This is a genomic window from Parasphingorhabdus sp. W113, assembly GCF_055693205.1.
This window is the reverse complement of record NZ_CM146328.1, coordinates 1,199,417-1,314,156: the sequence shown is the minus strand read 5'-3', so window position 1 is coordinate 1,314,156 and position 114,740 is coordinate 1,199,417. Positions and strand designations below refer to the sequence as shown.

The following is a 114,740-nucleotide window of genomic DNA, read 5'->3' as shown; positions in this document are numbered from 1 at the left end:
GCATGGTTTCTGGCGCGAGATATTCACTGTACCAACCAGACGGTTTGAAACACTTTTTTCCTCACAGAATCCAACAGGTGTGGCTCGCCTGGGCAACGAATTTGGGGAACCGGTTCGCGAACATAATTATTGGGGCGGAATGCGGGACCGGGTTCCCGATTCAAAGCAAGATGACTTTGCCAGCACGATCGGTGACAAACTGCCGGATGCAAAACTGGCTTCATCACGCGGTCTGCGAGTAAGTGCGACCTTGCCTAGCAACCTTTGCCTGATCCGCTCGGGTCAGAATTGGAGCGCTTGTTCCGATGAAGAACTCGAGACTTATCTGGACGTTGTCAAACCCAAACTCACCGCCGGTATGGCCTATCTGCGCGATAATCCAGAAGATTCAGGTTGCGCTTCGTGCCGGTTGATGGACGAAACAGCGCTCGATGGCAGCCATGCCGCACAAAGTTTTGGCCTCGCCATGTTCATGTCAATGGCGCATCTGGAAAACTGGTCCAAAAATCATCCCACCCACCTCGCCATCTTTGGCAATTTCTTCAAAATGGTCGAGAAACATGAAGGACAACTTGATTTGAAACTATGGCATGAAGTGCTGATTGTTAATGGTGACAAAAGCATATGCGAGTATGTCAACTGCCATCCAAATACCGGACTTTTGCCCTATTTCGCTTGAGAGTTCGAAGAGGCCGCCCCCCCCCCTCCCCGAGCAAAAGGATCAACTAGATGACACAACGTCTGAAGAACAAACCGCATTCATTACGGTTGGTCATCTTGATATCGTAATGGCCAGCGTCGGCATAGCGGCTCATGGTCAATCCCCAGATATCAGCGCATCTGATTTCGATCAAGTTTTCGATGTAAATGTCAAGGGAGCCTTCTTTACGGTCCAGTATGCTCTGTCATTGCTGCGTGAAGGAAGCTCGGTTATTCTTGTTTCATCTTCGTTAAATGGAATAGGTATGGAAGGGTTTTCCGTCTACAACGCATCCAAGGCCGCAATTCGTTCTTTGGCTCGCAATTTAACTCTTGATCTAACAAAGATTGGGGGGCGTATCAATGTCCTCAGTCCAGGGCCAGTAAAAACAGAAGTGCTGGAAAAGGCTGGTAAGACAGAGCGGCAGATTGAAACACAATATGCGATATTTGATGAAGTGTTGGCGGCTGGCCGCGCTGGCCGGCCCGAAGAGATGGCAAAGGCAGCCCTCTTCCTTGCCTCCGATGACTCATCATATATGTACGGTGCCGAAATTCAGGCAGATTGCGGGATGAACCAAACGCGCTGGCCCAAATAGGTGGCTTTGAACGGCAGGCAGCAAGCAGTTTGAGCATCCGGTATTATCGATTTATCTTGATTCGTTGCAGGATCGGCACTGTCTCATTTTGGCATTAACGGACAATCAATTGCTCGATAACTCGTGAAAGCCAAAAACTGCTCCTCGCCGTTTTCGTCAAATTCTAGAGAGTCATCGCACGCCGTGTATATGCTTGCAGTTCCGGGCTCGGTGCCTACATAACCGCAATCTGTCTATCGATGGCTGACGGGGAACAATAAAGGGAGCATGAAATGTCAGAGGGACGATTAAGCAATAAGCGAATACTGGTGACCCAAGCGAACGACTATATGGGGCCGCCGACAATCAAATTGTTTCGTGAAGAGGGCGCGGAGGTCATTGCCGATGATCGCGATCTGACCCAGCCCGGAGCGGCGGAAGCGCTAATCGAAGAAACAGGGCATATTGATGTTCTCGTCGCCAATCTCGCAGCGGATGCCAAATTAGGGGTCCTGGCTGTGGACACTGATGATACTGTCTGGAATCAGGCTTTCGACATAATGGTCCATCCGCTGCACCGTCTGTGCCGTGCTCTTCTGCCTAAAATGTATCAGCGCCAAGCCGGAAAAATTGTGGTCTATGGCAGTGCGACCGGCGTGAAGGCCCTTGAAGGCGTGACCGCCTATGCAGCGGCGCGCTCTGCTCAAGTCGGATATGTTCGCAATGCCGGAGCAGAAGCGGCAAGGCACAATGTGCAAATCAATTTGATCGCTCAAAATTTTGTTGAGAACCCCGCTTATTTTTCACCTGAGTTTGTGGAAACCGAACCTTTCAAACAATTGCTTCAATCCGTTCCAATCGGACGTCTGGCGACCGGCGAGGAAGATGCCAAATTTGCGCTATTCCTTGCATCTGATGAAAGCGATTTCTTTGTAGGTCAGTCAATTCCATTCAGTGGTGGTTGGGCGCAATGATCGAGAAAATAACTTCAAACGCATAGCTGTTCCGCTGTTGACGGCGGCCCGACGTACAACCTACCCGAGCACCGCCGCGTCTGGAGCATCTCGAAAGCAGACACAGAAGATTGACTGATAACCTCATACTCACTTTTCAACATGGTCAGAATCAAGACTACCTTAATAGCGCTTCCATTGATTTCGAACTTCCACCTCAGAAGCATCTCGATCATATACAAGTGAAGAAATCTGACGTACATGTTCGACTGTCATGACAATTATCGACTGTATGGGCGAAATAGCACCTTTGGAGCGAAGAAATTTTGTAAGACGATTAAATTCGTCATCACTTGTGTAAACAACACAAGTTCCCTTGAAACGATATCCTTTCCGCAAGTTTCGATCAACGACGTTCAACTCGGCAATTGATTGAAAACCAAGATTTTTTATAGACTCAGGCGACCTCACTTCACCGATGACTATCCGTCTATCATCTGGAATAAAAGCAAGACCCTTGGGTGAGAGGTTTGGTGACCTGTCTGGACACACAGTTGCCAGAAACGCCAATCGCTGATCAGCGACAAAGTCTTTCATTGCTATTGTAAGTTTTGGCATATCTGCCACAATATAGCATTTTTTCTCGAGTATCACTTGCTCTCTGGCAATTCCGCCAAAATGGCATTGACCAGATAAAGTTGAACACTGTTGGCGGAACACGAATTTCCAATGACCACTTTTGCGCTTCTGGCGGAGATTGGTGACTATTAGATATGAGACTTTAGACCATCTTCTGACAGCGAACGCGACGGTTGAGGCGTACAATTGCAGACCCCTGAAAAGGCGTATGCTGACAAGCTAGCAGTGACGCTTGATCGCCGACTGATGGGCTCCGACAACGTTTGCAGCACGCCTAAAGCTACGTGGCTCGGCGGCCGCTATGGCGTAGCGGAGATGTTTCAGCTCAACGACCATCCTACTTTTCCGTTCACTCCTAAACTTGTGTAATCATTAGTTTCGCAGCAATGATAGTCTCGCTTTACCTGCGACCATGGTCCGTTTGCTCATATGTTATTTCGGGCATAAGTGGCCGCTTTAGTTTTGCTGACCAGTTACCAGGTCAGATCAGTACCATCGCTACACGATCATCAATGTCGTTCATCAAATCGTCTGCAGACCAACCTGCTCGTCCGCGAAAAACATAACCCTGCCGCATGTCGAAAAGCAGTCTGGCCCGGGCCTTCGAGGGAAAATCTGCGCGGAGGCCGCCGGTCTGCTTCTCTTTGTCAAATCGCGCTGCAAGCCGATCATCCGTATCCGTGATCGCCTTTTCCATGCGTTCCGCTACACCTTCGACTTCACCAACGGTGGTCGACACGCACGAGGCGAGAAAGCAACCCTTTGCGCCGCCGTCAGACATGGTGGAATAGGTAATCACTGCTGTCAGAAAATCCCGCACGGCTTTCTCAATGTCTGGCTCACTTTCAAAAGCAACGATGGGAGCACAGGCATCCACGTCCGCATATCGGTCAATTGTCTGTAGGTAGAGCTCGCGCTTGTCTCCAAAGGCCGAATAAAGGCTCGGTCCACTGATCCCCATCACTGTCGTGAGATCACGCATGGATGTGCCGTCATACCCTTTTGTCCAAAAGGCATTCATAGCCGCCAGCAGGGCTTCGTCTTTGTCGAAGGTTCTGGGACGTCCCATTTTTTTTGTAACGTTCGTCATATATCTATTGACCTCACCCCTAGAGTTGGCATAAGTGATATATAGAACGATCATTATAGAAAAGAAAGCCCTCTGATGCCGACCCCTAAGCCCGAACCAGGACAGCCGTTTCCCGCCATTTCCGTACCCGCTCTGAACGGTGGGGAGGTCGATCTTTCTGAGACAAAGGGACCAGACGGCTGGAAGCTTGTGGTCGTGTATCGCGGAAAACACTGCCCGGTCTGCACAACCTATTTGCGGGGTCTGAATGAAATTGTCGCCCCACTGGAAGAGCTTGGTGTCACCGTGGTTGCGGTTTCGGCGGACAGTGCGACGCGGGCCGCGGACCAGATGGGGGAGGTCGCGCCCAGCTACGAGGTTGGCTATGATCTTTCCGTCGAGCAGATGAAGGCCCTTGGTCTCTACATCTCGTCGCCCCGGCTGGGTATGGATGCGGAAAGGCCCTTCGCCGAGCCTGGCCTTTTTCTGGTCGACACCGATGGCAATCTGAAAATGCTCGACATCTCTAATGTCCCTTTCGCGCGCCCGGATCTGAACGCTGTTCTGCGGGGCATCGGCTTCATGCGCTCGATCACCGGCGAATTCCCGGCCAACGGCTCATACGCCTGATCATTCCAGTTGTCTCATTTGCTGAACTCTCACAACATCGAAGGAAAAACCGTGCTAAAATTTAAAACCCTGTCTGCATCGGTCGCTGCTCTGTTGATTGCAGCCGCGCCTGTCGCTGCTCAAGACATCGACGCGGATACCAGCGCCAGCCTTGTCGCGTTCAACGATGCCTTCAACGCCCATGCCAAGGCGTTGGACGTCGAGGGGATGATGTCGCTCTACCATGAAGGCGCCTTGTGGATTGCGCCTGCGACGCCACCTGCCGAAGGCCGCGACGGCGTTCCGCGCCAGACGTTCACATTCCTTGTCGAAAACGACGGCGAAATCACGCATACGATCGAACATCTCTTCGTCTCTGATGACGGCACTCAAGCCGTCATGATTGGAGAGGCCGAAGGTGCCGTGGAAAGCAAGGGGGTCGCATTCAAAGGGACCTATCACTTCACGCTGGTTCGCGATGATGCAGCGGACAATTGGGAGATCGTGGCCGATATGTTCAACCAATACCCGTTGGAGGCAGAGTGATGGTTCCTTTGTCGCCCCACAGCCCCCAAGCGGTTGAAGTGAAAGCTGCGCTTGATGAGCTGATAGGCTCTGCCACCGCCAGCGAATTCGATATTCTCGAGCGTATCTACCACGACGACATGCGCATCTACATGTGTGGCGCCGATGGCGAGGTGCAAACCAATGACAAGCCCGGCTTCATAAAGCATGTCACGGAAACAACGCAAGCTGCGGTCGCACCGAATATCTGGGCCAAGTACCATTTGGTGGAAGCCAATGAATCGCAGGGCCATGTGGTGATCAGCCGGAAGGTCAATCTTACGGGAACCGAGCAGATCGTGACGCTAAGCATTGATTTTGTCCACGAGGACGGTCGCTGGCAGATCACGCGGGAAGTCATCCGCGTTTAGAACTCGCTCAGCGTGGGACCGGATTCAGGTCGCCGACATGAAGACTATGAAAGCCAAAGCGGATTGTTCGCAAATCAGAACGAATTTCGAAGTCCTGTTAGGACAGCTATAGCATCTTGTTCCCGGCCGTTAGGAACGAATAAATGATCGTGGAAAAAGCCAGACACAGGATTTACACCCATATCATGCTTCGCAAGTTCAGATGCAATCCGCGCCATAAACCCAACGGCTTCCAATGAGGAATGAATATTCAGTGTTATCATGCGGCACGGAAATTCAAAGGGTAAGGAAAGGGTCTCGGCTTCTGACTTTAACAGGATAAGAGTTGTTCCCTCAGCCTCTTGGAACATCATCCGTGGCGCGATGTTAAGTGGCTGCTTATCTGTTGGAACGGTGACAAAGACGTAGACCCCATCAATGAGCACAAATGAAAGTGACCTCATCAGTTCGTCCAGGTCTGTTTCGCCTACCATCTGCCCTCCAATCTTTCGCCTTTCGGCCAATGTGCTTTATTGAACGACTGTGGCTTCCTTTGCCATGTCGACGAAAGCCCTCAACCGCCGCGTCATATGCCGTTTGCTGCTGTAGTTTAGTGAATAGCGTGGCAATGGTGACAAGTGGTCAGCCAGCACCTCTGTTAGATTGCTCGCGGCGATGTAGGGAGCCGCGATCTCAGCATAAACATAAGCAAGTCCTAAACCGCGCTGCGCATAGTTTAACAGCGAACGCATGTCGTTTGCGACCATGCGTGGCTTGGGTTGCATAACGTATGAACCATCTGCCCCGATAAATCCCCATGGGGCGAGTTGATCGCCGGGACCAAAAGCATAGCAGATCGCATCATGGTCAAGAAGGTCTTGCGGGTGTTCGGGTGTCCCTCTCGATCCGAGATAGCTCGCTGCCGCAACAATGCACATCTTGAGCTCTGGACCCACAGGAACCGCATGGGTGTCTGGACCCAGAAGCGTATTCGACCGAATTGCCGCATCAATGCCGGAAGTCAAAAGGTCAACTTTCTTGTCGTCGTAGATCACTTCCACATCGACGTTTGGGTACTTGGCGGCAAAATGTGCAACCAGATCGTCCAGAAAGAACGGACCCGCGCTGTAGGGTGCTGATAGGCGCAATGTGCCTGACACCTGATCTTTTTGGTCGTCGATGTCGCGGATCGCTCCTTCCAAATCAGTGACCGCAGGCAAGCTTTTCTCAAAGAACTGCTCGCCAATCGGCGTCAGAGCGACGGAACGTGTTGACCGCTCGAACAGTCTGACATCCAGCCGGTCTTCGAACCGTTGGACGGCCTCGCTGACCGAGGCTGGGGCCATTTGTAAATGCTCCGCTGCCGAGCGAAAACCGCCACGGCGGGCGTCTTCCACAAAGACCTTTATATCTCCAAAACTGTTTCGACTCATTGTTCTTTATATCGATCACCGTGTTAGGTAAAAGGTGGATTACCCTTACGATCACAGTGGTCTATGTTCTGAGCAAGCTGAAAAACGAGGACACGATGATGGCCGCAATTACAGAGATTTTCGTTCTGAAAATGAAGGACGGCGGGCGTGTCGATGCCGTTCGGGAAGCCGCGCGCAAGGATTTTGTGGCCTTAGATGGCGTGACATCGTGGGAAACGCTGGTGTCCGTCGATCCGTCTCGCCCAACGCTATACACGGATATCTTCACTTTCCCGGATATCGAGACAGCAAAGGCCGTGACGCCCGAATTTACCGCGCGTCCTGCAACCAAAGCCTTTCTGGCCGAGATCGACGAATTAGTCGTCGGCCAATTCTTCACAGCTCATAAACCCAAAACCTAGGAGTAAGACCATGACCGAACGCGAAGAAATTGAAGCTGCAATCAATGAGTGGAACAGCGGCCTGGACGGAGGCGACATTGAGCGGATGGTAGCCTCGTGCCACCCGGACGTCATGACGATAAACGAGCGTCAGCCTGTCACCGTCGGCACCCAAGCCATCCGCGACAAGTACAATCCGCGCATCGCTGCAGCCGAAATCACATCCGGCTATGACATCGAAGACCTGCAGTTTTACGGCGACACCGCAATTGTTTCTGGTCGCTTCTACGGAACGATGAAGATGCGCGATACCGGCGAAGTCAAAAAGCCTGAGGGCCGTTTGGTCCTAGGTTACAAACGGGACGAGACCGGCGCGTGGAAGATGTTCCTCGATATGGACAACAACGGGCCTGAATAACCTCCCGGGCGGTCGCGCCGTTCTGGCGCGGCCAACCCTCCTCAAAATCCAATCGGAGCTGGACAGATGACAACCTTGGAAATCGTCAAAAAAGAGATCGTAGACCTGCATGATTTCTTCACGGAATGGTTCAACGGTACCGCAGATCGTGACCAGCTGGAGCCGCGTTTCCTGTCGCGTCTGCACGAGGATGTATGTTTCATTCCACCAGAAGGTCAGGCGATGACCGGAGCCGTTCTGAAGGAAGGCTTCGGTCGAGGGTACGGATCAAACAAAGATTTCCGTATCCATATCCGCGACGTGGATGTTCGCTATGAGCGCGAGAACCTGGTGTTGGCGACCTACACTGAATGGCAAACCGGCGCGACACTTTCCGCCGAAGCAAACAACGCGCGCATTACCACCGTTCTAATGGAAATGACCTCGCCGGTGACGTGGCTCCACATTCAGGAAACCTGGCTTCCCGAAGCCGTGCGCGCTGCCGGATCGTTTGATTTCTGATCTTGCCGCCCTCCACTCACAAACTGAAAGCGAACACCATGACCAAACGTCTGGCCCACCAACCCCTCGAAATAGCTGATGGCCGAAGGCCAGTCCACCGAAGTCGCCAAGAAGCTGGAAAACGGCGGCGGGGGCTATCTGATCGACTGCCCGAACGGTCCGCCAAACCTCGCGTAATCATACCGGTTTTAGGAGCACCTTATGACGATCAAGCATTTTCATGAAGGCGAATTACGGTTGCAGAGCCAGACCGGAATGCGTTCAAAGATCGACAAAGTAACGCAGATCATGATGCGAGACGCCATGCCAGATCAGCATCGGGACTTTTTTGAGGGACTAGAATACATCTTCCTGGGAACGGTTGATCGAAACGGCCTACCGCATGCCTCCATCTTGACCGGCCCTATGGGATTCTCCGCCTCGCCTGATCCCAAAACGCTGGTGATCCAGACAGGTGAAAGAGGCGATGACGCTGCCTTTGATGGGCTGGCAATCGGAGAGCCGATAGCGGTGCTTGGACTGGATCTTTCCAACCGCCGCCGCAACCGCATGCATGGCCAAATATCTGCGTTGGACGACAGCGCAATCACGATCACTGTGGTGCAAAGCTACGGGAATTGCCCGAAATACATCAGTCTGCGGGAAGTGTCTGAACGCGGGCATTCGCCCTCGATGAATAGTGTCGATGAGCATGACGCGCTTGCTGCTGAAGATGCTGCGCTCATTCAGGCTACCGATACGTTCTTTATTGCATCCTATGTAAAGGATGGCTCCGGTGCTCCTTACGAGGGTGTGGACGTTAATCATCGGGGCGGCAAACCAGGCTTTGTATCGGTCGACAGCCCGTCACAGATCACCATTCCTGACTACAAGGGCAATTACCTCTTCAACACATTTGGTAATCTGCTTCTCAATCCAGATGCGGGGTTGCTGTTTGTGGAGTTCGAAACGGGAGACCAGTTGCATATTCTGGGTCGTGCATCTCTCATCGAAGACGCAGCGCGCGTTGCAGAGTTTCCCGGGGCACAGCGTCTTCTTCGAGTGCAAATAAACACTGTTAGACGGCAAACTGCTGCGACATCGCTGAGATGGCGCTTTGTCGAAACCTCACCATACAGCCCCGATATCTCGCAAAAAAAGGACTGATTCGATGGCGCTAAACATTCTTGCCTATGGCGCAAACGGTACGCAGATGGCCGCAGGAACCCAAGCTCTTATTAATGCTGGCCATCACGTCCGTGCCTTCACGCGCTCTTCCGCGGGTGCAAACCGCTGGAAAGCTGCTGGCGTTAATGTCGCCCTAAGCCGGTCTTTCGCGAGTTCAACGAATGTCCGTATTTTTGCCGGGGCTCGCCGTCCCTCAACATGCACGAGATGTATCGGTAGAGGGGCAGGTTCGTAGTCTTCAAGAACTGCTTGCAATGCACCAGACTGAAGGTCTGGACCAACCTGATAGGACAGGACGCGGCATATCCCCCAACTGCGTTTTACGACCGAAATCGCAGTGGCAACACTGCTGACTGTTAAACGCGGTTTGACACGGACAATGTCTTGCATGTCATGTCCAAAGCGCCATTCGGTTGTTGGGCTGACAGGTGATGCAGATACGATCTGGTGTTTTTGCAATTCCGCTGGAGTTTTTGGCATCCCGTGTGCTTCAAAGTAACCTGGGGCTCCGCATACAATACGGCGGACTTGTCCGACACGAACGGCAGCGAGGCCAGAAGATGGTAACTCGCCAATGCGCACCGCTAAGTCAAAACCTTCTTCGACCATGTTTATAATCCGGTCTACCATAAGCACATCCGCGCTTACGGATGGGTAACGATCCAAGAACTCGGTCAGGATCGGGGCCACATATATACGCCCGAATTCGTTGGAACAGGTGATCCGAAGCTGTCCAATCGGGTTGGTTGCGGCCCCATTGGCGGCATCGTCGGCTGCCTGCATCTGTGCCAGAACATGCCGCGCATCTTCCAGATAGGCCTGACCGACCTCTGTCAGGCGGACGCTGCGCGTGGTGCGGGTGAAAAGCCTTGTGCCGAGCCGCGCTTCCAGCGCGTTGACTCCGCGGGTCGCTGAAGGCGCGCTAAGCCCGATCTTGCGGGCACCACCAGCAAAGCTCTCAGCCTCGGCAACCGCAATAAATACTTCGAGACTCTGAAGCCGGTCCATTTCTCTGATCTCCCAGATAATAGTCATTACACAAAATAATGAGTTTCATACTTAGCGTATTAATTCGTTTGTTGCGATGACTTATTAGACCTTAAAGCGCAAATAAGCGCTCCGAGATGCACAAACGAAAGGGCCCAGAAATGACTACAGAGCCACCGCGTCAACCCCTTCCACCGTTCAGTAAAGCGACTGCTGTCGAAAAGGTCCGTCTGGCCGAGGATGGCTGGAATGGGCGTGAACCCTCAAAGGTGGCTTTGGCCTACACTCCGGACAGCAAGTGGCGGAATCGGACCGAATTTCCCCAAGGGCGCGCCGAGATCGAAGAATTTCTGACACGCAAATGGAACAAGGAACTCGACTACCGCCTGATCAAGGAGCTTTGGGCTTATACCGACAATCGTATCGCAGTGCGCTACGCCTACGAATATCATGACGACAGCGGCAACTGGTTCCGGGCGTATGGCAACGAGAACTGGGAGTTCGACGAGAACGGTTTCATGGCAAACCGTCACGCCTCGATCAACGAAAAACCGATTACCGAAGAGGAACGCAAGTTCCACTGGTCGCTTGGCCACCGCCCTGATGATCACCCGGGTCTGAGCGACCTTGGCCTTTAACTCAAGACAAGAACAGGAACATCCAATGACACCGATCAAACTCTACCGAAACCCGAAATCCGGTCACTGCCACCGTGTTGAGCTGATGCTCGCGCTGCTGGACCTGCCTTACGAGACCATTGATTTGGACATGTCCAATGGGGCGCACAAAGCGCCTGACTATCTGAAAATCAGCCCCTTTGGCCTAGTCCCCGCCATCGACGATAGCGGATACACGCTCGCAGACTCAAACGCGATCCTCGTGTATCTTGTCCAGAACTACGCCAAAGGATCTGACTGGATGCCTGAAGATCCAAAAACAGCTGCTGAAGTACAGCGGTGGCTGACTGTGGCGGCGGACAATATCTATTCCGGGCCCTGTGCGGCTCGACTGGTGAAAGTCTTTGGTGCGCCGCTCAATCACGAGGTTGCGGTGGCCGAAGCCCATGCCCTTTTCAAAATCATGGAGGCGCATCTGGAAGGCAGAAACTGGCTTGCAGCCGATACGATCACCATCGCCGATGTCGCAGGCTACAGCTATATCGCTCACGCACCAGAAGGTGGGGTCGACTTATCGCCGTACCCAAATATTCGTGACTGGCTCGCACGCATCGAGGCTGAACCTACGTTTGTCGGAATGGCAACGTCGCCAATTCCTGAATTGGCATAGGTCGACGGGGCGGCGTTTCAACGGCGCCCCGTAAGCACATATCGAAAGGTTCCTGATATGGCGAAAGTGATTGCTGAAAACCCCTTTCACTCCGGCGAGCTTGAGGCTCAGGCCCGCGCTGGCGTAGGAGACGTGGCGCAATGGGCCGGCGGGTTCATTCGCGACTATTTGCCGGAACAACACCGCGACTTCCACACGTCACTGCCGTTTCTTGTGATCTCGGGGGCGGATGCAGATGGCCGCACCTGGGTGACGCTGGTGGACGGGGAAGAAGAGTTTATCCAGTCGCCCGATAATCGGTCACTGACGTTGGACACGCATATCGACGACCAACATCCATTGGCGGAAGCGTTTAATTCAGGGACTGAAGTCGGCGTCATCGGGATCGAACTGGCCTCTCGGCGACGCAACAGGTTTAGCGGGCGTGTTCACAAGACGACCAAGGGGTACGCAATCGATATCCGCCAGACGTTCGGCAATTGCCCGCAATACATCCAAGAACGCGCCTGGAGGCGGGTATCCCGTGAAACGGTTTTGCCTGCTGTGGTTAGCAGACAATTGTCACCTTCGCAGATTGCTTTGATCCAGAAGGCCGATACGATGTTCATCGGTTCAGGTCACCAGGAAGGCGATGACGCTCCCTCGCGCGGTTACGACGCTTCGCATCGAGGCGGCGCACCGGGCTTCGTGCATGTCTCGGACCGTGGCCATATACGAATTCCTGACTATGCCGGGAACAATTTTTTCAACACCATCGGCAATTTGATCACCGACCCGCATGTCGGTCTGGTCTTTGTTGACTTCGAAACGGGTAGCCTGCTGCATATCTCCGGGCACGCGACGGTAGACTGGCAACCGAACAATACCCACGACCCGGACGCATCGCGTATAATCAACGTTGAAATTGACGCGGTCATCGAACGCCCCGAGGCGGTTGCGCTGCGGTGGGCGAAACAGGATCACCTGTCGCGCCGTCTCACGGTCGTCCGGCGCGAGAAAGAAGCGCAGGACATTACATCGTTCTACCTCGCTGCAGCGGATGGCAAGCCGCTAGAGCCGTTTGAAGCCGGTCAGCACCTGCCGGTCGAGGTGCAGATCCCAGGACAGGTTGGGACATCGAAACGCAGCTATTCCCTCTCTAGCGCGCCAGATGCCACCGACAGCTATCGTCTAAGCATCAAGCACGAAGACAAGGGTCTTGTGTCCAGCTTTTTCCATGCCGAAATCCGTGAAGGAAGTGTGATCGATGCCTCCAGTCCCTCAGGTGATTTTGTCATCCCCTGCAGCAAATGTCCGTTGGTTCTGGTTAGTGCCGGTGTCGGACTAACGCCGATGGTGTCCATGCTGCACGCCTCCTTGTCGGATGAGAGCCCACGGCCAGTATGGTTCATCCATGGAGCAAGGAACGGCACCGAACACGCCTTGCGTCATGAAGTGAAACAGCTGATTGCGCGCCATCCCAGCGCACAACAGAAGGTGTTCTACAGCCGCCCCGACGATAACAATATTGCGAGTGTTGACTACGACATAGGGGGAGGGTCACAGTCCAGACCTTACTCGAATTGAATGCAGGCTCTGACGCGCAGTACATGCTTTGCGGCCCGGCCAAATTCCTGTCCGACATCAAAATTGGGCTTGAAACCGCCGGTGTAGCAGCTGAAAGAATCCATTTTGAAACCTTTGGGCCGACGGGATGATTACAAAGCTTCTCTAAAGAAATCACGGCTTGGCGGGACATGTACGAGGCGTGAAGAGGCCATCCGGCAGTCTGTTTGGATACGAAGAACCTGTTGCCATGTTAGATAATCGCAAGCGGCGCGTCATCGTTTTTACTGCGATAGCTGGTGGAGTATCTGGTGAAAGGCGATACGCCCTTTATAAAAACTCAATCATATCCTCATGGGCGACATAGAGTGCTGCGATCTCGGCATTGGCAAAAGTGCCGATGCGAAGAGGAGATCAACGACGATTGGATACATATTGGTCGTTCAATTGCGCCGCTTGCACAAGTGTTTCGTTCGGATCGAGAAATGTGAATTTCAACTGCCCTCAATCGTCTGTTACGAACCTTGCCTAAGATTCGTTCATATTTGTTTGTCGGCTATTGCGCACTTGGCCGACATGATGCTTGCGCCCGCAATATCCCGAAAACATGCGTAGTTGGCGGAACAGATTATGCGTCGAGTTCCCGTTAGATTGTTGATTCTTACCAACAACTGAAGGGATAGGAAGATGGGATATTATTTAGGACTGGATGTGGCGCTGCGTTCTGTTGCGCTTTGTGTGATTGATAGTACCGGTGAGATTGTTCTGGAACGGGCGCTGGCTTGTGAAGTGGGCGAGATTGCAAAGTATCTTCACAGCTTTGGCAAACCGATAGACCGGATTGGCTTTGAAGCAGGTACGATGAGCCAGACCTTCTTCCATGGATTAAAGGCCGCTGGCTATGATGTTGTGTGCATGGAAGCCCGGCATGTTAGTGCCGCTCTGTCGGCGATGCGCAACAAGACGGATCGGAATGATGCACGCGGTATTGCTCAGGTGGTTCGTTCTGGCTGGTATCGCGTAGTGCATATGAAGAGCACTGAGAGCCATCATATCCGCACCCTTCTAACGAGCCGCAAGGCATTGCTGAGCCGCTGCATCGATCTGGAGAATGAGATGCGTGGCCTGCTCAAGGTGTTTGGCATCCGATTGCCATCCACGCTGGCACACCATCGCTTTGCTGAGACGGTCAGGCCGATCATCGAAGCAGAGGAAGCCTTGGCCTTTGGGCTGTTAACCTTCGCTCCGCTCGAGTTCACGCTGTTGCCACAATTATAAAGGGACCGTCTCGAGAAAAAACAAGTTCATAGGTGAACAGCATCTTAGCTGGCCCTTTCCCGCGATCTTAACGCTGAACCGCATTCGCACCTTTTTTTGCTTCTGGACTCAAAAAAATGTTTCAGAAAATCTAGTCATAAATTATACTTAAACCTGCAAGCCGGCGGGTGGTCGGAAGCTTACTGCCAAAAATCATATTTACCTTCGGCAAAGTCCAATTCGCCAGATCATATCAAGAACTGTTTACTTTTTATGCCTGCGTAGGACAGTATCACAAATTCCCAGTATTCTGACTTTGTTGATTGAGTTTTACCGTCGATTAGCCTTTGTATTTTATGATGGTTCAATCCAATTGGTGGCTTTTTAGTTGTATGCTCGAGCAATCCTTCAGCCCCTACACCGGTTCTTTTGACTTCCAACATTAAGTGCTTCCTCAAAGTTGTAGTAACCTTGATCCGATATTCTTGTCTAATTTCCACTGGAAACCTCCAAGTTGATTGCTATCAGTCCGACAATTTATGTCATTCAAAACTGATACCTGATTCAAATTTTTTGACTAATCGAAGCGTATCCGGTCCAATTTTATTGCGGATAAACTTGATGAACTTGTATTTCTCAAAGCGCAAAAAATTCGACCCTGATTCTTCAGTTTTCTTATTTTTCGAATTCCGCCTATCGGAATGATCCTTCGAGTTCGGGAAAATCACGAACCCATCGGCGTGTATCACTATTTCAAAGTTATTTTTCATGGGAACTCCTCTCTTTCATAACCCGGCATCCGTTTTCTTTGATCGAACCGTCTCAGAAAGAAATGAAGCCGAAGAGTAAGAGGACACACAATAGGGAACCATATAGGTCAAAATAAGTTTCCAAATCGGTGGGAATTGTCCTTTTGCAATCATGTCACCTTGATTGATCGCAATCAAAATTGTTCCCACTATAATTGCTACCCTTAAGGCCCTACTCATGACCATAGGTGATAATAGGGCACGGCGGAACAACAGAGAACCACTGGATGTGAGATCATTATTGGAAATAGCTGGTCTTCCTTATCATTGCATCGAAAGGCTCAAAGCCTTGAAGTATAGAAGCCTTCATCAACCCCTTCGTTCAGCTTTTTTCGTTTAGCCATTTTTGTGATTAAGGTGTCCGCCACACCTGGTCTCGTCCAAGGACAAACAGCGATGCAGATTCCACAACCGGAATTTTCAGCAAAAAAAGGAATACACTTGTCGAAATCCACATAATATTTTTCGACTCCTCTCACCATTTGTTTGTCGTCCGATATCGCGCCTGGAGGGCATCCTTTTGTGCACACCTGACAATTTGTGCAGAAATCGTCAGCACCGAAATGATCTTCCTGGGTAAATACCAAGGGCATATCGGTTGTTACAGCGGCCAGCCTAAAGCCGGATCCAAGTGATCGGTTGATTATGGATCCATGCTTTCCCAATTCGCCAAAGCCAGCGTCCAGAGATGGTGGAACGAGCAATAATGCTGCTGCCCGCGGCCCTGGGTAGGCATGAGCGTTAAATCCCTGGCTTCGTATCCAATTGGCCAATGCAAATGATGACCGAGTACCGCGAGCATATTGCTGTGCTATATCCATTGTACCAGCATTATTTTCCGGCGTGCTGGGCAGTTGCTTGAGCTGGTCATAGTCGTGCGCAAAACCTAAGGTAATTACATAGGGTTCCTCAATTTCAAAACCCTCAATGATGTAATGATCCTGCATCGGAACAGCGCCAAACAAATCCGCCTCGTTTTCAATAGCGAATTTTTTTGCATCTGCGGTCCATTGCTCCGCTGATTTATCTTCATGCTCTTGAGCTATTTCTGCCAAAAGTGGATGATCGTTGGCTGCTTCAAAAACAACCCGAGCTTCAGGATCAGCTCGCACTGATTTCGCAGCAAACTCGGCAAGTGAGCCAAATGGATGAAGATCAGCCGGATGCCAAAATGAGGGCGACGCACGCCTTTTTTCGGTCTCTCCCAATCCGTTTAGTTCATTGCCTGAAGCATTCGGCCGGATGGCTAGAAACTCCTTCGATGGATGATATTCACTTTTTTTGGCCTTTGTTCTTGCCATTTTCCTCTCCTAGTGGCGAACCAACTTCAAGGTTCGCCACCTATTATGGTTTTGTCCCTGCCCATGCAGAATTGATCACATCACGAATTGTCGCTTTATCGAATGGGCGCGGATTGTAGTATGGATTGCGGAGAGCCAATTCAGCAGCCCGGTCTATCCCGTCTTCCAGCATGCCGAGGTCCTTAAGCGCTGTCGCTGCGCCCCCATCGTTTGCAATGTCCCACATGGTCGCTGCAGGATTTTCCGATTGGGTGGCACGTTTCAATCGGTCCATGGCGTCCAAAGCAGTCGGCAGGTTAAACGCGAGGACATGAGGCAAAACAATTGCATGCGTTTCTGCATGCGGCAAATCAAAGGAACCGCCCAGGACATGACATAGCTTATGATGCAGCGCGACACCGCCATTACCCAGACAAATTGCGCACAACCAAGCACCGTAAAGAGCGTTGTAGCGCACCTCTTTTTCAGCCTCTGAATTGCTGTGGACATCTGGCAATTTGGGCAATGCCTGACAAAGCCTTCGCACGCCTTCTTCGGCCAATTGGCTCAGCACAGGATTGCTTTGCTGCGCATACATCGCCTCGGCAGCATGAGCGATAGCATTTAATCCACTCGTAATGCTCACCGATTTTGGTAGAGATGCTGTTAAGTCCACATCATAAATTACCGATTCCGGCAAAACTTTGGGCGAGTTAACGGTCGTTTTTACCCCATCTTCGGTTTGCCCCAGAATTGCGGTCATTTCCGACCCGGCATAAGTCGTCGGAATGGCGATATGGTCGGCATCAGTTTGCAACGCAACGGCCTTACCCAATCCGATGGCAGACCCTCCGCCAATGGAGATTATCCCGTCAGCATCATTCGCGCGAAAAAATTCAACCGCCTCCTGGGTAATTTTCACAGGTGTATGCACTGTCGCGCGATCAAAAACGCCTGCACCATCATTTGGCAGATAGCTAACGATCAGATCACCTAACGAGCGATGACGGGGCGTCGTAAAAATGATAGGGCGACTGATATTGAGCAGAAGCAACTGTTCACCCACCCGCGAAACAGTGCCGGATCCAAACAAGACATTTGAAGGCAGGCTATTGTAAACGAAGCTTTTCATGCTAAGGCTGCGGCATCAACCTGCGACAGCGCATTCGTTGCCACTGCCAATTCTTTCGGGTTTTTGCTATCCAGCAGGGGAAGGAAATTGTGGCCAACGCCTTCATATACCGTCAACGACATGGCTGGCGATTGCGAGGCTACTGCGCGCAGTTTAGTAATATTCTCTGGGCCAACCACGGTATCATCTTTGCCCATCAACATCGTGAAAGGCTGGGTAACGTCAGGCAGATAATCAAAAGGCACCGGCAGCGGATCCTGATTCTCCATGCCTTGCGGAAAACCATAGAGACCGACTAATCCCGTGTCTAGACCGCGGCGGGCCAGCTCAAACACATACAGACCGCCAAGGCAAAAGCCAATGACGCAGGTAACGTTACTTTCCACGGCAAATTCCTGGAAATCATCTAAGAAACTTTTGTCGTTAACCGTATGACGGCGAGCGAATGCAGCATCACGCGTATTTTCAGGTAGCGGACCATAATGATGGAATGTATCAATGAGGAGGGCTTGTGCATCTTTTTGAGCAAAGCGTGTTGCTATGCCGTGATAAAACGGATTGCAGCCGTAAATATCTGGTAATATCGCAATCTTTTGCTTTGCCGCACTATTGCCGTAGGCATAGCCTGTTACTTGACGTTCAAATAGAGTGGATTCGCCAGCTTCTGGGAAAGCATCAATTGCTGCACCGTGACACATATATTTTTCCTAACGGTTGACGGTGTTTATCTAGGCCGTTTTCTCGATGGTGAAATTGATATTCATAATACGCGCGCCATCCTCAACAACTTCAGGAATAACAAACTCATCCGATAACATACCGCTACAACAATCGTCACCAACCCAATCACCACCTTCGAAATAGGCCTGTGTGATCAGTTCATTGTATCCATCTTTCCGGATACGGAAATGCACATGTGCAGGACGCCAGCAATGGCCGCCCATTGCCTCTAAAAGCGCGCTGGAAGGACCGGGGTTTGGAAGTTGATAAGGCACAGGAACCGTGGAGGAAGCTTGGTAGTTGCCATTTTCGTCTGACTTTATTCGGCCCCGATAATATTCGACCGGAATATTGTCATGAATTCCAGAATATTTTCCATCCGGAGTTGAGGACCATATCCACAAATCTGCATTTGGCACAGGATTACCTTCCGGCGTTTTCACTTGTCCCTGCAGGACCATTGGCTGGCCATCAAACTCATCCATGGTTTTGACTTTTCCATCGTCGAGAAAAGGAACTTCTTCGATGAAGAAGGGGCCGAGCAGATCGTTGGCTGATCCTTTGCTGGCGCGGTTTACATTCTCGACAATCGTGGTGTTGAAAAACATATCGATCATTAACGGAATTTCCCCCGCCTCTGCCGTCTGCATAATATACCCGATTGCCTCAGAGTATTCCTCCATTGTGACATTTGTATCGCGCAATGCGCCGCGCACACCCTCGACCACTGCATCAACCACAGTCTTTAACCGGCTCTCCATTTCAGATCTCCTCTGCGTAAAGTGCGACGCGCGAAAATACTCCGCGGCAACGCACTATGATTTTGACGCCTGTAGCCATCAACTCAGCGCCGCAAAAACACCAATGGCAATTGGGGCTTTTCTGTTTTGCGGGTCACAGCAGCATAAAGCAGATTTGACATTCAATCATGGTATGGCGACAACAAAAGTTAGCCCCCAGAACGAAATGTCTCATCAGCGCAAAAGGCGGCGGCCATGGCGGACGTGCCACCTCGTTAAATGTGGTTCGCATCTTGCACCAATCACGATTGAAAATATTTCCGAATAACGAACAGTGAATTGCCCAAATTCCGCCAAACACCTATCAAATCAGATATATATCCAATTGATCACAACAGGCTTGGTTGGTGATGGCATAAACAGGCTGGAGCGCCGTATTCAATACCATTGACACTAACATAAAGGCGATTTTGAAATGATCAAAGCTAAAACCAGCGACTCACCGGCTGGGCTCATTTTCGGGGCCTGTATGTTATCTGCAATCGGTATCGCATGTTGGAATCTGTTGCCGGTCATGCTGGGCTCTGCAGCAGATCAATTTGGGTTGAATGATCAACAGCTCGGAATGCTTGGTGCGGCGCTTCTGGCTGGCTGGCTGGGCGCGACCATACCTGCCTATTTTTTCATGCATAAACTGGATCGCAAGCACGTAACGACCGTCGGTGCGTTGGTAGCAGCCGCCGGTTATGGTGCATCGATACATGCGGGCGGAATAAACAGCCTGTTCTCAACCTGGGCTGTGGCCGGGTTTGGAATGGCCTTAGTCTATTGCGTATCGTTTCAACTGGTTGCTGAGCTGAAAGATGTCGAGCGCTCCTTTGGTCTGAAACTGATATTCGAAGTGGGCGGTGCTGCCATTTTATTGTTCATATTCCCGGCATATATCATCAGCTTATGGGGCTATGATGGAAATGGCTGGGGCGTGGCCGTTGTTTATCTCTCGGCAATTTTTTGTCTACGCTGGGTCACTTCAAAAGCACCGCAGCAATCGCAGGAAAAAGCTAACTCTGACAATGGAACAGCAACCGGGAAGATTCGCACATCAACCGAGGCCTGGCTATGTATGGCGGGCTTGCTGATATTCGTGTGCGGGGTGACGGGTCTTTGGGCCTTTCTGGAGAGGATTGGCGTCGACGCAGGAATTAGCGCTCAAAACATTGGGCTGCTCTTGGCGGCATTAAAAATCGTTGGTGGAATGGCCGGCGTCACCATGTATTTTGTCGGTGCAAAATACGGGTTAAGATGGCCTCATATCACCGCTTTCCTGATGATTTTTATCGGCATTGTCTTGCTCAACTATACCGGAACTAGCCTGTTTATGTTCGCAGCGGGCGCGTGGATTTGGGAATTTGGTTTCTCATTGGGCGTCAGCTATCAGTTTGCGGCGATTGCACGATTGGACTCCACCAATAGGCTATTGGTGCTGGTTCCCAGTTGTATTGGCCTGGGTGGGATGATTGGCCCGGCATTCGCAGGCTTTTTAAAAAGCGGAGACAGCTATTTTAATCTTTTCGTGTTCACAACAGTTTTCCCATTTATTTCTGCGGTGATATTCGTTGCCGTTCTGTCAAAAAAGCAGCAACAACTTGGCGATGTAAATCAACCGTTGGCTCAGCCAGGATAGCTCTTGCCGGCCAACGATTTATTCCCAATATCTCCGCTTCGCAAATAGACGGAGATCGCATCAATTCCAGTGATGCGTTTACATGACATCTGGTGCTTTGCAGTCGGCCGAAAAATCGGTGCATTATACCTTTAGGGTGTCCAATTGCCCGAATTTTTTGATGAGAAGACCGCTTGTTAGGATAGAATGTGACCAACAACCGTTCAAATGTAGTTGTGATTGGCGCGGGTCAAGCCGCCGGTCAACTGGTAAAGACGCTTGTAAAAAATTCGCCGGAGAAGCGCATAACATTGATTGGTGAAGAACCATATCAACCCTATCAACGCCCCCCTGTCGAAAAAATTTCTCTCTGGCAGCACCAATAAAAAAAGTTTGGCACTGCAAAATGAAAATTTTTTTGCTGAAAACGGAGTGGATTTTCTGAGGGAAACAAGGGCTGTGTCCATCGATCGCGAACGGCAAGTGGTAACTTTGGAAGATGGTAACCTCGTCGGCTATGGTGTACTAGCCCTGTGTACAGGGACCCGTCCAAGACTGCTGAACATTACCGGTGCCGACCTTCACGGTGTGCATTATTTACGTAGCATTGCTGACGTCGATGCCATCAAATCACAATGGGACAGTGTGAAAAATTTGGTAGTCATAGGCGGCGGTTTTATCGGCCTCGAAGTAGCCGCGATCGCGCAAGCATCTGGCAAGAATACGGTGATAGTGGAGATGCAAGATCGCTTGATGCCGCGGGTGGTAGCTCCGATCGTCTCTGCCTTTTATCAAAAAGAACATGAGCGCTTCGGCGTATCGTTCAGATTGAACAGCAAAGTTGATGAGATAATAGGAGAGAGAGGACAAGTCATCGCAGTTAAAAGCGGAAACGAAACGATTAACGCGGATATGGTGATCGTCGGGATTGGTGTGCTCGCCAATGACGAGCTGGCCGTTGCGGCGGGACTGGAATGCGACAGGGGCATTTGCGTCAATGAATATGCTGAAACATCAGATCCGAAAATCGTTTCTGCCGGGGATTGTACGCGACACCATAATCCAATTCTAAACCAAAGGGTTCGTCTGGAATCAGTACAGAATGCAACTGACCAGGCGACAATTGCAGCGCAGACATTGCTCGGCCAGCGGAACGTTTACTCAAAAGTCCCTTGGTTTTGGTCTGATCAATATGAACATAAGCTGCAGATGGCCGGATTATCCGACGGATATGATGATATTGTTGTTCGCGGCGATATAGACGATGCGAAATTCTCTCTCTTCTATTTCCAAGAAGATCGATTGCTGGCGGTCGATTCAGTCAATCAGGCCTATGATCACATGATGAGTAGAAAATTGCTCTCGTCAAACGGCCCGCTGACGAAAGCACAGGCAGCCGACAGCAGTTTTAACTTGAAAAATGCTCTTTAGTACTGTGCCCGATCATACGATTGTTACCACCTGAACGAGTTAGCTAGGAGATCAACCAGTGGGATATATGTCATTTATCAACGATGCGACCGCTATTGCAAGCGTGTTTGAACATCGTCCGGATCGCTACAGTCATTTCCTGAAAATAGTAAGCAATGTTCTGCAAGGACCATCTGACATTGGTCTTGGCGAACGCGAACTCATTGCCACATTTGTATCGGGTTTAAACCAGTGCCAATATTGCTTTGGCTCTCATGGTGCCTTTGCCGAAGCACACGGAATTGACCCTGCGCTTTTCGATATGTTGCTGGAGGATATCGATTCCGCTCCGATCGAAGACAGGCTCAAACCGATTTTCCATTATGCAAAAAAACTTACGCTAACCCCCTACAAACTGATGGTATCTGATGCCAAATCAGTCTTCAATGCCGGTTGGTCCGAACAAGCCCTTAGCGACGTCGTCGCCATTTGCTGTATCTTTGCATTCGCGAACAGGCTTGTAGATGGTCACGGAATCTCGGGCCAGTCTTTCGAGGCATATCGCGACACGGCTAAAGTCATAAAGCAAAACGGCTATGATATGGGCCCTTGAACACTAGGTAGATGGCCATCAAACATTGTGAACAATGTTGAGTCGCGATGTTTTGCAATCCACCGAATTTTAGAACATTTGCCGTGCCATCAACCGCGTTATTTGCGACAATAGTAACAGTCAAACAGAAAGGTAGAGGGAACCATGCCAGCAGTAAAATATATCGAATTTGACGGAACCGAGCACGATGTTTCAGTACCAATTGGCGACAGTGTAATGCAAGGTGCTGTCAAAAATGGAATTGATGGCATTATTGCAGAATGTGGCGGTGGGTGCGCCTGCGCCACTTGCCATGTTTTTGTTGATCCAGCTTGGATGGAAAAGGTTGGTAAGCCTGGTGAGTTGGAATTAGAGATGCTATCAACTGCGGCCACCGAAATGAACGACAATAGTCGGCTCGGTTGTCAAATTCCTATGACAGAAAAGCTAGATGGTTTGATTGTACGTTTACCCGAAGATCAAGAATAATATTCTATGTCGGGTGCGAACCTGGCCAACCCTTACTGGTGGTTAGCCAATAGGAAGTCGGCAGCACTCTATTCGTTATCGGCCCAACCTTTTGCGATATGTGTTTCGGTTGGAAAGCCGTAGATCAATCGTAACCTGTTCAATATCTGCTAGAAAAGATGACAAGCTGTCGAAGAGCGCGTCGCTCAACTCTTCGCAATCTTCCAAAGATGGGCCATCCATCATGGTGATAGTCGTGTGGACAAAAGGCTGAACATTATCCCCCACACGAAAATACCGAAGCGCAATAGCACGTAACTTAAGATTTTCGAGCGACAGGATTTTTGAGTGTCGCGCAACCTCGATGACATGATCCAATACGGCGTCCATTCTTTCTTCAATATGCGGCAAAGCTGCATATTCCACCATAATGTGCGGCATCGTTACTTCACCTTTTTTTGATATTTGCGATGTAGATTTCCAACATCTGCCCGCTTTTCTAATCCTCTCGTAACTAGTTACTAAACTGGCTTTTCCGATAAGTCTTCTATCCTGCTTTCATCAATGTCTAACCCCAGACCTGGCCCATCGGGAATATGCAGTTCAAAATTCTCATATCGTAAGGGCGCATGCAGATAGTCCTCCGTCATCAACAATGGTCCAAACAACTCAGTGCCCCAGCTGATATCGGGTAAGGTCGACAACAACTGTGCTGATGCGATCGTCCCAATTGCCGATTCCAGCATGGTTCCGCCGTAGAGAGGCAGCCCAAAACCCAAGCCAATGTGAGCCACATTTTTGCAGGCCGTTAGCCCGCCCGCCTGCGCGATTTTTAATGACAATATATCGGCAGCACGGGCCGATGCGATATTAACCGCCGCTTGAACCCCGCCGCGCAAGGCCTCATCCGCCATAATGGCTGCGCCCAACCCGCGTAGTTCGTTGGCCCCGGCCAGATCGCCGCCGGCAATTGGCTGTTCGACCATATCAACTCCCAACTCGCTAAGCGCGGGGATCGCCTGTTTGGCAGTCAAAATATCCCATGCCTGATTAACATCCACGGTCAATCGAGATTGATCGCCAATTGCATCAGCAATAGCAGCGACGTGACTGATGTCTTCGCGCCATGGTTTTCTGCCTACTTTAATCTTAAAAATGTTGTGTTGCCGCGCGTTTAGCTTGGCTTTTGCTTCTTCGATATCATGTTGTGTATCGCCGCTGGCTAACGTCCAGCCAACCGGCACAGAATCTCTTAATCGGGTCCCAAAAAACTCTGATAACGGTAGTCCTGTTACCTTTCCCAGCAGATCATACAGCGCCATTTCCACCGCATTTTTAGCGAAGTAATTCCCTACGATATTTTCGTGAATTTCCCGCATGATAACGGCCGGACGCGCAACAGATCTGCCCGTGACGCGTGCCATGAGATGCTCATCCAGCAAATATTTTATGGTTTCCGCATTTTCGTCAGAATAGGTAAAATCGCCTACCGTTGTCGTTTCTCCGAAACCTGTGGTTCCGTCGGACGCGGTAAGTTTCAAAATTACCAGCCGCCGACACTTTAGCGTATCGACAGACATGATATGCCGCCGCGCAGTTGGGATTTGAACAATCCAACTTTGAGCGCGGTCGATCGTAAGGCCGCGCAGATGATCGGGCTGAATCATATATCGAGCACAAGTTTTGCGCTTTTTGCGCGTGAGCAACAAACAAGGATCATCTCGCCTTCTTCCCGCTCTTCATTAGTTAAATATTGGTCGCGATGATCTACCTCACCCTCAATAACATCAGTAAGGCAAGTTCCACATACGCCCTCTTCGCAGGAGACTTCGACGGTTATTCCAGCATCGACCAATGCGTTAGCGATCGTGTCCCCCTCCCCGACTTCTACTATTTTACCGGACTTCCGGGCTTCTACAACAAAGGCTTCGCCAGACAGGTCAACATCGGCGCCAAAATCTTCCTTATGATACTGATCAGCAGTGTAACCCCGCTCCAGCGCCAATTTAAGGATCCAATCCATAAACCCGCTTGGACCACATGTATAAATATGACGGCCCTGTTCGGGTTCTGGCATATCCTTTTCAGGCTGAAATGCCGGCATGTCATCTGATATGTCGAAATGGATATGAACTTTATCGCTAAATGGCGCATTTTGGAGCTCTTCCGCAAACGCAGCTTTGCTTGGCTCCGTTACACAATAATGCAGATCAAATTCGCGCCCCGCAGCGAAGAGCTCATGCGCCATGGCGATCATGGGCGTAATCCCAATTCCACCGCCTATAAGTAGACAGTGACTCGCGCCACTATCTAAAGGGAACAAATTTCGTGGTTCACTAATTGTCAGTTCGTCGCCAACCGCTATTGTCTCGTGCAATTCGCTCGATCCGCCACGTGAGCTGGGATCTTTCAATATCCCCAACCGATATGCGCTGCGGACGGCAGGGTCGTTGCATAAGGAATATTGGCGCGTAATTTTGTCCGACACTTTAACGTCGATATGTGCGCCTGCATCAAATTTTGGTAAATCAGCGCCATCAAGCGCAACCAATTCCAGTGAAATGATATCAGCTCCGATACAAATTTTTTCGGTTACACGGACATCAATCGAACCACTACCGGACATACAGGCCTCCATTTGCATCGATGGTCGATCCCGTTATCGATGAAGCCGCTGAGGATGCTATCAGAGAAACAATTTTGGCAATAAAAAGAGGATTGCCCAGTTCACCAGTTGGAATATCTTTGATGAGCGCCTCCAAGCGATCTGCTGGAATCATTTCATGAACCAAATCAACATCCAACGGCCCGGGTGAAATGGCATTCACAGTAACACCATGTTGAGCAAGGTCCCTTGCAAAAACCTTTGTGAGGGTAACAATTCCACCTTTGGATGCAGCATAATGAACACCTGTTGCTGCCCCCCATTTTGGGCAGCTAATGATGCTAAATTAATAATACGGCCATAACCACTGTCAGCGAAATACTGTCCGAAAACCTGGCAACCGAAGAAAGTACCCCGCAAGTTAATGTCGGTCACTTCAGAAAATTCTTCGGCTGAAATCTCAAAAACCGGTGTGGTTTTGGTGATGCCGGCATTATTGACCAGAACCCCTACACCTCCCCATTTTTCGCTTGTGGCCGAAAGGGCGTTTTCGAAATCACCTTTCTCTTTCACATTTAGTTTCAAGGCGAACGTCTGACCACCAGCATCTTCTATTCGCTTGGCGACCGCGGATGCGCTTGCTTCATCAACATCGGTTACAGCGACCCGGTAACCCGTTTGTGCTAGCTCGCGGGCGATAACACTGCCAAGCCCACGGCCAGCCCCTGTAACCAAAGCGACATTTTGTGTTGCCTGCTGATTCACATCAAATAGCCCACACCGCCAACAGCATCTTCGCTGTTGATCAACCAAATGACTTTTTTGACAAGCTTTAAGCCATTGTCTGATTTACGCACCGTCACGTCCAAATTCGCCGCCAGTGTCCGCGTTTTATCCCGACGAAATTCCACAAGAATCTGTGATGCCCGAACGTCCAACTCGTCTCCACGATCTTCTCCTACCGTGAAACGTGAAGTTGTGCGGACAGTGTCAGCAGCCGTTAAAGCAGACATAGAATGAACGCTTTTTAGGCGCTCCACGCGCATTTCACGCATCTTTCCATCATCATAAGCATAGTTTAGCCGTTCTGCGAAGTCTTCCTTCCCCTTCTCGATAGGGACAATATAAAGACCGTCTTCAGACCATAGCTTCAGCCATTCGTCATATTGCTGACGATCCAGATATTCCGCTTCTTGCCACATCAGCTCAGCGACTTCTTCTAGTTTGATTTGTGTATTCATGAGCCCATCATCCGTTTCCACATGCCATATGCGGCACGCATTCCAGTTTCGGCGCACACGTCGCCCTTGTTGCTGCCGTCTGGCCCCGCACCATCTCCATCCAAACCGCGATTGAGCATAATCCAAAGATCGTTACCGGCTTGAGAACCGCGTTGAACACGCTCCCACGCTTCCGCATCGTCGGTACTGCCAAAGCCCATCGGACCTTGGAAATGCTCGTGCAATCTCAGACGCGCACGGTTTGCGGCAGCGGGTCCTCCATCCATGGTAAGCGCAATGTGCCGGATTTCAGTTTCGTTCACCGAAATCGGTTGAAGTGCACGGAAAAATGCCATGGAACAGGCGATATTGGGAAACAAATTTACATTGAAACCCGTCCCGCCCACCGCGCGAACGATGCGGCGTACTTCCAATTCCGAATAATCCTTCGACAATTCCTGAGCCAGATTTTCAAACCGGTCCGGAATAGGGGCGTCCAGATTTTCATCCAGATCAACCAGCTCTGGAATCATAACGATGGCGCTGTGACCATTGCCAAGATCTTCAACATACCCATCACCGTCCAAGAAAGTGAACAGATCTTCTGATTGCTCATCCAATGAATTTAGGAATGACTTGTGAACCACTGGAAAGTGGTAAGCATCCGTCGTGTTTTCAAGCTGAATTTTCCAATTTCCTGGGAACCGAAATTTATGTTCACCGCCAGTCGACACCGGGTATCCGCCGCCTTGTTTCATAAACAGATCTATCCAAGGCTTCGCTTTACCCAAGAAACTATCCAAATCCTGAATATCGTCTTTGAAGGTAGCAAAAACCATGCCGTTGTAACTTTCGACGCGTAGGGACACGAGACCATATTCTGATTTATCAAAATCGTCTCCATAACCGTCCTGCATAGGCACACCGCGCAAGGCCCCGTCTTGAGAGTAGCTCCAGCCATGATATGGACAGACAAAGCTATTCGCTTTACCTTTCTTTGCCTCACAAACCGTCGCAGCCCTATGCCGACACCGATTGAGTAAAACATTGATATTGTTTTTGCGATCCCGCGACACAATAACCGGTTCTTTGCCGACCTGCGTAGTCAAAAAATCTCCTGGATTTGGGATTTCACTTTCATGAGCTACCCATATCCAAGTGTTTTTAAATATCCGCTCCATCTCCAGATCAAATAGATCGGGATCGTTATAGAGCGAGGTATGCACACGATCATGTTGGACCAGAGCCTCCAGATCATAGTCTTTTGGCCGACGGTCTATAAGATTAGCTTCCATATCTCTCTTCCTTATTGTTGAGCAGGCGTTGGAATTGCCGCTTCGCTGTGCCAGCCGCCATCAATCCGACGCCCAAGCAAATTTGTTGTTCTGAAGCGGTGAATACGCCACCGGTCTTCTTCCTGTTTGAAATCAAGTATCAGCCGTGCTGCGAGAACGAAGCTTTCGCCATTTGAAAATGTTGGCGTTTGCAGCATTACCCAAGTGCCATTTGCGGTTTCGCCATCTACTGAAATAGTCTCAGATGTCAGAAAATGGACATTGGATGCAAAATGTGGTGGCGAGCTGTAGCTAAACAAGAAAGCTACAATATTCTCGCGGCCAATATGGCCACCAAATGCATCTTCATATACCTCTCCGTTACCTTCCCAAACCGCGTCGGATGAAAAGAGCGCACCCATTTCATCCATAGGGCTTTCTGGCGTAAGATCGTCGCATAACTCCATATATCGCGCGACGACCCGGCGGATTTCGGTTTCTGCTTCCAGCGCAGCCAATCGCCGTTGAAATTCAGACAGACTTTGTTCGGTTACATCACTCATCAGCTGCTAACCCTCGCCAAATTGTGTTGGAATTTCCAAGGCACGGCCCATGCGTGCTTGCACACGGCAATATTTCCACAGGCGATAGCCATCAATTTCAATTGTGCGAAACAGGTTGCAGGCATCGGCAACACTTTGGTGGTTTGGCATGTCCGCCATAATATAGCTCGTCCATGGAAAACCTTCGGGCGAGGCACCAACCATTGTCTGGTCGTCATCCAACATACCCAATATTTCGACGCCCTCCATTGCATTTAATTGGCCAAGCAGTTTGCTAAACCCAGACCAAACTTTTCCAATTTCCGACGAAGGAAGGTCGAAAAATGGCTGCAATATACCAACACAGAATAATGTACGCACTTTCATCGGCTTTTCAGTCACTGAACTATACCTCCCGCTATTATTTCGTCGTCAAATTCTCGAAGGCTAATGCCAGCGCGATAAGCTTCTCATCTTCACCTTTGGGTGCAACCAACTGCAAACCAATCGGCCTGCCTTCATATTCGCCTACTGGAATACTGATCGCTGGGTGACCGCTAAGATTGAACGGACGACACAACGATGTAATGCCTACCATTTGAAGCGAGTTCTTTGCCTCCTCCAATGACGGCGGCACATCCGGCAAAGTAGGCAAAGCCAAAACATCAGCATATTTAAACGCAGCGTCGACCTGCTCTATGAAGCCGACGCGCACCTGTTCAGCTTTTACAAGTTCTTCTTCCGCAATATCGGCCGCGCGACCCAAACGGAGTGCGACATCCTTCCCTACCTCGCCGCTTGCCAGCAGATGCCCATATGCTTGGTAGGTTTCCGCTCCGATAATTGCCAAGCCGGCAACATGCGCCTCCGGCAGCATCTCAAGCTTCGTGGTGCCAATTGGCCCTCCAATTTTTATTGCCGCCGCTCTCACTATGCGGTCAATATGGGCCTCGGTTTCTGTATCTATCCAAGCCAACTTTAATCCCGACGGATCAGGTAGCTTGCCAAATTTTGGATCAAGACATCTCATGGCCGCTTCTAATTGCTGGGCATTACCAGCAAATGGGCCGACACAATCAAGAGATGAATCGGCTGGCGTCATGCCTTGGCGGGACAACCGTCCAAAAGTTGATTTCAAGCCATAAATGCCGCAACAGGCAGCTGGCACACGCACGGAACCACCTGTATCTGTACCAATTGCAAAATCACATAACTGGGCCGATACAGCGACCGCCGACCCACTTGAAGAACCGCCAGGAATCAAATCTGGATATTTGGTATTCACAGGTGTGCCACCCCAATCATTGATTCCAGTAACGCCGTAAGCAAGTTCGTGCATTGTAGTTTTACCGATCAAACGGCAATTGGCATTCAGCAGCTGAGAAACGATACGAGCATTAGTATTTGCATTTTTTCCGTTACTTAGCGACTTACTACCGGCAATCGTTGGGGATCCAGAAACATCAAACACATCTTTGACTGCCACTGTGGGACCAGTACCGCCAATATCAAACCTTTGAACAAAAATACCATCTGGCGCTTCTCTACGAAACCCTTCGTTGGCTGATTTTTGATCGGAAAAGGCAGTCAATTAACATCTCCAAGTTTTTACTTGATTTATCACGTAATATGATTGAAGGATGGAAGCAAGTAAAAAATATGGATAGGAACTGTCGTGGCTTTGAAAGTTTATGAAAGTGCGGAATCGGCACTACAAGATATTGCGAAAGACGGGATGATAATCATGTCTGGCGGTTTCGGTCTCTGCGGAATGCCGGCCACATTGATCGAAGCCCTTCGCGACACGGGTGTAAAGAATCTGACTTGTATTTCGAACAATGCCGGAACCGATGACGAGGGTTTGGCATTGCTGCTAGCCACCCATCAAATCAAAAAAATGATATCGTCATATATTGGCACGAACAAAATTTTTTCCGAACAATATTTATCGGGAGAAATTGAACTGGAGTTTTGCCCACAAGGTAGCCTCGCTGAAAGATGCCGTGCAGGCGGTGCAGGTATTCCGGCATTCTTTACCAAAACCGGGGCCGGGACATTGGTCGGTCAAGGCAAGGAAATGCGCGATTTTGACGGGAAGCCCCATATTCTTGAAACAGGGCTGAGAGCCGACATCGCACTTGTAAAAGCCCAAACAGCCGATGAAGATGGCAATTTGGTCTACCGCAAAACGGCAAGAAATTTCAATCCTGATATGGCAATGGGTGGCAATATAACCGTTGCCGAAGTGGAAGAGATCGTACCCACGGGCACATTGGATCCTGACCAGATTCATACACCGGGCATTTTTGTTCAAAGAATAGTGAAAACACGCAATCCCAAAAGAATTGAAATCGAGACCACGCGTAGCCGGGAGTTAGCAAATTGAGTTGGACACGTGATGAAATGGCGGCGAAAGCTGCGGAAGAAATCGAGGATGGATTCTACGTGAATCTCGGCATTGGCATCCCAACGCTGGTCGCCAACCATGTTCCCTCTGGACGTGACCTCATCCTGCAATCGGAAAACGGCATGCTGGGAATGGGACCATTTCCTTATGAAGGGGAAACGGATCCGGATCTTATTAATGCAGGCAAGCAAACCATTACCGAGATTGATCGCAGTTCCTATTTTGCATCTTCAACGTCCTTCGCCATGATCAGGGGCGGGCATATTGATCTTGCTATTCTGGGCACAATGCAGGTGTCGCAAAATGGTGATATCGCCAACTGGATGATTCCCGGGAAGCTGGTTAAAGGCATGGGTGGCGGTATGGACCTTGTCGCAGGAGCAAAACGCGTCGTTGTGATAACGGATCATGTGACGAAAAAGGGCGAGGCGAAACTGCTGAAATCCTGTGACTTACCGTTAACAGGACAAGGCGTTGTTAGCCGGATCATAACGGACCTGGGTGTTTTTGACGTACGTGGAAATGGCTTGGATGTTGTCGAAATTGCACCAGATGTAACCAGGAAAGAAATTACCGATAAAACGGAAGCCGAACTCTTGAATTGGTTATCACCCAAAGGAAAAATATGATGAGCGATGCGTTTCTTTGCGATGGGACAAGAACGCCAATTGGACGATATGGCGGAGCATTGAGCAGCATCAGATCTGATGACTTGGCCGCAATCGCCATCTCAAAACTAATGGATAGAAATATTCAGATTGATCCAGCCGAAATTGATGATGTTATTTTTGGTTGCGCGAACCAGGCTGGCGAAGATAACCGCAACGTCGCCAGAATGTCAGCGTTGCTTGCTGGCCTCCCCGTCTCGGTAGCCGGTGTCACGGTAAACCGTTTATGTGGTTCCGGCTTAAACGCAGTAGCTATGGCAGCGCAAGCCATCAACTCAGGTGATGCAAAGCTTGTTGTCGCTGGTGGAGTGGAGAGCATGTCACGCGCCCCTTTTGTTATGGCAAAGCCAAGTCAAGCTTTTGCTCGGGCTCCAAAGCTTGAAGACAGCACGTTGGGATGGCGTTTTGTTAATCCCGAAATGGAGAAGAGCTATGGAGTGGACACAATGGCCCAGACGGCGGAAAATGTGGCCAAAGAACATGGCATATCGCGCGCTGACCAAGACGCATTCGCATATCGAAGTCAAAAAAAATGCAGCGACGCAGCAAATCGGGGTATCTTCCGAGAGGAAATAACACCGGTTGTTGTCCCACAAAGAAAGGGTGACGACATCATTGTTGATCGTGACGAACATCCCCGTCCGCAAACCAGCTTGGATGAATTGGCAAAGCTAAAATCTATTACGGGGCTAGACGGCAGTATTACGGCAGGGAACGCTTCAGGGCTGAATGATGGGGCCGCAGCGATGTTCATCGCATCACAAGCCATGGTCAAAAAAAATAATCTGAATCCGATAGCCCGAATAAGGGGAACAGCTGTTGCCGGTGTAGCTCCAGGAGTAATGGGAATGGGGCCCTTACCAGCCACCCAAAAACTACTAAAGCGGCTAAACCTGAGTATCGATGACATTGACGTTATTGAATTGAATGAAGCCTTTGCGGCGCAAGGTTTGGCCGTTACGCGGCAGCTGGGCTTGAACGACGACAGCGACAAAGTAAATCGTAATGGAGGAGCTATTGCGCTTGGTCACCCATTGGGTATGTCGGGCGCAAGAATTCTGATGTCCGCCGCAAATGAATTGAAACGCAGTGGTGGTACTTACGGGCTAGCAACAATGTGTGTAGGGGTAGGACAAGGTATTGCAACCGTCATTGAAGCCTGTTGAAATATGTCTCTGAATTCAATTAAAAATACATATAACGAAAATGCAAAGTGATGATATGGCAGAACAAGCAGTAATCTCTCGCCCCCCCAATCTGAAGGACCATATACCAGCGATGGCGCAGAGAATGCTCACTTTGATCTATCGGGATGGCCATTTTACTGGCTAACCCAAACGAATGGACAGTATCTGGGAACGCTGGAAACTGCGCTACGGAAAGTTGAACTGGATATTCCAACCTGGCGAGTATTGATGTTGTTGGAACCGTCCAAAGCCAGAAGTGTCAGTTACCTTGCACAAGAGTCGTGCGTCAAACTTTCTACGATGACACGGATCGTGCAACGCATGAAGGAAGAGAATCTTGTTGTAACTCGGCCGCGGGAAGCGGATGCACGGGTGACCGAGGTTTTATTAACGGTAAATGGAAAACGTGCACGCCCGCTTGCTTGGCAACAGGCGAACCGAATTTACCAAATCGCATTTGACGGCATGTCGCCTGAAACCATTGGAAATCTGAAGTTGATTTTACAGCAAGTAGTTAACAATTTCAGCAAATACGAAACTTCGGCAAATATTGAGCACAATGACATCGGTTAGATTTGGCCAGAAAATCTTAAATGGGTAATACTGGAGCAGATATTTTCTATAGATTCTACGGGCTTGCGCCTTTCCGTTATCCGTATATATTTGCGAGCCTCAATCCTAAGTACTTGGAGGAACTTCGCGAATGCGTCGTCCAGACGATTTAACAAAGAAACTTCGAAATGTGGATCTAAATCTTCTCAAGACGTTCGATGCGGTTTTGGAAGAGCAATCAATTAGCAAGGCTGCATCCATGCTTTGTGTATCTCAGCCAGCCGTAAGTAACTCTCTACGCAGATTGCGATCATTATACGATGACCCGCTTTTTGTTCGGACGACATCGGGAATGATGCCGACGCCAAGAGCACAGGAACTGACAAAATCTATCCGTAACGCACTGATTGGGATTGATACGACCTTTCAGGTGGATGAAGAATTTAATCCGGCCAAGTCTCAACGAACCTTCACGGTCGCTCTAACAGACTATGGTGAGTTGTTTTTTCTACCCGCAATATTGAAACGCCTTCGCGAAGAAGCCCCTGGTGTAGATATAGTGTGTTCACCGGACCCCGGCGAGATCTCTGTCTCACGAACTTAAGTCAGGAGCCGTCGACCTTGTTTGGGATTGGTCGCGAATTGAGGAGCCGGATTTCACCACTGAAGAAGTTTTAAGGGATCTTCCATATTGTTTGCTGAGGAAACCTCATCCGATCGCAAACGATACCATGTCAATCGATCAATATCTTCAAGCCAAGCATGTGGCCCTCAGGCCAAGGCGATTCCCCACATTATCAATTGGCCATATCATCGAGCAACAAGGGTATGAGCAGCACATAGGCACCGAGGTATCGCATATTTCCGTGATGCCTCAGGTTGTGGCTAAAACCAATTTCGTCGCTACGCTCCCGGAACGGGCCGCCAAATATTACGCGCGAGAAATGGACTTGCAGGCGCTGCCCAATCCCATCGTGAATGAAAAGATCGGCATATACCAAATGTGGCACAAATCCTTCGAGGGTGACGAAGGACACAAATGGTTCCGGCAACTGACAAAGGATACCTGTCAAGAACTGGCGACCATTTAGTGCGCTTTAATTTCTTTTCCTCGAAACGGTCAGGCAACTTGCCTAAGAGCTGCTGTTTCATCCGCATCTATATTGCCATCCGCATCGATTGCGACCTTGTATACTGACCTGGCGCGCTCAGGTGACACCCAATTTCTCCGGACATCTCTGGCAACACGATCTACACTGCGTTCTTCCGGCGCACCATAGCCGGCACCGCCGCTAGAGATTGAGACAATTTTTTTACCCTTCGGCACCGTAATATGTTCATAAGTTCCCAAAGGATCAGATAGGCTATCATCTGTGGAACGGATATATTGTTGGGCTTTTACACCGTCAAACCCCCTGCACCCCTTGCGGAGCATGTGTCGTACCTTCGCTGACCCAAATCGCTTCGATGTCACAGTTTAAAGGCCCGTACTCCATCTCACATGCAGGGGAACCACAAAAACGTCCCGACCCCTCACTATCGATTACGAGTCTCTGACTGTAAACCGCGATCGGGTACTTCATTTCAAATATTTCGATACTGTCTCGCATCAGGAAGCCCGCAGCGCCGACTCCGATTATAGTAAGCCACCCATCAACCGATGGACCAGCGGCACCGCCAGTGAATCCGAGCATCATTTGATTCACAAATGGCCCACCATTTTGGCGAGGATCAACACCTGAGATAACCGCGGTGGAGGCCGGCGATGCTTTCCCTGTTGAGGCCATTCCACAACCATCTTCTAAAGCGGCCATCGCGCGCGTCACATTATTGGCAACAATTTCTGAGAGATTTGTTGTTGCAACCGAACAGCTAAACGGATGCCTCGGAATACCAACAATGCAGTTTTCTCGTAACTTTACATTGATCCTTTGGAAACTACCGCCATTGGGTGGCACCACGGCACCAAGCCCTGTAAATATTGCCATCATCGCCGCAGTCCGCGATGTAGATTCCGTCAGATTTAGTCCGCAAGGTTGGCAATCGGGATTGTCGGACAAATCAACTGTTATTTCCGAATTTTCAGCATCGATGGTAAGCTTCGTTTTTATCTCAATCCCGTCGGGAAGGACATCAGGAATGGGGTCATGCCAGGCGGACGTTGTTGCGGTGCCGGATGGCAGTTGCTTAATCGCGTCGACCATTAGTTTCTCGCTATAGTTGAACCATTCGGTGGGATAAGCACGGAGTTTGTCATCTTCAATCTCATCTAGCATCTCAAGAAGCTTACGTTCTCCAATACGCGCGGCACCCAACAGAGCCAGGAAATCCCCGTACCAAAGTTCAGGCACACGAATGCGTACTTGAGCCATTCGAATAATGTCATCCTTATTTTTATAATCTTCCTGCACTTTCACACATGGAAATATTAGTGCGCCTTCTTCATAGACATCTTTTGAAGCAGCAGCATAGGTTGTTGGCACAGCATTGCCGCAATCAGCAAGATGGGCTTTGGCCATCACGGTGAAGCGGTGCTCACCATCATCGTCAACAACAGGAACAAGCAACGTCCAATCCGCAGCATGTGAATTGCCATGATATGGCGAATTATGAAGATAAGCATCCCCGCGTTTTAAAACCGGGTGACATTCGGACATATAATTGGCCATTAAGTCCGGGCCACTCATAACGTGAATAGGCAGACTTTCAGCCATGGCTAACATCTTGTGATCATGGGTAAGCAGACAACAAGAGAAATCCCGTGCCGTATTCAAAATCGCTGATCGCGCAGTTTTCAACAAGGTATTGGTCATTGCACGTACCACTGAATCAAAGCGGTTATTCAGCAACGCCAGTTCGTGGCCATCCAGACTCTTTTCGATAGATTCCGTTCGAGACATATTAACACCTCACCTCACTATGAGTTATGACAGTTTCAACTATTTTGACTTGCGATCCAACAATATCGAACCCGTCGCGGTTCTTTCAACCGTACAATGCGGCGGTACAACCAATGTTGTAACTGGGGACTCAACCAGTACTGGCCCATCCCTGAGTTCGCCGATTGTTAACGCGCCTGACTGAAGAACATCGACTGTCGACAAACCAGTTTCAGAAAAATAGGCTTCACGGTGCCGGACATCGTCGCGTTGTCCGGGCGCCGCGGGAGGAGAAAAACTGTCTGGTTCTCTTAAGGGACAACCTATTCGACCTCCCCAAGTCAACACCTCAACCGGCGATTTTTCATCCCGCACCGAGAATAAATTATCATGTAGGTCATGAAATGACGTAACAAACTGTTCAACATCTTCCTGCAGAATCAAACCGAGAGGATTTCAATGGCAGTTCAATCTCCCAAACCTGTTGGTCATAACGCGCTTCAACGTAGAACGAGCTTAAACCCGCTCCGCCCTGTCCAGACGTTTCCATAAAATCGCTGCATTTTTGATCAAGTTCAGCCAATATTTCATTGGCACGTTCAATATTAAATTTGCTGCTCGTCATGTATTCGGTGGTTGCGAGATCCAGCTTTCAGATCTGACAGCATCGCACCGGTCGCACTAATCGCTGCAGATGCTTCTGGAATGACAACCGGCCAACAATCAAGCCTAGTGGCGATACCGGCACTATAAAGTCCCGCGCCGCCGCCGCCGCCGATCATGATTCCCGATTTAACATCGACCCCTTGAGTCAGAGTGATCTCTTCAATAGCCGTCACCATGCGTTCCATCGCCAAGGTAAGAATAGCATTGGCAGCTTCGTGGACAGAAAGATTCAGCGGTTTCGCGACATCCCTTTCAATCGCGCGAACCGCGCGATCAACATCCACTTCAATCGCGCCGCCCAAAAAATATTCTGGGTCCATATAACCCATGACCAGACACGCATCCGTCACCGTCGGCTTATCGCCTCCGCGTCCGTAACAGGCTGGTCCTGGATCAGCCCCGGCGCTTTGGGGTCCAACATGCAGCATACCGCCAGCATCAACCCAGGCGATAGAACCGCCACCTGCGCCGACGCTTTTCACATCTACCGAAGGAAAACCAGTCATGTATCCAGCAACTGGGTCACCCACAATCGTTTCCCTGGTCATCGGAATTTGACCATCGCGCAGCAAGCCAACATCATAGGTTGTGCCGCCCGCGTCTGTAATAATCGCGGTTTGCTGAAGACCCTGAGCTTCGGCATAATGCTTCGCAGCGACTGGTGCACCAGCCGGGCCGGAACCGATCGAATGAATTGGTGTTTCCGCAACTGCAGCAGCATCTAGGACGCCCCCGGCAGAAGTCATAACCAGCAACCTGCCACTAAATCCTGCATTTTTCATCTCTGCCTCAAACGTGCGCAAAAAACCGCTCATCAATGGTTTCAGTGATGCGTCAATTGCCGCGGAAGACGTTCTCCGGTATTCGCGAAGCGATGGGTTCAACTGATGGGAAAGCGTGTAGGGAATCCCTGGCATTTCCTCGTCGAGCAGTTCCCCAACTCGCTTTTCATGCTCATGGTTCACTGTTGACCAAAGAAGAGACACTGCCACAGCTTCGACATTTAAATCTTTCAAACGTTGAATTTGCGAACGTAAACTGTCCTCATCGAGCGGACTCAAGATCTCACCCAACGAACTCATGCGCTCTTCAACCTCAAAGGTCAGTTCGCGCGGGATATAAGGCTCGGGATATTCCTGCGAATAATCAAACAGGCTATAACGACCACCGCCTTCCCGAAACAGAAGGACATCGCGATGTCCTTCGGTGATTAACAATCCCGTTCTTGCAGTCGTATTCGTGACTATCGCGTTCGTTGCCCGCGTGGTGCCGAATACAAACAGGTCGCTTCTTCCAAGCAGAGATTCGACGGTCTCCCCCATTCCTTCAGCTGCTGCTCCAACGACATCCAGTATCCCGTCGACTGGATTTGAAGGCGTTGTTGGCCGCTTAAACAAACGCGATTTGCCGCCCTCTTCTTCTACAACAAGATCTGTAAACGTTCCGCCTGTATCAGCAGCAAACCTTAACCTACCTTTTCCCATCTCTCCGCTTCCCTCTATAATTCGGGTGTGATCCGAGCGGTTGAAAGAACACCTACCTACCCGCTTATCGCGGGAGCCCGTGATAAACAGTCAAGTCTCGATCAACTCTAGTGATGGCCAGCTTATTGATTCAAAGACAAACAAACCAATCACTTGTCCTGATAAAGCTATATTTGCGTCGTCAGTATTTGGAGAAGTCGCGCGCGATCAGGTCGGTCACGACAGGTAATCGCTTGCTCGAAATTAACTATTAGCCGCCGGCTACCACGTTGAAAAAAAGATCTCTCCGTCCGGGCGCAGTTTCGTGTACAGGCCGGTTCGCACAATCCTGCCGTCAACAGCCAAGTTAATATTTCGGTTCAAGCTACCTTCATGGTCAATCAGCGTTAACTCTATTCCAGGATAGTCCTTTTCCAGTTCTCTTAAAACACCACGAACAGTCGTTCCGCACGCCTCAACCACCGCTTTACCATCAGTGATAGGCTGCAGGTCAGTCGGGATATAGACCCTAATCATGGTAACTTCCAGCGGAGGGGCTCAATGCCGATCAAGCAATTCGGGTTTGTTTTCGGCAATGGCGGCAAAGACCTTTCTCGGCGACATTGGTAATGACATCATCCGGATCCCGATCGCATCATGCACCGCATTGGCGATAGCCGCGGGCGGCGGAACGATCGGCACCTCACCTACACCTCGAATACCATAGGGATGATCTGTATTGGGATACTCTACGATAACAGGTTCGATCATGGGTACATCAAGAGAGGTCGGCATCCGATAGTCCAGCAAGCTGGCATTAGCCAACCGGCCATTATCGTCATAAAAATATTCTTCGTTGAGTGCCCAACCGATACCCTGCACCGTGCCGCCTTGAATCTGGCCTTCAACATAATCTGGATGCACAGCTTTTCCCACGTCCTGAAATGCCGTATAGCGCAATATGTTTATTTTGCCGGTTTCCACGTCCACTTCGACATCCACAATATGGGCGGCTGTCTGCAAACCGAACACTTCCGGCGTCATTGTAGAAGAAGACGAGATCGGACCACCGGTATCCTCCAGCTTACTGGCCAAAAATTTGAACGGCATTGCTGTTTGCGGATCGGATTTTTGAAAAAAGATGCCCGATCTAAAGTCAACATCCCCTCCGTCAACGTCCCAGATTAAAGCTGCCCGTTCTTTCATTTGCTCCAAGATAGATTCAGCCGCCTTAAGTGTGGCGAGCCCGGTGACAAAAGTCGTTCTGCTGCCAACTGACTGAAGGCTGAAGCCACTTGTTTCGGTGTCTCCAATTGTTGCCTTCACATCTTCAGCATCAATACCCAATGCCTCGGCAGCCTGCATCGCCAGTGTCATACGTGTGCCGCTTAAATCCGGACTGCCAGTGCTTAACTGGACCGTGCCGTCAGCATTGACCATTATCTGGGCCGATGATGCACCCGCACCACCGAACCAGAAACCAAATGCCATGCCGCGACCAACATTCGTACCTTCCAAGGGAGCGTTATAGTGAGGATGCTTCTTTACAGCCTTCAAAACTTCTCTGCCCCCAATATTTGGATAGGGAAAACCAAGGGCCAACGGGTCGCCCGCTTTTGCTGCGTTCAACAACCGAAAATCAACCGGGTCCATATTCAGCTTCTTGGCCAACGCGTCGACTACCTGTTCAGATGCAAAATGCGATTGAGCAGCTCCGGGAGCACGATAAGGTTTGATTTTCGGTTTGTTGACCAAAACATCAAAGCCTTCAAGCTTGTAATTAGGAACATTATATCGGGTAATCGAAGTAACGACGCCTGCTGCAACCGGCCCTGCGGGATATGCTCCTGTTTCATAGGAACACGTAATATCCGCAGCAAGCAGCTTGCCATTTTTGTCAGCGCCAAACTTAACTCTGATGACGGTGCCAGAGCTGGGTCCGGTCGCGCGTAAAACCTCGTCGCGGCGCATAGCCATCTTTACCGGCCGGCCAGATTTCTTCGACAAGATGGCGGCGAGAGGATCAAGATATATCTGGTCCTTACCTCCAAAACCTCCGCCAATTTCGAGCGGCACCACTTTAATTTGTGATAGGGGAACTTGCAGCACGGCGGCCACCTGCTCTCGAATGGCAAATTGGCCCTGCGTGCTGGTCCAGATTGTTATCTGGTCATTTTGATCCCAGGTTGCCGTCGTAACATGACTCTCAATATAGCCCTGGTGAACTGTTTCTGTTGTAAATTCCTTTTCGACCACAGCTTCGCATTTCAAAAAAGCAGCATCAGCATCGCCACCTGTCACTTCCATCCGACTGGCATTGGGCAGCGCAGAAAAACTCGGAATCACAAGATTACCCGGAATAAAGGTTTCGTGAAGCACCGGTGCATCATCGGCCATGGCCTCCTTCACCGAAGAAACATGAGGCAATAACTCATATTCAACTTCTATAAGTTCGATAGCTTCATCGGCGATATGGGCGTTTTCCGCAGCTACAGCAGCGAGGGCATGTCCATCATAATATACAGTATGCTTGGCCATAATATTATCGGAAATATCTTGGGCGTCGACCTTTCCTGCTTCACCATTCTGAACCCAAATGTCAGGAACTTTAGGCAGATCGTCACCCGTCAACACAGCATGTACCCCTCGCAAAGCAAGAGCTTTGGACATATCGATGGACTTAATCCGTGCGTGAGGATGTGGGCTACGCAAAACCTTGCCATGCAACAAATTTGGCAGGGTGAAGTCATCTCCAAAAACTGCGCGCCCCGTAATTTTATCCAAACCGTCTGGCCTCACAGGTTTTGTACCAATTATGCGAAACTCTGTTTTCACGTCAGGGGTCTTATTCATCGACTTCTTCCAACACTTGCGCCGCCTTCATCACGGACCTGATTATTTTATCATAGCCCGTGCAGCGGCAAAGGTTATTTGCCAGCCAGTGCCTGATTTCATCTTCAGTCGGATTACTGTTTTTTTCGAGCAGTGTCTTTGATGACATTAAAAAACCAGGCGTACATATTCCGCATTGCATTCCCGTTTCCTCCAGGAAAGCGGTCTGCAAGGGATGAAGCTTCCCGTCCACAGCCATTCCTTCGATAGTTTCAACCTCACTACCCTCTATTTCAACCGCGAAGGTGCAACAGGAATTAACGAGAATACCGTCAATTGTAACGCTGCAGGCGCCACAATTGCCATCGTTACAACCTTCTTTTGTACCGGTGAGACGAAGTTCATTTCGCAAAACTTCCAGCAAGCTCTGACGAGACTCACACAGAAACTCGGCAGGCTTTCCGTTAATCGTCGCGGAAACATGACTTAGCTTAGCCATATCAACAGCTCTCCCTGGCTCTATTCAATGCGATTTCAGCAGCTCGTTGAACCAAAACTCGTGATAGTTGTTTACGGTGCTCGACAGTTCCGCGCATATCGCTAATGGGTTTGGCAGCCTCTGCTGCATATTCAGCAGCTTCAGCAAAACTATCTCTCGAGGCCGTTTTCCCCGCCAGATATTCTCCCGCAAATTTAGCAACGATCGCGGTTGGACCAACTGCCCCCAGAACAATCCGCGCCTTTTTAATCTGGCTGCCGCTTTTGTCCAAAGTGAGTGACACAGCGGTATTCGCAACAGCAATATCCATCTCATTTCTGGGCGTGAATCTGAGGTAGGCTGCTCCCTCACCCGCTTTGGGTCTTTCAATGCTGATGTGGGTAAGTAAATCACCTTGTTGCAGTATCGATTTGCCGGGCCCCAAACAAAATTCTTCGACATCTATTGTTTCATGATTGCCGTCAGCCCGCCGGACCAGGGCCTTTGCATTTAAAGCTATCAAGGTCGGTATAGAATCAGCACTAGGCGAAGCATTGCACAAATTTCCGCCAATGCTGGCTCGACCTTGAATTTGAATTCCCCCGATCAGATTCGAGGAATCCCTCAGAGCTGGAAACAATCTAGCAACATCGGCGCTATCGTTAAAAATGCGACAGGAAACCCCTGCCCCGAACAACAGTTCATTTTTCCCAAAGGCCACGCCCATCAACTCAGCAATACGCTTTACATCCAAAACAGCCTTGGGAGAAATCCTTCCGGCTCTCATTTTGGGAATCAAATCTGTTCCACCTGCCAACATGTAACACTGGGAGCCCGTGTCGGAAAGAAAGGCAGCTGCCTCGCGCAAGGATATTGGCGCTCGATATTCAAAATTTTTCATCTCCGATCATCCTTTTTAGAATTGACCCAATTCTAGCCTGCTGGCGGTGAGACAGTCATTTTTGAGTTTAGACGCTGCATTCTACATAGAAAGCTGGCATTTTTACCCTAATCCAACCGCCCTTGGAGGCGCCAAAGCACGGAAAAATTTTGAACTAAAGACTCGATCCAAATATGCTCGATAACAAGACTATTTGATTACATGAATAAAGCACATCATCTTTCGTGATTTTTTGCCATAATAAGTCGTTATAGCTCTGCTACTGGAAATCAATCAGTCTATCATGCTAGATGAACCCGGAAAAAACAAACTTAGGTGCAGACATGGACAATGAATATTTGATTACCGGTCAGGATGAACTCAGAGAGCATGTTGGAGAACCGCAAGAATTTGTTCTAAACGCCATAAAAGACTCGATGGATCATTTCCATATCAAGTTTATCGAAAATTCCCCTTTTTGTTGTATTGCCACAAGCTCTGCCGACGGAAGCCCAACTGTATCGCCCCGTGGAGACGCACCGGGATTTGTTAAGGTACTGGATAAAAATCGCATCTTTCTCCCAGATCGTCCGGGAAACAAGAAAGCTGAGTCCTTCACTAATCTCGTCGTCAATCCGAAAATAGGAATGATCTTTTTTGTGCCGGGTATTCGCGAAACCCTGCGCGTACACGGAACGGCCCAAATCAGTCACGATGAAGAATTGCTAGAGATGGGGCGTGTAAAAAAATCGGTTCCCAAAACCGCCACAGTGGTCAACGTAAACCGTGTCTATTTCCATTGCGGAAAAGCGGTTGTGCGCTCGGGCTTGTGGGATTCGTCCAAACAGTTGGAACTTGATGAATTTCCGTCATTTCTTGATATTCTAAAGGAACAAGCGAAGTTGGATGTCAATCCAGAGGATGGCAAAAAAATGATGGAAGACGAGTATAAAAATAAGCTGTACTAAACGTCAGAGAACCAAGATTATGATCAAGAGTCGAATAAGCGACTTGAACCATAGCCTTGGTTTTGACTTTCAGTTGTTAGTTGAACTTAAAACGTAATCCGCCGGTGACCCAAACAGGGCGTGAAACACTGAATTCATCCGAGCCAAACAAGTTAGCTAAATCTGTATTGGATACAATATTTCGCTCGTCCAGCAGATTGGTTCCACCAAAGTAGATCTCAAGCCTTTCGTCAACACTTGTCCATGAAACCCGGGCATTCAATGACGTGAATGCATCCAGTTCACTAGTTTGAAAATTTCGGATGTCAGCAAATTGGCTGCTATAATAAGTTACGTCAGTGCGTATACCAATATTTCCTCCGAACACTTCCGCAGGGAACGTGTAACTGAAATAACCGGACAGTTGCACATCTGGCGTGAAAGTAGGTTTTCGATCTAGCAGTAGCTCATCCCCGGGGGCAGGGCTGGCATCGTCTATTTGAACATCTTTCACGTTTGCATCAACGTATGCAATGCTGGCTCCGATTTCCAATCCGTCGGTTGGGGCGAGAATGGCATCTAGTTCAAGACCTAAATATTCTGCATCGGCGTTTTGTACAAAGTTCGTAACGTTGTTGAAAAGGAAAACCTGATAGTCAGAATAATCATAATAATAAGCTGATGCGTTCAACCGCAGACGTCCATCTAGCAGATCAGACTTAATGCCAGCCTCATATGCCACAAGTACTTCTTCATCATAGGGAATGTCTTGGTCAGCAAACCCAGCACCAAATGTGATTGGAGTGTTAAAGTTTCCTGCCTTTACGCCGCGGCTAACGCCGGCATAAACTAAGACGTCGCTATTAGGCTTCCAGTTCAGTTGCAGTTTTCCGCTCCAAAGGTCCTGATTCTGTATGAAAGTTTGTTGTGGCCGGAAATTTACAATTGGAACGGCTGTATCAATAACAAATGCGCCGCCGAGATTTGCAAACACAGTCTCTTGCGTTACAAAATCCTTCTCTTCTCGAACATATCTCAATCCCGCAATCGCACTCAACGTATCAGTAAGTTCATACTCCACCTGACCAAAAATCGAATAAGAATTGGTGCTGGTTTGCGACAACAATGCCACATCGGCAGGCCCTGGCAATAGCGGCCCAATTGTCAAACTATCTGGCGAACCGTTTAAGGCAAACCCTGTTTCGTTATCAATATTCAGGTAGTAAAGCCCTGCCACCCAAGTTAAGCGGTTGGCTTCTCCGTTGAGCCTTATCTCTTGTGCGAATGAACTCACATCCGTGATGTTCGCTACAGTTAGGAGTGTTTGGGGGCCACCATCAGCATCGACAAACAACCGTTTGCTAAAGTCCTTGTAGTCGCTGATTGAAGTCAAAACTATATCATCGTTGAGATTCCACGTAATCTTGCCGGTTATCGACAGGGCTTCATTTTTGTTGACGTCTTCGAACGCGAAATCACTCGAACAACTAAGATTTTCGATTTGCGCAGGAGTGCATTGCGCCACCCCAAAGAAATTGCCCCCCGGAACCGGTCGTCCTGGGCCAATTCCTATACCGCCCGGGCCAATAAGACTTCTTGTTTCATTTGGTCCAACCACGATAGTGTCGATTTGACGACCTTGAGCATCCAAAACCGCAGCCGTTGCTCGAATAAAATAGGCAGGCGTAGAAAAATCAGTCCGACTGTATGACGCAGAAAGCAAGGCCGAGAAATCTGTTGATGGCTCAAAAAGCAAGTGCCCCCGGACACCGATCGACTCTTTTTGTCCCTGGTCTTCTCCAGCACCTTCCAATGCTACTGCACCTGGTCCGCCATTCGTTTGGGCCCCAACCGGGTAGTTATTGTCATAGAAACTATCGTTGCTATCATAGAGAAATCCAATACGGGCCGACAACGTGTCAGAAAAAGGACCACTGACGGCACCTTCCAGGCGAACCGTATCATTCGACCCATAGCTGGCATCAATAAATCCATCGAAAAAGCTTGTTGGTTTGTTGGTAATGAAATGCGCCAAACCGCCAGTGGCGTTGCGCCCAAAAAGTGTGCCTTGTGGTCCCTTTAGAACTTCGACCCGCTCGACATCGAATATGCCAAAAATGCCCCCGTTACCGAATGCAAGATATGCTTCGTCGATATAAATGGCATTGGGGCCCTCACCTTGATCGTTAAAGTCATTTTGAGAAACCCCGCGAATCGAGAACTGTTGCGTTGCACCACCATTGGTTGTGCTGACATTCACGCCAGCACTTAGTCGCGAGATGTCAGTGCTCTCGCGAAACCCGGCAGCGGCAATTTCCTCGCCTGAATATGCAGTGATGGCGATTGGAACGTCTTGGACAGATTGTGAACGCTTCTGTGCTGTAACGACAATTTCATTTAACCCCCCTGCTGGGAGGCGCCTTGGCTAGCTTCTGACTCCACCTGGTCTTGCGCGACCGCTGCCTGCGAACCGATCAATGCTGCAGGCAACAAAGAATAGCGAAGGATATGTGCCAGCATAGAAGAACTAAGAAGATCCGATTTGGTCATTTTTATTCACCCTCCCTGGGCAGGCTTCACTTTCCGCCCTGATATTTTTTGATTAATCGCTTCAAATCGCCTGCACTTACGGGCGCAATCGATGCGTGATAAAGGGTGTCTGCTGCCCAGAAAAAATACAAATCACCAATTTTTATATTGGAGTATCAGCTTAGTCAGAGAGCTTGTCAGCGGCGGCCTTATAAGGCACAAAATATTGGCCGCCATCATTCAGTTGATGCACGATAATCCGTTTCAAATGAGATCAATGAATGCCCGAAGTCTCTTTGGCATATTGCGCTTGCTGAGAAAGTTTAAAGAGTATCTCGGACGTTGTGGTACATATTTCTCGAGAATTTTGACGAGACCTCCCGCTTCTATCGATCGCTCAGCAGTCTTTGCGTAGACATATGCCACTCCAAGCCCAGATTCTGCATATTGTATCATCGGAAGCATTGCATTCACAATCATTCGAGGCTTCGGTTTGACTGAAAATTCATCCTTTGAACTTTGGAATATCCAGGGTGCCAGACGGTCGGCACTGCCAAAGGAAAAATAAATACCCTCATGATCCACCAACTCAGATGGATGCTTAGGACAACCTCTTTTTTCAATATATTCTTCCGTCGCCACCACCGCCATATCCAGCTTGGGGCCGATGGGAATCGCGTAAGAATCCTGCTCAAGCAATGTTTGTGATCGGATGACAGCATCTACACCCGCAGTGACAAGGTCGATTTTACGGTCTTCATATATGAGTTCGATATCCACCTTCGGATATTGCACCGCGTAGTCAGCGATCATGGAATCAAGAAAAAACGGCCCTGCGCTCTGGGGCGCATTCAGCCGCAATGTACCCGACACTTCATCATCGGACACATATAATTCTTTTACAGCAGCTTCCAAATGGGTGATCGCCGGTAAGCTTTGTTGGTATAGCTTCTCGCCAGCAGACGTAAGCGCTATTTTTCGAGTCGTCCGGTCAAACAGACGCACACCAAGCCGATCTTCAAACCGCTGAACCGCCTCACTCACTGAACCGGCTCCAAGGTTTAAATTTTGGGCAGCAGCACGAAAACCATTGGCTCGTGCAACCTCCACGAAAACCGACATATCGCTAAGTTGATTGCGTTCCATTGTTCTAAATACCGATCATAGTGTTTTTTATTATGCTATATATACTATCTAATAGCCTTGATAATTTCAACCGTGGTTCAAAAAAATTGGCCAACAACAACCCCAGAGGAAAAGGACAAACAAAAATGGCTGAGATTACAGAAATTTTCGTATTGAAAATGAAAGATGAAAAACGGGCGGATGCAATTCGCGAGCGCGCCCGGGAAGATTTTCTTTCTCTCGACGGCGTAACCGACTGGAAAACGTATATAACAACAGACAAAAGTCGGCCGACACTTTTTGCAGAAATCTACACTTTTCCGGACTATGAGACCGCAAAAAAGGTGACCCCTCAGTTCGCAGAACGCGAGCTCACAAAAGCCTTTCTCGCTGAGCTAGATGAAATGGTCGTAGGTCAATATTTCACAGAATATGTTTCTGAAGCGGCGAAAAAATAGAGGCGGTGAGCGAGGTCGAACACGCGCCAAGTTGGACTAGACGGCTTAGTATTTCGCGAATTGAAGCGGATGGTCAAAATCACCTATCTTGATGTTGCTATTTGCACCGAATTCCAAGCGGCTGAACATTGAATCGAGCAGATACGCTAAGTTTTTCGCGCTCGCTCAAAAAAACCTCGTTCAAATCCCTTCGATACAATATGCATCGAAGCTTATTAGAATTTTGCGCTAGTTGTCGGCCGTTTCTCTGTTGGAATGGCCGACAAACAATCGAGTAAAGCTAGTGGAGGCAAAAGCTGATAGCTTTTGATCTTCTTACAAGAGGCCTCACATGAGCCACATACGTTTAGCGGTGAATTTCCCGTTCTTAGATTGCCATCCGTTTTGACGGTACCCCCTTCGTCCAAGTTCTCCCGTATATGGCAATGTCGCAAAATCTCCAACTTCCGCTTGCGTGTACCATTTAAAACGCACCGCAAGCGGATACTAGATTGAAAAAATCACTGCAAATCGTTGTATGTTAGATTTGGTCCTTTGGCCTGGTTTCATTTTTGTCCGAAGGAACATTAGACAAACGGTTTGCCCTTAAAATCCAGAGTTGGTATGAATTACCTTTTCGATCTCTGTGCAGGGTTCCGAAATCATCTTCAAGATTCAATTGACATACAATCGATAAATCTGAGGCTCATTTGTTCACGTCCTAGCGGTGATAATCCAGGTTACCGCTTTCAGGATCCACGAACTCCTGGGCATGGTGTTCAACATTCGAGGTCGCACCGTAGGCTTTAGCAAAATCAAGCGCGATATCGCCGCTAGCCAATGCTTCAAACACGACCGGGGCCATCTCAGCCAGGCGCAGCCGTCCCTCAACGAAGCGAACGGTTTGGCCAAAGCGAATGGCGACATCTTCGATGCTTGCGCCGTCATTAATGATGTCCTGGAACGCTTCGGCTTCATCGGCTGGGTTGAGTTTTGCCCGCTGGAAGTTTTCCGCAAGGCTGATCTGAAATTTCGTATTCGATGAGTTTGAATGATCCATTATTGGATTGAAGCGCAGAACAGGCTGTCAGGCCGATTACCAACTCCATTACGGTTGGGAATCTAAAAGAAACACCAGCTTAGCTCAGAGGGTCAACGCTTACTCATCCGCTGCAGCGTTCATGGGAATTCGTAGCGAGCCATGCCTTCAGATATCGAACGGGTCAATTTGGGGTTGCATACAAGTAGTCAGGTTATTCTACTTGCAATGCACTAGTTACTCGCCAGGAGTGATCAGAACTCTTGCTCAGCCCCATGCGTGGGTGCTCATCCCTTTTCGATTGAAAAATATGCTTGTCCAACCCGTAATCCGATTTGGAAAAGTGGGATTCCAATAGCCCTAGTTCGTATCGCGCAAAGATGTCTTCGAAGTAATCCATTCATCTATATCGCTTTCCAGCCACCTTATTGTATGGCTGCTTATTGGATGGGGCAGAGGGAACTTCCCTTCATCCATCCAGCGATAGATTGTCGACCGTCCTAAACCGACACGGTCCTGGACATCTTTCAGACGTAGCAATCGCGCGCACGGAGACTGCAGGTCCTCGTTTGATCCAACATTATTCATATACGTCTCCATGTGCCCGGCCAAGGCTGCCACCCAACATTGCATCTTTCCGGGCGAGGTCTTCTATGTGTTCGGCAAGTAATCGTGCGACACGTTTGGCTGTCCCGCCCGCCCAATGTGGTTTTACATCATGGAGATGATCGCCAAGCTGAGTTTCCAATGCAATGGGCAAATGGCGGATCAATTCCTCAAAAAATAGAGCTAGGTCCGTTTGCAACCAGCTCAAGGCCCTGCTCTGGTCTGCTGCAAGGAAGAGAAGCAGATGGGCATGCGGCGATGCTCCGGCACCGTATAATATACGCAAGACCTCGCTGACTGTCGCTTCCCGCCTCCCTGCCAGGATACGCCGCATTGTTCCGCGATCAATTTCTGCTTCGCTTGCAATGCGCACTTGAGAACGGCCTGATGTCGAAGCGGCCTGATTGAGCAGCATAGATATACCGGCTTTTATGTGCGCCTCGGAAATTCCATTCGGGTCAGTCATGTCATTCATCCTGTCTTTAAGAGAACGAATCACCTGATAAGTCGAAACATCAGCTGTAGGAAAATGAAAAGAACATAAAAAGAACAAATAGGAAAATGCGAATCACCGAATCCGGGTTTCCTGTTCTGCAGAGAGCAGATTCTGTTCATATGAAAACAGCTGCTATGTTGGCCTGAACAGTTTCGGACCAAATGAGCGCATCAGATGTTCAGTTCCAACCAATCCGCCTCCAGAATGTCACTTTTTGCTTGGAAGGCGCACAATTTTCCATTTCCTGTTTTCCTACAGGCCGGTCACTGACGCACAAAGAACATACAGCGAACACATGCTGTTTCATGTTTCTCAAGCGAAAGTGATTTTCAATGACCAATACCACCACTCAATCAAACCGGCGGGCGTCCGATTATCTTGTTCCGGCGGCGGTCGCGATGCTTTGTGCAACGGCGGCCTATGCAGGCGCGGACAATACTTTTGATCCTGCGCTCACAAAATTCACGGACTTTCTGGAAGGTTCCGGCGGTAAGATCATTACTGTTCTTAGCCTGGCCGCCGGTCTCATTGGCCTTGCATCCGGGCGTTTCTCGCTTGGACAGATCGCAGTGCCGGTGGGTGTCGGTATCGGTGTCGGGACCGGCGTTCCCATCGTCACCTCTGTTGTCACGGCCGTCATCTAGCGGCTGCCGGCAAGGAGGGCGGCAATATGGCTGACAGATATCTTTTACCCCGGCGGCTCGATGATCCTGAACTCATCGGTTTCTGGACGATCGATGAGTTTCTTGGGCTCATCATCCCGTTCGCCTGGGGCATTTTAGCGCAGCATATATTTATAGGAATCGCGCTGGCATTCGCCGCCTGGTTTGCTCTTCGAAAAGCAAAATCCGGCGGTGCCAGCGCGCGGCTCCTCCATGCTGCCTACTGGTATCTGCCCGGATCGTTTCTGGGATTGAAAGCCACGCCGCCCTCCTGTTGCCGACTTCTGGCCGGTTGAAGGAGGCGAGAATGGATGCTCAAATCGCACATCAATCAGCGCAGCGTCTGCTCAGGCAGCGCAACTGGTTAGCCCTCGCATCAGCAGGGCTAGCGGTCATCAGTCTGGCGGCCATTGTGGCCGGGTCAACGCAGTCGCGTGAGATCGTACTGGTGCCGGTGACCGGACAACCGCTCACCCTGTCGAGCGAAGGCGTAGCGCATGAATATCTGGAGCTTGTCACCCGCGATACAGCGCTCATGCTTCTCAACCGGAGCCCTGAGGGACTTGATTACTGGATGGAGCAAATTCTTGAAATTGCCGATCCTGCTGCGCACGGCCGCCTCAAATCAGAACTAGTCAAAATCGTCTCCGAGCAGCGCGGCTCGGATATTGCCCAGGCCTTTGTCATCCGTTCGCTCGTCATCGATCCGAAAAACCTCAAATCCGAGGTCACCGGGACGCTCAAGACCTTTGTTGGCGCGCAGGTGATCGCCAGCGAGGAGCGCAAATTTGTCTTTCGCTGGACCTATACCGGATTTCGGCTCGCGCTGACCGGTTTTGCACAGCTGCCGACCGAGCCCAATCAACAAGATCATCACAAACCAAACAAAGAGGATGCATCTTCATGAGCAGCATTTCATTATCCTTGCCCGCTTGTCTGTTTGGCAGCGGCATGGCCAGCATCAGTTGGGGCGCTACCCGATTTCCCGATACAGGCTTCAAAACCCTTGGCGCCGCACTGCTGGTTGCCAGTTTTTCCCTCAGCGCATCACCCGCATTGGCTGAGCAGTTTGTCGAGGCGGCGGACAATGCGAAGATTGACTGCACATTATCGCGTGACGAGCTGACGCGCATTGCGCTGGTAGGCGACGAATTTTCGAGCGTCTCCAAAATCGCCTCGGGCTATCCCTATAATGATTTTGGCGTCACGCACGAACCGGTGCGCGGCGATATCTATATATCCGTGCCGCCCGGCTATGCGAGCGAAAGTGTCAGTTTCTTTGCCACCAGCAAACAAGGTTTCGTCTATAAATTTGCCTGCCACACGGCCGCTGTAGAAGCGCATCAGCTCTTCATTACCAACCCCGCCCTTGCAAAACCGAAAGCAGAAAGCTGGGAAAGCGAACAAAGCGAAGAGCAGACCATTATCGCTTTGGTCAAAGCCGTGGCAGAGGGCAGCGCTCCTCCTGGCTATAGCGTCCGTCAGCGAATGACACGTCCCGTGCGAACTGGCGATATTGAAGTCCAGCTCATCGCGGAATATCGCGGCGCGCGCTTCAATGCGCAGCAGTTAATTCTCACCAATCGCGGCAAAAAGCCGGTCGCGCTCAATGAAGCAGAGCTTGCACCCAAATCTGCGCGGGCAATCTCCTTTGCCCAAAACACGCTCGGTGCCGGAACAAGCACGTCCGCCTTTGTGGTCACCACGGCGCGGGAGGCAAACCAATGAGCGAAAGCAAAACGATAACTCCCGTCCAAGATGCCGATGCCGAACAAAGCCATGCGCGTGCGGGTCTCAACAAACATATCGCGCGGCGACAAAAGCTGTTGCTTGCCAGCATAGGCAGTCTTGCACTGATCGCGGGCAGCTGGTTTCTTTTTTCCAGTGACGGCGATGATAAGGCTACGGACGAAAGCGGTATAGTCACGATTGACACGGGCGGGTTGGTGAACCGCAATCTTTCGCAGCGCGAATTTGTTGCAGCCTATGAAAACCGGCTCAACAAGCTGGCTCAAGATCAAAAGGCGCTGAAGGAAGCACAGCTCCCTACCAACAAAATCGAAGAACAGATCGAGGCACTTCGGCTCGAAAACAGCGCCATGCGCGCCAACGGGCAAGCGGCCATTGATGCGATTTCCGCTGAAAACGCCGAACTGAAAGCGCAGCTGGTAGAAGAAGCTGCACCTCCTCCCCCAACAACCCCGCCAACCTATGGTCCGCAAGGCGGAGATTTTGATAGGAACTCAGCATCGCTTGGTTCGCCAAATGGCACGGAAATTTCATCCGGTGGCTCTCCAGGCGGCGATGTAAAAATTCTCAATTTTTCCGGCGCGGAGCCCGGAGAAAAATCGCCGAAAAAGCGCACCTCTGAAATTTCATCCTTGCTGCTCGAAGACAGCCCGGAGTATCTGCCGCCAAACAGCTATGCACCGGCAAAGGTCATTGTTGGTGTTGACGCCTCAGTCGGGGTTGCAAGTCAGAGCGATCCGCTTCCCGTAGTCCTGCGCATTACCGGCCCTGCCCGCTCGGTGGTCAAGAACGGCAAGCTGCTCACCACCAATATCACTGGCTGCATCGTCAACGGCGCGGCGCGCGGCGATCTCTCAGCTGAAAAAGTCTATGTAAAACTCGCCCGCATGACCTGCGATCAGCCTGGCGGGCGAGTTGCGGTCAGCGAGGTCAAAGGATTTATTAGCTTTGCCGGTAAATCCGGCGTGCGCGGCCGCGTTGTCAGCCGCGAGGGCAATCTTGTCAGTCAGGCTCTGCTTGCCGGCATTGTCGGCGGGTTTGGGCGCGGTTTTTCGGCCAATGCCAACAGCATTTTTACCGGGCAAATTGGCGCGGACGGCAAACGCGACAACCTTTCGGGCGTCGACATTTTAACCGGCGGTCTGGGCCAAGGCGCAGGCGATGCCGCCGATACCGTCTCCAAATATCTCATCGAACGAGCCGAACAATATCAACCTGTCGTCGAGATGCCGACCGGCATCGATGTCGAGATCGTCTTTCTCGACGGCGTCCATGTAAGGAGTGCAAAAAAGTGAACTTTTCCAATTTCAAAACCGAGGGTCGAAGTTTCAAGTCCCGGGCCGCAGCCATTGCGCTTGCCGTTGCAAGCGGCGGGGTTGTCTCAGGCCTGGTGGCTGCCAGTTTCCTCTCGGTTCCGGCCAATGCATCAGCCCTGCTTCAGGATGTGCGCACGGCCATACAATTGCGCCTTCCCAATACGCCGATCACCAGTCTCACCTGCAAGGGATTTGGCGGCCTGTGCGAAATCGTCTCGGAAAAGACCTTATTCTATATTGATGAGCGTGCGCGCTATCTTTTTGTGGGGCGGCTGTACGATATGGAAAGCCGGGCCGACCTGACAGCGGCGAAATTGCTCGAGCTTAATCCGCAGCTGCTGGTTGCGGGGACAGCAAACGCAAATGGCGGCGAGCAGGACGCCGCAAAGCGAACGAAGAACAAGCCCGCATCCAAAGTCTCCGTTGATAAGCTCACGCCATCCGGCGCGATCCACTGGGGACCAAAATCCGGACCGAAGCTGATTGTCTTTTCCGATTTTCATTGCAGCTATTGCAAGCGTCTCACCGCAGAGCTCAAAAAAGCGCGCATACGCGTGGAAGAGCGTCCGATATCCATCTTTGGCGAAAAAAGCAGGAAGCTGGCTGAAGCCGTGATCTGCTCGCAGGATCCTGCAAAGGCGCTGCACCAGGCCTATTCCGGCAAAACGCTGAAACCACAAAGATCATGCGATACCTCCGGGCTTGATGCCAATGAGGCATTTGCCAAAACATACGGTTTTTCCGGAACACCGGTCATGGTGCGCGCAAGCGATGGTGCAGTCATTGAAGGCTATCGCGGCGCTTCCGAAATCCGCTCGTTCCTCGGCACGAATATAAAAGGTGCAAAATGACACGCGCGCGGCTTCCATTGGGCCTGCTCGCGCTGTCATGCGGCTTACTCTCCTCCTGTGCCAGCCTGGGCGGCAATATCAGCGGCAGTTTTGATTGCAAGGCACCGGGCGGCAGCTGCGCGCCAACCGCCCAAATCGATGCAGCGGCAAGTGCGGCCATGCTGGAGCAATCGCGGCCAGGTGTCAGAAGAGCTTTGACTTCTTCCATGCACACCGCGCGGACCGGCGAACGGACGCTCAAAATTGTCTTTCCAGGATATGTTGATGCGTCAGGAAATCTGCACGAGGCCCGCAGCGTGCATGCAATCACGCGGCCTTCTGACTGGGCGGCGACATTGGCCGGAGAAGACACAAATATTGCCCGACAGATGGCACGGAAAATCTCCGGCGCGGCCAAAAACGCACACAAAGACGATGCAAATGACGCTCTTGCCAGGGACGATAACCCAAAAGACGCGCCCCCGGACATTACAGGCGCCGCTGATCCGTTTCTCAAAAGTTCTTACAATTTGCCCTCGCGCAGTTCCGATCCCTTGACTGTGCGAGAAGCAATTGCCGGTGCGAGCATGCCGGCAATCGAGGGGTTCGACCGGTTCCCTCCCCCAAAAAGTCGAACCCCTCACCCTTTTTCTAAAACGCGCCCCCAATACATGCTGCCGAGCATCGAAGCCATCGAGGCAGCAAAAGCGGCGGGCATCAAAAAGCGCGAAAATCAGGAGAATAAGCAATGAATTTCTCCGCAACCGGTGCGCGCGCAAAGCTGCTGTCAGGTTTGTTTGGTGACCAGCAGACCGCTGATCACGCAAAGCCAAGCATCGCGCTCGATATGCTGTCAGACTGGCTGCCGTACCGCGTCTTTGATCCTGGCCCCCGGCTCTACAAAAATGCCCGTTCCAAAGGATTTATCCTCTCTGCCGCGCCGCTGATTGGCGCGGATGAACGCACTGGCGAAATATTGGGGCAGTTTTTCTCCGAAGGGATGCCTGAAGGCGCGTGTCTGCAAATCCTTCACCACGCCAGTCCGCGTATTGGCCGGGTGGTCGCGCCCTGGTTTGCCAAACGCTACGCCCAGGGCGGCGTCTATGAAGCGATGGCGCGCCATAGATCAAAACGGCTTTATGATCTGGTCTGGGAAAGCGGGTCTGCCCATGCGCCGTTTCATGCCCGCTGCCATAATCTGACTATTTCGCTGGGCGTGCCGGACACGGCAAATATCGATGACAATGAGCTCGTGCAGTGCCGCGAGGGCCTGATCGGCGTGCTCACCTCGCTTGGCATTGATGCAGGCGAAATGGAGCCGCAGGAACTGATCGCGCTGGTTGATGATCTGACCTCTCCCACAACCGCACCGCAGGAAGACAGGATCGAATATAATCCGCTCGATGATATCGCCAGCCAGGCTATCCGGCGCGATATTGAGCTGGAAGCCCACGACGACCGGATGATCCTGCGCACCGAACGGTTTCGGGAAACAGGACGGAATGCCGACGGAACGCCGGAGATTGGCGCGATCTATCCCGATGCCTTCGATATCCGGCATTTTGGCGTGCGCCAAATGCCCGAACGCTGGGCACCTTGGGAATGCGCGCGTCTGATCGGCGACATGTTCACCGACAAATTGCGCTTCCCCTGCCCGGCTGCCACCATGCTGTGCCTGGTCTATCCCGACCGCGAGGGCGCGTCCGCAAAAGCCGGTTTCAAATTCATGCGCACCACCAGCTTGTCGGAATCCAAAAGCGCGCGGTTTCTGCCCAAACTAGCCCAGCAATCTGCCGAATGGAGCCATGTCCAGACAGAATTGCAGGCGGGCAAAAGGCTGGTGCAGCTTTTTTATGGCCTCACCAGCTATTCGCCGTTGGGTTTGGGCGATGCCCATGAGCGTTCGATCAAGGCGATCTACAAAGCCGCTGGCTGGGATCTGGCCGACGAGCGTTTTCTGCAAATCCACGGGCTTATTGCGGCCTTGCCGCTGACATTGGCTGATGGCCTTGCAAATGATCTCAAACGTTTAAAGCGCCTCAAGACCATGCTGTCAACCAGCGCCGCGCATATTGCGCCGATGCAGGGCGAGTTTCTCGGCGGATCGCTGCCGCATCTGCTTCTGGTGGGACGGCGCGGACAGCCCTTTTACTGGTCGCCGTTTGAGAATGATGCGGGCAATCATAATGTCGCGATCTGCGGCAAGTCGGGCTCGGGAAAGTCTGTTCTGCTCCAGGAAATGTGCGCAAGCCTGCGCGGCGCAGGCGCAAAAGTTGTTGTAATTGATGACGGGCGCTCGTTCGAGCATTCAGTCAAACTGCAGGGCGGGCGGTTTGTCGAGTTTACACTCAAGTCGGGTTTTTCGCTCAATCCTTTTTCGATGATCGATGATGCGCGCGCCGCCGCGGATGATGATTACAAACTCGACTGCATTGCAATGGTGAAAGCGATTGTCGGACAAATGGCGCGCCATAGTGACCGGCTCACCGATACCGAGCGGGGCCTGATCGATCAGGCGGTTACAACGGTCTGGGAAGCGCTTGGCAGCGGCGGAACCATTGATGCAGTCGCAGCGGCTTTTACATCCATCTCCAATCCTGTCGCCGACGATCTGTGCGTTGCGATCGGTCCCTATATGAGCAGCGGAAGCTATGGCCGCTTCTTTGAAGGCCAGGCGACCATCGCACTCGACGATGATTTTACCGTTTTTGAAATGTCTGATCTCGCAACCCGCGAGGAGCTGAGATCGGTCATATTGTGCGCGATCATGTTCATGACCAGCCAGGCGATGACCCAAAGCCCGCGCAGCACCAAAAAACTGCTGCTGATCGATGAAGCCTGGTCGCTCCTCAAAGGGGGCTCAATGGGCGAGTTCGTCGAAACCTATGCGCGAACGGCGCGCAAATATGGCGGGGCGCTGGCGACCGCCACGCAATCCTTGAATGATTATTATAAATCGGACGGCGCCACCGCCGCGCTCGAAAATAGTGACTGGATGCTGGTGCTCCAGCAAAAACCGGAGACCATTGCCGATTTCAGGAAAAATGACCGTCTTGATATGGACGACAAGACCGAGACGCTGATCCGCAGTCTAAAACGATCAGGCGAGGAATATAGCGAAGTCTTTATCAAGGGCCCGGAAACACAGGCCATTGGACGCCTGGTTCTCGATCCCTATTCGGCCTGCATCTATTCATCCTCTCCCGATGTTTATGCTGCGATTGAAGCGGAGCAGGAAGAAGGCGCTTCCCTCGCTCAGGCGATTGCCCGCATCTCCGGCACCGGTAGCAAAAATCGGAAAGGCAATCACAATGCCTGACAAAGCCGATACATTGTTTGATTCTTATCTTGTCCTTGGCACAGCCAAAGATCCTCGCTGCAAACGCGCGCCGTTGCTGGTTCAGCATTATTTTCAAACCACGTGCCATATCATGCTCGAAGCCTCGCTGTTCGCGGTAAGCTCGGTATTGATGGCACTTGGCCTGCCGCTGTGCTTTTTTCTCATCCTGTCTGGCTGGGATTTGCTCGGGCTGTTCACGCATCTGGATAATTTATCCACCCGCTACCTCGCAGCGGACGGAGCGCGCAGACTGATGTTCTCCAGCGACCTCAAAATCATGTTTTTTGCCGCGACCACCCTGATCGCGGCGCTGCGGATGCCAGGCTTTATCAGGCGGATTGTCGGTGCTTTTCCCGAAAGGAACGAGGCATGAGCAAGATCGCAAATACCAGCCATCTGCCGAGCGCGCGTTCCGTTGGGATCGTCCTTCTGATTGCGGCGGTGATTTTATGGATCATCTGGGTCAGCCTGCGTCTGACCCAGCCCAATGGACAACAAATCGTCCAGGTCCGCATGTCCGAGATCATGAAGGATTTCGTGGACGCGGAGGCAAAGGGCAATGCTGACCCGGAAATGACACGGCAAAAAATAGCCCGCTATCTTCAGGCAACCGAAGCGGCAGTGGATGAATATAGCCGAAGCGGACATGTGATTCTGGTCGCCGAAGCGGTGCTGTCCAAAAATACGCCCGATGCCACGCCGCTTCTCAAAGACAAAATCGCGCGTAAACTTGACAACGCAAACGCGGAGAACCCGCAATGAGCAGTCTTCAGGCACGCCTCAAACGCCCGTTTCTACTGGCAATGCTGGCCGTAATTCCGTTTCTCTATACGCCGATTGCCAAATTTAGCGACAATCATGCGCTGCTCATGAACGCTTCACCTAGCCTGCCCAACTGGGCATTCTGGCTGGATAAGAATTTTAAGCCCGCTCGCGGCGCATTGATATTTTTCGAGCCGCCGCGTTCCAAATTACTCAGCGCCCATTTTGGCGAAAAGCCGCAAATCTTCGGAAAACGCATCTTGGGCCTGCCCGGAGACGTGGTTCGCCATGAGGGCAAAGATGTCTTTATCAACGAAAAACTGATCGCCCGAACCAAACCCAAAACACGCAAAGGTACCATGCTCACCAAAGGTCCCGAAGGCATCATACCGCGCCGCTGTTTTTATGTCGGCACATCCCACAATCATGGCTTTGATAGCCGCTATGGCGAGATCGGTTTCATTTGCGCGCCCCGGATTATCGGCACCGGGAGGGCGATATTGTGACCAGATTATATTTGCCTTTCCTCATCGGGCTTGTTTTATCTTCCCCAGCCTTGGCCCGCGACTATGGCCAGCAGGGCAGACATTTTCCGATTATCGAGCCGGATTTGCTGAAACAGATTCATGACCGCCTTCAGGTCATGGACAAGAATGGCGCCATTGACCGACTGAACCAGAAACTCAAAGCGCGCACCATCGCGCGGGTCAACCGGCCCCAGCCGGTTGCGGGATTGACAAGAGCAAATGAAGCAACCACGCGCCTTTTTGATCCGACCATCACATTGCAGGCCGATATATTGGATCATGACGGGCGCAGGATCTGGGCGAAAGGCACGAGGGTCAATCCGCTCGATACGGTTCCGCTACGCGCGGCGTTGATTTTTTTGGATGGCGATGATCCAGCCCAACTCGAATGGGCATTTGCGCAAAAATCAAAGACGGCAAAACTTATTCTCACAAAAGGCGCGCCGCTGAAGCTGATGAAAGCGCGCCAGAAGCGTTTCTATTTTGACCAAGGCGGAAAACTGACGGCGCATTTCGACATCAAGGCCCTGCCCGCGATGGTTGATCAACAGGGCCGGATGCTGCGCATCCGTGAGTTTGCGCTTCCCAAAACGCGGAGGCAAACGCAATGAAGATATGTTTGCCAAATATTTCCAAACTGAAATCCGCATGGCTCTTGCTTGTGCTGATATTCAGCGTTCTCCTATCTGCGCCAGCACGCGCTGATGCCGGACCTGGCCGCTGCACCGGCAAATTTGTCAATCCGATCACCGATATCTGCTGGTCCTGTCTTTTTCCGCTGTCGATTGGTGCACTCGATATCTGGCCGTCGAGCAGACCTGATCCCAAAAACCCGGCGCTACCCGTCTGCCTTTGCGGGATACGCCCCGGCATTGCCATGGGGTTCTGGGAGCCGGTCCGGCTTGCCGATGTCAGCATGAAACCCTGGTGTTTTGTCAATCTCGGGGGCCTAAAAATCGATCCCGGATTTGATATTGGTTATCGCTCGATCTCCGGTCCATCGGCCATTGGCGGTGCGAGCCAATATTATTCCAGCTGGCATGTCCACTGGTATGCCTATCCGCTGATCTACTGGATGGAGATTGTCACCGATTTCCTCTGCCTTGAGGCCGGCTCAGTGGACATATTGTACATCTCCGAAATCGATCCGCTGTGGCAGGACAGCGAACTTACCGCGATCATCAACCCGGAAGCGGTGCTGTTTGCCAATCCATTGGCGCTCGCTGCCTGCGCGGCCGACTGTGTCTCGGCCACGGTCAATCTGCCGCGCGATGAACTGTTCTGGTGCGCTGGCTGCCAGGGTTCGATGTATCCGATGAACGGCAATGTCTCTGCTAGCATTGGCCATGTACAGGCGTCGAGATTGGTCCTGTCGCGCTTTGCCTATAAGCTGCACCGTCAGCTCGTATCCTGGGGAACCATGGGCAAAAAAGGCCTGTGCGGCAAATATCTGATGCCGGTGATGCGCAAGCAGCAATACCGCCTCCAGGCAACCAACCCCAATCCAGCGACGAAGGGCCGCTACGCCTGCCCGCCGATTGGAGCTTCGACCACCTTTCAATCAGCCGGACAGGTCATTCCCGCCATTGGCGAGGACATGGGCTATCTTGTCTGGCGCAAACGAAATTGCTGCGCCCTATGAAGAACTTCGTTCTCTTTTCGCTTTTGTTCACAATCTGCGCATCCACTGGATTTGCCGCCGCGCAAAGCGTGAACTCGGACACGCTCGACATTGATGACATCCGAGCTTCGAGCAAAAGGTTTACCGATGAAGCAGAAGCACTGGCCGAGAATGTCCGCTTGCGAAGCGAAGCTGTGCGCGACGAGGCCCGTCAGACACAAGACCGGGCGCGGACCAATCACGAGCGATATACGCAGACCGTCGATAGGAGGCGCAAAAACAGCAAAGGCCATCAGAAAGACGAAATCTTTGATTTCGACCGGATGATTGCGGACCATGCAAAAATGGCCGAGGCCAATCTGGGAAGCGCACCGCGCTTCATTGCCTTTGCAAGTCTGTCGATGCCGCCGCAGTCGTTGAAAACACTCGTTCGCGACACAGCAGCAGCGGGCGGCGTCACAGTGCTGCGCGGGTTTCCCGGAGGCAGCGCCAAGCAGCTGACAAAAATGCTCGCCGCGATGGGACAGAATGGCAAGCAATTATCCGCGCTCGGTATTGATCCCCGGCTGTTCCGCGCATTCGATATCAAGGCAGCGCCCAGTTTTGTGATGGCCTCATCTGACTTTACCCTTTGCGATGGATTTAATTGCAAAGGCGCTGTCCCGCCCCATGACCGGATGACTGGTAATGTCAGCGTCGAATATGCACTTGAAACTTTTGCGGGTGGCGCTGGTCCGGGATCGCGTCTCGCAGCGCTCCACCTTGCTCGTCTGAAGCAGGAGCGCTGAACGATGAAATTGGTGCAACATTTTTTCCTCGCGCTCTCGGTCATCAGTTTCTCCGCCGAAACACCCTTGGCGGCACAGGATCGCGAGGCGGCCAAGGATGAAGGCAAGGCTTTTGCCCAGGAACAGCAGGCGCGGGTCCGTGCGAATGCCAGCACCCAGCCTAATGCAGAGCGCATCCCCGGTTACACATCAAATCCGGCTGAGGCGACTTATGCCGATAATCCCGACCGCATAGAAGGCGATGCGAGAGCCGCAGCGCGCAGCCACGAAGGCCTGAAAGCCATCAAAGATTCCAATGCCCGGCGCGCAAAGTTCGAGGCAGAGGAAATCAAAGCGGTCACCGCGCGTTCCAAATCGATAAACGAAGATCCGCTCAGCTTTACCAGCGGCATGGAAATTGGCGGGGCAGAAGGACGCTGCGTTCCGCTGCCACCCTCTCCCGGATCGCCGGGGCGTTACACCGCAACCTGCAATAGCGGGGTTGCGCTGGAAGAAAGAAACGAAAACTGCAGCATCCATCTGGATGTAAGCATCGAAACGCGAACGCAATATCATTATCTCTGCAGCTATATCAGTCCCTACGGATTTGGCGGTGTTCCTTCCTGCGAGATATTTAATGCACAGGGATGCCGGGCCACGGGAACGCGGCCCGGACCCTGTTTGCAATGGGGCGGAAACCGCGAACAGGGACGCTATTGCGTTGAACCTGGTGAACCTTATGTCGAGATGAGTTGCAGCGCGCCCGTACCGGGAGAAACGCCTTACGCGACGTCGTCGGAAAATATTATTATTGAAAACCTGAGCGATGCCGCCTGCCGCACTTTTGCCCAAGATGCGGACTGCGAACAGGTAGCCGAAACTTGTAGCGATAATGACCCCCAAACCCGCATCATAGACGGCGTATCGGTGACAAAACCCTGCTGGGCATGGGAGCGCAGCTATCAATGCAATGAACGCCGCGCGGCCAATGATTGCGGGGAACTGGATAACAATCCTAGCTGCCAGCTGCTGCGCGAGGATTGTCTGAGCGAGGATAATCCCTGCTCGACCACCGAGCGCGTTTATGATTGCCCGCTGCCCGAAACAGAAGGGTCAGGCAGCCAGTATATTTGTGACGGCGATGTCTATTGCATCGATGGATCGTGCGAGACGATTGAACGCACGCCTAATGATGAGTTCAAGGATGCCGCCGTTGCGCTTCATGCCATGGATGATGCGCGCGGACAATTTGATCCCGACACATTGACGCTTTTCAAAGGCGAGCGTCAAACCTGCGGCAAGAAAGTTTTCGGCGTTCTCAATTGCTGCAAGGGCAAAGGCTTTCCGCTTATTCCGGGTATCAGCTTGCTGGTGGCCCTCGGGTGCAATACGCAGGAAATTCTTCTTCACCAGCGCGATGCAAACGGGCTGTGCGCCTATGTAGGCAGCTATTGCTCGAAGAAAATTCTGGGCGTCTGCATCACCAAGAAGAAAGCCTATTGCTGCTTTGAATCGAAACTATCGCGCATCCTGCAGGAGCAAGGCCGCGCGCAACTTCCTAAACCCTGGGCAAGGGCGAAAGACGAACAATGCGACGGCTTCACAATCGAGGAGTTTGCGCGGCTTGATCTATCAAGAATGAATTTTTCCGAAATCTATTCGGAATTTACCGAAGCGGCCCGTCTGCCCGACGAACTCGAAGCGGCTGCTGACATTCAACAGAAAATTCAGGAATTCTACGAAAGATCAGGCCCATGAAGAACGCTGCCAGATCTACGCTTCCCCTGCCCTTGGCGCTCAGCGGATTGGCCGTGCTCGTGCTTGCCATCATGTTTCTTATGGATGCCGTCCTCAGTCCGGCATTTGCACAAAGTCCTGTTTCCAATGCTACGCCGACAAGCGCCGATGAACTCTATTGCGCGAAGCGTAAACTGGGATACTGGTTCTATTGCAGCAAACCCAAGCCGCCTGAAGCCGAAGCGCTGCCCACAGAACCAAAGGCAAGCGCAAGCGAGCGGCTTGATGCGGTGACGAAGGAACTGCGCGAACTCAAAGCCAAGGCCATTCTCGAACCAACCCGCGAGAATGTGATCGCCTATATCCGCTTCCAGCGTGAACAGCTCGACCGCGCGTCATTATTTTCGGACGTCTGGCAGCGGGCGATCTGGCAGCAGCCGGATCTCGATTATACGCTCGAACGCCCGGTTTCGACGCTCGCGAAAAGACAGTGGCAGGATGCGCGCAGCGCATCGCGGGATATGGCAATGTCAAATCTTGGAAAACGCTACGGCTTGTTCTACTTTTTTGCGCAAAGCTGCGGCGCCTGCGAGGTCATGTCACCAATCGTAAAATCGGTTTCCAACCGCTGGAAACTGACGATCCGCGCGATCTCTACCGACGGCGGACCATCACGGCATTTCCAGAATTACACCGTCGAGACGGGGCAACGCGCGCGCATGGGATTAAAGCCCAAAATCACCCCTGCACTGGTGCTGTGGGATGCGCTTGGGAACCGCGCCATTCCCATCGGTTACGGCATTTTTTCTGCCGATGAACTGCAGGAGCGCATTTACCTACTAACCTCAAAGGATGCCGGACATGATTATTAAAAAGGCCATTGCTTCTCTCGCAGCTGCAAGTCTGCTCGTTACACCTGTTTCTGCCAATGTGGGAGACAGCATGGACCGGTTCATGGATGATATGGGCGGCGCTGCCAATGTCACCGGATCCACCGCATTCGAAGGCCAGTCAGCTGGCTATTATAGCCTCGGCAATGTCTGGACCCGCTTTCCCCAGAAGACGACCAATATCGCCAATCTGCAATTGCCCTCTGCCAAAGCAGGCTGCGGCGGAATAGATATTTTTGCAGGCTCGTTTTCCTTCATCAATGCCAGCGAAATTGTTGCGATGCTCAAAGCCGTGGCCAACAACGCGGTTGGCTTTGCCTTCAGCCTCGCCATCGACACCGTGTGCCCCGAATGCTCGAAAATCATGCAGGAATTTTCGCAAAAAGCGCAGCTCATGAACAATCTCAACATAAATAGCTGCGAAATGGCGCAGGGACTGGTGGGCGGAATCTGGCCCAAGGGCGATCTGGCAGACAAGGCAATCTGCGAGGCCATAGGAAATTCGGAAGGCATATTCACCGATTATGCTGCCGCCAAACATGGTTGCGGCACCAAGGGCCAGCGCGATTCAACAAATGCTGGTGCAGGCAGTGATTATGCCGATGTGCATCCAGGCGTGGCGCGCAATTATACATGGCACATCCTCAAGAAGTCCGCCTTCTTTAATCCCGGCGGCACTTTTGACCGCGAACTTGCCGAATATGCGATGACGCTCATTGGCACGATTATCTACGTACCGCCCAAAGATGCATCTCCCGGAAAATTTGTGCCGTTCGCAGGCGATGCCTCTTCGACATTGGTAACTGCATTGCTGGACGGTACATCGGGTCAGACCATCAAGGTTTTTGATTGCGATGAGCCTGATCAATGTCTTGATCCGACGTTTCGCAATATGAGCCTTGCACGCTCGAAAGCCATTCGCCCGCGTGTCGCGGCGCTGATCACCAGCATGGTCGAAGCTATCCGCACTGACACCGCGATCGGTAATGCAGAAAAAGAATTGCTGCAGGTCGCTTCAGTGCCGCTCTATAAGATTCTTACCGTGCAAGCCGCCCATGGTCGCGGCATGCCCACCGATGACCGCGAAACGCTGGCTGAAATTGCCTCGGTTGACCTGCTCTTTGCGGTGCTCGAACGCATTGTCGGCGAAGCGGGTCGTTCTATGTCCACCTTTATCGGTGCGGATGAAGCCAAGCTTGCCCTATGGCAGGGCCAGATGAGCGAAGTACGCCGCGCATTGGCCGACAGACAATCGAGCAGTCAGGCCAAGGTCACCGCCATCATGCAGATCATTGAAAAGACTGCGATGATCGAAAATATGCTCTCGGCCTCCATGTCACCCTCCATGGCAGCGGCTCTCGACTGGTCGCGCGCGGTGCAGAACCGCTCGCTCACACCGTGAGCGGAGTGCCCAGCTAGATGGTCGAGATATTCACGATCGGCGGCGGCGAATATATCGTCAACGTCCTCAACGCGGTTGCCGCATGGACCGGTGCAGGCGGCTACAAAAGCCTGATCCAGGTCGCCATGGTCATGGGGCTGGCATTGTCGGTGATAGTGGTTGCGTTCAATCAGGACTGGCGCGCATGGCTCCACTGGTTTTTGGGCGCAACGCTAATCTACATGTGCCTGATGGTGCCGCGTCTTGATGTCCATGTCACCGACCGCATCAATCCGTCACTAGCACCGGCCGAGGTTGCCAATGTGCCATTGGGCTTGGCACTTATGGCAAGTTTTACCAGCCAGGTTGGCGACTATCTGGTACGCTCCTCCGAGACGGTGTTTGGGCTGCCGACCGATCTTGATTACTCGAAGAACGGAATGGTATATGGCTCGCGGCTCTTTGATGCGACGCGGAGCCTGCGCATTTCTGATCCGGAATTTGCCGCCAATCTCGATGAACATTTCCGCCAGTGCGTATTCTATGATCTGCTGCTTGGGCGCTATTCCATGAAAGAACTGTCGGAAAGCGATGATATCTGGGCAGTGATTGCGCCGGGAAGCGCAGCGCGCGCGCAGAAGTTTTTAACCCGCAATCCTGATGATAGCGTCACCGCCAATATCATCACTTGCCGCGAGGCTTATAATGACCTCAATTCCCAATGGACCGCGATGATCGATGACATGGGAACCGTGTTTGGCCGCCAGCTCTATCCCAAACAGACCGCAGCGCTCGCGAAAGCCAAGCTGTTTGCTGATCTGCCGGTGGCATATAGTTATTTGAGCGGTGTATCCAAAAACGCCAGCGAGATTTTTCGGCAGGTACTCACTATCAACGCGATGAAACAGGCAATGCATGGGATGGCCGGTTCCAGCGGCACATCAAGCGTCGATGTTTTTGCCCAGACCCGTGCTGATATCCAGACCGAGCGCACATATTCATCGATCGCCCAGAACGCCATGAAATGGGTGCCGATACTTAACATTGTGCTGACGGTGGTATTCTATGCGCTATTTCCGGTGCTTTTCCCATTGTTTCTCATGCCGAAGACCGGGCCGATAGCGTTGAGGGGATATATTACAGGCTTCTTCTACCTCGCTGCCTGGGGGCCATTGTTTGTCATCTTGCACATGATCCTGATGTTCAAAGGCGCATCCGATGTATCGGGCGCTGCCAGCGGAACCGGGCTGAGCCTCGCCAATTTCTCCGGTATGGTCGATGTGAATAATGATATCGGCGTGCTGGCCGGATATCTTGTTGCCTCCATTCCGTTTCTCGCTGGCGGCATCGCCAGAGGCGCGCTTGCGATTTCGGGACAAGCCACATCCTATCTCAATCCGTCCCAAAATGCGGCAGAAGAAGCCGCGCGTGAAGCCAGCACCGGCAATGTGTCACTTGGAAACAGCAATATTGAAAATTCGAGCGCGTTCTCGAAACAGTTTGCGCAAGGCTCGATCGCGCCCAATATATCCTATGGCGCGGCGCAGACACGCGGGTTCAGTGCCAGCGGGACGCAAACCACCAGCTTTCCCGAAAATTCCTTTGATCAGGTTCCGAATTCTTCCTATCCGTTCACACCGACATTGGGCCAGGATTTTACCTCGAGGCTTTCCACAATGGCATCGAGCAGCCGATCACAAAGCGAGACCTTCTCCAATCTTGCCCAGCAATCGACTAGTTCTGCCGTTACCCGGTTCAATGAACTCAGGAATACATACAGTCAGGGGAGTTCCTCGGAAACCGCAATCGGAACGAACGAAAGCAACAGCGTCAACAAGGCGTTCAGCGAAGTGGATTCTGCATCAAGGAACTTGCAACGGCAATATGGACTGTCACGCCGGGCGGCTGACGATATTACAGTTTCATGGTTTCTGAATGGCGACGCAGGCCTTGGTGTAAGGGGCGAGAAAGGAGCGTTGGGAGCGAACCTTGGACTCAAAGGCGGTAGAAATCACAGTTGGACGGATAGTGATATCGGGATTGCATCAGAAGATCGAAACCGGATCATGGGCAGTCTGAACCAGATTTCTGATAGCCGGAACTGGTCAAATACCCGCGATGGATTTGTAAGAAGTGTTAATTCCAGCAGCAGTTCGGCGATATCGAGCAGCGCATCTGGTCTCACTTTATCGCTCACGGAAGCCCAAAGCTACACGGTGGAAGCCAGACGCGCAGAAGAACTCGCCAGCCGCCTCGAAGATCAGGCAACATGGTATGAGAGCAACAATGCTGCCGGATCGCTCAACCTGAGCCAGGCTTACCGTGAATGGGGGATGGCGGAGATGGAGAGTAATCGCGACTATTACGGCAATGCACGGTTTGACGATATTAACTTCCAGCTCAGCGCCGAAGGACAGGAACTGCAAACACGATTTGTGTCCGGTTATGCGGATAGGCTGCACGATGATATTAAAGATAATCTAACTCTACCTGAGTTTGCTCCGGTGCAGAGGCCAAACGTCGGCAGCGCTTCCGGTGTCCGTGGGAGCGTATCGTTGGGAGTCGGTAGTCCAAGCGGTGTCGGCGATACTCCTGATGTCGACGGAATAAGAAACGAAGTGGCTGGAGCACAATCTCGCGGCAAAAAACGCGTCGGAACTGTCCAAGATGCATTAGAAAAGCGCACCAGAAACGCCAGAGGAGCGAGCGCTGAAGCAGCTGATGATGTGAAGAAATGGAAGTGATCTAGATTTGGATTAGTCCATCGTAAATTGCGACAAATATCGCGAAAGCCAGAAAGGCGATGAAGAAGGTGATTAAGCCAAATCTTCCCCACGGATCAGCCCAGGTCTTCTTCCAAGTATAGGCTGTCAAGCGGTTCTCATGGAGCGCCTTGTCGACCTCCGACAAGCCGGGCCAATTTTGCTGATCGCCAGATTGTGTGTTTTTATCCTCGGTCATTTTCCGTCTCCAAGCTCTTAGTTCACCTGGAACCAAGCCCCCTCTTCTCTTCGACCATAGCGGAAACTTCGCTTATCGTCATTTTGAAAATAGCTGGTCAAATTCGGCCAATCCCATGTTCCAACTTGAGTTTGCATCCAATGCCGTCATTATCCCTATTCATGAAGTTCAGATCTCTTCGGAAGAAATATGGGTTTGATTGAGTTACTTTTATTGGGTTCAACTATTGTTAGCGCCGGGCAATCGTTCGAATGCACACCTACCCGTGTCTGGGATGGTGATGGTCCCATCTGGTGTGCAGAAGGTCCGAGGGTCAGACTTTCTGGGATTGCGGCAAGGGAAATGGACGGGAGCTGCTCTCCAGGCCATCCCTGTCCAAAGGCCAGTGCAAAGGCAGCCCGCGACGCCCTTGTAAAACTTGTCGGAACGGCGAAAGGCCGATCCAGTGAAGGGCATGTTCTGGTGTTCGGACCGACTTTAACATGCCGGTCCGTCGGTGGTGCCCGCGGCAAGCGCACTGCAGCATGGTGCGTATCGCCCAAATCCGGAGACCTGTCCTGCGCAATGGTAAAAGGGGGTTGGGCACTTAAATGGAGTAAATATTGGAAAGCGCACCGGTGTGGCAGATAATCAACATAATCTGAAAGCAAGAATGGCAAATTTCTTTTTCGGCGCGGAAGTTTGTTTTTTCGCTTGGATGATTGTTGGATGGCCGCTCTGGAATCTGGTTCGCTTGTATCTTTGACAATGCGTTCAAAATATGAAGTCGACCGCAAGTTAGTTTTCAAACTTGGCTATCAAACTACTCCTCTTGTGTTTGAATACAAACAATAAGGCCGGGTAAGGAACGACAAGTTTGCGGATTGCTAAACGCGTCTTTCGGAGTGGTCCGATAAACTATCTTACCAAACTTCTCCGCACCTTCTTCTTTTGGTAGCGCCCATTCACGCGGGGCAGAATGGTTCAGTTCAACTTCGATACCTCGAGCAAACATTTGATCAAAATATCGGGGCTCCGCAATTTTTTTCAATCTTGTCGAGCTGCCCTGATGAATGTCGGAAAGGTCGAGATTGATCAGTGCTTCTAGCGTATCAAAATAAGAATGTGGATCTAATGCAATTCTTGTTTTCTTCTTACCGTTGCCATCCCGCCCAACATAACACACCGCCATGATAGGGTCGTTGTTCTTTACAGCAATGCGTTCAAAGACACCTTCTGTATTGACAAAATATAACTGCACCTCCGCCGCAAAAGTCGAGGGAAGCGGGGCAACAGTTCCAATTCGACCAAGCTTGCTCAAAATTTCCTGTTGAACCGAAGTAGCAGGCCCTTCCCTCAACCTGGCAATGACCTCTCCACTACCTTTGGTGCCAAGCAGGTTGTTTAGCTTTAAGCGTGTAAGCGATGTGATATCAGCGGGATCCCATTTGACTTTAACTTTTTGTTTATTTTTTAGCTCCAGTACAACCGTTTGAGGATGCGGCGAGCTATTTCCGGTAACCGCTTCATTTAGTGTTTCATAGTTTCCGGCAATCAATAGCGCATGGGATGCGGACTTTTTTCTTACTAGGTCGCAAGCTGGAGAAATGACCATAAAGACCGTATTTTCGCGGCCTTTGAATATCGATGTGCCTTCAGTTAACCCCTTTTTTAGGCCCACGATATCACCGAACGCGACCGGGTATCCATTTGGCGGATTGAGCCTTTGACGCTCCGGGTGCTGATACAGAGACTTTACCAATATAGAGAGAGTGTCGCGCGACGTTGCGGTGGCCATTGCCGGATACTGATCCCTGTTCAATGTATCCAGTGCCAACGCGGCTTTAATAACCTGCTTGTCCCTTTCAATTTCATACTGCAGAACACGATCAAATACATCCAAAATGTAACTGCCAGTGCCGACTTCTTCAGCCTTCAACAATAGGTCGTTTATCTGGGCCCAATCGTGAAGGTCGAGTCTTCGAATGTCATTTTCAGTCTGTTCAAACGCATTGTGCAGAGAACTGCGCCACGCGGATACAAACTTGGCCAATTTCAGCGCATCTTTCCGATTGCGCGCAATGTCTCTCAGCAGTTTTGGAAGGATATGATCGCTTTTGAATTCGCTTTTCTTTAAAGTTTTAAAGCTGGCTTCGAAAATTTTTTGCATTATCACGGAACCAATCCGAACTTTTGTGCAAGTGTGGATTATTTGACATCAGAATTATCGCGGGTGGCGACTCTGCACGATTGCTGATGACTTTGGATAGTTCCCTAACCGATTTTTCCTTGTGTTCGTTTTTTTGCGGAATGCCAAAAAAAAGATCGATTACAATCAGATCAACATTCTGCGCTTTCGTCTCAAAATTTCGGCCTGCCGTTTTAACCGTCAGCCCCATTTCCTTTAACTTATCGGTCAACCGTTTCAAATTGATCTTGTCGGACGCAGTTTCAAGTTCATAATTGTTGAACAACGGATCAACAATTTCAGGCGGAAATTTTTTGCGATTCTTCCAAATTAAACTTGTAAACGTATCATCTTTTCTTAGCTGTGAATCGGCTGCATCGGCGCTTTCAGGGTAGATTGATCGCAGAGTTTCGTCGTGTGCTGCAACGTCTGCAAGAAAGATATCCCATTCGTCCTCGCCGAGATCATCAGCCTTGGGAACCGTATCATAGGCGTCATCGACAATTATTGCGTGTTCGATGCCGGCCTGCTTCAGGAGTTCCGAGGACATTAGCCATTCTCCGTAGAAGTTAATTGATAGACGAAGCGGTTTAGCCTGCCCTTTTCGCTTACATACTCGTCGTCCAATTCAAGTGCTCCCCCGTTGAAGGTCGCGCAATCGCGAGCAATATAAAGCCCCATACCGCGGCGGCGACTTCGATCCTTTAAGGAATAAAACAGCTCGAATACCTTGTCTTTGAGGTCGGGTGCTATACCCGGGCCGTTGTCGGAAAAATGGATTGTGACAGGATTCGTTTCTACTAGAATCTCAATTTCTGGTTGAAAACGCGGATTTTTTTGCTTCTCTAGGCTCATCCAATACATCGAATTTGAAATTAGATTTTCTAGTACTTGGACGACCATTCCCTTGACGACACGAACGCGAATATCCTGATCGGGAACATCGATACGAATATTGACATTATGCCGATCAAATTGCGACTGATGCGCTTCTATTGTTTCGTTCAAAAGCTCAGTAAGAGAGAATTTTTCGGCACGTTGCCTGCCGCTTACGCTGAGAGGATCTAGGATCTTCAGTCTTTTGCTGATGCTCTTCATCGACGCCTGCAGGCTCGTTAATCGCATTTTCGCATCATCGGATATATCGCCGGATGACTTAATAGCATTCAGGTTGTCCAGCGCATTTTCCGATACGCGCGCCAGTTCATGGGCTACAACTTCCACTAAAAGACCGATTCCGGCCATATCAAGCATCTGTCTTGAATCTTCTTCGACTTCGTTGATTCTGTCCCGCGCTCGCTGGGCAATATCAACCACCAAATTTATATTATGCTCAAGCTGATCAATAAGTTCACGTTCTTCGCCCGTGACCGTTGTTTTCAAAGTCTTGATCGCTGATTTTGCTCGTCGCTCCAGTGCACGTATATCTTCTTTAGTCTCGGTTATTTCGATCCGCTTTTCCTTGTATTTAGCTTCAACGCGAGCCATTGCCGAACGAAGATCGTCCTGGATAGCGTATTGCAACGACCTAAGCAAAACAGCTTGTTCCGGCGTTTCGCGCAATCCTTCTCTATTGGTCTGATCTATGAGGGACGGATTCTGCATTCTCCCAATTTCGACTTGGCCAATAAACTGGATCTTGTTGAGCGTATATCCCCTCGACATAAGAGCCTTGCGATCAAGTTCTAACCAGTCATCATCCTCGGAACCATACGGGTAGACGCGGAAACCATCCCGGTACAGCCGAATTCCATTCCACTGATAGTGCAAATCACGCACAGTTTTTCGGTCTCCGATTCCATCTATTTTTGATATACGACGTCTGTTGAACCAATGGGCTTCAAATTTGAATGGCCCGACATCTCGAAGCGCGATCTCGTCAACATGGCTGTCCTTACCGATAATGATTGAACTGAGATCGTCCGGACCATATTCGACGGTTTCTATTTCCCGAGGATGATCAAAACCCAGATCATTGATGAAAAGGTTGTAGGTTAAGTGAGGGCCTGCTTCATTTACATGATATTTGCCCTCAATGCTTGCATGGGCTTGTTTCAAAAAGCCCGCGTCGAGTATAGGAATCGCGATGCGCTCTTTATTCCAGAACAGCGCTATTCTTTTACGTTTTTTTCGAGAAGCGAGAGGATCCGTCAAAAGAGAAAACTCGTGATCTGCCATTTTCTTGACCCGAGCTTTTGTCCAATCGGAGGTCAAATCTGAGATGACAATCCTGGTCCCGGAAATCACACCGTCCGGCTTTGTTTTTCCTTTGAACGGTTCAATGTCGATATCGCTAAGCATTGCGTTTACGTCGTTGAAATTGGACCAGTCGATATCCAATCGGCTAATATGAGTATCCTCGGCCCTCGTCGTATACACTTTCAGCTTGTTGCCCAAACGCATGGCGGATAGCCGGCCAATACCTTTTTCACCCACGAAAGGTGTCTCAACCTCATCGTTGTCTTCTGCCTTGTCTACCTCAGTCTTTCGAGAAGGCGTTCCAATAACAAGAAATATGTCGGTCAGATCAGCTAAGGATATCCCACTACCTGTATCCCGGACACTTATCTTGTTGAATGACCAAATTTCATCCAGAACCTCCTCTAACGACGCTTTGTCTTCTGCGTCGTCCAACAATTTTACGGCCTTTTTGAAGAGTTTTTCGGAATCTTTATTTATTGCTGATCTAATGTTTTCATCGATATCTTCAAAATCATAATCCGGGGATAAAAGCATACGCTTAAGACGTCGGTAAGCGATCTGCCCAATGATAATGTCAAAGTGAATCTCGACGCCGCTGGTCGTTTTCGCGTCAAATCCATTCTTGATTAGTTCAAAAAAGGCAATGATGTCAGAACTGATGAGCTCTGATCCCAACTCCATAATCGTCCTAGCTGCGACCTTAAACATAGAACACTAAAATGCGAGGTGGTATTACGGAAGATGATGGTTTTATTTGTGACATGTAAGACATGCTTTAGCTTTTCCATAGATATCGTCAATATCGAGTGGCTCAGCATCGGGGCGAAGAGGATTTGGTTCAATTCGACCTCTCATCCGTTCAACTCGTTTCAAATGATTAGTTTTTATTTCGTCGATGCGATCAGGTCGCGATAATTCAGTTAGGGACTCTCCCTGGCTCCATGTAAATGGAGAACCATGGTCAAGGGCAGTTTTCTCATAAGATATCGCTTCAGCAAAAGCGCTGGGATGACGCTCCAGAAGGCGAACCCACTCAATCTTTTGCTGAAAGAAACAAAATGTGCAACCGCTTCGTGTACGCCACTCATAATAGCGCGGAAGACCGAGCCCGGCGCTGTCTAGAATGTCAAGCACACCTGCTTTATCAATGCCTGCTTCTCGAAAAGGTAGCTTGATGACCAGGTTATTATTGTTTGAGTTATATCCCGAACGATAGCTCTCATCAGCGCGAATGGCCACATAGCTGTAGACGGTCGTGCCGCTGTCAACTATTGGCTTAATCCAAGATTCAAAGGGGCGAAGCTTCAGTTGCCTTGTGCACCAACGCGTCTGTGCGGACGGCAAAAAGTCATTATACTGTTTAAGCCAAAAATCGAAATCCCGATCGGGGTTAAGCTTTTTCACAGGTTTACCGAGAAAGCCGCCCAGTCGATCAAGATACTCGTAAACTTCGGGAAGTTCTTTACCGGTATCAGTAAAAAAGTAATCAATCTCAAAATCGGGATAATGCTGCCGCATATAGACAGCAAGGGCGGCACTATCGCGTCCACCAGACAATCCTAGGACGTGCTTTGTTGAACCGCTCACCGATGCGCTCCGGCTTTAACGGGCAGCTTGAAACCCAGATCAACATCAGACTCCATATAGCGTAAACTGATTTCTGTCAGAGCAGCCAGAATGATATGACGATCAGATACCCCGACCTGCTCTAAGCCAAGTTGAAGTTGGGCAATTAGCTGTTCAACGGCTTGCCGCTCTCCGCGTTGCACAGCAAACTCCTCTGATATCGGGGCCGGGGAGCCTTCCATTCCAATTACTACGGACAAGGCGCGCCGAGTTTGGTCTCGACCTTTGACACGAGCAAAAGACTCAGCTCTCAAGAATCTTTGTGCCATGTCAGCCAGCTCGATTGTCGCTTGATCAATATCGAGATCGATCCAGTTCTGCATTTCTTTGCCAATGGACAGGCTCGCAATTTTTCCAAATTCTTCAGCTGTCCCATCATAATCTGCTAGTCTTTGAACGAATGCTTCAATGCGATAATCGCCAGCGGTCTGGCTAATATTTGCAGCCCTTGACCGCAATTCCGCAATCGCCTTTGCAGACGTATTTGGCACCTGCAATTCTTCGAGGGTTAAATCACGAAGCCGTGTAAGCATCGCAGGATAAGCCATCATAATTTCCCTCATTCCCTCGCTGATTTGGTCGACGAGTGTTTGAGTATTTTCCTCCATTGGAAGTCCCGCAGCATCACTTAACGCATTCGGTAAATCGTCGAATAGAAGCTTGTTGGGGTCCCGCGCTCGCTTAAAGGTGTCCCGCATTCGAATGGCGTGCGCCGATAACCTTGAAGTGCGATGAGTCCAGAGAGGGCAGCCGTCAAACGCCTTAACGAGACCTTTGGCGACATCTAAAGGAGTTAGATTATGGAGGGGCTCGCCGCGTAACTCGGTCACAAGATCGGACAGGCCCGATAACATCTCCCGCGAAGCATTGTCTATCTTCATCCATCTTAGTTGAATTTCACTGGCGTTTCTAGCAAGCCTTTCAACATCTACTTCGCTCAAGCGAGAACGGAAGGTGCCTTCATAGTAAATTGCGAGATTGCCAGCTTCTGCTTCTAAAAACGCCACTGCAAGCACCGGCATGAGGCCATCTTTAATTCCAAAAGGCGCAGCTCGCCAAATATCATAAATATCAGATAGCGGTAAGCTTCCAGACTTATGGGACTTAATATACATCTTTGCCGCATCCCACATTGGTGTAAGGTTTGCAGGATCGCCCATTTTCGGATTAGGCGACCGGAAACTGAAATGCCCAGTGTCGTCCGCGCCGAAGAGTCTGGTGTTTTCCAAAATGGAAGCAAAGAGACCGCCTTCTGGCGGATAATCCTTGATCCCAAGACGCGGCATTTCGCTCTTGGTTACCATTGCGCGTAGTAGCGCGGATTGAGCTGATCGAGCGCTGCTGGAAGGCTGTGCACGATTTAAGAGTTCATTCGGAAGAATAATACTTTGATGATATCGCTTGTCCGCAAGATCTGACGCCACCGAGTTCAATCCAGCCAAACCGCCTTCAATAGACTGATGGGCCCCCTTGCGAGTCCAATTTGCTTCATCAAATGCAGATTGCAGCTCGGATTCCAATCGAGCTTGCAAACTAGCAATACGTCCATGCACTTCTCTGCGAGCCACAGGGTCGCCCCTCAATTCCAAATTTGTCTCGCTAATACGTTTTAAAGCTGCAAGCTCTTGGGCATACGGTAAAATGTGATCGGTTCTCGGCGATTGTCCGATAATGATATCGACTTCATCTCCAATGCGTCTTGCTCGAGCACAGGTGTTTTGAGCGAGTTCTTCACTTTCCCCTCGCGTAGGGAAGGCCAACACAAAATGACCAATTGCCGACGGATCGATCGATATGCTTTTTGCAATGGCAATCAAACCGCTTATTGGCGCTATGTGAACGTCGAACCATCGCATTGCGCCGGTGTCGCGATAGTGACGCTTTGCAAGAAGAGGTTGCAGACCAAGCAAACGTTTAAGTTCACCAAAGTCTATATCACCTCCTGGCTTAACTTCAGCCTGAACAGCTTTTTCAATATTAAAATCACTGCCGGCGTATATCGCGAAAGCATCTTTAAATTTGCGGAAAACAATTAAAGAGGCGTCTTCTAATTCGGATAATGCCGATTTGAAATCGCCAGCGGAAACTTTGGGCAGACATCCTTTCAAAACATCTCGCTTCGCCAAAACGCCCGAACGGTCTTTAAAAAGGTCTATAATTGCTATAGTTTTGAGCAAGTCTACCGCGAGGGGATCTGCACCAGAGGATATGCAACGATCTACGGCGTCAGCGGCAGTTGCCCAGCGATGACTGTCTGGCGAAGCGAGGATTGAGGGTTCTAGATTGGTCCTCAGATAGTCCCAAAGGATTGAAGGTTGATAGAGGCCACTACCATCAAATTCCTTCAAAAAATGCTGAAACCCAAACATCTCTGCAGAATTTAGAAAACCAAAAACACTCCTTTGGTTTTGCCCGAACCGGCGGCGTGAAATAGGACCTAGCAAACACGCTACAATCGGATTCAGGGGCCAGCATGCTGAAAGCCGCATTTCGAGTGCGGCAGTATTTTCACCTCGCATCGTCTTCGCGAGCGTTCTCACTTCTTTGACATAAGAGCGTGGCGGCGAGTTGGATTCAATCGCCTGACCGATAAGATCTATTTGCTCTTCACCCGCCGTATTGACAGTAAGGTCAACGAAGCGCCCTTGTATCTTTGCCCATTCATCTCGCACGCTACCAGATAGGCGACTTGCATAATCACCAAAGGCCTGATGCAAGACGCCGACAATAACAAGATGGCCTCCACTACGATTTGCTGCTTCGGCAAGTTCTTGCAAACAGAACAGATCCGCGCCGTCCTGAGCTGCTGCTTCGAGACACTTCCCCAATTCATCAATAATAACGAGAAGGCCGCTACCGTGAGCTGGCTTCTTGGCTGCCAACAACAACGCCTTGATAACGGATTTTTCATCCCAACCATTTTTAGGTCGCCGTTCAATTCCGGCGTCTTCCAGCGCTTCGCCCAAAATGGTAGCTGGCGCCGCCCGACGCGCAACTATTGGCAAGATGGTACGACCAGTTTGTTTTGCGAAAACATCTAGTACAGTCTTACAAGTACCGGTACCGATCAATCTCTCTGCCCGAACTCGATGCAGTTTGTTCGGTCCGACCAGAGCCGAAAGCGCAACTGCCAAGGTTGATTTTCCGCTGCCATAAGGCCCGGTCCAAGTAAACGCCGCTTGGCCTGTATCATTAACATGCTCTGCCATTGTGGTTAGAACATCCCGAGCTGATTGTGGGCAGACAAATCCGTCCAAGGCCATGTCAGCGTGCATGTCGGTGTCGATCCGGACGGATCGCTGAAATCGCCTAGCTATTTTAATATCCAGAGATTCAGGCATATGTCACATCTCTTAAGGTCGGCTCTGCGAAATCCCCTTCAATCCAAGAATGTCTCATTTCCTCATCAATGTCGCGGGTTCGGATAACCTGCTTAAGCCCAGCCGTCTCCGACCACGACAATGCTCCATTGGTGGCGAGATCAATATCTACAAGCCTATCAATCACGTCGTTTTCTTCCAGTAAAAATGATCGACCTGGCCCTCCGGGCTCGTGCGCGATTGCTTCAAAAGACAGAGTTGAACCTTTGGAATAACAATCCCAAAAATCTATCAGGGCATACGCAAATACGCCCGAGCCAAGTGAAGATTTCGGACCACGCGAAAATCGATAATTGCCTGATGTTCCTGCGCTTCGTATAAGTCCTAATTCGGTCAAAGGGCTTTCAAGAAGATCATCGTCGCACGTGTCTTTGGAAGATTTCGCAGCATATGTTCTTACAAAACATTTAACATCATTCTTCACGGTAGCTGCCGATGCTCGCGGCCATTCTTGTTCTTCGGCAAGAATCAAAAGGCGTCGCGTCAATTCATCAACATCGAAAGCCTGTCCCGAAAAATGACCAAAACTCCAATACCATGTTGTCCGGCGAGAATCAGATGCCAAAGCCCAATGACATAACCAAAGCGTTGCTGCATTTTCCATAAATGGGTCCAGCCCGTCATCAGAAAAAATCATTCGCCCAAGCCGGGTAGGCTCTGCGATTCTGCCATTTTCAACTTCTCCAATGACACCAGCAGCCTTTGCCCAATAGCGCATTGAAGTAACCATGTTTTTACCCACACCATAGTGGGCAATTGTCTCATCACCCCAACAAGTGTCACGATTTGAGCTGTCTGAAGGAAAGGCCGAAACACGGTCGAACGCCTTTTTGAGCCAACCATAGCGCAGTGGGAACGTCTCGTGTCCTGAGAAATGTGCCGTATAATCTTTCTCAAAAATCCGACCTCGAGTCATAATTTCCCTTCTACTGGTCATTGCCGCCAGTTACTATAAGACTTGGTCTAACACATTTCTGTCAAATTGAAAGCTGGCAGTGGCTGCCAGTATATGCGACAAAGCTTCGACGCTACCCTACTAGCAAATAAATCCAGTAAAGTGTTGAATTATGGATAAAAAAATACAAAAAATCTATCTAGATCACCAAGCCACAACTCCGCTCTTACCAAGAGTTTTTGAAGCGATGGCAGAAATTTTTAATGGAGAGGTAGGTAATCCGCACGCCTCAGATCACGCGGCTGGCTGGCAGGCTAGGTCAAAAATTGAAAATGTACGTCAGATTTTAGCCGATTTTGTGGGTGGCTTTGATGAGGGTGTTATTTTTACATCTGGTGCTACCGAAGCGAACAATCTCGCACTCATTGGTTTTAGTAGTGGCATAACAAAACGGCGACGACTGCTGGTTAGTGCGGTAGAGCACAAATGTGTCCTTGCGGCAGCAGATCATTGCGCAGAACATTACGGTTTCACTGTGGAGCGAATCCCAGTTGAACAAGACGGCCAAATCAATATTGCCGCCTTTTCACAAATGATGGACAGCGATGTCGGGCTTGTGTCTGTGATGGCTGCCCAAAATGAGATTGGTACAATACAGAACTTAAGATCAATCGCCGATATCGCACACAGTCAAGGCGCGCTATTTCACACAGATGCTGCGCAGGCAATAGTGACGCAGCCTCTCAACGATCTTTCGGAGATTGCTGATTTGATCAGTCTATCTGCACATAAATGCGGAGGGCCGGGAGGCATTGGCGCATTATACGTCCGACCGGATTTGATTGGTCAAATGGCGCCGTTAGTAAGAGGTGGAGGTCAGCAATCTGGCCTTCGATCAGGAACACTTCCTGTTGCTCTTTGTGTCGGTTTCGCTGAAGCGCTTAAATTTTATAATCTGGACGATATCGAGAAGAGGCGTATCGCGCTTCGACAAAAGCGGGATCGATTTATCAGTGCTACGACCGATCTATACTCTGCTGCGCGCCTAAATGGCCCTAACGGGAGCAATCGCCATATTGCGAACGCTAATATTTGCTTTCCGGGCGAAACGGCGAGCGACCTTATCTCTCGCTGGCAGCCGCTAATCGCAGCCTCAACGGGTGCAGCCTGTGTTTCCGGCATAACAGAACCATCATATGTTCTGCGCGCTATAGGTCTCTCAGAAGTCGACGCTTATGCATCGGTTCGGTTTGGTCTAGGTTTTCAGACGTCGGATCAGGATATTGACCGCGCTCTTGAAATCATTACATCGAAAGCCTGAACTAAATATAATCGATCTCCATGTTTTGTTTGGACCATACCAAGAGATTGCCCCCACTGCGAAAAAGGGGGGGCTTTCACTTGCTAACGCTGTTTCAAGCTTAACTTTTTAACACGGAGTCATTTGCTTTGTAACCGCGAGCATATATATTGGGGGGGCGAACGTGAATTCAGAAGAATTGTTTTGGAAACTCTTTCATTGCCCGGTTGAGGCTGATGTTCATGAAATCCTAGAGCAACAAGGCCTCATAGATTCTCCTGATAATTGGCGACCTTATGGCGGTACAGATAACAATTACGGTGTAGTGGAAAATCAGCAAGCGTCGCCCATACCTGCGCTTGTTGAAAAAATTACCAATGGCATTGATGCGATTTTGGAACGCCGATGCCTTGAGGAAGGCATTGCACCAAAGTCTGCCGAGGCTCCGAAATCTATTGAAGAAGGTGTGGCAACATTCTTCCCTAACTATAGTCATTGGGACTTGGCTACTCACCGCAAGCAACAATCGGAGAGCCTGCAAATCATCGCCGATGGGCCGCGCATGGAAACGTCTTTGGTGATCTACGATGAGGGTATTGGGCAAGCGCCCGACGACTTTGAAGCAACTTTTCTATCTCTTCTGCGTGGCAACAAAAACGAGATTCATTTTGTTCAAGGCAAATATAACATGGGTGGGGCCGGCGCCGTAGTTTTTTGTGGCAAACATCGCTACCAGTTAGTTGCCTCGAAGCACTATAATGGTAATTCGGATTTCGGTTTCACGCTGGTGCGTCGCCACCCATTGACGGAAAGTGAGGAGAGTACCCGAAAAAACACTTGGTACGAATACTTGGTGGTTGATGGGAAAATCGCTTCGTTTCCAATAGATGAGCTTGATCTAGCACTCGCAAATCGTAAATTTGAGACCGGGAGCATCATCAAATTATATTCATATGATCTGCCGTCTGGATCTCGCTCCGTTATCTCACGCGACCTAAATCAGAGTTTGAATGAATATCTCTTTAATCCTGCTCTGCCGATTCTCACGAAGGATACTGAGGTACGCTATCCTGATGATCGCAATTTGGAACGCGACCTATTTGGGCTACAAAGGCGGCTTGAAGACGACAACAGCAAATATGTACAAGCTTACTTTTCCGATGAGATAAATGATGACGAACTGGGATCGGTGAAAGTCACCTCCTATGTTTTCAAAGCACGCGCTGATGGAAAGTCATCCAAAGAGACGCGCAACACAATACAGCGCGAGTTTTTTAAAAACCGCATGACCGTGCTCTTTTCGATGAACGGCCAGGTCCATGGGAATTTTGCGTCAGAATTTATCACTCGGTCACTAAAGTTTCCGTTACTCAAAGATCACCTTCTTATCCATGTAGATTGTACAGGCATCAAGACGAGTGTTCGAAACGAACTCTTCATGGCGTCCCGGGACCGATTAAAGGATGGGGAGGAATCCCGTTCTTTACGTAAGCGTCTTGCGGCCCTTTTGAGTGGTGGTCGTCTCAAGGAAATCAATACATCCAGAAAGGCTGCTCTCAATATTGAAGGCAGCGACGTCGACGATTTGCTGAGAAACATGACGCGGCACTTACCGCTCAAACATGACCTTGCTAAGTTGCTCAATCAAACCTTTCGATTGGAAGATGTTCGGGAAGGCAAGCAGCCCAAACCGAAGAGCAACAATAAATCAGATGTAGCAAAGCAGCAGCCTGAATTTACCCCTCAGCGGTTTCCGTCCACATTTCAGATAGAGGTAAAAGAACAGGGCAATGACGGTTTGCCGATGATTAAGCTGCCAGCCGGTAGCACCAAAACTATTAGATTCTCTACGGATGTTGAAGATCACTATTTCGACAGAGTTACCGATCCAGGTGAGCTTCGGATTGGCTTACTTGGACCTGATGCGACTTTGGGAGGAGGCGATAAACCCGGTTCGCTCACCGACATCAAATCAACTCTAAATATAATCAAATCCAGTCCAACCTCCGGAACCATCCGTGTGCATGTAAATGCAACCGATAATATAGCGGTGGGAGACGCAGTCACAGTTCGCGCTGAACTGACGCGCCCTTCTGGAAAACTGGAGCAAGTCTTCATGGTGAAGATCACTGATCCAGAAAATAGAAAGCCATTAAAAAAACCGGGCGACACGCCTGATGATCGACTAGGCCTGCCAACGCCGGTCATGGTATACAAGGTAGCAAAGGAAGGAATACCAGACAACGCCCTGACCTGGGAGAAGTTAGATCAAACCGGTATTGACATGTCCCACTCAACCGTCGTTCATCCTTTTGCGGATGAGGATGGACTGAGCAAAGTGTTTGTTAACATGGATAGCACAGCGCTACTCGATTTCCGGAGCGGATTGAAAACAGCCGAGGCGATATCGGTTGCAGAGAAGCGCTATTTCTCTTCGGTTTACTTCCATACGCTTTTCCTCTTCGCAATAACCAAGAATCGAAAATATGCGCTGCGCCGAGAGCTAGCGGGTTCAACAGATCAGTCCGTCGAGGTGACCGAATACATCTCCGACCTGTTTACGAATGCTTATGCTCAGTTCCTATTAAACTTTGATACCCAGGAGTTGATTAACGTGTTGGAGGCACAGTGATGGGAGATATTAGGGTCCCCTGTAATTGTGGTGATCCGGAATGCCAAGGTTACCGGCTCGATGACCTAGGAAAACATCCCTTCTTCGTTCCGATTGATAAGTCACTTTATGATAAGAACGCGAGAAAACTGGGAGATGAAAACCGTGAAAAAGCTGCTTTCCCGTTTGGGATTGTTAAGACCTCATCATGGGAATTTGATGGCGAACGAACTGACCTTCATGACTTGTTTGCTGTTTTTTGGGGAGTCTATCTTCGCGTATCTGGTATTGCTAATTCGGCGCTATTTTCCGAGAGAGGCTTTGCAATATCCAGCGAAATATATGCCAGAGCAGTCATTCCTTTAGACTGGGGTAAAAATTATAGAGGTTTGCCTGACGACGAATTACGGTTGCTGTTAGCGAAGACTAGCGTGCACCTTCCAAGTTTTGTCCATCGAATATTTCTCGATGGCGACGACGACGATATTTTGGACAATCGCGCAGATTTTGAACAGCCTCCTTGGCTCGGTTTTGTTCTCGATCACTGCCTGATTGGTGATGATAAACAATATGAATTACAAACGCGCGATTGGCCAAAATGGACATGTTTTACTGAAATTGAAAGTGGTCTAACGGTTGCTGAGATTTCGAACCAGGCGGCCGCAAATCTAAAGAATAGTTTCGAGCGGTTCACACCCAGCACTTATTATGGTGTCGAACGTTGGGCTATCAAGACAGATGAACTGAGAAATGCTGTTAGCTTTAGTGTGTTGGAGACCCTCAAAGGTATAGCTCAAAAAGTGGATGGCCGGATAGATGAAACGCTGCTTATCATACCCATGGGATCCCATGTTTTGGCAATAGGTTCTCGGTCGCTTATATGTATAGCGGATGATTGCGGGCACTCGGCATATAATGAGGAACAATCAAAGATTGAATCGAGACGAGAGAAAGAAGCTAGTTTCTTTCTCACAGACGCTAAGTGTATCTGGAACACCAAGATTTCAGATAGTCGTTTTGAGGAGATGATCGGTGAACTTGTGAAAGCGGAGCGGGGAGTTGCTCGCGTTAGACAAGTGGGTAGCACAAGAGAGGCAGATGATGGACGAGACTTCATCGCCGAATGGACGGCACCGAAAGTTACGAGTCTGATGAATGGTGTAGAACGGTCGCTCTTCGCTCCATCAGACTCTGTAGAAGAAATACTCGTTCAAGTGAAAATTAGATCAAAAGGCGTGGGTCGAAGCGATGCGCATGGCCTTCGCGACAGTATTGAGCATCACGACTGCACTGGATTGCTGTTTGTGGCGTATCCCAATGTCACAACTACACTCAACGATCACCTTCACAAGTTGCGGAAGGAAGGCAAATGGTGGATAGACTGGTGGAACAGAATTGATATTGAAGACCGTCTTTTGCGGAATACAGATATCGCAGAGCGTTATAATGATGTTGTCGTACTCGTCCGGCCAGACGATAGATGAGTCCAAATTCCAATATCGTGATGTTCGTCTGTATTGGCAAAACATTGGTCAGAATTCCGATATCTGATTTTGTGTGTCATCACATAGCGCGAAACATTGTGGCATATTGAGGTTATTACATGTGGGAACACTCATTCGTCTTGAACTATATATCTTTATGTCCGTTCGCATTTACCGCTTTTGAGTGGGCTCATCATTTTGGTAGAATTTAATAATCTCCAGGCAAGTTAGTGGAATTTTCCATTTAACAAATAGTCCTCAACCTTCCTCAAAGTCCTCGCTCTCGGCCTACGGCCTTCCCGTAAATCCAAAACAAACCGCGGATCACCCACCGCGCGCCTGCCAAATCGTGACGGTGCCATGTGGGTTTCTTTCAGGTGCTTTTCGATACGATCCAACAAATTCACATGAGCCTCCTCGAATCATAAATCACTTGTGTTCTTGTTATGTTCTTAGTAGGAAGATTTCATATTGTCTAGGATAAATCCTATTGTAGGATCGAAAGGCACAACAGATGGATGATGTAAGAGCAACGCTGGACCGGCTTATCCGGGAAAATAAGGATGATTATTCGGGCTTGTCCCGCATGCTTGGCCGCAATCCTGCCTATATCCAGCAATTCATAAAACGCGGCAGTCCGCGCAAACTCGATCCTGATGACAGGCGCAGGCTTGCCAGCTTTTACGGTGTCGATGAGCAGGTATTGGGCGGCCCTCCCAACACCGATACGGATGGAATGATCGAAGTCCCTGTTCTCGATGTGAACGTGTCTGCCGGGCATGGCGCACTTGCAACAAACGAGGACCGGACGACGCGCTTTTCCTTTGATGAACGCTGGCTGCGCAGACTGACACCTGCCAAAGGCGCGAGCCTTTCGGTAATCCGCGTGATCGGCGATTCCATGGAGCCAACCCTTTCCGACGGCGATGATGTATTGGTGGATGCGTCCGATCACGGCGCGCGGCTGCGAGACGGCATTTATGTGATCCGCATTGATGATACGCTTATTGTCAAACGCATCGCACTGCGTCCTGATAGCAAATCGGTGACCATTGCCAGCGACAATCCGGCTCACCCGACGTGGAATGATGTTGATCGCAGCACAATCCATATTGCTGGCCGCGTCATCTGGTTTGGGCGCGCGCTTTAAGCGTCATATGATTCCGAATGATTCTAAATGCCCATATCCAGCGGCTTGCTATGCTCTTTCTCAAGTTCCCGCTGATCCTTCAGCGGTTCCTGAGGCGAAACTTCATTTCCTTTGGCAAGACCAGCTGCTGCCGCTTTACCTAGACGCTTGGTTATTTCGAGCGCCGATGTTTTCGCGCCGTCGTTCTTCTCGACGACTGTCTCCAGTTTTTCGCGGTTATCGACAATGAGCGTCAAACCATCACGCAATCTGGTAATCGTCACCAGAAATGTCTGCTTGTTGGAAAGATTGCGCTCCCGGCTATCCATGACCGCAATCCCGCGATCAGAGGTTAGCCCTTGGGCCATATGGGCGTTGAGTGCATAAGCCAGATCAATGCGTTTTAGCATCGGATCGTCATGTGGCACCCGGTGTTCCACCCCCGCAGATGTTTGCAGGTGAACATGCTTTTCATCAATTGATGTAATCGTTGCCTGATCCGCATTGAACAAGCCGCGTTTATGATCGCTATCGGTCCAGCGGATTTTATCGCCTGCATAGATATCGAGCTGCTTCTTTTCATAGAGAACGAGCTGATCCTCAGCGGCATTGGCGCGCAGCTTGCTCACCTGAAAGCTCCGCTCCCTGCCCTTACGATCTTTCAATACAAGCTGCTTTGCGCGCTCATCGAGCGAAACCACATCATATTGTCCTTTGCCAAGGCGCTGGCTTCTGTCTGGGGCTTTCAGTTCAATCATCATCCCGGGATTGTAGCTGTGAATATAACGCAGTTCCTCGCGGGTGCTGTTGACGCGGGAAAAGGTGTCCAAGTTTAGCCCACGTTTTCCCAGTTCATCATTTTGTCTAAGTCCCGTCTGCACCGCTTCGTTGACCGCAATGCGCAGCGCGCGTCCTGATGCATAAATGGCGGTGGATTGCCGTTCTTGCGGAGAAAGTGCCAGCCAACGTTCGGCGGCAACAAGGGCGCTACCCTCACTGGTTTCGACAATATGGTCCTTCAAATAGGACATGGCCTCGCCGACATTGCCGGCCTGGGCTGAATATTGTGCGCGGCGCAGCGTCTTGTCACGCGCGCGCAAATTGGTAATCATCTTGGCGGTATCAATGCCCGCAGATTGAACCAGTGCAAAAGGCTTGCCCGCATCGACGGCGCCCAGCTGCTTCTTGTCCCCGATTATCACCAGCCGGTCGACCTCGAGCAGGTTCGCAAGACTCACCAGCTTTTCCTTTTCAATATTGGAGACCATTGAGGCCTCGTCGAGAACCAGCACATGGTTTTTCATGGCGGCTTTCGCTTCTCTCAGAGATTTTTTATCAGTTCCCTCCGCAAGGAGGTTCTTGTGACTTCCAATGAACCGCGCCAGGGTCATCGACGCAATCCCGGTATCGCGCTCGAGCATTTGCACCAGCGTATTCTGGACAGCGAGGCCCAACACCGTTTTGCCATTCTCGCCAAGAAGCTGGGCGACAGGTTTGAGAAGACTGCTCTTGCCTGCCCCTGCAATCCCCTGCACCGCCAGTATGCGATTGGACGATGACATTATCAACCGCCCTGCCGATTCCTGCCCTTTGTTGAGCGTCATCCCGAACTTTAGGCCCGCGACCGCCTGCAACTGTTCGCCCGCGGCGGCGAACGACAAAAATGGATCTGTCCTGCCCCGGCCTGTTTCTACCTGCTCAATGATGCGCTCTTCGATCTGCAGGGCTTCACGGGTGGTCAGAAAATCACGATCGCGCCCTTTGCCCCGAACCAGATCACCGGCATCCACCAGTGATCTTACCCGGCGTTCGACATGGGCAATGCTTGTCGGCAGTCCAAAATCAAGCGCGGTCTTGTAGACATCAAGGACCTGAAATGCCGCCTCGCGCTGCGAAAGATGACGGATCGCAGAGGCGGCCGCCTGTGCCGCCGCAATCTCCGCGCGGGATTTGTTCAGGATATGCGCAGGTACCAGAGGATCATTATAAGGATTGGGTCCAAATCCCGGAATTTTTTCGGCAAAGGCGCGCAGGAAATTCATCCCTCTTTGCGTCAGTGACAGGTTCGGATTTTGCCGGGCCTCCATGCCCGCTGCGCGAATATGGGCTTTTTCAATCAGCCCGCCGAGATCAATTTCCATAGCGCGCGCCGCCTCTTGCCACGTTGCCGCCAATGCATCCCGGTCCTTGATCGCTTCCTTTGGAGCGCGGGTTGCCAGAGCGGCTATCCTGCCAGCTTCCAATCCCGGCCCCCGGCGCGCGTCCAGCACTTCCTGGCGGCGCGATGAAAAGGCCAGGACCGCGTCGCGCGAAATGCCTGCGGCTTCAAAATTGCCATGTTTGCCCTGATGGGCAGGCTCATATCCCAGCTTTTCAATTTCGAGGCGAAAGCGCGCCATCGTCATGGAGTTGAGAAGCGTGTTGTTCGACCAGAGCTTGTCATTGTGCAGCGCGCGCCATTTGCCGTCCGGGCCTTGCGTTATATTGGCGACAACCGCGTGAAAATGAACATTGGGTTCCTGATTGCGATTGGTATCGTGCTGAAACAGACCGATCGCCAGGTTGCCGGTACCAATGGCTTTAATTTTACCGCGCGAAAATGCCCGCGTTTCGGCAATATTTTTTTCAGCCCATTGCAATGTCTCGGTCACCGCTGTCCGGTAAGCATCGACAATCCTTTTATCGCCGCCAACAAGAGCCAGGAGCGACCAGCTTTTGGGCAGCGAGAAGGTCAAATCAGTGCCAGCCCGGTGATATTGTTTGTCGCTGCCGACACGCTCGCCATTTGGCAATTCGCCGCGCAGCAGGGCTTCAAATGCTGCCGCGTCCACCTCGCCCTTCAGACCAAGCCGCTCGGCGCCATTACCGATCCACTGACCGGATCGGTCTGCATCGGCTTTGGTATAATAATTATCTGCCGCGAAATAGGTGGCTGCGCCGCCGGCAGAGCGAACATTGGAAGCGCAGAGCATAGGTCATTTCCCATCGTCAGAGGCGCCGTCCACCGCGCCGGTTTCACATGTCATATTCGCCGATATCGCGGTCCAGTTCATCGCGCACCGCGCCTTCGCGCAGGTCGCGGCCGATATCGCGGGCCGGTCCACTGAGCGAGCGGCTTTTGTTTGCCAGGTCAGACGGATCGGGTAGATCCGGGCGCTCCAATCCATCGCCTTTTGGATCGAGCGATTGTGCCCGTTCCTCCTCATCCACCGGCTTTTGAGGCGTATCCATGACACGATCTGCTATATTGGCTTCGAGCAGGTCACGCGCGACATCGCTGACGGGCTCGCCATCCCCGATTTCCGCATTTTCATCAAATGCCAACTCGTGCTGGGTTGCTGCGGACTGTGTGACGCCTTCCTCTCCATCCTCGGCGTTGGTGCCCGGTTCGGCTTCTGTGGCCTTGGCTTTGTCTTGTCCCTCATCGGACGCGGCAGGAGACGCGACATTCTCATCCGTTTCTTCGGGATCATCAACGGCCCGCGCGATAAACCCTTCAGCCAGACTTGGCCAGGATTGAGGGGTCAGTTTAACCGGTGCTGCGGGGAAACCGTCCGGGAATTTTATGTAACCATTGAGCCGCGGCAGGTTCATAAACTGGTCGGGCAGAAGCAGCGGTTCGATCTGCCGTCTGGGGGTCAGACTGACCGCATCCCGGGCATTGTTATACCCGTAGCTATAGCCTTCCTCCATGTCGCGTATCTGCCGGTGGCCGATGAAATCCGAGCACCATGTTGCAGTTTCCCGGTCGGCGGTCGCAAGGATCAATTTGGTGCGCGCCAGTGAGGACAAGGTCATTGCCATATTTTCGCCGTACACCTCCTTGAGTTTGGCAAAAGCGTGGATGCCCGTGACGATGGCACCGCCAAAATTGCGGGCTGTCTGCAGGCCTTTCTCAAGGGCTGGCAGCCGGTGCAATGCGCCCAGTTCGTCAATCACGAACCAGATACGCAAATCGGAGGTCCTCTTCATCGACATGAGGGTATTCATCGCGGTATCCATCCACAGCGTCAGCAGCTTGGAACAGATGCTCATATCGACATAGCGCGCGGATATGAAAATGATCCCGCCACGCTCGCATTCGCCCTTCACCCAATCGCGGATCGAGAATTGCGGACCATGTTTCGGTAGCAGCATCAGAGCCTCGGCATTGGCATTAAACACCGCCCGGATCGAGGTTGCCATGCGCGCCGCTTTGGGCGCGGTCAGTTGCGCCGCGACCGTGCCCTTCAAAAGCTTGTGTACATCGGTGAGATCGGCCGTGATGAGCTTTTGTGCCAGCGCTTCGTTTGTGGGTGTTCCCGCCTTCTTTAATTGCAGGCAGGATTGCACGAACAGTGATCTTGCACCAATCACCCAGAACTGGTCTTCGCCGCCTCCATCCTGCGGCACGATCGCTTCAGCAGCGCTATGAAATTCCGCAATGGTGCTGCAATCATTGAACACGCTCCACTGCGGACAGCGGGCATCAAGCGGGTTCAAGATGACATCGCGCGAGGCATCATAAAAATGCTCAATAAAGGCGCCGGTCAAATCGAATATGACCGCGCGTTGTCCCTTTCTGCGGGCCTCGGCTATCATCTCCAGCAAGGCAACGGTCTTACCGGTTCCGGTGGTTCCGATCAGCATTGCATGGCTCTGTTCCAGCCGCCAGGGATAGTAAACGCCAGCGAGTTTGGAGGGCGTATAATAGCTGGCCTGTTCAAGCTGTTTCTGTCCCGCCAAACGCCAGCGCCAGCCGAGTTCTTTTTTCATTGCCTGGCCTTGTTCGGACGCATTATGGCGCGAAATTTCGGCCTGCAATTCGGGCAGGGTTGCAAGCTCAGCACCGCGCTCATGTTTGCTTTCTTTCGACCGACCGCCAAAATATTCTGCGACCCAGTAGAACAGAACGAATGCGGGCAGAAACAGCAATGCGGAAATCGCCAAAGCCGTCCGGAGCGCCTTCCACAATGCTTCCATCGCCATTACCACGGAAGGAGAATTTGGAACCGCGGAAATTGCCATTTCGATGCTACCGACGCCTGCAATATCCAGATGTACCAGTTTGGCAGGATCGAACTCCATAAACCCGTACAGCGAGGCATAAAGGTTCATGCCGACGAGATATTGTTGATTGTCGCTAAGACCGGATATCACTTGCCAGTAGGACATGCCAGCGAGCAGGACAGCGGCGATGATAAGCGGTGCCTTGAGACCGCTTGCAAACATAAAACCAAAGTGCCCAAGAAGCTGGCTGCCGCGCGTGAAATTGACAATATTACGCTTCATCGCGGCCTCCATTCGAAGAGGCCGATTGCAGTCCGAGCCGTGCTAATCGCCGGGCATAGGCATCATGGGTTTTTTGCCGGAGCGAACTGTCCGGATGAGCGGTTAAAATCGCATCAAGCGCGACCGATGCAAATACTGTTTCACGGTCTTTCTCGCCTGCTGTCAGCAGCGCATTTTTGTCGGCTTCGCGTAACAGATAGGAGGCTACCAATATATCGCGGATGAAGATGCTGATGCTCTCGTTCTGCGAGCTTGCTGTTTCACGGACCCACCGCGCAATATAGTAAGGGACAAACGTCTGAAGACGGATATGGTTGGTCATACTCAGGTTCCTTGTGTGTTCAAGAACCTGGTTCACCCTTCGAAAAGCCCGATGAGAATAAACCGTGAACAACTCACAGTCAATCGGAATTTATATCAATACTTTCAATTAGATAATTCGGCATGGGTTGCAGGCGAGTGGCAAAACAGCCGCCTACTCGCAATCAACTCGTTTGGTTCATTTGCCGATTTTCGTATCTAAACTATTGTTTTGTAAACATATTCATCCTGCAGCCAGCTGCGTACGGTGTACTCTCATATGTCCCCAGCTCGGCAGTCAGTATCCAGTGATTGAAGTCCTTCAAGTCAGCTCAGTTTTTGTACCCCAAAAAAGACGGCACCCTTGCACGGCGCGACGCCGCGCGGCGGTGTGCGCGCGCGTCAGTGCGCCAGCGCCCGCCGGGCAAGGAGAGAGGCAAGTGTGCCAGCGGGTTAGTAAGAAAACCGCACTCTCGTGGAGCGCAGCGGGAAAGAGTGCGGCCTTAAAATATCCCGCTCATCACCAGCGGGCCACCCGGCCCGCCCTGCGCCAGCGATCGTCACCGATAGGCCGAGACGCGGGTGCCGCGGCTCGGTAAAGCAAGCCGTCAGGCTTGGGCCCAAGAGCGCGGTGCGGGCCCGCCCGCAGGCGGCAAAAAGGACAAACAAAAAAAGGGCAGCAAAATGGGAGTTCCGCTGCCCGCAATGCACCCGTTTGGGTGTTCCCGTATCGACACCAGCCCGGGTCGCAAATGGCCAGAATCGATACGGAAATTCTATATAATTTCTATGCATGGAAACTAGCAATATAGGCTTGGCAATGATTGTACGGAATCGACTTCTAGAATCCAAATAACCACAATATGAAAAAGAGCAGAGACCGTCTCTGGCCCCTGCCCTGTCGTGACAGTCAAAATTCATCCAGCAGCGCCCCGTGGACGGTATGGACGACCCGGTTCATCGCCCATGTAGGAAGCGCGTTATAATCACCTTCATCGAGGGCAATATAACCCTGGTCATCGTCCTCTACGACATGCTGATCGAAAAAGCTGTGCAGCGCTCTTCGCTCCGCCGTTTCTACTGCTGCAAAATAGCTTTGTGCATCAAATACCGTATCAATTGCCTGTGTCATGTTTACCTCCTGAAATTTGTCAAAATTGACAGAAGGTCTGGCGATGCGTGGAGGGATACCGGGTCACAGGACCGGCTGGAACAGACGGCCGCGAAGCGGCGATGGGGGAAACGATTTTACTGGCGCGAAGGCGCAGCCGGAGCGCCGGTAAAATGGTGGGGCCCCGTCGTCCTTGACGCGGTGGCCGTCCGCGCATCATGCTTGAACTTCAAGTGAGCAAGACCCTCCTCAAATTAGAATCCAGCCAACCGCATTGAGTGCGCAAAAATCGTTTTCCTACAGCCAGGGGGATATGCAATTACGAATACTCAAGGGGTCATAACAGAGAGAAAAGGAAATCTCATGACCAGAAAAACAGGTGCGCTGGCAGCGCTCAAAAGGCTCGAAAAGGATCCCGCAAAGCTTGATACCAAACAGAAAGAACTGGAGACCAGAGCCGCGACAGAACTGGGACGAATGTTCCTGGGAGCTGGTATCGAAGCGTTTAGCGCAAAAAGCCTCAAGCAGATCGGAATAGCGCTTGGAAAAATGACCGAGGAGCAGGCACTGGATGCACTCAAAATTGGACAATCAGCTTCAGTGAGCTGACATCGACCTCTCCACGCAAAAAAGGCCCCGCCGGGAAACCGGCGAGGCCTGATTGTTCGGGAGATGAAGATCAAAGATCATTCATCGATATCGGGCGCATCCTTGTTGTCCTGGGACGCACTGCGGGTGAGAAAGTCCACCTTGTCGGCAAGAATTTCGCAGCCATAGCGTTTGATGCCTTCACTGTCTTCCCATTGGGTATAGTGGATACGGCCTTCGACCGAAACCATCTGGCCCTTGGTGCAATATTGGGCAACGTTTTTGCCGAGACCATTGAAGCAGGTAATGCGGTGGAATTCTGAATCCTTGACCGTGTAGCCTTTTTCATCCTTGTAGGTCTTGCCTTCGCTGTTGCGGGCGGGGCGGTCGGTTACGACCGAAAGATTGGCAACCGTTGTGCCGCCGTTTGTTTCCCGGCTTTCCGGATCGCGGGTGACACGTCCGACCAAAACTACGATATTTGTCATGATAATTCTCCTGATTTAATCTTCAAACCGGACCATTCCGGCTTGCGAACTGACGAAAAGAAACAGGAAGAAGCGGCATTGCACCGCAGGGGCGCAGCCCCGGAGGGAAACCGGCTTTGTCCGGGTGGTGCGGGCAGCATCCGCAGGATGCAACACGGCCGGTAACAAAGTGGGTTGCAATGTGGCTGACCTGGTTCAGGAAGGTTCGCGAAAAAGCCGCATTGGTCACGGCTGATTTGGCCTTCAGGAGAAGCTGACAACCCTCGTATTGGTTGCGTCCATCGCGATTGATGTTGGAATTGTTACCGGCTGACTTGACGGTTATATAATGAGAACACGCCTGCAATATTGGCAACACTCAGGATGAAACAGGCTGCCGCGAACGAGCCTTACGCCGCGATATTTTGGTCGACGGCAATGAGCTTTGGTTGCCCCCGCGTCATCCAGGCCTGCGGTTCGATCAGCAGCGCCCAGGCCGCAAATGACGGGATAGTTCCCAAATATTCGATGACATTCTGTCTGCCGATTATAGATGCCAATATCCTATGTCCGCTTTGCGCCCCAATCCAAGAAGTAGGTTCTCAATTTCTTAGTTCCTGAGAGCGGACATAGTAACAGAACGCGATAAATGATCTCCGATTACTTCACCGCCTTTCCCTGGCCGGTTTGGCCTCCAGCAATTTTCCAGCCATCGGGGCGTTTGACCATGCCGACAGTCATCCAGCCATCAAAAGCAAATTGCTTTTCTCCATCTTCGCTTAGCATCGCATAATCAAAATGTGCAGAGACCAGCGCACTTCTGTCTCCCATTTTCGCAACTCGAATATTATCCGCCGTCATCCGAGCTATGCCGCCCGATTGTGATAGCGCTTTTAGAGACGCCGCAGCATCTGCTCCGTTATCATACTGGACCCCGCCGCGTTCGATCCAGTGGAACCCCATTTCATCGTCGTACATTGCAGCCGCGACATCGGTATCTCCGTTGTTTAGTGCGTCGACATACACACCAAATGCAGCCTTCGCCTCTGAGGCAGTGTCATTTTTTGTTTGAGAGCAGCTAGCTAAGGTCAGTGCCATCGTCAGTATTGTTACGAATCGCATTGTTTTTCTCCAACTACGAATGGGCCTCACAAGAACTTTGCTGTCGTAAGTCTAATTTTGCTTCATGGAACACCTGTTATTTCTGCTCCAACGGCCCTGTTACTTGGTTTACATTTTAGGTCTGAGATTCTCGATAACTTGAGCGTCCACCCAAAATATATCCACATTTTCGTATTTGTCTGAGCCCATATTCCTGTTGAAAAAAAGGTATTTACCATCGGGCGTCACACTTGCAGCTGCTTCCCATGCGTCTGTGTTTATCTTGTCGCCCAGGTTGATAGCTTCTCCCCATGAACCGTCCTGCTGCCTGAAACTGAGATAAATATCGGAATTGCCATATCCGCCCTCCCGTTTGCTATCCCATAGAATATAGGACTCGTCCGGAGCAATGAAGGGGTGGGCATTCGATCTTCCGGTATTGATCTCTTTGCTAAGCGGTTTTGGTGCTTCGCGCTTACCTTCGATCAGCCGTGAATATCGCAGAACGGCATTTCCATCTCTAGCGAATTCGTCAAAAACTAAAGTACCTTTAGCTGAAGAGGTAAGGCGCATAATGGATATTTCTTCGAAAGGAGAACCAAGGTCTTTGATCTCTGACCATCCAGACAGTCTGCGCTCCTTATATCGTTTTCCCAAATGCATGATCTTACCATCTGGAGAGATGAAAGCTTGCCCAACTCTCGGAGAAACAACCGACTCACGCCACTGATTGTTTTCATGTTGAAAAAGCACGAATTCTTGTATGCTACTAACCTCATTTCGTCTGAGAAAGTAGAATTCGTTTGTATCAGGTGTGAAGACGCCGCCATATTCCCAGCCCTTCAATGAAACGATTCCAGGCGCAAAAGCTTCAGGCGTTAAACCGGGAGGCTTTTGACCGAGATAGGGGCCCTTGAGTTTTGATATTTCATCCCTGACATCGCTTCCGCCGCTCACTTTGGCAAAAGCCGGTAGGACAGCATTTGATATCTGAGCCATGATTTGATCTTCTCTGTCATGGCCAGTGATCACAATGGTTAGATCAAGCTCATCTACAACGATGATACGTTGTCCGCCGCCACCCCAGGCAAAGGTTGCGTTGTAGCTCTTGTCACCGACCGCCAAAGGTGCCTGATAAAAAAAATAGCCGTATCGATAGGTGTCGGGCATCCAGTCTTCCGTAGGTTTGACAAGGCCGCTGGTCGCTTTGGCAAGATAGTCGGCAGGAACAAATTGCTCGCCGTTCCATTTGCCCTCGTTGAGAACAACACTGCCCCATTTGAGCATGTCACGCGATGTCATGCTCACCATCCACCCCGCTTGTGGCAGACCGCTAACATGCGTGTCCCAACTGTAATTGGCGATGCCCAATTTGTCCAAAATTTCTTTCTTGATGAAATCCTTAGCGGTGCCGGGCACGACAGCATCAATGACGGCCATCACCAAATTCGGATTGAAGTTGCCATACCTATAGATCTGGGATTCGTCGATAATGGGTCCCGAGTGCTCAAGTAGTGTCTGAACCAGACCTTGGCCCTGCAGCGGCGCGGGATTCTTTTCAAGCTCTTCCCAGCGCTCACGATCCACATTAAGCCCACCATGCATGGTGAGCGCCTTGTGGAGTGTAATTTTCTCTGCGCCCTCGACAAGCTTTGAGTGGTCCAATTCGTCGAGGAAACTGATGAGCGGCTTGTTCAGATCAGCCATAGTCAGGTAACCCAGTTGAATGGCGCGACCCAAGGCCAGACTGGTGTAGGCTTTCGTGGCTGACGCTTGTCCGTGTGCCAGATTGATCCGACCACGCAGATAGTAGGATTCAAACAGAAGCTTGTCCTTGTGGGCGACAAGCAGGCTGTCATATTTACCGTGCTTGCCGTCAGCAATCTCCCGTGCCAGAGCGACGACCCTATCTTTACTACCGCCATCAATGCCCAACTCGCCCACCGAAATACCATCGTTTCTATCTGTTGGCGCGGTATCGATAAAAGCGTTCTCAAGAAGTGGAATATCTCTGAACGAGAGTTCTGTCTGAGCGGCCGTTGCCTCAGGTGCGAGGCCATTGCTTTCTTCGGCGCTTGCTGCACTAGAGCTACCTAACAAAGTGATGACCAATAAAGTTTTGAACTTCGTGCTGATGGTCATCTCATTCTCCTGGACTATTTCACTATGTTCTCATTCAGTAAGCGCGGGCATCATTCGCTATTCAACTGCAATACCCATCTGACGCCGCGGATTACGGTTTCGGGAAAGGCTGTGCCGTGATCCGAATTCTCAATAATCTCGAGCCCGGTGAGAGACATGTTTGACTGGTTTCTCCGCCGTAGCACCGTTATGAAATGTTCGACCTTTTCTAATTGCTCCGCTTCTAGTCCGCCGAGTGATACAAAAACACTTACGTTCATCTCGTGTTGCCGAATGGCGGTTTTTGCTTCCAGTTCATCAATATATGGAAGGCCAGTCGTGCCAAAAGCGGGACTGCCAAGGATATAATGCCTAAATGTGTCCGGTTGCGCCAATAAAACGTAGGCGCCAAATGTGGCGCCCAGCGAATAGCCGAAATAGGTGCGTTCAGCTGGGTCTGTTCGATAGTTTTCTTCGATATACGGAATGATTTCGTCGCGAATGAAAGAGAGATGGTTGCGGGCCTGTCCGCCTTGAAATCGAGCCTGAGCTTCCGCATTGTTGAATGCCGTCACCGAATAATCACGAAACCTGCTTGCATTTGCCCGTTCATCGGCAAGGGCGTGATTCTTCTGATATGATATGCCGACCAAAATTACCTTTGGCATCAGAAATTCGGTGGCACCCGACAGCATATCCATGTGCGCCTCCGCATCGGTTGTGTAAATCACCGGATATTTGGTGTCGGTGTTTTCCGCATAGTCTTCGGGTAGTTTGACATAAAGTTCATATTGTCGATCGGTACCACTTTCCTGTATCGGCAGCACATGCGTCCGCGGCATAGCGTACGGCTTAGACTCGCTAGCCTGCACACTGACAAAAGGCAGCAGTAGACCGCAAATAAGAAAAATCTGAATTGACCTGATTGTGATATAGCTCATTTTGAAAAGGCTATACAATCAACGCAGCGGTTCCAATGCCAACATTGTATCAAGATATCTTGAAAATCAATTTTGAGACATTTTGATACAAAAAAACTGTGGGTGTAACGGTTCAATCAACTAGTATCGCGGAAAATTGCGAAGCTGAAAGCCATGACGAAGACACAGAGCCCTCATATCCTAATCATTGATGACGAGCGCGACATCCGCCGCCCGCTTGCAAAGTATCTCGGTGAACGCGGGTATCGAGTTAGCGTTGCCGAGAACGGACGTGAGATGGATAAAATACTTTCTAAAGCGAGTATTGACCTGGTTGTGCTCGATGTGATGATGCCTGGAGAAGACGGATTTTCAATTTGCAAGAGATTGCAGGCCACCACTCGCATACCGATAATTTTGCTGACGGCACTAAAAGATGACACTGACCGAATTGTTGGATTGGAGCTTGGCGCTGATGACTATGTCTCAAAGCCCTTTAATCCCAGGGAACTCAAGGCTCGCATCAAAACCGTACTTCGGCGCACCCTGATGCTACCGCCGCGCTCTGAGCGCCTTAAAGGAAAAGTGAATTTTGATCATTGGCGGTTTGATCTTTCGCAAAAACAGATTGTCGGTCCGCGTAATCTAGTTGTACCGCTAAGCTCGGGGGAACATGCCCTTCTTATGGCTCTCATTGAGCATGCAGGCACCGTTCTTACCAGAGATCAACTGATGGATCTGACTCGGGGTGTTAGTGCGCCTGTATTTGATCGCCGGATTGACAATCAGATCAGTCGCTTGCGGCGGAAACTTGAAAACGACGCCAAGAAACCGACGATTATCCAGACGAAATGGGGTGGTGGTTATGTGTTTGCGGCGGAGCTTGTCTGGTCATGAGCGAGAAACGATCACGGTTTTCGTTGAGCTCGGCGGAGAACCAGATTTTTGTAATTCTTATTTTGGCGTTCGTCGTCCTGTTATTTGGCTCAGCGGTCTATCAGGTTACGCAAAACCGCACCGCTGAGGAGTGGGCGAAAAGCGAGTACATAGCAAAGACAATCGCAATCAGACTTCTTAGTCTGGATCGAATGAGACCCGAAGAAATGCAAGGATTTGTGGAAACATATTCGTCCTGCAAAGAGGGACTCACGGTGACGGACAAACCGTACGCGCCGCCAGCCGGAACAAAGATTGCAAACGATATTCAGCGCTTCATTGTAACTAGCTTGGAAACGACCTTGGCGGATATGTCTTTGAACAAGTCGATGGACGACATATCTGTTGCACATGCCACCTTTGCTGAACATGATTTTGCTTTTGACAAATGTGCGCCAGGAGAGATTGACTTCCCGATCGATGGAATTGTGATCAGTACCCGCCTTAAGACTGGAGAATGGCTAAATCTAAGTGTCTCTGAGAAAAAGTTTGAATTTGGTGGTGAGACAATTTTTTCTGCAATGCGAATTGATCTGTTTTTCCTTTTGGTCGGAATAATTGCGCTTTTTTTCATTCGTCGCCTTACACGCCCCCTTTCCAACTTGACGAAAGCGGTGTCGAGATTTGGCACCAATCTGGAAGTAGAAGAGGTTGAAGAAAGTGGGGCAGCCGACATCAAACTTGCCATTAGAAGATTTAATGCAATGCAGCGCGAGGTGCGCGACGAAGTGAAGCGGCGCACTCAAATGCTGGCGTCGGTTGGACATGATATCCGTACTCCGCTCACGGCTCTTCGGGTTAAGGCCGAACTAATTGAAAATGATGAAGTGCGCGAAGAAATAATCGCCAGCATTGAGAAGATGGAACGCATCACCGCATCCGCGCTTGACTATGTGCGCGGAGAATCCAGATCTGAAGCAATGCAAAATGTTGATTTACGAGCTCTTATTGAGAGCGAGTGCAGTGAATTCGACGAGCTTGGAAAAGAGGTTCGTTTCACAGGTGAAGACAACTTACATTATCACTGCCGTCCCATCGCTCTTGCGCGCGCGATCCGTAACCTGATTGACAATGCGATAAAATATGGAGGCAGCGCGGATGTGGAACTGATCAATGGAGATCAGTATGTCCAAATCAGGGTCATGGACGATGGACCCGGTATTCCTGATGACAAGCTGGCCCACGTCTTTGATCCCTTTACCCGTCTTTCAGAGGCGCGAGAAAGTGAGCAAGGAGGGCTTGGCCTTGGTCTCGCCATCACCAAGGCTATTGTTGATGGACACGATGGCAACCTAAATCTTGAGCCGAATGAACCAAAGGGCTTGAAGGCTGTTATTCAACTACCTTTTGGTCCGCGCCCAACCGCATAAACAACTGACATTCCAACGTCCGCTTTTGCGGCCTATTCTGCCGTTGGCCACCGTCGGGTTACATGACCGCAATTGTGTCGTTAGCAGACGGATGGCATTGGTATCGGCGATGACCGCTACATCCCGGAAGCGGACATTCAGCCGCTTCGCTTTTCTTCAAACCCAGACTTCCTAATAGACGCAGTAATCTCGATTTTTATATTCGGTGTTGGGTTTGGTTATCACGGTTACGTAGATACGCTTCGAGCCCTCGCCCGCTTGATAATCAATTTCCCCAATTGATCGATAACTTTTTCCTTGGCAGAATTCCACAACCACTTCCTGATTTGAAAGCCATTCGATATTTTGAAAAGCCGCTCCCCGTCCTTCGAACAGGTTAGTCTTATCCCCGTCATTGTTAATATCGGCACCGAACAATGAAGAACATGCAGGACCGCAATGCCCTCCATATACGTCAATCGATATTTTCGAGATCCGGCGACGATATGTGACGGTCGTATGGCAAGTCAGAGCAAGCAACCGCGAGAAGGGCGAGAAAAGCAGTCCAAATCCGCTTACTCACTGTTTGGGGCCCCTGTTTTGGCAAGTAATAATCTCCCTCTCTGTAACCAAATGTCGTCAGTATCTAATAGGAATCAGCAGTGCTTAGGATGTCAGCCTATTTAGCAGCATATTGGTTTTCAGTATCGCAGTTTGATGGCTGGTCAAGTTGGCAATGATAGAACCTATTCAAACGCAAATGGTTTGTCCGCTCTATCCCGAAAGCCGACATTTAGAATGTTCCAAATTTCTCTGCGCTGAACTGGTGCTCGGCCATCGTATGCCTTCGATTGGCATTTTGCATTTTGGTTCATTGCCAAGTAAGCTACTACCAACCTTCATTGCGGTTCAAAGCGTAAATCGGAGACAGCTGCATTGTCGATAAACGAACATCATCACAAGCTTGCCGAGCGTATGTTGTTAAGCAGCGGCCTGAAAGTGATTAATGCACCGCCTGGTTATGGAAAGACAACATTCTTAAAAGCACTGGAAGAAGTGGCAAATCTGTCGTCAGCTGGTGACACCATTTATCTTGATCGCAATAGCCATAGAGATGATGCTTGCGCCGCTGCGTCAAAACTGGCCAATGCTATCGACACAAAACAAGCGGATGATTTCCGGATATTGATAGACGACGCTGAATATTGTGAAGCGGAATCCCTTATCGATATACTGGACCGGCTGAGCAAATGCCCGCAAAAACCCTTGGTTGTTTTAGCTTTGCGTCGGCCAGATGCTTTGCCGCTCGCCCATTTGCAAGCGTCCGGAGATACGGAATTTTTCGGGGTTGATACGTTAAAGCTGAGTGACCAACAGCAACGACAATATACTGAAATGCTACCTCGCCCATGGCGGCAACGCATCGCCGATCTGGCCGAAGATTGGCCGGTGGCTCTGCGATTTCTGGTGGAATGGGCCGCCAACGCAGATGGTGATGAGGCCGACTGGAATGATGAGGATATTATCCTGCACTCCGGTCTACAGGCCTATATAGAACAGCAGTTTTTACCCCTTCTATCCGAAGAAGAGCTGCTGTTTCTTGATCATTTGAGCCTGTTCAATGAAGCGGCTTTGGAGCTTGTCGAACGGTTGATGGATGATCGCAAGATTGCCGGGCTGAGCAGACGCCTGCTTTTTGCACACAATGGACTGGTGCGACGTCATGGGCAACATTATTCCCTTCATCCGGCATTACGATGCCTGTTGCGCGGCAAATTTCTTGACGATGGGAATGGCGGACATCTTGATATCGTTAAGCGAGCAGCCGATGAGAGCGCGGCAATCGGCAATCTTGTAGAGGCAGCGCGGCTGGCAGTTTTAGGCGATGTACCAAAACGGATTGATGCGTTTGTCGCACATCATGGAAATTTGCGGATTTGGGTGAAATTCGGATATCAAATCCTTTATGAAATAGTCCAGGCCGCCGGCCCAAAAATTGTGGCGAAGTATCCTCGATTGCAGTTTCTGTCTGCCATTGTGCAACTCAAAGAGGGCCGGATCAATGAGGCTGAAAAGCTCTATCGTGAGTTGGAGAATAATCGCGAACTCGATGACGCACTGCGGACCGATCTACAGTTTTTGCATGGTACATTGATGGTTTATGGGTGTAGTTTAGAGCGTACGGATGATCTGGAGGCTATCGCTGATATTGTCGGCCATAGTGAGGATGATCCAGCATGGAAAACTTTGCTTTCAACATTATCCTGTATTTCGCATTATCAGAATGCGCGCTTTGCCCAAGCCCGAAAAAGCCTCGCAGAAGCGCGGATACAAGCCCAAATGGTGCAGTCAGACTATAATATGCTATTTAGTTATATGCATGAAACAGCCCTGCTTCTCGCCCAAGGCAGGTTGAAGCAAGCGCGAACATCCATAGCCAGTGCGCGTAAAATTTGGCGGCAGAAATTTGCCGATGATGAAGGTGTCAACACCGTGTTGTCGAGTTTAACCAGTTCCATTGAATTTGAAATTGGCCGGTTGACCAGCGCTCGAAATCTCATGCGTAATTCAGCGCGTCGTTTTCCTCATTCCGAGGCATGGTTTGATATTTATGTCGCAGGTTATGAACCCATGATTCGACTATTGGTTGCCGATCGTGGCCTTGACGAGACGATTGTCGAAATTGGCCGACATAAGCAAGTGCTGCAAGAACAGGGGTTACCCCGAGTGGCCAATACGCTGACCGGTTTGGAAACATGTTTGCTGGGGCACAAACATCTGACAGGCCGTGTTCAAAACGACCCGCCTCATCTCAAATTGCAACAGATCAAAACCTCTGCCACATGGCAAGAACGGGAGATTTTTACTCTGGCAAATGCATATTGCAACTTGCTGCAAGGAGAGACGTCCAAGGCAATTGCTGGATTGCAAAAGGAATTGCAGCGGGCCTCCAAATCGCAATTGGCGCGATCCGAATTGCGTCTGCGTTTGCTTTTGGCCGCAATTTATTTGCGTCTGTCGGACCGTAAAGCGGCACATGAGCAGATTATAGCCAGCATCACTATCGGCACAAAAACTGGACAGTCACAGGCATTTCATGAATTTTGTGGAATTCAGCTCTTGGAGCTCCTCTCCAGCATCGTTGAAAAAGAAGACGACAATATCGATTCCAGAGAGCTGGCTTTCGCGCGTGCTATTCTATCAAAATCATCGAGCCGGATTTCGAATAGCGAAAGTTCACTGACGGTGCGAGAGCAGGAGATACTGAGCACATTGGCACAAGGCGGATCAGACAAAGTTGTTGCTCGGCAACTGGAACTGACGGAACATGGCGTGCGATATCATCTTAAAAACATCTACCGCAAACTGGCAGTACATGACAGAGTTTCCGCCGTTTCGGTCGCCCGATCAAAGAATTTCATTCAAGATATTGCTATATGACTACTGATTATAGTAGCAAAAATTTCAAGTGGATTATCTGTAACTACTAAGTAGTAACTTCCAACTCTTAACCACCACGCTTGAAGGTCCGATGCCTTTTCCTCCAATTTGAGAGGACGAGGAGGTGGGTTTTGCGAATAGGCATTGACGTTGGCGGCACGAATACCGATGCTGTTTTGATCCATGACAGCGAAATTGTCGCTACTGTGAAGCGGCCAACCTCTGGCGACATCAGCCAGGGTATCATGGATGCAGTTCGGTATCTTCTCGATGAATCTGATGTTGATGGCGCAGATATCGAGGCGGTGATGATTGGCACCACACAGTTCACCAATGCGTTCGTACAATGCAAGGAATTGACCAAAGTCTTCGCGCTACGCATCGGGTTCCCATCTGCACGAGGGATACCGCCGTTCTCCGCATGGCCGGAAAAGATGCGCGACGCCATTTATGGGGGGAGCGCGATGGTTGGCGGCGGCTTTGAATTTGACGGCCGTCTTATAGGAGACCTGGATGAGCAGGCAGTTGAAGAGGCAGCTGAAGAGGTCAAACGACTTGGCATAAACGAGGTCGCCATATCTTGTGTTTTTTGCCAGCTTAATGCTGAACATGAGGAACGCGCAGCGGCCAGTATTCGCAAAATCATTCCCGATATCAGTATCTCCATTTCGTCTGAGCTTGGACGCGCAGGTTTGCTGGAACGGGAAAACGCTGCGATCATGAATGGCAGCCTAAGGCCATTGGCGGCAAAAGTTGCCGACGCTTATGGCAATGCCTTGAGAAATTTAGGTATTACGGCACCATATTTTGTTAGCCAAAATGACGGAACATTGATGCAAGTGGAGCAGATGTGCCGCTATCCTGTGCGTACATTTGCTGCTGGACCAACCAACAGTCTGCGCGGCGCGGCTTGGCTAACAGGTGTTGATGATGCACTGGTTGTCGATATTGGCGGTACAACCACGGATATTGGCGTTCTGGTCAAGCGTTTCCCGCGGCAATCATCCGTTCATGTCGACATAGGCGGCGTGCGTACCAATTTCCGGATGCCTGATATTCTGGCCCTTGGTCTGGGCGGAGGTAGCCTCGTCCGACGAACGGACGATACGGTTACGATCGGACCGGATTCGGTCGGCTATGCTTTGCAAGATGAAGCCTTAATTTTTGGCGGGCGTGAGTTGACAACGAGCGATATCGCTGTCGCCAGCGGAGCCGCGAATTTTGGCGACAAATCCCTGACACAAAATTTAGACGAACAATTGGTCCTCAGTGCCACCGATCAAATTCATGCCATTGTCGAAGATGGAGTGGACCGGATGAAAACTAGCATTTTTGATGTTCCGATGATTTTGGTGGGTGGCGGTGCAGTATTGATCAGCCAGCCTGTTGGAGGAGTTTCAGAAACAATCCTCCCAGAGCACGCGGATGTAGCCAACGCAATTGGAGCTGCCATCGGCCAAGTCAGCGGTGAAATTGACCAAATTTACAACATTGAAGAGGGTACGCGGGACGAGGCGTTGGATGAAGCAAGATCATTGGCAACCCAAAAAGCAATTGATGCCGGTGCCGATGCTGGCAGTGTCGAAATCGTCGATATTGAAACCGTACCGCTTCAATATTTGCCCGGCGGTGCCACGCGCATTGTCTGCCGTGCCGTCGGTGACCTAGCAGCGCAGGAGATGGTGGCATGACCCGCGCAATCTCCCTCGACAATATCGAACACCTGGCCATCGGTTCTGCATTTTTGGGAACGGGCGGCGGCGGAGATCCGTATCTTGGCTCACTTCTATGCAGGGAAGCGATCGGTAAATATGGTCCCGTTCCATTATTGTCTCCCGACGAGCTGAAAGATCAGGATAGTGTATTTGTTGCCGCGGCAATTGGTGCACCCACAGTCATGATCGAAAAGCTATTTTCGGTCGAAGATCAGCATCGTGCCGTCCGCTTGCTGGAGCGGTTTACCAATCGAGAAGCCAGCGCGATTATTTCTGCTGAAATTGGCGGGTGCAATTCAATGATGCCGGTCGCTTATGCCGCAATGCGGGGTTTACCCATTGTGGATGGTGATGGGATGGGCCGCGCGTTTCCTGAACTGCAGATGACGTCTATGAATGTGAACGGCGTTCAATGTGCCCCGATGACGCTGTCTGATGAACATGGCAATGATGTTTTGTTTCAAACTGAAGATGGATTGAAGGCCGAAAAAATGGCGCGCCCCATTACGGCCGAAATGGGCGCCAGCGCTTGCATGTCCTGCTATCCGATGACGGGCGCGGAGGCCAGAAATTCCGTAGTGAAATACACAATCAGTGCGGCGCTCGCCATTGGAGCTGCGGTTGACGCCGTTGATGACAGTGGGGAACCGCCAGTTGCAAGGCTTTTAAAGGCTTTGCGCGCGCATGAATATTATGGCGATGCATATGAAATTTTTTCGGGAAAAATCGTCGGTTTGGAAAGAGATACAACAGACGGTTGGGTTTTTGGCACCTGTAACATTGCAGCGCTGAACGCTAGTTCCGAGGCCGAAATCACCTTTCAAAACGAAAACCTAACAGCACATGTTGATGGAAAATTGCGCTGCATCGTTCCGGACCTGATCACCATTGTCGATAGCGAAACCGGACATGCCATACCGACTGAACGCTTGGCTTATGGTCAAAGAGTTTCTGTTGTCGGATGCAGTGCCCCTCCACAAATCAAAAGCGAAAAAGCTTTGAAAATTATGGGGCCGACAGCGTTCAAGCTGGAGGAGGAATATACACCAATCCATTTGATCAACCCGGACGAACCCTAATTCGATCATTGGGAATCAGCAACCAACATACTCAGCACAGCAGACTAGGGAGAAGAAGATGACGAAAATAAGCAAAGGAAAAACGATCTTATGCAGTTCAATCGGAGCTACTTTGCTGGCATCGACAGCATGGACACCGGCATTCGCTCAGGGTGCAGAAGCAGATGATGATGACAATGTTATTATCGTAACTGCACAACTGCGTGAGCAGGAACTGCAGGATGTTCCCACCGCTATCGTCGCGTTTGATGCGGAGACAATCGAAAGCGCTGGTATTCGCAGCACCGAGGATTTCGTCGGATTGACGCCTAATGTCACTTTCGATGACAGCTTTACCTATCTGAACAGTTTTGTTGTTGTTCGCGGGGTAACCCAGGTTAACAATGCTGATGCCCCGATTGCGATCATCATTGATGGCGTTCCACAGAATAACCAGAAACAATTTAAGCAGTCACTTTTCGATATTGAACAAATTGAGGTATTAAAGGGGCCACAGGGCTCGTTATTTGGACGTAATGCCATCGGCGGTGCGATCAACATAACCACCAAACAGCCAACGAATGATTTTGAAGGATTTGTTGGCGGCGGCATCTCCAATGGTATCGGATATCGGGGGAAGCCGGTATTAGCGGACCGATCATCGAAGACACGGTGCTGTTCCGGGTTGCCGGTTCGTATTATGAAACCGACGGTGTAATCCAAAATACGTTTCTTAATGACGATGTTGATTTTGTCGATCATGATGTTTCCGTTCGCGGGAAGTTGACCATATTACCCAGTGATAATCTGTCGGTAGATCTGCGCGCCTCTTATACAGATGTTCGCGCCGGTTCGAGCTATGACACCATCGTCAACAACACACCAAACTCCGGTGCAGTTCCGTTGTTCCGCGCGGGTGGTCCTAACGATGTGTTTTCACCGACATCCGATTTTCGCGGATTTACTGATGCGACAGTGCTTGACCTGTCCGCCAAAATCGATCTTGAACTGCCATTTGCGACTGCCACCTATATTCTCGGCTATACGGACTTGAGAGAAGACTATCGTGCCGATCTCGATTTCTCCAATCCCACCCAACCCTCGGGGATATTTGGAGGTTTCAATCTAGGACAAGCACAGGATTTAGACGTTGAATTGTTCAGCCATGAGTTGCGACTGGTTTCGCCTGATGATCAACCGTTCCGGTGGATTTTGGGCGGATACTACCTGGACACAAATCGAGATTTGCGAACCCGCGTGATTGTTGACCTAGATAATACAGTTGGGCAATTTGATGTTGCTGCCTTGACCCTGGTAAATCGGGCCGAAAGCAATAGCAACGAAGCTTGGGCAATATTTGGACAAGTTGAATTTGACATAACCGATCAGCTGACGCTGCAACTTGGCGGTCGCTATGACGAAGACAAGCGAAATCAAATCAATCCGGATGCTCCGGGACCGGTTACGTCAGCCAGTTTTGACTCGTTCCAACCAAAAGCTACACTGAGCTACAAGGCATCTCACGATGTTCTCGCATATGCGACGTTTAGTACCGGCTTCCGCTCGGGTGGGTTCAACGCTCCGGGAGTTGTTTTGCCGGCCTTTGGTGATGAGACATTGGACAATTACGAACTCGGATTAAAAACCCAGTTCGCTGATGGAAGGGGAACGTTAAATCTGTCGGGATTTTATTCTCAAAGCGAAGGATTTCAATTCTTCTTTGTTGATGTGACAACCGGTTCTCAAATTATTTCAAATCTTGATTCCGTCGATATTTGGGGTCTGGAAGCTGACTTCCAATTACGCGCTACCGACCAGTTCACTGTCTACGGTGGTCTGGGTATTACAGATTCTGAAATCAAGGCGATCGGAAATCCGGCGCTACAGGGCTTTCTCACCGGAGCCGGCGTGAATATCGCAAATGTGATTGGCAGCCGGTCACCCAAGACAACCGATATAACAGCCAATCTGGGTGCGCAGTTTTCCTTTCCGTTGACGGATAACCTAAATTCGGTTCTGCGTGCGGATTACGAATATTCCGGCAACAAATATTGGCAATTGGATAATGTGGATGTTCGTAATCCAGTGCATTTGATGGGTCTGCGAGGGGCGATTGAATCGGATGGCTGGTCAGCATCACTTTGGGTAAAGAACCTTTTTGATGAGGAATATTATGCCGACTTCAATCCATCTGAATTTGCTGGTGGTGGATTTGATTTGGGGTTTCAAGCAAAGCCCAGGACATATGGCGTTGACGTGAAGTTGCGTTTTTAAGCGACGCCTCGAAACGAGGAGTAGCTCTCTGGGGGTATAAATGAGCTACTCCTCGTTTCAAAACCCTTGCAGCAAGGCGTAACCATCAACTAGCGATATATCGGGCAGTTTTACTGAGGATCTGCGATAGTCCGCTTGGAGCCCTTAGCGGATATTGCGAAAAACGAGACGAAATATCTACTGTTGATTCTCTGAGCGGAACGGCAGTTCTCAAAGCGCCGCCGCTGCGAAGAAGACAGTCTGCTATCGGCCCAAAACTTGCTTGTCTGCATTGCGCCCCAGTTTCGGACCTTCCGATGGTTTCTGCTTCATCCCGAAAGCGGACACTGGTGAATTACAAGCTGCGGTCAGACCGTTATTTTTCAGTGCCCCAAGTCTTCCCTCCATTGGCGATGAGAAATGTTTCCGCAATTTCGCTGGCTTCTTTCCTCAAGGAACGACCACCGGCATTGGCGAACATGACAACAACAATTTCATCATCGGGATATGTCGCAACAGCAGCGCGACCTCCAACCGCTTCGCCGCTTCCCGCTGACCATCGTCTGCCATTTTGATCACGCCGGGAAATATCAAAGCCAAAGCCCAGTCCTGTTCGTTTGCCATCAACTGTCACATTTGAGGTCAGCGCTTCCTCCAACATTTCTTCAGACGTCAGTTTTCCTCCGTAGAACGCCGCCCACACTTTAGCCAACGCCTGCGGAGAAGCATTGAAGCCGCCACCTCCGTACTTGCAGCTATTGTCAACCGGACGTGCGGCCGCTGCCTTTGTTGAAGGATCGTCGTCCGAAACATTATAAAAACTGCTCAGGTTATCAGGTCGTACTCCGGTAGGGTCATCCAGTTCGATGCGACCGGCTCCACTCGGAACAAATACTTCCGATTGCATCAATTCGCCATATGGTTTGCCGCCCGCTGCCTCGAGAACTGCACTCAGCAAAACAAAGCCAAAGCTTGTATAACTGTTTTTCTGGCCTGGCGCCGCAATAAGTGGATCGTTGACAAAAACTTCCAACGCATCTGCAGGACTTGAACAATGTTGCGTGCTAAGACGCACCCACTCTTCGTTGCTTTTATAATGCCGGACGCCGCCCATATGTCCCAATAGCTGACGGGACGTAACCTTCTGAAACGAATGCGGCAGATGCGGCAAATAGGTAGTTATGGGCTTGTCGAGATCTACCTTCTTCTGGTCGGCTAGCACTGCGGCAAGCACGCCCGTCAGACCTTTGGAAGTACTGTAGATACGGAACATGGTGTCTGCGTCTGGTGGTGTCTTTGTCTCCATTTCAGCAAAACCGGCTTGAGCGGTATAAACGATCTCTCCCTGAACCGCTACGGCAACACTTGCCGCGGGAAACTCTCCTGAAGCAACAACGGATTTCACCAATGCACTGGCTTTGGTCTTCGCTCCGTTTGCAATCCGTGAGTCTGTTTCTTCTGAAACAGTTTCACTTTGCTGAGGGCTTTTCGAGTAGACTGAGCAGGAAGCAAGAAGAGCTGTCGCGGCGAATATTGTCAATCGGCCATATGGCATGCTGTTGTTCATCATATTTCCCCCCTTTAACGGTCAACTAAGTGCACAAGCAACCTGCTTGTTAACAGATGGACTACATATGTAGTCGATTGAAAATGCTGCAAGGCTCTTCGATGAACGGTCTTCAATTTTCGACGGGGGATCGATTGAAGTTTGGTGCACTGTTTGAAATGGCCTTTGGAGTCCGCCCCGGCGAAAGTCACAAATCAATATCAATTGCGGAACAGCCCGCCAGTTGTTGAAATCAGATGCAACGTCGTGGTTGCCTTTTAGTTGACTGTCAATTTCGAACAGTTTTTCAACGCATCTTGTTTTGACTGGATTAGTGTAGTAATACGGCAACTCAATAGCTTTACCGACTTTTAAATTGGAGATCTGAACATGAGACGGTTGTGTGGACACGCAGCAATAGTTGCGAGCATTGCATTATTGGGTGTTACATTTCCGGTTTCAGCTCAAAACAAGCCTGCAAGCGATTCTTCCGTGATTTTATCCGGCGGCTCGACGACCGAATTGAAGGAAATTCCGGCGGCGATATTAGACTTGATGAAGCAGTATCACTTTGATCCGTCAGTGGAATCCGATCCCGCCTTTATTGCGACTCAACAACGTGTGGTTGAACTTGCTAAGATCGCTTCAACGCGCTCGGATTTCGTTTCCGAATTTAACAAAATCTGGCGAGAAGGTCCATTCTCTCATGTACAGCTATCGGGATCAGAATCCAGTGCGCCGGAAATGGCAGCTTATCTGGACACAATTCGTATCGGCGGAGGCGGAGCCGTTTTAGAGTGGGACGGTGACGTCGCGGTTCTTAGAGTTAAAACTATGATGGGTCTCGATACAATCGAAGAGATTGATGCCGCCTTTGAAGAGATTGCCAAACGTCCAGCAAGAGCTTTGATCGTGGATTTGCGGCAGAATGAAGGAGGCGCGTTTGCTGTAAAACCGTTGCTCGCGCATATTTTAACTGAGCCCGTTGACGGAGGAGTATTTGTATCGCGCAGATGGACGGGCAAGCATGATAGATACCCGACCTTAGCCGAAGCCAAACAAACCAAGCCCTGGCAAGGGTGGTCAATCAGAGCTTTCTGGAATGACCTTCAAACACTAGAAATGATACGCATGCAGATCAAGCCATCCGAACCGACATTTGACGGCCCGGTTTATGTTCTGGTTAGCAATAAAACTGCCAGCGCAGCAGAACTGGCGGCTGATGCATTTTCCGCTTCCGGCCGGGCAATACTTATTGGCGAAAAAACAGCTGGACAGATGTTGTCTCAAACATTCTTTGATTTACCCAACGGACTGCAGCTTTCGCTGCCTGTCGGTGACTATTATGCGTTCCATTCCGGTAGAATCGAAGGCAGAGGCGTCCAACCTCACATCGTCACCGAAGCCAGTGAAGCAATGCTGACGGCAAAAAAACTAACTGGCAAATAGCTTTTGAGAACTTTGGACCGAATCACCATTGTCCGCTTTTGCACCCAAAGCGACAGAACCGGACTGTCAGCTATCGGCCCAGATTAATACTGTGAAAGTAAGTCAATCATCTGGTCGATCATGTTCTACTAGGATGTTTGCCAAGAGGCCCGCGCCGATCAACGACCGTGATACGCCTTTTCTTAGCCTCAATGACGAGACGCTCCAGCACTCCGCTGCCCGGAAAAGCGATGACGTAACGAGGTGCAAGACCAAGCATCTGTTCATTGCGTTTGAACCCGGCCCTTGCGCCTAACCGGCGATCGAGTGAAAAGGTGAGCTGCTCCACACTGCGCCGTTCAGCCCATGACGCAGCCAAGCGGTCAGCACCTTTTCCATCACCGCCGTGGACCAGCACCATGTCAGCTACGGCGTTATACACCTTGTCGAGCGTAGCCCAGACATTGTTCGCGAATGTCTTTGCATCATCGGCGCTATCCTGCATGGTGCGACCGCCAGCGAATATTATGGGTGTGCCTTCGGGCATCAGCGCTTTGCGTCTGGACTGGCTGCGCGCTTTCAGGAAATCACGACCTTGGATGACGGCAGATGTGAGCATCGCTCCGTGATTGGCCCGTGAACTGGATACTGGTTTCCATGAACTATGCGTTTCATCGAGGTAGAGCGCTGCTGCAACTTCGCGCATTTCTTCAAATGCGACCATGGAGGCTTCTGCCGCTTGCGCCCGCTCGATCTGCTCTTCGAGATTGCTGGTATGAACTTCGGATCCATCAGCAGACGCGACCAATGCCCGGACTTCATCGGCGGCCCGGTCCAGCTGCCTGGATTTGCGCTGTGCTGCACGGTGGAAGAGATTGACAAATCCCCATGCAAGATCTTCTGCGTCGACTTCAAGCGCGGTATCGGTAAAGACAGAGAACAAATCAGACCAGACTGCAGCAAGTGTCTGCGAGACAGCATCCTGGCCTGGGAAATCCGATGATGTAAATGGGGAATTGCTGATAGTCAGACCGGAAAGGTCGAGACTGGCGAGCTGCTGCTTGAATAAATTGTCCATGATGTTCTCCTGATATACGCGGGATGTGCGGCACCTTGCCGCTTTATCCCGCAAGAGCCCGAAAGGACCGTCAGGGCGCATGGCGCACCGCCGGCAGGCGGGAAACCTCGCGAGACAAGGCTGGCGCGGGCCACACGGGCCGCAATCCTCGCGGGGTTGCGACATAGCCCTGATGGTCCAGGGCTTCTCTTGCGGCAGGAAAAAAGCGGCTGGATGCTCGGCGTGCGCTCAGGGAATATGGAGACATTGAGCCAGTACAAACGGGAAATTTGGCTATTTTTGGTCAGCAAATTCGCGCGCTCTAGGCTGCATCGGCAAAGTCTTCAGAGACATTACAGCATTCTTGAGATTCATGCCCGCAAAGGTATAGAAGCAGGTTCGAGGCCTCTTCGGCCCGTGCTGCTGCCGTGAGCATTGCCCGGTCATCTTTCCTGAGCAACTTGAGCCAATGCGCGATATAGCTGGCATGGCTGTCCAGATGCGCGACAGGAAGACCCAATTCTGATCCGAGTATGGCACTAGAAAGTTCGGCGACCAGCTCTTCGGCGGCATATGCTGCGCTGCCAAAGCGGTTTTTGAGATCACGGTCCAAACGCGACTTATGTCCGGTCCAATGTGAGAGTTCATGTGAGAGCGTTGCATAGTAATGGTCATATCCATCAAACAGACTGGCAGGCGGTATGGTAATGCGATCAGCGATAGGCTCATAGTAAGCACTGCTGCCAAATTCCCGAATATTTGCTCCGATGCGCTCAAAATACTGATCCAGTTTTTTCATTCGCCCTTCCGGTTCAACATCGCATAATTCCTCCTTGGGATAATAGCGTGCGGGTAAGCCGTCGCACTGATCGGCATTGAAAATGGCATAGGATTTCAGAACCCGGCGGGTTTCTTCTTGCGGGTCAACTTGATCCGTAGCTTCGACTTCCTTGGTGTAGCTCTTATAAAATATGGCAATGGTCGACTTTTCGCCTTTGCGAACCTGACCGCCGAGCGCAGTGCATTGCCGGTAGGTCATCCAGTATGGAGAGCTGAAGCCGTTTTCCTGCGCCATCATCCAAAGCCAGAAGACATTCATGCCGCGATAGGGCGTTCCACAACTGCGCAGGGGACGTGATACCGGGAGACCGCGCCACGGCTGCACCCAAGGTTTTGCTCCAGCTTCCAGTTTTTCAATGATGGCATTCGTTATTCTGGCAGCGGGGGATATTCGAGGCGAACGGGACGGTGAACGATATGATTTTGAGGGCATGTGTCTTCTCCTGAATGAACGCAGCGAAATTTGCTGAGACATCCAGAAAACAGCCCCTCTCCTCTTCTAGGCTCCCTGCAGGAGGTCGAGAGTCGGGTACCAAGAACGTTCCAAAGATGGCTCCCAACCATCCTCTCATCTTGCATTTGTAGAGAAAGGCACTATCTTTCTAACAATTCCTTGTAAGTATTAATAATCCAGCTTTTTTGTTCACTTTTTAACCAATTGCTTGTTAGATATATATGTGTTATTATCTAACAAATAAAAGGATGGAGCAATGTCTGCTGTAGCTGATAAAATTATGAAACGTGTGCGCGGAAAAGGCCGGGGATGGGTCTTTACACCTAAAGACCTTATTGACTTCGGCACGCGGGGTTCCGTCGACATGGCCCTGTCACGGCTCGTTCAATCAGGTGTGATCAGACGTATTGGACGCGGCCTCTACGATTACCCGAAGGTTCACGATAAGCTGGGCGTTCTCAGTCCGGATGCGGATAAGCTTGCCCAGGCTGTCTCGAGCCAGAGCGGCGACAAGGTCTTTGCGTCAGGCGCAACGGCCGCAAACCGTCTTGGCCTGTCCACACAAATCCCAGCCAAACCCACCTATGCGACTAGCGGTCCATCTCGCGTAAAGAAAGTAGCGGGCCGGACCTTGGCTCTAAAACATGCGCGCGCGCCGCTCCTTGCGGGTGCAACTGATCGTGCGAATTCGGTTTTGCAGGTAATTTCCCATATCGGCAAAGACAATGTTGATGCGGATTTGATCCGCAGCTTAGCGAGCCGCCTTGATGATCGGGACATGAAAACTCTTTCCAGATCACGGCCACAAATGCCGGGATGGATGGGCGATCTGGTATTGAAGATAGATAGTGTCAGACATGGATGAGTTTGCCCGCAGACAGCCAGAAGACCGGCGCGTCTTCATTGACGAGGCGGCAAACAGGCTCGAACTTACCACGACCATTATTGAAAAGGACTTTTGGGTCTGTTGGACATTGCGGCGGCTGATGAATTCAAAGGAACTGCACGGACATTTTACCTTCAAAGGCGGTACTTCTCTCTCAAAAGCCTACAATATAATTCATCGCTTTTCCGAAGATGTCGACCTCACAATTAACCGGCAAGCGCCGCTGATCTGCGAGATAAATTCGCCCATGGAGGAAGATATAAGCGGCAAGGAGCGTGGGCGCCGTATCACGGCACTAAAAGAAGCGGCGCAGAAATACGTCGGGACCATCGTCATGCCAGCCCTCATCAGCGAAATAAAGGACGCGCTCGAAACATCTGAAGGATGGGAAGTGTTGATTGACCCTGAAGACCAGGAGGCACAAACACTTTTGTTCATTTATCCGAAACTGGCGGGCAAAGAAGAAAACGGGCATAATG

108 protein-coding genes and 1 pseudogene (2 of these 109 running past the window's edge) are annotated in these 114,740 nt (G+C 50.6%); 60 read left to right on the top strand and 49 right to left on the bottom strand.

Annotated features, from left to right (window positions below; translation table 11 throughout):
• The 3 genes from ACZ1GS_RS06230 to ACZ1GS_RS06220 all read left to right on the top strand — a co-directional run.
• Positions 1-679, top strand: the 3' portion of a protein-coding gene (locus ACZ1GS_RS06230) for a phenylacetaldoxime dehydratase family protein (RefSeq protein ID WP_472697623.1). 329 nt of this gene lie to the left of the window's left edge; only the last 679 of its 1,008 coding nucleotides appear in the window; its start codon lies beyond the left edge, outside the window; the stop codon is at positions 677-679.
• Between the two features lie 109 nt (positions 680-788).
• On the top strand, positions 789-1,298 hold the full coding sequence (locus tag ACZ1GS_RS06225) for an SDR family oxidoreductase (RefSeq protein WP_472697622.1): 510 nt from the start codon (positions 789-791) through the stop codon (positions 1,296-1,298).
• 272 nt (positions 1,299-1,570) lie between these two features.
• A complete protein-coding gene (locus ACZ1GS_RS06220) occupies positions 1,571-2,251 on the top strand; it encodes an SDR family NAD(P)-dependent oxidoreductase (RefSeq protein WP_472697621.1) in 681 nt (226 codons plus the stop codon).
• A 162-nt stretch (positions 2,252-2,413) separates the two neighbouring features.
• Here the strand turns inward: ACZ1GS_RS06220 and ACZ1GS_RS06215 are convergent, their stop codons facing one another.
• Together ACZ1GS_RS06215 and ACZ1GS_RS06210 are read right to left on the bottom strand one after the other, a co-directional pair.
• Positions 2,414-2,950, bottom strand: a complete 537-nt coding sequence (locus ACZ1GS_RS06215) for a pyridoxamine 5'-phosphate oxidase family protein (RefSeq protein ID WP_472697620.1) — start codon at positions 2,948-2,950, stop codon at positions 2,414-2,416.
• A gap of 400 nt (positions 2,951-3,350) precedes the next feature.
• The gene (locus ACZ1GS_RS06210; RefSeq protein ID WP_472697619.1) at positions 3,351-3,959 is read right to left on the bottom strand and encodes a TetR/AcrR family transcriptional regulator; all 609 of its coding nucleotides are present in this window, start codon (positions 3,957-3,959) and stop codon (positions 3,351-3,353) included.
• Positions 3,960-4,034: 75 nt separating this feature from the next.
• On the opposite strand from ACZ1GS_RS06210, the gene ACZ1GS_RS06205 reads away from it, so the two are divergent.
• The 3 genes from ACZ1GS_RS06205 to ACZ1GS_RS06195 are packed head-to-tail and all read left to right on the top strand — an operon-like array spanning position 4,035 to position 5,482.
• Complete coding sequence (locus ACZ1GS_RS06205; protein WP_472697618.1) at positions 4,035-4,568, top strand: peroxiredoxin-like family protein; 534 nt, start codon at positions 4,035-4,037, stop codon at positions 4,566-4,568.
• A gap of 51 nt (positions 4,569-4,619) precedes the next feature.
• On the top strand, positions 4,620-5,093 hold the full coding sequence (locus ACZ1GS_RS06200) for a YybH family protein (RefSeq protein WP_472697617.1): 474 nt from the start codon (positions 4,620-4,622) through the stop codon (positions 5,091-5,093).
• Positions 5,090-5,482, top strand: a complete 393-nt coding sequence (locus tag ACZ1GS_RS06195) for a hypothetical protein (RefSeq protein WP_472697616.1) — start codon at positions 5,090-5,092, stop codon at positions 5,480-5,482. Before ACZ1GS_RS06200 ends, ACZ1GS_RS06195 begins: the two co-directional genes overlap by 4 nt.
• Before the next feature lie 74 nt (positions 5,483-5,556).
• Here ACZ1GS_RS06195 and ACZ1GS_RS06190 read toward each other — a convergent pair whose 3' ends face one another.
• Entirely contained in the window at positions 5,557-5,955 is a 399-nt protein-coding gene (locus ACZ1GS_RS06190) for an ACT domain-containing protein (protein WP_472697615.1), read from the bottom strand.
• Positions 5,956-5,991: 36 nt separating this feature from the next.
• A complete protein-coding gene (locus ACZ1GS_RS06185) occupies positions 5,992-6,894 on the bottom strand; it encodes a LysR substrate-binding domain-containing protein (protein WP_472697614.1) in 903 nt (300 codons plus the stop codon).
• Between the two features lie 95 nt (positions 6,895-6,989).
• Here ACZ1GS_RS06185 and ACZ1GS_RS06180 point away from each other — a divergent pair, with 95 nt between their 5' ends.
• The 4 genes from ACZ1GS_RS06180 (at position 6,990) to ACZ1GS_RS06165 (ending at position 9,339) form a co-directional block, all read left to right on the top strand.
• Positions 6,990-7,295: a hypothetical protein gene (locus ACZ1GS_RS06180; RefSeq protein ID WP_472697613.1), complete on the top strand. Its 306-nt coding sequence runs from the start codon at positions 6,990-6,992 to the stop codon at positions 7,293-7,295.
• Between the two features lie 10 nt (positions 7,296-7,305).
• On the top strand, positions 7,306-7,692 hold the full coding sequence (locus ACZ1GS_RS06175; RefSeq protein WP_472697612.1) for a YybH family protein: 387 nt from the start codon (positions 7,306-7,308) through the stop codon (positions 7,690-7,692).
• Positions 7,693-7,758: 66 nt separating this feature from the next.
• Positions 7,759-8,193 carry a hypothetical protein gene (locus ACZ1GS_RS06170; protein ID WP_472697611.1) on the top strand — a complete coding sequence of 145 codons (435 nt, stop codon included), beginning with the start codon at positions 7,759-7,761 and terminating at the stop codon, positions 8,191-8,193.
• Between the two features lie 201 nt (positions 8,194-8,394).
• Positions 8,395-9,339, top strand: coding sequence for a pyridoxamine 5'-phosphate oxidase family protein (locus tag ACZ1GS_RS06165; protein ID WP_472697610.1), 945 nt, complete (start codon positions 8,395-8,397; stop codon positions 9,337-9,339).
• 84 nt (positions 9,340-9,423) lie between these two features.
• Here ACZ1GS_RS06165 and ACZ1GS_RS06160 read toward each other — a convergent pair whose 3' ends face one another.
• A complete protein-coding gene (locus ACZ1GS_RS06160; RefSeq protein ID WP_472697609.1) occupies positions 9,424-10,368 on the bottom strand; it encodes a LysR family transcriptional regulator in 945 nt (314 codons plus the stop codon).
• 140 nt (positions 10,369-10,508) lie between these two features.
• Between ACZ1GS_RS06160 and ACZ1GS_RS06155 the strand changes: the two genes are divergently transcribed.
• From ACZ1GS_RS06155 to ACZ1GS_RS06140, 4 genes are all read left to right on the top strand, one after another.
• Positions 10,509-10,985 carry a nuclear transport factor 2 family protein gene (locus ACZ1GS_RS06155; protein WP_472697608.1) on the top strand — a complete coding sequence of 159 codons (477 nt, stop codon included), beginning with the start codon at positions 10,509-10,511 and terminating at the stop codon, positions 10,983-10,985.
• A gap of 25 nt (positions 10,986-11,010) precedes the next feature.
• Complete coding sequence (locus ACZ1GS_RS06150) at positions 11,011-11,634, top strand: glutathione S-transferase family protein (protein ID WP_472697607.1); 624 nt, start codon at positions 11,011-11,013, stop codon at positions 11,632-11,634.
• Between the two features lie 57 nt (positions 11,635-11,691).
• Positions 11,692-13,200 carry an FAD-binding oxidoreductase gene (locus ACZ1GS_RS06145; protein ID WP_472697606.1) on the top strand — a complete coding sequence of 503 codons (1,509 nt, stop codon included), beginning with the start codon at positions 11,692-11,694 and terminating at the stop codon, positions 13,198-13,200.
• Positions 13,201-13,866: 666 nt separating this feature from the next.
• Positions 13,867-14,457 (top strand): IS110 family transposase, encoded by a 591-nt coding sequence (locus ACZ1GS_RS06140; protein WP_472697605.1) that lies wholly within the window; start codon positions 13,867-13,869, stop codon positions 14,455-14,457.
• Between the two features lie 764 nt (positions 14,458-15,221).
• Here ACZ1GS_RS06140 and ACZ1GS_RS06135 read toward each other — a convergent pair.
• The 5 genes from ACZ1GS_RS06135 to ACZ1GS_RS06115 form a co-directional block, all read right to left on the bottom strand.
• Positions 15,222-15,359 (bottom strand): hypothetical protein, encoded by a 138-nt coding sequence (locus ACZ1GS_RS06135; protein ID WP_472698076.1) that lies wholly within the window; start codon positions 15,357-15,359, stop codon positions 15,222-15,224.
• Between the two features lie 167 nt (positions 15,360-15,526).
• Positions 15,527-16,546, bottom strand: a complete 1,020-nt coding sequence (locus tag ACZ1GS_RS06130) for a 4Fe-4S dicluster domain-containing protein (RefSeq protein WP_472697604.1) — start codon at positions 16,544-16,546, stop codon at positions 15,527-15,529.
• Between the two features lie 43 nt (positions 16,547-16,589).
• Positions 16,590-17,657 carry a maleylacetate reductase gene (locus ACZ1GS_RS06125; RefSeq protein WP_472697603.1) on the bottom strand — a complete coding sequence of 356 codons (1,068 nt, stop codon included), beginning with the start codon at positions 17,655-17,657 and terminating at the stop codon, positions 16,590-16,592.
• A complete protein-coding gene (locus tag ACZ1GS_RS06120; protein WP_472697602.1) occupies positions 17,654-18,355 on the bottom strand; it encodes a dienelactone hydrolase family protein in 702 nt (233 codons plus the stop codon). Before ACZ1GS_RS06120 ends, ACZ1GS_RS06125 begins: the two co-directional genes overlap by 4 nt.
• A gap of 30 nt (positions 18,356-18,385) precedes the next feature.
• Positions 18,386-19,138: a dioxygenase family protein gene (locus ACZ1GS_RS06115; protein WP_472697601.1), complete on the bottom strand. Its 753-nt coding sequence runs from the start codon at positions 19,136-19,138 to the stop codon at positions 18,386-18,388.
• 454 nt (positions 19,139-19,592) lie between these two features.
• Here ACZ1GS_RS06115 and ACZ1GS_RS06110 point away from each other — a divergent pair, with 454 nt between their 5' ends.
• From ACZ1GS_RS06110 to ACZ1GS_RS06095, 4 genes are all read left to right on the top strand, one after another.
• Positions 19,593-20,801: an MFS transporter gene (locus ACZ1GS_RS06110; RefSeq protein ID WP_472697600.1), complete on the top strand. Its 1,209-nt coding sequence runs from the start codon at positions 19,593-19,595 to the stop codon at positions 20,799-20,801.
• A 297-nt stretch (positions 20,802-21,098) separates the two neighbouring features.
• A complete protein-coding gene (locus ACZ1GS_RS06105) occupies positions 21,099-22,211 on the top strand; it encodes an NAD(P)/FAD-dependent oxidoreductase (RefSeq protein ID WP_472697599.1) in 1,113 nt (370 codons plus the stop codon).
• Between the two features lie 67 nt (positions 22,212-22,278).
• Positions 22,279-22,803, top strand: a complete 525-nt coding sequence (locus ACZ1GS_RS06100) for a carboxymuconolactone decarboxylase family protein (protein WP_472698075.1) — start codon at positions 22,279-22,281, stop codon at positions 22,801-22,803.
• A 144-nt stretch (positions 22,804-22,947) separates the two neighbouring features.
• Positions 22,948-23,271, top strand: a complete 324-nt coding sequence (locus tag ACZ1GS_RS06095; protein WP_472697598.1) for a 2Fe-2S iron-sulfur cluster-binding protein — start codon at positions 22,948-22,950, stop codon at positions 23,269-23,271.
• 75 nt (positions 23,272-23,346) lie between these two features.
• Here ACZ1GS_RS06095 and ACZ1GS_RS06090 read toward each other — a convergent pair whose 3' ends face one another.
• From ACZ1GS_RS06090 to ACZ1GS_RS06050, 9 genes and pseudogenes are all read right to left on the bottom strand, one after another.
• The gene (locus ACZ1GS_RS06090) at positions 23,347-23,691 is read right to left on the bottom strand and encodes a hypothetical protein (RefSeq protein WP_472697597.1); all 345 of its coding nucleotides are present in this window, start codon (positions 23,689-23,691) and stop codon (positions 23,347-23,349) included.
• Between the two features lie 80 nt (positions 23,692-23,771).
• Positions 23,772-24,917: a muconate/chloromuconate family cycloisomerase gene (locus ACZ1GS_RS06085; protein WP_472697596.1), complete on the bottom strand. Its 1,146-nt coding sequence runs from the start codon at positions 24,915-24,917 to the stop codon at positions 23,772-23,774.
• Positions 24,914-25,876 (bottom strand): PDR/VanB family oxidoreductase, encoded by a 963-nt coding sequence (locus tag ACZ1GS_RS06080; protein WP_472697595.1) that lies wholly within the window; start codon positions 25,874-25,876, stop codon positions 24,914-24,916. The genes ACZ1GS_RS06085 and ACZ1GS_RS06080 overlap by 4 nt, the downstream gene beginning before the upstream one ends.
• Positions 25,866-26,620 (bottom strand): annotated as a pseudogene (locus tag ACZ1GS_RS06075) (SDR family NAD(P)-dependent oxidoreductase). Before ACZ1GS_RS06075 ends, ACZ1GS_RS06080 begins: the two are co-directional and overlap by 11 nt.
• Positions 26,617-27,096, bottom strand: a complete 480-nt coding sequence (locus ACZ1GS_RS06070; protein WP_472697594.1) for an aromatic-ring-hydroxylating dioxygenase subunit beta — start codon at positions 27,094-27,096, stop codon at positions 26,617-26,619. The pseudogene ACZ1GS_RS06075 and the gene ACZ1GS_RS06070 overlap by 4 nt, the downstream one beginning before the upstream one ends.
• A complete protein-coding gene (locus ACZ1GS_RS06065) occupies positions 27,093-28,370 on the bottom strand; it encodes an aromatic ring-hydroxylating oxygenase subunit alpha (RefSeq protein WP_472697593.1) in 1,278 nt (425 codons plus the stop codon). Before ACZ1GS_RS06065 ends, ACZ1GS_RS06070 begins: the two co-directional genes overlap by 4 nt.
• 11 nt (positions 28,371-28,381) lie before the next feature.
• Positions 28,382-28,912, bottom strand: a complete 531-nt coding sequence (locus ACZ1GS_RS06060) for a nuclear transport factor 2 family protein (protein WP_472697592.1) — start codon at positions 28,910-28,912, stop codon at positions 28,382-28,384.
• Positions 28,913-28,918: 6 nt separating this feature from the next.
• Complete coding sequence (locus ACZ1GS_RS06055; RefSeq protein ID WP_472697591.1) at positions 28,919-29,293, bottom strand: hypothetical protein; 375 nt, start codon at positions 29,291-29,293, stop codon at positions 28,919-28,921.
• A gap of 19 nt (positions 29,294-29,312) precedes the next feature.
• The gene (locus ACZ1GS_RS06050) at positions 29,313-30,482 is read right to left on the bottom strand and encodes an amidase (protein WP_472697590.1); all 1,170 of its coding nucleotides are present in this window, start codon (positions 30,480-30,482) and stop codon (positions 29,313-29,315) included.
• A gap of 84 nt (positions 30,483-30,566) precedes the next feature.
• Between ACZ1GS_RS06050 and ACZ1GS_RS06045 the strand changes: the two genes are divergently transcribed.
• The 6 genes from ACZ1GS_RS06045 (at position 30,567) to ACZ1GS_RS06020 (ending at position 34,796) form a co-directional block, all read left to right on the top strand.
• Positions 30,567-31,277 carry a CoA transferase subunit A gene (locus ACZ1GS_RS06045; protein ID WP_472697589.1) on the top strand — a complete coding sequence of 237 codons (711 nt, stop codon included), beginning with the start codon at positions 30,567-30,569 and terminating at the stop codon, positions 31,275-31,277.
• On the top strand, positions 31,274-31,927 hold the full coding sequence (locus ACZ1GS_RS06040) for a CoA transferase subunit B (RefSeq protein ID WP_472697588.1): 654 nt from the start codon (positions 31,274-31,276) through the stop codon (positions 31,925-31,927). The genes ACZ1GS_RS06045 and ACZ1GS_RS06040 overlap by 4 nt, the downstream gene beginning before the upstream one ends.
• A complete protein-coding gene (gene pcaF, locus ACZ1GS_RS06035) occupies positions 31,927-33,132 on the top strand; it encodes a 3-oxoadipyl-CoA thiolase (RefSeq protein ID WP_472698074.1) in 1,206 nt (401 codons plus the stop codon). Before ACZ1GS_RS06040 ends, pcaF begins: the two co-directional genes overlap by 1 nt.
• Positions 33,133-33,381: 249 nt before the next feature.
• A complete protein-coding gene (locus ACZ1GS_RS06030; protein WP_472697587.1) occupies positions 33,382-33,726 on the top strand; it encodes a MarR family winged helix-turn-helix transcriptional regulator in 345 nt (114 codons plus the stop codon).
• Between the two features lie 130 nt (positions 33,727-33,856).
• Positions 33,857-34,309, top strand: a complete 453-nt coding sequence (locus ACZ1GS_RS06025) for a LysR family transcriptional regulator (RefSeq protein WP_472697586.1) — start codon at positions 33,857-33,859, stop codon at positions 34,307-34,309.
• On the top strand, positions 34,293-34,796 hold the full coding sequence (locus ACZ1GS_RS06020) for a LysR substrate-binding domain-containing protein (RefSeq protein WP_472698073.1): 504 nt from the start codon (positions 34,293-34,295) through the stop codon (positions 34,794-34,796). The genes ACZ1GS_RS06025 and ACZ1GS_RS06020 overlap by 17 nt, the downstream gene beginning before the upstream one ends.
• A gap of 315 nt (positions 34,797-35,111) precedes the next feature.
• Here the strand turns inward: ACZ1GS_RS06020 and ACZ1GS_RS06015 are convergent, their stop codons facing one another.
• The 7 genes from ACZ1GS_RS06015 to ACZ1GS_RS05985 all read right to left on the bottom strand — a co-directional run bounded on the left by ACZ1GS_RS06015 (position 35,112) and on the right by ACZ1GS_RS05985 (position 42,924).
• A complete protein-coding gene (locus tag ACZ1GS_RS06015; RefSeq protein ID WP_472697585.1) occupies positions 35,112-36,605 on the bottom strand; it encodes a hydantoinase B/oxoprolinase family protein in 1,494 nt (497 codons plus the stop codon).
• A 400-nt stretch (positions 36,606-37,005) separates the two neighbouring features.
• Complete coding sequence (locus ACZ1GS_RS06010) at positions 37,006-37,209, bottom strand: hypothetical protein (protein WP_472697584.1); 204 nt, start codon at positions 37,207-37,209, stop codon at positions 37,006-37,008.
• Entirely contained in the window at positions 37,190-38,734 is a 1,545-nt protein-coding gene (locus ACZ1GS_RS06005) for a hydantoinase/oxoprolinase family protein (RefSeq protein WP_472697583.1), read from the bottom strand. Before ACZ1GS_RS06005 ends, ACZ1GS_RS06010 begins: the two co-directional genes overlap by 20 nt.
• Positions 38,735-38,995: 261 nt before the next feature.
• Positions 38,996-39,250 carry a MoaD/ThiS family protein gene (locus ACZ1GS_RS06000; protein WP_472697582.1) on the bottom strand — a complete coding sequence of 85 codons (255 nt, stop codon included), beginning with the start codon at positions 39,248-39,250 and terminating at the stop codon, positions 38,996-38,998.
• 21 nt (positions 39,251-39,271) lie between these two features.
• Positions 39,272-41,566 (bottom strand): xanthine dehydrogenase family protein molybdopterin-binding subunit, encoded by a 2,295-nt coding sequence (locus tag ACZ1GS_RS05995; RefSeq protein ID WP_472697581.1) that lies wholly within the window; start codon positions 41,564-41,566, stop codon positions 39,272-39,274.
• Positions 41,559-42,044, bottom strand: coding sequence for a (2Fe-2S)-binding protein (locus tag ACZ1GS_RS05990; RefSeq protein ID WP_472697580.1), 486 nt, complete (start codon positions 42,042-42,044; stop codon positions 41,559-41,561). Before ACZ1GS_RS05990 ends, ACZ1GS_RS05995 begins: the two co-directional genes overlap by 8 nt.
• Position 42,045: 1 nt before the next feature.
• Entirely contained in the window at positions 42,046-42,924 is an 879-nt protein-coding gene (locus ACZ1GS_RS05985) for an FAD binding domain-containing protein (protein WP_472697579.1), read from the bottom strand.
• A 290-nt stretch (positions 42,925-43,214) separates the two neighbouring features.
• Here ACZ1GS_RS05985 and ACZ1GS_RS05980 point away from each other — a divergent pair, with 290 nt between their 5' ends.
• Entirely contained in the window at positions 43,215-43,871 is a 657-nt protein-coding gene (locus ACZ1GS_RS05980; RefSeq protein ID WP_472697578.1) for an MSMEG_1061 family FMN-dependent PPOX-type flavoprotein, read from the top strand.
• A 76-nt stretch (positions 43,872-43,947) separates the two neighbouring features.
• Here ACZ1GS_RS05980 and ACZ1GS_RS05975 read toward each other — a convergent pair whose 3' ends face one another.
• Together ACZ1GS_RS05975 and ACZ1GS_RS05970 are read right to left on the bottom strand one after the other, a co-directional pair.
• Positions 43,948-46,242 (bottom strand): TonB-dependent receptor, encoded by a 2,295-nt coding sequence (locus ACZ1GS_RS05975; protein WP_472698072.1) that lies wholly within the window; start codon positions 46,240-46,242, stop codon positions 43,948-43,950.
• A gap of 401 nt (positions 46,243-46,643) precedes the next feature.
• On the bottom strand, positions 46,644-47,525 hold the full coding sequence (locus tag ACZ1GS_RS05970) for a LysR family transcriptional regulator (RefSeq protein ID WP_472697577.1): 882 nt from the start codon (positions 47,523-47,525) through the stop codon (positions 46,644-46,646).
• A gap of 125 nt (positions 47,526-47,650) precedes the next feature.
• On the opposite strand from ACZ1GS_RS05970, the gene ACZ1GS_RS05965 reads away from it, so the two are divergent.
• Entirely contained in the window at positions 47,651-47,962 is a 312-nt protein-coding gene (locus ACZ1GS_RS05965) for a hypothetical protein (protein WP_472697576.1), read from the top strand.
• Positions 47,963-48,662: 700 nt separating this feature from the next.
• Here ACZ1GS_RS05965 and ACZ1GS_RS05960 read toward each other — a convergent pair.
• The 3 genes from ACZ1GS_RS05960 to ACZ1GS_RS05950 all read right to left on the bottom strand — a co-directional run bounded on the left by ACZ1GS_RS05960 (position 48,663) and on the right by ACZ1GS_RS05950 (position 50,052).
• Entirely contained in the window at positions 48,663-49,001 is a 339-nt protein-coding gene (locus ACZ1GS_RS05960) for a ParB/RepB/Spo0J family partition protein (protein ID WP_472697575.1), read from the bottom strand.
• Between the two features lie 339 nt (positions 49,002-49,340).
• Entirely contained in the window at positions 49,341-49,568 is a 228-nt protein-coding gene (locus ACZ1GS_RS05955) for a helix-turn-helix transcriptional regulator (protein WP_472697574.1), read from the bottom strand.
• Positions 49,561-50,052, bottom strand: coding sequence for a hypothetical protein (locus ACZ1GS_RS05950; RefSeq protein ID WP_472697573.1), 492 nt, complete (start codon positions 50,050-50,052; stop codon positions 49,561-49,563). Before ACZ1GS_RS05950 ends, ACZ1GS_RS05955 begins: the two co-directional genes overlap by 8 nt.
• Before the next feature lie 362 nt (positions 50,053-50,414).
• Between ACZ1GS_RS05950 and ACZ1GS_RS05945 the strand changes: the two genes are divergently transcribed.
• From ACZ1GS_RS05945 to ACZ1GS_RS05860, 18 genes are read left to right on the top strand one after another with little or no spacing between them, the layout of a single operon-like run.
• A complete protein-coding gene (locus ACZ1GS_RS05945) occupies positions 50,415-50,726 on the top strand; it encodes a TrbC/VirB2 family protein (RefSeq protein WP_472697572.1) in 312 nt (103 codons plus the stop codon).
• Between the two features lie 26 nt (positions 50,727-50,752).
• On the top strand, positions 50,753-51,040 hold the full coding sequence (gene traL, locus ACZ1GS_RS05940; protein WP_472697571.1) for a type IV conjugative transfer system protein TraL: 288 nt from the start codon (positions 50,753-50,755) through the stop codon (positions 51,038-51,040).
• 11 nt (positions 51,041-51,051) lie between these two features.
• On the top strand, positions 51,052-51,651 hold the full coding sequence (locus ACZ1GS_RS05935; RefSeq protein ID WP_472697570.1) for a type IV conjugative transfer system protein TraE: 600 nt from the start codon (positions 51,052-51,054) through the stop codon (positions 51,649-51,651).
• Positions 51,648-52,472, top strand: coding sequence for a type-F conjugative transfer system secretin TraK (locus ACZ1GS_RS05930; RefSeq protein ID WP_472697569.1), 825 nt, complete (start codon positions 51,648-51,650; stop codon positions 52,470-52,472). The genes ACZ1GS_RS05935 and ACZ1GS_RS05930 overlap by 4 nt, the downstream gene beginning before the upstream one ends.
• Positions 52,469-53,788 (top strand): TraB/TrbI/VirB10 family type IV secretion system protein, encoded by a 1,320-nt coding sequence (locus tag ACZ1GS_RS05925; RefSeq protein WP_472697568.1) that lies wholly within the window; start codon positions 52,469-52,471, stop codon positions 53,786-53,788. The genes ACZ1GS_RS05930 and ACZ1GS_RS05925 overlap by 4 nt, the downstream gene beginning before the upstream one ends.
• On the top strand, positions 53,785-54,660 hold the full coding sequence (locus tag ACZ1GS_RS05920; RefSeq protein WP_472697567.1) for a DsbC family protein: 876 nt from the start codon (positions 53,785-53,787) through the stop codon (positions 54,658-54,660). The genes ACZ1GS_RS05925 and ACZ1GS_RS05920 overlap by 4 nt, the downstream gene beginning before the upstream one ends.
• Positions 54,657-55,391 (top strand): conjugal transfer protein TraV, encoded by a 735-nt coding sequence (locus ACZ1GS_RS05915; protein WP_472697566.1) that lies wholly within the window; start codon positions 54,657-54,659, stop codon positions 55,389-55,391. Before ACZ1GS_RS05920 ends, ACZ1GS_RS05915 begins: the two co-directional genes overlap by 4 nt.
• The gene (traC, locus tag ACZ1GS_RS05910; protein WP_472697565.1) at positions 55,388-57,958 is read left to right on the top strand and encodes a type IV secretion system protein TraC; all 2,571 of its coding nucleotides are present in this window, start codon (positions 55,388-55,390) and stop codon (positions 57,956-57,958) included. The genes ACZ1GS_RS05915 and traC overlap by 4 nt, the downstream gene beginning before the upstream one ends.
• On the top strand, positions 57,951-58,352 hold the full coding sequence (locus tag ACZ1GS_RS05905) for a hypothetical protein (protein ID WP_472697564.1): 402 nt from the start codon (positions 57,951-57,953) through the stop codon (positions 58,350-58,352). Before traC ends, ACZ1GS_RS05905 begins: the two co-directional genes overlap by 8 nt.
• A complete protein-coding gene (locus tag ACZ1GS_RS05900) occupies positions 58,349-58,741 on the top strand; it encodes a TrbI F-type domain-containing protein (protein WP_472697563.1) in 393 nt (130 codons plus the stop codon). The genes ACZ1GS_RS05905 and ACZ1GS_RS05900 overlap by 4 nt, the downstream gene beginning before the upstream one ends.
• Entirely contained in the window at positions 58,738-59,247 is a 510-nt protein-coding gene (locus ACZ1GS_RS05895; protein WP_472697562.1) for a S26 family signal peptidase, read from the top strand. Before ACZ1GS_RS05900 ends, ACZ1GS_RS05895 begins: the two co-directional genes overlap by 4 nt.
• Positions 59,244-59,879: a type-F conjugative transfer system protein TraW gene (gene traW / locus ACZ1GS_RS05890; RefSeq protein ID WP_472697561.1), complete on the top strand. Its 636-nt coding sequence runs from the start codon at positions 59,244-59,246 to the stop codon at positions 59,877-59,879. The genes ACZ1GS_RS05895 and traW overlap by 4 nt, the downstream gene beginning before the upstream one ends.
• 26 nt (positions 59,880-59,905) lie before the next feature.
• On the top strand, positions 59,906-60,910 hold the full coding sequence (gene traU, locus ACZ1GS_RS05885) for a conjugal transfer pilus assembly protein TraU (RefSeq protein WP_472698071.1): 1,005 nt from the start codon (positions 59,906-59,908) through the stop codon (positions 60,908-60,910).
• Entirely contained in the window at positions 60,907-61,677 is a 771-nt protein-coding gene (trbC, locus tag ACZ1GS_RS05880) for a type-F conjugative transfer system pilin assembly protein TrbC (protein ID WP_472697560.1), read from the top strand. The genes traU and trbC overlap by 4 nt, the downstream gene beginning before the upstream one ends.
• Before the next feature lie 3 nt (positions 61,678-61,680).
• Complete coding sequence (locus tag ACZ1GS_RS05875) at positions 61,681-63,414, top strand: conjugal transfer protein TraN (RefSeq protein ID WP_472697559.1); 1,734 nt, start codon at positions 61,681-61,683, stop codon at positions 63,412-63,414.
• On the top strand, positions 63,411-64,265 hold the full coding sequence (locus tag ACZ1GS_RS05870) for a conjugal transfer protein TraF (protein ID WP_472697558.1): 855 nt from the start codon (positions 63,411-63,413) through the stop codon (positions 64,263-64,265). Before ACZ1GS_RS05875 ends, ACZ1GS_RS05870 begins: the two co-directional genes overlap by 4 nt.
• On the top strand, positions 64,255-65,685 hold the full coding sequence (locus ACZ1GS_RS05865; protein ID WP_472697557.1) for a conjugal transfer protein TraH: 1,431 nt from the start codon (positions 64,255-64,257) through the stop codon (positions 65,683-65,685). Before ACZ1GS_RS05870 ends, ACZ1GS_RS05865 begins: the two co-directional genes overlap by 11 nt.
• A gap of 17 nt (positions 65,686-65,702) precedes the next feature.
• Positions 65,703-68,408, top strand: a complete 2,706-nt coding sequence (locus tag ACZ1GS_RS05860) for a conjugal transfer protein TraG N-terminal domain-containing protein (RefSeq protein ID WP_472697556.1) — start codon at positions 65,703-65,705, stop codon at positions 68,406-68,408.
• Position 68,409: 1 nt separating this feature from the next.
• Here ACZ1GS_RS05860 and ACZ1GS_RS05855 read toward each other — a convergent pair whose 3' ends face one another.
• Positions 68,410-68,625 carry a hypothetical protein gene (locus ACZ1GS_RS05855; RefSeq protein WP_472697555.1) on the bottom strand — a complete coding sequence of 72 codons (216 nt, stop codon included), beginning with the start codon at positions 68,623-68,625 and terminating at the stop codon, positions 68,410-68,412.
• A 189-nt stretch (positions 68,626-68,814) separates the two neighbouring features.
• Between ACZ1GS_RS05855 and ACZ1GS_RS05850 the strand changes: the two genes are divergently transcribed.
• Positions 68,815-69,255: a thermonuclease family protein gene (locus ACZ1GS_RS05850; protein ID WP_472697554.1), complete on the top strand. Its 441-nt coding sequence runs from the start codon at positions 68,815-68,817 to the stop codon at positions 69,253-69,255.
• Positions 69,256-69,427: 172 nt separating this feature from the next.
• Here the strand turns inward: ACZ1GS_RS05850 and ACZ1GS_RS05845 are convergent, their stop codons facing one another.
• The 6 genes from ACZ1GS_RS05845 to ACZ1GS_RS05820 form a co-directional block, all read right to left on the bottom strand.
• Positions 69,428-70,774 (bottom strand): hypothetical protein, encoded by a 1,347-nt coding sequence (locus ACZ1GS_RS05845; RefSeq protein ID WP_472697553.1) that lies wholly within the window; start codon positions 70,772-70,774, stop codon positions 69,428-69,430.
• Complete coding sequence (locus tag ACZ1GS_RS05840; RefSeq protein WP_472697552.1) at positions 70,746-71,342, bottom strand: hypothetical protein; 597 nt, start codon at positions 71,340-71,342, stop codon at positions 70,746-70,748. The genes ACZ1GS_RS05845 and ACZ1GS_RS05840 overlap by 29 nt, the downstream gene beginning before the upstream one ends.
• A complete protein-coding gene (locus tag ACZ1GS_RS05835; RefSeq protein ID WP_472697551.1) occupies positions 71,342-73,675 on the bottom strand; it encodes a sensor histidine kinase in 2,334 nt (777 codons plus the stop codon). The genes ACZ1GS_RS05840 and ACZ1GS_RS05835 overlap by 1 nt, the downstream gene beginning before the upstream one ends.
• A gap of 69 nt (positions 73,676-73,744) precedes the next feature.
• Positions 73,745-74,581 (bottom strand): phosphoadenosine phosphosulfate reductase domain-containing protein, encoded by an 837-nt coding sequence (locus tag ACZ1GS_RS05830; protein ID WP_472697550.1) that lies wholly within the window; start codon positions 74,579-74,581, stop codon positions 73,745-73,747.
• The gene (locus tag ACZ1GS_RS05825) at positions 74,578-77,961 is read right to left on the bottom strand and encodes a hypothetical protein (RefSeq protein ID WP_472697549.1); all 3,384 of its coding nucleotides are present in this window, start codon (positions 77,959-77,961) and stop codon (positions 74,578-74,580) included. The genes ACZ1GS_RS05830 and ACZ1GS_RS05825 overlap by 4 nt, the downstream gene beginning before the upstream one ends.
• Positions 77,954-78,916 carry a DUF4007 family protein gene (locus ACZ1GS_RS05820; RefSeq protein ID WP_472697548.1) on the bottom strand — a complete coding sequence of 321 codons (963 nt, stop codon included), beginning with the start codon at positions 78,914-78,916 and terminating at the stop codon, positions 77,954-77,956. Before ACZ1GS_RS05820 ends, ACZ1GS_RS05825 begins: the two co-directional genes overlap by 8 nt.
• Before the next feature lie 151 nt (positions 78,917-79,067).
• Between ACZ1GS_RS05820 and ACZ1GS_RS05815 the strand changes: the two genes are divergently transcribed.
• The 4 genes from ACZ1GS_RS05815 to ACZ1GS_RS05800 all read left to right on the top strand — a co-directional run bounded on the left by ACZ1GS_RS05815 (position 79,068) and on the right by ACZ1GS_RS05800 (position 85,440).
• Entirely contained in the window at positions 79,068-80,216 is a 1,149-nt protein-coding gene (locus ACZ1GS_RS05815; RefSeq protein WP_472697547.1) for a cysteine desulfurase family protein, read from the top strand.
• 163 nt (positions 80,217-80,379) lie between these two features.
• Positions 80,380-82,827, top strand: coding sequence for a hypothetical protein (locus ACZ1GS_RS05810; RefSeq protein ID WP_472697546.1), 2,448 nt, complete (start codon positions 80,380-80,382; stop codon positions 82,825-82,827).
• Entirely contained in the window at positions 82,827-84,290 is a 1,464-nt protein-coding gene (locus ACZ1GS_RS05805; protein WP_472697545.1) for a hypothetical protein, read from the top strand. The genes ACZ1GS_RS05810 and ACZ1GS_RS05805 overlap by 1 nt, the downstream gene beginning before the upstream one ends.
• 514 nt (positions 84,291-84,804) lie before the next feature.
• Positions 84,805-85,440, top strand: a complete 636-nt coding sequence (locus ACZ1GS_RS05800; RefSeq protein ID WP_472697544.1) for a S24 family peptidase — start codon at positions 84,805-84,807, stop codon at positions 85,438-85,440.
• Positions 85,441-85,463: 23 nt separating this feature from the next.
• On the opposite strand, the gene mobF is transcribed toward ACZ1GS_RS05800, so the two are convergent.
• From mobF to ACZ1GS_RS05780, 4 genes are all read right to left on the bottom strand, one after another.
• The gene (mobF, locus tag ACZ1GS_RS05795) at positions 85,464-88,391 is read right to left on the bottom strand and encodes a MobF family relaxase (RefSeq protein WP_472697543.1); all 2,928 of its coding nucleotides are present in this window, start codon (positions 88,389-88,391) and stop codon (positions 85,464-85,466) included.
• Between the two features lie 43 nt (positions 88,392-88,434).
• Entirely contained in the window at positions 88,435-90,690 is a 2,256-nt protein-coding gene (locus ACZ1GS_RS05790; protein ID WP_472697542.1) for a type IV secretion system DNA-binding domain-containing protein, read from the bottom strand.
• Positions 90,680-91,012, bottom strand: a complete 333-nt coding sequence (locus tag ACZ1GS_RS05785; RefSeq protein WP_472697541.1) for a hypothetical protein — start codon at positions 91,010-91,012, stop codon at positions 90,680-90,682. The genes ACZ1GS_RS05790 and ACZ1GS_RS05785 overlap by 11 nt, the downstream gene beginning before the upstream one ends.
• A gap of 888 nt (positions 91,013-91,900) precedes the next feature.
• Positions 91,901-92,122 (bottom strand): hypothetical protein, encoded by a 222-nt coding sequence (locus ACZ1GS_RS05780; RefSeq protein ID WP_472697540.1) that lies wholly within the window; start codon positions 92,120-92,122, stop codon positions 91,901-91,903.
• 342 nt (positions 92,123-92,464) lie between these two features.
• Here ACZ1GS_RS05780 and ACZ1GS_RS05775 point away from each other — a divergent pair, with 342 nt between their 5' ends.
• On the top strand, positions 92,465-92,710 hold the full coding sequence (locus ACZ1GS_RS05775; RefSeq protein WP_472697539.1) for a DUF6437 family protein: 246 nt from the start codon (positions 92,465-92,467) through the stop codon (positions 92,708-92,710).
• A 77-nt stretch (positions 92,711-92,787) separates the two neighbouring features.
• Here the strand turns inward: ACZ1GS_RS05775 and ACZ1GS_RS05770 are convergent, their stop codons facing one another.
• The 4 genes from ACZ1GS_RS05770 to ACZ1GS_RS05755 form a co-directional block, all read right to left on the bottom strand.
• On the bottom strand, positions 92,788-93,177 hold the full coding sequence (locus tag ACZ1GS_RS05770; protein WP_472697538.1) for a single-stranded DNA-binding protein: 390 nt from the start codon (positions 93,175-93,177) through the stop codon (positions 92,788-92,790).
• A 639-nt stretch (positions 93,178-93,816) separates the two neighbouring features.
• A complete protein-coding gene (locus tag ACZ1GS_RS05765; RefSeq protein WP_472697537.1) occupies positions 93,817-94,278 on the bottom strand; it encodes a YybH family protein in 462 nt (153 codons plus the stop codon).
• A 108-nt stretch (positions 94,279-94,386) separates the two neighbouring features.
• A complete protein-coding gene (locus tag ACZ1GS_RS05760; RefSeq protein ID WP_472697536.1) occupies positions 94,387-96,399 on the bottom strand; it encodes a serine hydrolase in 2,013 nt (670 codons plus the stop codon).
• Positions 96,400-96,449: 50 nt separating this feature from the next.
• Positions 96,450-97,319 (bottom strand): alpha/beta hydrolase, encoded by an 870-nt coding sequence (locus tag ACZ1GS_RS05755; RefSeq protein ID WP_472697535.1) that lies wholly within the window; start codon positions 97,317-97,319, stop codon positions 96,450-96,452.
• A gap of 153 nt (positions 97,320-97,472) precedes the next feature.
• On the opposite strand from ACZ1GS_RS05755, the gene ACZ1GS_RS05750 reads away from it, so the two are divergent.
• The 7 genes from ACZ1GS_RS05750 (at position 97,473) to ACZ1GS_RS05720 (ending at position 108,071) form a co-directional block, all read left to right on the top strand.
• Entirely contained in the window at positions 97,473-98,195 is a 723-nt protein-coding gene (locus ACZ1GS_RS05750; RefSeq protein ID WP_472697534.1) for a response regulator, read from the top strand.
• Positions 98,192-99,604, top strand: coding sequence for an ATP-binding protein (locus ACZ1GS_RS05745; RefSeq protein ID WP_472697533.1), 1,413 nt, complete (start codon positions 98,192-98,194; stop codon positions 99,602-99,604). Before ACZ1GS_RS05750 ends, ACZ1GS_RS05745 begins: the two co-directional genes overlap by 4 nt.
• 915 nt (positions 99,605-100,519) lie before the next feature.
• Positions 100,520-103,024: a helix-turn-helix transcriptional regulator gene (locus tag ACZ1GS_RS05740; protein WP_472697532.1), complete on the top strand. Its 2,505-nt coding sequence runs from the start codon at positions 100,520-100,522 to the stop codon at positions 103,022-103,024.
• Between the two features lie 131 nt (positions 103,025-103,155).
• The gene (locus ACZ1GS_RS05735; RefSeq protein ID WP_472697531.1) at positions 103,156-104,715 is read left to right on the top strand and encodes a hydantoinase/oxoprolinase N-terminal domain-containing protein; all 1,560 of its coding nucleotides are present in this window, start codon (positions 103,156-103,158) and stop codon (positions 104,713-104,715) included.
• Positions 104,712-105,818 carry a DUF917 domain-containing protein gene (locus tag ACZ1GS_RS05730; protein WP_472697530.1) on the top strand — a complete coding sequence of 369 codons (1,107 nt, stop codon included), beginning with the start codon at positions 104,712-104,714 and terminating at the stop codon, positions 105,816-105,818. The genes ACZ1GS_RS05735 and ACZ1GS_RS05730 overlap by 4 nt, the downstream gene beginning before the upstream one ends.
• A 58-nt stretch (positions 105,819-105,876) precedes the next feature.
• Positions 105,877-106,515, top strand: coding sequence for a TonB-dependent receptor plug domain-containing protein (locus tag ACZ1GS_RS05725; RefSeq protein ID WP_472697529.1), 639 nt, complete (start codon positions 105,877-105,879; stop codon positions 106,513-106,515).
• Positions 106,470-108,071 carry a TonB-dependent receptor gene (locus tag ACZ1GS_RS05720; RefSeq protein ID WP_472697528.1) on the top strand — a complete coding sequence of 534 codons (1,602 nt, stop codon included), beginning with the start codon at positions 106,470-106,472 and terminating at the stop codon, positions 108,069-108,071. The genes ACZ1GS_RS05725 and ACZ1GS_RS05720 overlap by 46 nt, the downstream gene beginning before the upstream one ends.
• Positions 108,072-108,426: 355 nt before the next feature.
• On the opposite strand, the gene ACZ1GS_RS05715 is transcribed toward ACZ1GS_RS05720, so the two are convergent.
• Complete coding sequence (locus tag ACZ1GS_RS05715) at positions 108,427-109,620, bottom strand: serine hydrolase domain-containing protein (protein WP_472697527.1); 1,194 nt, start codon at positions 109,618-109,620, stop codon at positions 108,427-108,429.
• Positions 109,621-109,986: 366 nt separating this feature from the next.
• Here ACZ1GS_RS05715 and ACZ1GS_RS05710 point away from each other — a divergent pair, with 366 nt between their 5' ends.
• Entirely contained in the window at positions 109,987-111,045 is a 1,059-nt protein-coding gene (locus ACZ1GS_RS05710) for a S41 family peptidase (protein ID WP_472697526.1), read from the top strand.
• Positions 111,046-111,163: 118 nt separating this feature from the next.
• Here the strand turns inward: ACZ1GS_RS05710 and ACZ1GS_RS05705 are convergent, their stop codons facing one another.
• Together ACZ1GS_RS05705 and ACZ1GS_RS05700 are read right to left on the bottom strand one after the other, a co-directional pair.
• On the bottom strand, positions 111,164-112,102 hold the full coding sequence (locus ACZ1GS_RS05705; protein WP_472697525.1) for a DUF2493 domain-containing protein: 939 nt from the start codon (positions 112,100-112,102) through the stop codon (positions 111,164-111,166).
• Positions 112,103-112,403: 301 nt separating this feature from the next.
• Positions 112,404-113,354 carry an ArdC family protein gene (locus ACZ1GS_RS05700; RefSeq protein ID WP_472697524.1) on the bottom strand — a complete coding sequence of 317 codons (951 nt, stop codon included), beginning with the start codon at positions 113,352-113,354 and terminating at the stop codon, positions 112,404-112,406.
• 277 nt (positions 113,355-113,631) lie between these two features.
• Between ACZ1GS_RS05700 and ACZ1GS_RS05695 the strand changes: the two genes are divergently transcribed.
• Positions 113,632-114,240 carry a DUF6088 family protein gene (locus tag ACZ1GS_RS05695; protein ID WP_472697523.1) on the top strand — a complete coding sequence of 203 codons (609 nt, stop codon included), beginning with the start codon at positions 113,632-113,634 and terminating at the stop codon, positions 114,238-114,240.
• On the top strand, positions 114,233-114,740 hold the start of the coding sequence (locus ACZ1GS_RS05690) for a nucleotidyl transferase AbiEii/AbiGii toxin family protein (protein WP_472697522.1). 518 nt of this gene lie beyond the right edge of the window; 508 of the gene's 1,026 nt are visible here — the first part of the coding sequence; the start codon lies at positions 114,233-114,235; its stop codon lies off the right edge, out of view. Before ACZ1GS_RS05695 ends, ACZ1GS_RS05690 begins: the two co-directional genes overlap by 8 nt.

Excerpts from the sequence above, each read along its gene's own strand:
- ACZ1GS_RS06225 (WP_472697622.1), top strand. The coding sequence starts at position 789 with ATGGCCAGCGTCGGCATAGCGGCTCATGGTCAATCCCCAGATATCAGC.
- ACZ1GS_RS06220 (WP_472697621.1), top strand. The coding sequence starts at position 1,571 with ATGTCAGAGGGACGATTAAGCAATAAGCGAATACTGGTGACCCAAGCG.
- ACZ1GS_RS06210 (WP_472697619.1), bottom strand. The coding sequence starts at position 3,959 with ATGACGAACGTTACAAAAAAAATGGGACGTCCCAGAACCTTCGACAAA.
- ACZ1GS_RS06205 (WP_472697618.1), top strand. The coding sequence starts at position 4,035 with ATGCCGACCCCTAAGCCCGAACCAGGACAGCCGTTTCCCGCCATTTCC.
- ACZ1GS_RS06190 (WP_472697615.1), bottom strand. The coding sequence starts at position 5,955 with ATGGTAGGCGAAACAGACCTGGACGAACTGATGAGGTCACTTTCATTT.
- ACZ1GS_RS06185 (WP_472697614.1), bottom strand. The coding sequence starts at position 6,894 with ATGAGTCGAAACAGTTTTGGAGATATAAAGGTCTTTGTGGAAGACGCC.
- ACZ1GS_RS06180 (WP_472697613.1), top strand. The coding sequence starts at position 6,990 with ATGATGGCCGCAATTACAGAGATTTTCGTTCTGAAAATGAAGGACGGC.
- ACZ1GS_RS06175 (WP_472697612.1), top strand. The coding sequence starts at position 7,306 with ATGACCGAACGCGAAGAAATTGAAGCTGCAATCAATGAGTGGAACAGC.
- ACZ1GS_RS06170 (WP_472697611.1), top strand. The coding sequence starts at position 7,759 with ATGACAACCTTGGAAATCGTCAAAAAAGAGATCGTAGACCTGCATGAT.
- ACZ1GS_RS06165 (WP_472697610.1), top strand. The coding sequence starts at position 8,395 with ATGACGATCAAGCATTTTCATGAAGGCGAATTACGGTTGCAGAGCCAG.
- ACZ1GS_RS06160 (WP_472697609.1), bottom strand. The coding sequence starts at position 10,368 with ATGGACCGGCTTCAGAGTCTCGAAGTATTTATTGCGGTTGCCGAGGCT.
- ACZ1GS_RS06155 (WP_472697608.1), top strand. The coding sequence starts at position 10,509 with ATGACTACAGAGCCACCGCGTCAACCCCTTCCACCGTTCAGTAAAGCG.
- ACZ1GS_RS06150 (WP_472697607.1), top strand. The coding sequence starts at position 11,011 with ATGACACCGATCAAACTCTACCGAAACCCGAAATCCGGTCACTGCCAC.
- ACZ1GS_RS06145 (WP_472697606.1), top strand. The coding sequence starts at position 11,692 with ATGGCGAAAGTGATTGCTGAAAACCCCTTTCACTCCGGCGAGCTTGAG.
- ACZ1GS_RS06140 (WP_472697605.1), top strand. The coding sequence starts at position 13,867 with ATGGGATATTATTTAGGACTGGATGTGGCGCTGCGTTCTGTTGCGCTT.
- ACZ1GS_RS06135 (WP_472698076.1), bottom strand. The coding sequence starts at position 15,359 with ATGATTGCAAAAGGACAATTCCCACCGATTTGGAAACTTATTTTGACC.
- ACZ1GS_RS06130 (WP_472697604.1), bottom strand. The coding sequence starts at position 16,546 with ATGGCAAGAACAAAGGCCAAAAAAAGTGAATATCATCCATCGAAGGAG.
- ACZ1GS_RS06125 (WP_472697603.1), bottom strand. The coding sequence starts at position 17,657 with ATGAAAAGCTTCGTTTACAATAGCCTGCCTTCAAATGTCTTGTTTGGA.
- ACZ1GS_RS06120 (WP_472697602.1), bottom strand. The coding sequence starts at position 18,355 with ATGTGTCACGGTGCAGCAATTGATGCTTTCCCAGAAGCTGGCGAATCC.
- ACZ1GS_RS06115 (WP_472697601.1), bottom strand. The coding sequence starts at position 19,138 with ATGGAGAGCCGGTTAAAGACTGTGGTTGATGCAGTGGTCGAGGGTGTG.
- ACZ1GS_RS06110 (WP_472697600.1), top strand. The coding sequence starts at position 19,593 with ATGATCAAAGCTAAAACCAGCGACTCACCGGCTGGGCTCATTTTCGGG.
- ACZ1GS_RS06100 (WP_472698075.1), top strand. The coding sequence starts at position 22,279 with ATGTCATTTATCAACGATGCGACCGCTATTGCAAGCGTGTTTGAACAT.
- ACZ1GS_RS06095 (WP_472697598.1), top strand. The coding sequence starts at position 22,948 with ATGCCAGCAGTAAAATATATCGAATTTGACGGAACCGAGCACGATGTT.
- ACZ1GS_RS06090 (WP_472697597.1), bottom strand. The coding sequence starts at position 23,691 with ATGCCGCACATTATGGTGGAATATGCAGCTTTGCCGCATATTGAAGAA.
- ACZ1GS_RS06085 (WP_472697596.1), bottom strand. The coding sequence starts at position 24,917 with ATGATTCAGCCCGATCATCTGCGCGGCCTTACGATCGACCGCGCTCAA.
- ACZ1GS_RS06080 (WP_472697595.1), bottom strand. The coding sequence starts at position 25,876 with ATGTCCGGTAGTGGTTCGATTGATGTCCGTGTAACCGAAAAAATTTGT.
- ACZ1GS_RS06070 (WP_472697594.1), bottom strand. The coding sequence starts at position 27,096 with ATGAATACACAAATCAAACTAGAAGAAGTCGCTGAGCTGATGTGGCAA.
- ACZ1GS_RS06065 (WP_472697593.1), bottom strand. The coding sequence starts at position 28,370 with ATGGAAGCTAATCTTATAGACCGTCGGCCAAAAGACTATGATCTGGAG.
- ACZ1GS_RS06060 (WP_472697592.1), bottom strand. The coding sequence starts at position 28,912 with ATGAGTGATGTAACCGAACAAAGTCTGTCTGAATTTCAACGGCGATTG.
- pcaF (WP_472698074.1), top strand. The coding sequence starts at position 31,927 with ATGAGCGATGCGTTTCTTTGCGATGGGACAAGAACGCCAATTGGACGA.
- ACZ1GS_RS06030 (WP_472697587.1), top strand. The coding sequence starts at position 33,382 with ATGTTGTTGGAACCGTCCAAAGCCAGAAGTGTCAGTTACCTTGCACAA.
- ACZ1GS_RS06025 (WP_472697586.1), top strand. The coding sequence starts at position 33,857 with ATGCGTCGTCCAGACGATTTAACAAAGAAACTTCGAAATGTGGATCTA.
- ACZ1GS_RS06015 (WP_472697585.1), bottom strand. The coding sequence starts at position 36,605 with ATGTCTCGAACGGAATCTATCGAAAAGAGTCTGGATGGCCACGAACTG.
- ACZ1GS_RS06010 (WP_472697584.1), bottom strand. The coding sequence starts at position 37,209 with ATGACGAGCAGCAAATTTAATATTGAACGTGCCAATGAAATATTGGCT.
- ACZ1GS_RS06005 (WP_472697583.1), bottom strand. The coding sequence starts at position 38,734 with ATGGGAAAAGGTAGGTTAAGGTTTGCTGCTGATACAGGCGGAACGTTT.
- ACZ1GS_RS06000 (WP_472697582.1), bottom strand. The coding sequence starts at position 39,250 with ATGATTAGGGTCTATATCCCGACTGACCTGCAGCCTATCACTGATGGT.
- ACZ1GS_RS05995 (WP_472697581.1), bottom strand. The coding sequence starts at position 41,566 with ATGAATAAGACCCCTGACGTGAAAACAGAGTTTCGCATAATTGGTACA.
- ACZ1GS_RS05990 (WP_472697580.1), bottom strand. The coding sequence starts at position 42,044 with ATGGCTAAGCTAAGTCATGTTTCCGCGACGATTAACGGAAAGCCTGCC.
- ACZ1GS_RS05985 (WP_472697579.1), bottom strand. The coding sequence starts at position 42,924 with ATGAAAAATTTTGAATATCGAGCGCCAATATCCTTGCGCGAGGCAGCT.
- ACZ1GS_RS05980 (WP_472697578.1), top strand. The coding sequence starts at position 43,215 with ATGAACCCGGAAAAAACAAACTTAGGTGCAGACATGGACAATGAATAT.
- ACZ1GS_RS05970 (WP_472697577.1), bottom strand. The coding sequence starts at position 47,525 with ATGGAACGCAATCAACTTAGCGATATGTCGGTTTTCGTGGAGGTTGCA.
- ACZ1GS_RS05965 (WP_472697576.1), top strand. The coding sequence starts at position 47,651 with ATGGCTGAGATTACAGAAATTTTCGTATTGAAAATGAAAGATGAAAAA.
- ACZ1GS_RS05960 (WP_472697575.1), bottom strand. The coding sequence starts at position 49,001 with ATGGATCATTCAAACTCATCGAATACGAAATTTCAGATCAGCCTTGCG.
- ACZ1GS_RS05955 (WP_472697574.1), bottom strand. The coding sequence starts at position 49,568 with ATGAATAATGTTGGATCAAACGAGGACCTGCAGTCTCCGTGCGCGCGA.
- ACZ1GS_RS05950 (WP_472697573.1), bottom strand. The coding sequence starts at position 50,052 with ATGACTGACCCGAATGGAATTTCCGAGGCGCACATAAAAGCCGGTATA.
- ACZ1GS_RS05945 (WP_472697572.1), top strand. The coding sequence starts at position 50,415 with ATGACCAATACCACCACTCAATCAAACCGGCGGGCGTCCGATTATCTT.
- traL (WP_472697571.1), top strand. The coding sequence starts at position 50,753 with ATGGCTGACAGATATCTTTTACCCCGGCGGCTCGATGATCCTGAACTC.
- ACZ1GS_RS05935 (WP_472697570.1), top strand. The coding sequence starts at position 51,052 with ATGGATGCTCAAATCGCACATCAATCAGCGCAGCGTCTGCTCAGGCAG.
- ACZ1GS_RS05930 (WP_472697569.1), top strand. The coding sequence starts at position 51,648 with ATGAGCAGCATTTCATTATCCTTGCCCGCTTGTCTGTTTGGCAGCGGC.
- ACZ1GS_RS05925 (WP_472697568.1), top strand. The coding sequence starts at position 52,469 with ATGAGCGAAAGCAAAACGATAACTCCCGTCCAAGATGCCGATGCCGAA.
- ACZ1GS_RS05915 (WP_472697566.1), top strand. The coding sequence starts at position 54,657 with ATGACACGCGCGCGGCTTCCATTGGGCCTGCTCGCGCTGTCATGCGGC.
- traC (WP_472697565.1), top strand. The coding sequence starts at position 55,388 with ATGAATTTCTCCGCAACCGGTGCGCGCGCAAAGCTGCTGTCAGGTTTG.
- ACZ1GS_RS05905 (WP_472697564.1), top strand. The coding sequence starts at position 57,951 with ATGCCTGACAAAGCCGATACATTGTTTGATTCTTATCTTGTCCTTGGC.
- ACZ1GS_RS05900 (WP_472697563.1), top strand. The coding sequence starts at position 58,349 with ATGAGCAAGATCGCAAATACCAGCCATCTGCCGAGCGCGCGTTCCGTT.
- ACZ1GS_RS05895 (WP_472697562.1), top strand. The coding sequence starts at position 58,738 with ATGAGCAGTCTTCAGGCACGCCTCAAACGCCCGTTTCTACTGGCAATG.
- trbC (WP_472697560.1), top strand. The coding sequence starts at position 60,907 with ATGAAGAACTTCGTTCTCTTTTCGCTTTTGTTCACAATCTGCGCATCC.
- ACZ1GS_RS05875 (WP_472697559.1), top strand. The coding sequence starts at position 61,681 with ATGAAATTGGTGCAACATTTTTTCCTCGCGCTCTCGGTCATCAGTTTC.
- ACZ1GS_RS05870 (WP_472697558.1), top strand. The coding sequence starts at position 63,411 with ATGAAGAACGCTGCCAGATCTACGCTTCCCCTGCCCTTGGCGCTCAGC.
- ACZ1GS_RS05865 (WP_472697557.1), top strand. The coding sequence starts at position 64,255 with ATGATTATTAAAAAGGCCATTGCTTCTCTCGCAGCTGCAAGTCTGCTC.
- ACZ1GS_RS05860 (WP_472697556.1), top strand. The coding sequence starts at position 65,703 with ATGGTCGAGATATTCACGATCGGCGGCGGCGAATATATCGTCAACGTC.
- ACZ1GS_RS05855 (WP_472697555.1), bottom strand. The coding sequence starts at position 68,625 with ATGACCGAGGATAAAAACACACAATCTGGCGATCAGCAAAATTGGCCC.
- ACZ1GS_RS05850 (WP_472697554.1), top strand. The coding sequence starts at position 68,815 with ATGGGTTTGATTGAGTTACTTTTATTGGGTTCAACTATTGTTAGCGCC.
- ACZ1GS_RS05845 (WP_472697553.1), bottom strand. The coding sequence starts at position 70,774 with ATGCAAAAAATTTTCGAAGCCAGCTTTAAAACTTTAAAGAAAAGCGAA.
- ACZ1GS_RS05840 (WP_472697552.1), bottom strand. The coding sequence starts at position 71,342 with ATGTCCTCGGAACTCCTGAAGCAGGCCGGCATCGAACACGCAATAATT.
- ACZ1GS_RS05835 (WP_472697551.1), bottom strand. The coding sequence starts at position 73,675 with ATGGAGTTGGGATCAGAGCTCATCAGTTCTGACATCATTGCCTTTTTT.
- ACZ1GS_RS05825 (WP_472697549.1), bottom strand. The coding sequence starts at position 77,961 with ATGCCTGAATCTCTGGATATTAAAATAGCTAGGCGATTTCAGCGATCC.
- ACZ1GS_RS05820 (WP_472697548.1), bottom strand. The coding sequence starts at position 78,916 with ATGACTCGAGGTCGGATTTTTGAGAAAGATTATACGGCACATTTCTCA.
- ACZ1GS_RS05815 (WP_472697547.1), top strand. The coding sequence starts at position 79,068 with ATGGATAAAAAAATACAAAAAATCTATCTAGATCACCAAGCCACAACT.
- ACZ1GS_RS05805 (WP_472697545.1), top strand. The coding sequence starts at position 82,827 with ATGGGAGATATTAGGGTCCCCTGTAATTGTGGTGATCCGGAATGCCAA.
- ACZ1GS_RS05800 (WP_472697544.1), top strand. The coding sequence starts at position 84,805 with ATGGATGATGTAAGAGCAACGCTGGACCGGCTTATCCGGGAAAATAAG.
- mobF (WP_472697543.1), bottom strand. The coding sequence starts at position 88,391 with ATGCTCTGCGCTTCCAATGTTCGCTCTGCCGGCGGCGCAGCCACCTAT.
- ACZ1GS_RS05790 (WP_472697542.1), bottom strand. The coding sequence starts at position 90,690 with ATGAAGCGTAATATTGTCAATTTCACGCGCGGCAGCCAGCTTCTTGGG.
- ACZ1GS_RS05785 (WP_472697541.1), bottom strand. The coding sequence starts at position 91,012 with ATGACCAACCATATCCGTCTTCAGACGTTTGTCCCTTACTATATTGCG.
- ACZ1GS_RS05780 (WP_472697540.1), bottom strand. The coding sequence starts at position 92,122 with ATGACACAGGCAATTGATACGGTATTTGATGCACAAAGCTATTTTGCA.
- ACZ1GS_RS05775 (WP_472697539.1), top strand. The coding sequence starts at position 92,465 with ATGACCAGAAAAACAGGTGCGCTGGCAGCGCTCAAAAGGCTCGAAAAG.
- ACZ1GS_RS05770 (WP_472697538.1), bottom strand. The coding sequence starts at position 93,177 with ATGACAAATATCGTAGTTTTGGTCGGACGTGTCACCCGCGATCCGGAA.
- ACZ1GS_RS05765 (WP_472697537.1), bottom strand. The coding sequence starts at position 94,278 with ATGCGATTCGTAACAATACTGACGATGGCACTGACCTTAGCTAGCTGC.
- ACZ1GS_RS05760 (WP_472697536.1), bottom strand. The coding sequence starts at position 96,399 with ATGACCATCAGCACGAAGTTCAAAACTTTATTGGTCATCACTTTGTTA.
- ACZ1GS_RS05755 (WP_472697535.1), bottom strand. The coding sequence starts at position 97,319 with ATGAGCTATATCACAATCAGGTCAATTCAGATTTTTCTTATTTGCGGT.
- ACZ1GS_RS05750 (WP_472697534.1), top strand. The coding sequence starts at position 97,473 with ATGACGAAGACACAGAGCCCTCATATCCTAATCATTGATGACGAGCGC.
- ACZ1GS_RS05745 (WP_472697533.1), top strand. The coding sequence starts at position 98,192 with ATGAGCGAGAAACGATCACGGTTTTCGTTGAGCTCGGCGGAGAACCAG.
- ACZ1GS_RS05730 (WP_472697530.1), top strand. The coding sequence starts at position 104,712 with ATGACCCGCGCAATCTCCCTCGACAATATCGAACACCTGGCCATCGGT.
- ACZ1GS_RS05725 (WP_472697529.1), top strand. The coding sequence starts at position 105,877 with ATGACGAAAATAAGCAAAGGAAAAACGATCTTATGCAGTTCAATCGGA.
- ACZ1GS_RS05715 (WP_472697527.1), bottom strand. The coding sequence starts at position 109,620 with ATGATGAACAACAGCATGCCATATGGCCGATTGACAATATTCGCCGCG.
- ACZ1GS_RS05710 (WP_472697526.1), top strand. The coding sequence starts at position 109,987 with ATGAGACGGTTGTGTGGACACGCAGCAATAGTTGCGAGCATTGCATTA.
- ACZ1GS_RS05705 (WP_472697525.1), bottom strand. The coding sequence starts at position 112,102 with ATGGACAATTTATTCAAGCAGCAGCTCGCCAGTCTCGACCTTTCCGGT.
- ACZ1GS_RS05700 (WP_472697524.1), bottom strand. The coding sequence starts at position 113,354 with ATGCCCTCAAAATCATATCGTTCACCGTCCCGTTCGCCTCGAATATCC.
- ACZ1GS_RS05695 (WP_472697523.1), top strand. The coding sequence starts at position 113,632 with ATGTCTGCTGTAGCTGATAAAATTATGAAACGTGTGCGCGGAAAAGGC.